The sequence below is a fragment of the Kordiimonas lipolytica genome, from assembly GCF_001550065.1.
Map to the genome: position 1 here is coordinate 1 of NZ_LRUB01000006.1, position 113,429 is coordinate 113,429.

The 113,429-nt window shown below is 56.6% G+C and carries 113 protein-coding genes and 1 riboswitch (1 of these 114 running past the window's edge); of the genes, 50 read left to right on the forward strand and 63 right to left on the reverse strand.

What is annotated here, in order from left to right:
• The first annotated feature begins 218 nt into the window (after positions 1-218).
• Positions 219-1,160 carry an IS110 family RNA-guided transposase gene (locus KORM41_RS02920; protein WP_082719706.1) on the forward strand — a complete coding sequence of 314 codons (942 nt, stop codon included), beginning with the start codon at positions 219-221 and terminating at the stop codon, positions 1,158-1,160.
• Positions 1,161-1,182: 22 nt separating this feature from the next.
• Here KORM41_RS02920 and KORM41_RS02925 read toward each other — a convergent pair whose 3' ends face one another.
• Positions 1,183-1,572: a hypothetical protein gene (locus KORM41_RS02925; RefSeq protein ID WP_156431872.1), complete on the reverse strand. Its 390-nt coding sequence runs from the start codon at positions 1,570-1,572 to the stop codon at positions 1,183-1,185.
• Between the two features lie 134 nt (positions 1,573-1,706).
• Here KORM41_RS02925 and KORM41_RS02930 point away from each other — a divergent pair, with 134 nt between their 5' ends.
• Both KORM41_RS02930 and KORM41_RS02935 read left to right on the forward strand, forming a co-directional pair.
• On the forward strand, positions 1,707-2,156 hold the full coding sequence (locus tag KORM41_RS02930; protein WP_068144254.1) for a DUF6694 family lipoprotein: 450 nt from the start codon (positions 1,707-1,709) through the stop codon (positions 2,154-2,156).
• 260 nt (positions 2,157-2,416) lie between these two features.
• Complete coding sequence (locus KORM41_RS02935; RefSeq protein ID WP_068144258.1) at positions 2,417-3,334, forward strand: hypothetical protein; 918 nt, start codon at positions 2,417-2,419, stop codon at positions 3,332-3,334.
• Here the strand turns inward: KORM41_RS02935 and KORM41_RS02940 are convergent.
• From KORM41_RS02940 to KORM41_RS02970, 7 genes are all read right to left on the reverse strand, one after another.
• Positions 3,331-4,134 carry a DUF5694 domain-containing protein gene (locus KORM41_RS02940; protein WP_156431873.1) on the reverse strand — a complete coding sequence of 268 codons (804 nt, stop codon included), beginning with the start codon at positions 4,132-4,134 and terminating at the stop codon, positions 3,331-3,333. The genes KORM41_RS02935 and KORM41_RS02940 overlap by 4 nt on opposite strands.
• A gap of 93 nt (positions 4,135-4,227) precedes the next feature.
• Positions 4,228-4,686, reverse strand: coding sequence for a hypothetical protein (locus KORM41_RS02945; protein WP_068144264.1), 459 nt, complete (start codon positions 4,684-4,686; stop codon positions 4,228-4,230).
• A gap of 10 nt (positions 4,687-4,696) precedes the next feature.
• Positions 4,697-5,161: a hypothetical protein gene (locus KORM41_RS02950; RefSeq protein ID WP_068144271.1), complete on the reverse strand. Its 465-nt coding sequence runs from the start codon at positions 5,159-5,161 to the stop codon at positions 4,697-4,699.
• Between the two features lie 100 nt (positions 5,162-5,261).
• Positions 5,262-5,684, reverse strand: coding sequence for a DUF1330 domain-containing protein (locus KORM41_RS02955; protein WP_068144274.1), 423 nt, complete (start codon positions 5,682-5,684; stop codon positions 5,262-5,264).
• Between the two features lie 61 nt (positions 5,685-5,745).
• Entirely contained in the window at positions 5,746-6,579 is an 834-nt protein-coding gene (locus KORM41_RS02960; RefSeq protein ID WP_068144277.1) for an alpha/beta hydrolase family protein, read from the reverse strand.
• Positions 6,580-6,643: 64 nt separating this feature from the next.
• Complete coding sequence (locus KORM41_RS02965) at positions 6,644-7,714, reverse strand: sulfotransferase (protein ID WP_068144279.1); 1,071 nt, start codon at positions 7,712-7,714, stop codon at positions 6,644-6,646.
• Position 7,715: 1 nt separating this feature from the next.
• Positions 7,716-8,945, reverse strand: coding sequence for a glycosyltransferase family 4 protein (locus tag KORM41_RS02970; protein WP_068144282.1), 1,230 nt, complete (start codon positions 8,943-8,945; stop codon positions 7,716-7,718).
• A 243-nt stretch (positions 8,946-9,188) separates the two neighbouring features.
• On the opposite strand from KORM41_RS02970, the gene KORM41_RS02975 reads away from it, so the two are divergent.
• Positions 9,189-9,422 carry a BolA family protein gene (locus tag KORM41_RS02975; RefSeq protein WP_068144285.1) on the forward strand — a complete coding sequence of 78 codons (234 nt, stop codon included), beginning with the start codon at positions 9,189-9,191 and terminating at the stop codon, positions 9,420-9,422.
• 112 nt (positions 9,423-9,534) lie between these two features.
• A complete protein-coding gene (gene grxD / locus KORM41_RS02980; RefSeq protein WP_068144288.1) occupies positions 9,535-9,867 on the forward strand; it encodes a Grx4 family monothiol glutaredoxin in 333 nt (110 codons plus the stop codon).
• 45 nt (positions 9,868-9,912) lie between these two features.
• On the opposite strand, the gene KORM41_RS02985 is transcribed toward grxD, so the two are convergent.
• Entirely contained in the window at positions 9,913-10,695 is a 783-nt protein-coding gene (locus tag KORM41_RS02985) for a class I SAM-dependent methyltransferase (protein ID WP_068144291.1), read from the reverse strand.
• 178 nt (positions 10,696-10,873) lie between these two features.
• Positions 10,874-11,392: a DUF3291 domain-containing protein gene (locus tag KORM41_RS02990; protein ID WP_068144293.1), complete on the reverse strand. Its 519-nt coding sequence runs from the start codon at positions 11,390-11,392 to the stop codon at positions 10,874-10,876.
• 207 nt (positions 11,393-11,599) lie between these two features.
• Between KORM41_RS02990 and KORM41_RS02995 the strand changes: the two genes are divergently transcribed.
• Positions 11,600-12,544 carry a sulfite exporter TauE/SafE family protein gene (locus tag KORM41_RS02995; RefSeq protein WP_068144294.1) on the forward strand — a complete coding sequence of 315 codons (945 nt, stop codon included), beginning with the start codon at positions 11,600-11,602 and terminating at the stop codon, positions 12,542-12,544.
• An 85-nt stretch (positions 12,545-12,629) separates the two neighbouring features.
• On the forward strand, positions 12,630-13,892 hold the full coding sequence (locus KORM41_RS03000) for a cytochrome-c peroxidase (protein ID WP_231727111.1): 1,263 nt from the start codon (positions 12,630-12,632) through the stop codon (positions 13,890-13,892).
• A 193-nt stretch (positions 13,893-14,085) separates the two neighbouring features.
• Here the strand turns inward: KORM41_RS03000 and KORM41_RS03005 are convergent, their stop codons facing one another.
• Both KORM41_RS03005 and KORM41_RS03010 read right to left on the reverse strand, forming a co-directional pair.
• Positions 14,086-14,817, reverse strand: coding sequence for a cytochrome b/b6 domain-containing protein (locus KORM41_RS03005; RefSeq protein WP_068144300.1), 732 nt, complete (start codon positions 14,815-14,817; stop codon positions 14,086-14,088).
• Between the two features lie 147 nt (positions 14,818-14,964).
• On the reverse strand, positions 14,965-15,219 hold the full coding sequence (locus KORM41_RS03010) for a hypothetical protein (RefSeq protein ID WP_068144303.1): 255 nt from the start codon (positions 15,217-15,219) through the stop codon (positions 14,965-14,967).
• A 245-nt stretch (positions 15,220-15,464) separates the two neighbouring features.
• Here KORM41_RS03010 and KORM41_RS03015 point away from each other — a divergent pair, with 245 nt between their 5' ends.
• Positions 15,465-17,270 (forward strand): ATP-dependent nuclease, encoded by a 1,806-nt coding sequence (locus KORM41_RS03015; protein ID WP_068144305.1) that lies wholly within the window; start codon positions 15,465-15,467, stop codon positions 17,268-17,270.
• A gap of 230 nt (positions 17,271-17,500) precedes the next feature.
• Here the strand turns inward: KORM41_RS03015 and KORM41_RS03020 are convergent, their stop codons facing one another.
• Positions 17,501-18,340, reverse strand: a complete 840-nt coding sequence (locus tag KORM41_RS03020) for a class I SAM-dependent methyltransferase (RefSeq protein WP_068144308.1) — start codon at positions 18,338-18,340, stop codon at positions 17,501-17,503.
• A gap of 234 nt (positions 18,341-18,574) precedes the next feature.
• Positions 18,575-20,413 carry a phosphomethylpyrimidine synthase ThiC gene (gene thiC, locus KORM41_RS03025; protein WP_068144312.1) on the reverse strand — a complete coding sequence of 613 codons (1,839 nt, stop codon included), beginning with the start codon at positions 20,411-20,413 and terminating at the stop codon, positions 18,575-18,577.
• Positions 20,408-20,555, reverse strand: a riboswitch (TPP riboswitch). It overlaps the preceding gene by 6 nt.
• Positions 20,556-20,867: 312 nt before the next feature.
• Between thiC and KORM41_RS03030 the strand changes: the two genes are divergently transcribed.
• A complete protein-coding gene (locus KORM41_RS03030) occupies positions 20,868-21,353 on the forward strand; it encodes a GFA family protein (protein ID WP_068144317.1) in 486 nt (161 codons plus the stop codon).
• Here the strand turns inward: KORM41_RS03030 and KORM41_RS03035 are convergent.
• The 7 genes from KORM41_RS03035 to KORM41_RS03065 all read right to left on the reverse strand — a co-directional run bounded on the left by KORM41_RS03035 (position 21,340) and on the right by KORM41_RS03065 (position 29,385).
• On the reverse strand, positions 21,340-21,813 hold the full coding sequence (locus KORM41_RS03035) for a GNAT family N-acetyltransferase (RefSeq protein WP_068144320.1): 474 nt from the start codon (positions 21,811-21,813) through the stop codon (positions 21,340-21,342). The genes KORM41_RS03030 and KORM41_RS03035 overlap by 14 nt on opposite strands.
• Positions 21,813-24,392: an aspartyl/asparaginyl beta-hydroxylase domain-containing protein gene (locus KORM41_RS03040; protein WP_068144324.1), complete on the reverse strand. Its 2,580-nt coding sequence runs from the start codon at positions 24,390-24,392 to the stop codon at positions 21,813-21,815. The genes KORM41_RS03035 and KORM41_RS03040 overlap by 1 nt, the downstream gene beginning before the upstream one ends.
• Positions 24,393-24,571: 179 nt before the next feature.
• Positions 24,572-25,183, reverse strand: a complete 612-nt coding sequence (rpsD, locus tag KORM41_RS03045) for a 30S ribosomal protein S4 (protein WP_068144327.1) — start codon at positions 25,181-25,183, stop codon at positions 24,572-24,574.
• Positions 25,184-25,402: 219 nt separating this feature from the next.
• Positions 25,403-25,933 (reverse strand): rhodanese-like domain-containing protein, encoded by a 531-nt coding sequence (locus KORM41_RS03050; RefSeq protein ID WP_068144331.1) that lies wholly within the window; start codon positions 25,931-25,933, stop codon positions 25,403-25,405.
• 12 nt (positions 25,934-25,945) lie between these two features.
• On the reverse strand, positions 25,946-26,203 hold the full coding sequence (locus KORM41_RS03055; protein ID WP_068144334.1) for a metal-sensitive transcriptional regulator: 258 nt from the start codon (positions 26,201-26,203) through the stop codon (positions 25,946-25,948).
• Between the two features lie 318 nt (positions 26,204-26,521).
• Complete coding sequence (locus KORM41_RS03060) at positions 26,522-28,249, reverse strand: methyl-accepting chemotaxis protein (RefSeq protein ID WP_231727112.1); 1,728 nt, start codon at positions 28,247-28,249, stop codon at positions 26,522-26,524.
• Between the two features lie 251 nt (positions 28,250-28,500).
• Entirely contained in the window at positions 28,501-29,385 is an 885-nt protein-coding gene (locus KORM41_RS03065) for an NAD(P)-dependent oxidoreductase (RefSeq protein WP_068144339.1), read from the reverse strand.
• A gap of 112 nt (positions 29,386-29,497) precedes the next feature.
• On the opposite strand from KORM41_RS03065, the gene KORM41_RS03070 reads away from it, so the two are divergent.
• From KORM41_RS03070 to KORM41_RS03115, 10 genes are all read left to right on the forward strand, one after another.
• The gene (locus tag KORM41_RS03070) at positions 29,498-31,942 is read left to right on the forward strand and encodes a penicillin acylase family protein (protein ID WP_068144341.1); all 2,445 of its coding nucleotides are present in this window, start codon (positions 29,498-29,500) and stop codon (positions 31,940-31,942) included.
• Positions 31,943-32,039: 97 nt separating this feature from the next.
• Positions 32,040-32,954, forward strand: a complete 915-nt coding sequence (locus KORM41_RS03075) for a flagellar motor protein MotB (RefSeq protein WP_068144343.1) — start codon at positions 32,040-32,042, stop codon at positions 32,952-32,954.
• 166 nt (positions 32,955-33,120) lie between these two features.
• Positions 33,121-34,953 carry an SLC13 family permease gene (locus KORM41_RS03080; protein ID WP_068144346.1) on the forward strand — a complete coding sequence of 611 codons (1,833 nt, stop codon included), beginning with the start codon at positions 33,121-33,123 and terminating at the stop codon, positions 34,951-34,953.
• Positions 34,954-34,971: 18 nt separating this feature from the next.
• Positions 34,972-35,709, forward strand: a complete 738-nt coding sequence (locus tag KORM41_RS03085; protein WP_068144347.1) for an arginyltransferase — start codon at positions 34,972-34,974, stop codon at positions 35,707-35,709.
• 202 nt (positions 35,710-35,911) lie between these two features.
• The gene (locus tag KORM41_RS03090) at positions 35,912-37,027 is read left to right on the forward strand and encodes a TRAP transporter substrate-binding protein (RefSeq protein WP_068144735.1); all 1,116 of its coding nucleotides are present in this window, start codon (positions 35,912-35,914) and stop codon (positions 37,025-37,027) included.
• 7 nt (positions 37,028-37,034) lie between these two features.
• Positions 37,035-37,538 carry a TRAP transporter small permease subunit gene (locus KORM41_RS03095; protein ID WP_068144350.1) on the forward strand — a complete coding sequence of 168 codons (504 nt, stop codon included), beginning with the start codon at positions 37,035-37,037 and terminating at the stop codon, positions 37,536-37,538.
• 3 nt (positions 37,539-37,541) lie between these two features.
• Positions 37,542-39,128: a TRAP transporter large permease gene (locus KORM41_RS03100; RefSeq protein ID WP_068144352.1), complete on the forward strand. Its 1,587-nt coding sequence runs from the start codon at positions 37,542-37,544 to the stop codon at positions 39,126-39,128.
• 18 nt (positions 39,129-39,146) lie between these two features.
• Positions 39,147-39,587 (forward strand): thioredoxin family protein, encoded by a 441-nt coding sequence (locus KORM41_RS03105; RefSeq protein WP_068144355.1) that lies wholly within the window; start codon positions 39,147-39,149, stop codon positions 39,585-39,587.
• Between the two features lie 99 nt (positions 39,588-39,686).
• The gene (locus KORM41_RS03110) at positions 39,687-40,070 is read left to right on the forward strand and encodes a VOC family protein (protein ID WP_068144358.1); all 384 of its coding nucleotides are present in this window, start codon (positions 39,687-39,689) and stop codon (positions 40,068-40,070) included.
• Positions 40,071-40,316: 246 nt separating this feature from the next.
• The gene (locus KORM41_RS03115) at positions 40,317-41,771 is read left to right on the forward strand and encodes a metallophosphoesterase (RefSeq protein ID WP_231727114.1); all 1,455 of its coding nucleotides are present in this window, start codon (positions 40,317-40,319) and stop codon (positions 41,769-41,771) included.
• On the opposite strand, the gene KORM41_RS03120 is transcribed toward KORM41_RS03115, so the two are convergent.
• From KORM41_RS03120 to folK, 12 genes are all read right to left on the reverse strand, one after another.
• Positions 41,768-42,178, reverse strand: a complete 411-nt coding sequence (locus tag KORM41_RS03120) for a nuclear transport factor 2 family protein (RefSeq protein ID WP_068144362.1) — start codon at positions 42,176-42,178, stop codon at positions 41,768-41,770. The genes KORM41_RS03115 and KORM41_RS03120 overlap by 4 nt on opposite strands.
• A gap of 71 nt (positions 42,179-42,249) precedes the next feature.
• Positions 42,250-43,437, reverse strand: a complete 1,188-nt coding sequence (locus tag KORM41_RS03125) for a glycosyltransferase 61 family protein (protein ID WP_068144364.1) — start codon at positions 43,435-43,437, stop codon at positions 42,250-42,252.
• A gap of 43 nt (positions 43,438-43,480) precedes the next feature.
• Complete coding sequence (parC, locus tag KORM41_RS03130; protein WP_068144367.1) at positions 43,481-45,730, reverse strand: DNA topoisomerase IV subunit A; 2,250 nt, start codon at positions 45,728-45,730, stop codon at positions 43,481-43,483.
• A 169-nt stretch (positions 45,731-45,899) separates the two neighbouring features.
• The gene (recO, locus tag KORM41_RS03135) at positions 45,900-46,658 is read right to left on the reverse strand and encodes a DNA repair protein RecO (RefSeq protein WP_068144371.1); all 759 of its coding nucleotides are present in this window, start codon (positions 46,656-46,658) and stop codon (positions 45,900-45,902) included.
• Between the two features lie 302 nt (positions 46,659-46,960).
• The gene (gene era, locus KORM41_RS03140; protein ID WP_068144375.1) at positions 46,961-47,878 is read right to left on the reverse strand and encodes a GTPase Era; all 918 of its coding nucleotides are present in this window, start codon (positions 47,876-47,878) and stop codon (positions 46,961-46,963) included.
• On the reverse strand, positions 47,878-48,540 hold the full coding sequence (gene rnc, locus KORM41_RS03145; protein ID WP_068144379.1) for a ribonuclease III: 663 nt from the start codon (positions 48,538-48,540) through the stop codon (positions 47,878-47,880). Before rnc ends, era begins: the two co-directional genes overlap by 1 nt.
• Positions 48,541-48,550: 10 nt before the next feature.
• Complete coding sequence (locus tag KORM41_RS03150; protein WP_068144382.1) at positions 48,551-49,288, reverse strand: pyridoxine 5'-phosphate synthase; 738 nt, start codon at positions 49,286-49,288, stop codon at positions 48,551-48,553.
• Between the two features lie 18 nt (positions 49,289-49,306).
• Positions 49,307-49,861: a DUF2062 domain-containing protein gene (locus tag KORM41_RS03155; protein ID WP_068144385.1), complete on the reverse strand. Its 555-nt coding sequence runs from the start codon at positions 49,859-49,861 to the stop codon at positions 49,307-49,309.
• Positions 49,862-49,894: 33 nt separating this feature from the next.
• Complete coding sequence (pyrE, locus tag KORM41_RS03160; RefSeq protein ID WP_068144389.1) at positions 49,895-50,476, reverse strand: orotate phosphoribosyltransferase; 582 nt, start codon at positions 50,474-50,476, stop codon at positions 49,895-49,897.
• 107 nt (positions 50,477-50,583) lie between these two features.
• Positions 50,584-52,722 carry a RelA/SpoT family protein gene (locus KORM41_RS03165; RefSeq protein ID WP_068144392.1) on the reverse strand — a complete coding sequence of 713 codons (2,139 nt, stop codon included), beginning with the start codon at positions 52,720-52,722 and terminating at the stop codon, positions 50,584-50,586.
• Between the two features lie 166 nt (positions 52,723-52,888).
• Entirely contained in the window at positions 52,889-53,200 is a 312-nt protein-coding gene (rpoZ, locus tag KORM41_RS22460; protein WP_068144395.1) for a DNA-directed RNA polymerase subunit omega, read from the reverse strand.
• A gap of 121 nt (positions 53,201-53,321) precedes the next feature.
• A complete protein-coding gene (gene folK / locus KORM41_RS03175; protein WP_068144399.1) occupies positions 53,322-53,900 on the reverse strand; it encodes a 2-amino-4-hydroxy-6-hydroxymethyldihydropteridine diphosphokinase in 579 nt (192 codons plus the stop codon).
• 148 nt (positions 53,901-54,048) lie between these two features.
• On the opposite strand from folK, the gene KORM41_RS03180 reads away from it, so the two are divergent.
• Both KORM41_RS03180 and KORM41_RS03185 read left to right on the forward strand, forming a co-directional pair.
• A complete protein-coding gene (locus KORM41_RS03180) occupies positions 54,049-54,642 on the forward strand; it encodes a LabA-like NYN domain-containing protein (RefSeq protein WP_068144404.1) in 594 nt (197 codons plus the stop codon).
• Between the two features lie 75 nt (positions 54,643-54,717).
• On the forward strand, positions 54,718-55,362 hold the full coding sequence (locus KORM41_RS03185) for a uracil-DNA glycosylase (RefSeq protein WP_068144739.1): 645 nt from the start codon (positions 54,718-54,720) through the stop codon (positions 55,360-55,362).
• A 120-nt stretch (positions 55,363-55,482) separates the two neighbouring features.
• On the opposite strand, the gene KORM41_RS03190 is transcribed toward KORM41_RS03185, so the two are convergent.
• Positions 55,483-55,722: a hypothetical protein gene (locus KORM41_RS03190; RefSeq protein ID WP_068144406.1), complete on the reverse strand. Its 240-nt coding sequence runs from the start codon at positions 55,720-55,722 to the stop codon at positions 55,483-55,485.
• Between the two features lie 149 nt (positions 55,723-55,871).
• Between KORM41_RS03190 and KORM41_RS03195 the strand changes: the two genes are divergently transcribed.
• The gene (locus KORM41_RS03195) at positions 55,872-56,657 is read left to right on the forward strand and encodes a cyclic nucleotide-binding domain-containing protein (RefSeq protein ID WP_068144409.1); all 786 of its coding nucleotides are present in this window, start codon (positions 55,872-55,874) and stop codon (positions 56,655-56,657) included.
• On the opposite strand, the gene smpB is transcribed toward KORM41_RS03195, so the two are convergent.
• The 4 genes from smpB to KORM41_RS03215 all read right to left on the reverse strand — a co-directional run bounded on the left by smpB (position 56,654) and on the right by KORM41_RS03215 (position 60,021).
• Positions 56,654-57,148, reverse strand: a complete 495-nt coding sequence (gene smpB / locus KORM41_RS03200; protein ID WP_068144412.1) for an SsrA-binding protein SmpB — start codon at positions 57,146-57,148, stop codon at positions 56,654-56,656. The two genes, KORM41_RS03195 and smpB, sit on opposite strands and share 4 nt — an antisense overlap.
• Before the next feature lie 5 nt (positions 57,149-57,153).
• On the reverse strand, positions 57,154-58,044 hold the full coding sequence (gene dapA / locus KORM41_RS03205; protein WP_068144415.1) for a 4-hydroxy-tetrahydrodipicolinate synthase: 891 nt from the start codon (positions 58,042-58,044) through the stop codon (positions 57,154-57,156).
• 161 nt (positions 58,045-58,205) lie between these two features.
• A complete protein-coding gene (locus KORM41_RS03210; RefSeq protein WP_068144418.1) occupies positions 58,206-59,525 on the reverse strand; it encodes a methyl-accepting chemotaxis protein in 1,320 nt (439 codons plus the stop codon).
• Complete coding sequence (locus tag KORM41_RS03215; RefSeq protein WP_068144421.1) at positions 59,503-60,021, reverse strand: PAS domain-containing protein; 519 nt, start codon at positions 60,019-60,021, stop codon at positions 59,503-59,505. Before KORM41_RS03215 ends, KORM41_RS03210 begins: the two co-directional genes overlap by 23 nt.
• Before the next feature lie 233 nt (positions 60,022-60,254).
• Here KORM41_RS03215 and KORM41_RS03220 point away from each other — a divergent pair, with 233 nt between their 5' ends.
• Entirely contained in the window at positions 60,255-61,016 is a 762-nt protein-coding gene (locus KORM41_RS03220; protein ID WP_197420945.1) for a Crp/Fnr family transcriptional regulator, read from the forward strand.
• Between the two features lie 149 nt (positions 61,017-61,165).
• Here KORM41_RS03220 and KORM41_RS03225 read toward each other — a convergent pair whose 3' ends face one another.
• Positions 61,166-61,786 (reverse strand): EF-hand domain-containing protein, encoded by a 621-nt coding sequence (locus KORM41_RS03225; protein WP_068144427.1) that lies wholly within the window; start codon positions 61,784-61,786, stop codon positions 61,166-61,168.
• A 205-nt stretch (positions 61,787-61,991) separates the two neighbouring features.
• Here KORM41_RS03225 and KORM41_RS03230 point away from each other — a divergent pair, with 205 nt between their 5' ends.
• The 5 genes from KORM41_RS03230 (at position 61,992) to KORM41_RS03250 (ending at position 69,517) form a co-directional block, all read left to right on the forward strand.
• Positions 61,992-64,361: a M1 family metallopeptidase gene (locus KORM41_RS03230; RefSeq protein WP_068144430.1), complete on the forward strand. Its 2,370-nt coding sequence runs from the start codon at positions 61,992-61,994 to the stop codon at positions 64,359-64,361.
• 268 nt (positions 64,362-64,629) lie between these two features.
• Positions 64,630-65,694: a GGDEF domain-containing protein gene (locus KORM41_RS03235; protein WP_068144433.1), complete on the forward strand. Its 1,065-nt coding sequence runs from the start codon at positions 64,630-64,632 to the stop codon at positions 65,692-65,694.
• 25 nt (positions 65,695-65,719) lie between these two features.
• Positions 65,720-66,232 (forward strand): DUF6702 family protein, encoded by a 513-nt coding sequence (locus KORM41_RS03240; protein ID WP_068144435.1) that lies wholly within the window; start codon positions 65,720-65,722, stop codon positions 66,230-66,232.
• Between the two features lie 68 nt (positions 66,233-66,300).
• Positions 66,301-66,648: a hypothetical protein gene (locus KORM41_RS03245; RefSeq protein ID WP_068144437.1), complete on the forward strand. Its 348-nt coding sequence runs from the start codon at positions 66,301-66,303 to the stop codon at positions 66,646-66,648.
• 196 nt (positions 66,649-66,844) lie between these two features.
• Positions 66,845-69,517: a zinc-dependent metalloprotease gene (locus KORM41_RS03250; protein WP_068144438.1), complete on the forward strand. Its 2,673-nt coding sequence runs from the start codon at positions 66,845-66,847 to the stop codon at positions 69,515-69,517.
• Between the two features lie 85 nt (positions 69,518-69,602).
• Here KORM41_RS03250 and KORM41_RS03255 read toward each other — a convergent pair whose 3' ends face one another.
• The 3 genes from KORM41_RS03255 to KORM41_RS03265 form a co-directional block, all read right to left on the reverse strand.
• Positions 69,603-70,361, reverse strand: coding sequence for an SDR family NAD(P)-dependent oxidoreductase (locus KORM41_RS03255; RefSeq protein ID WP_068144443.1), 759 nt, complete (start codon positions 70,359-70,361; stop codon positions 69,603-69,605).
• Positions 70,362-70,438: 77 nt separating this feature from the next.
• Complete coding sequence (locus tag KORM41_RS03260) at positions 70,439-70,717, reverse strand: SEL1-like repeat protein (RefSeq protein ID WP_068144446.1); 279 nt, start codon at positions 70,715-70,717, stop codon at positions 70,439-70,441.
• Between the two features lie 186 nt (positions 70,718-70,903).
• Positions 70,904-72,082, reverse strand: coding sequence for an ATP-binding protein (locus KORM41_RS03265; protein WP_068144451.1), 1,179 nt, complete (start codon positions 72,080-72,082; stop codon positions 70,904-70,906).
• Positions 72,083-72,299: 217 nt separating this feature from the next.
• On the opposite strand from KORM41_RS03265, the gene KORM41_RS03270 reads away from it, so the two are divergent.
• Positions 72,300-72,923: a glycine zipper domain-containing protein gene (locus KORM41_RS03270; protein WP_068144456.1), complete on the forward strand. Its 624-nt coding sequence runs from the start codon at positions 72,300-72,302 to the stop codon at positions 72,921-72,923.
• 160 nt (positions 72,924-73,083) lie between these two features.
• On the opposite strand, the gene KORM41_RS03275 is transcribed toward KORM41_RS03270, so the two are convergent.
• From KORM41_RS03275 to KORM41_RS03295, 6 genes are all read right to left on the reverse strand, one after another.
• Positions 73,084-74,067 (reverse strand): glycine zipper 2TM domain-containing protein, encoded by a 984-nt coding sequence (locus KORM41_RS03275; RefSeq protein ID WP_231727115.1) that lies wholly within the window; start codon positions 74,065-74,067, stop codon positions 73,084-73,086.
• A gap of 241 nt (positions 74,068-74,308) precedes the next feature.
• Positions 74,309-74,620: a hypothetical protein gene (locus KORM41_RS22145; RefSeq protein WP_231727116.1), complete on the reverse strand. Its 312-nt coding sequence runs from the start codon at positions 74,618-74,620 to the stop codon at positions 74,309-74,311.
• A gap of 16 nt (positions 74,621-74,636) precedes the next feature.
• Positions 74,637-76,124 carry an Asp-tRNA(Asn)/Glu-tRNA(Gln) amidotransferase subunit GatB gene (gatB, locus tag KORM41_RS03280; protein WP_068144462.1) on the reverse strand — a complete coding sequence of 496 codons (1,488 nt, stop codon included), beginning with the start codon at positions 76,122-76,124 and terminating at the stop codon, positions 74,637-74,639.
• Between the two features lie 5 nt (positions 76,125-76,129).
• On the reverse strand, positions 76,130-77,605 hold the full coding sequence (gene gatA / locus KORM41_RS03285) for an Asp-tRNA(Asn)/Glu-tRNA(Gln) amidotransferase subunit GatA (protein WP_068144464.1): 1,476 nt from the start codon (positions 77,603-77,605) through the stop codon (positions 76,130-76,132).
• Positions 77,606-77,614: 9 nt separating this feature from the next.
• Positions 77,615-77,905 (reverse strand): Asp-tRNA(Asn)/Glu-tRNA(Gln) amidotransferase subunit GatC, encoded by a 291-nt coding sequence (gatC, locus tag KORM41_RS03290; RefSeq protein ID WP_068144465.1) that lies wholly within the window; start codon positions 77,903-77,905, stop codon positions 77,615-77,617.
• Between the two features lie 140 nt (positions 77,906-78,045).
• A complete protein-coding gene (locus tag KORM41_RS03295) occupies positions 78,046-78,618 on the reverse strand; it encodes a PAS domain-containing protein (RefSeq protein WP_082719715.1) in 573 nt (190 codons plus the stop codon).
• 130 nt (positions 78,619-78,748) lie between these two features.
• Here KORM41_RS03295 and KORM41_RS03300 point away from each other — a divergent pair, with 130 nt between their 5' ends.
• The 10 genes from KORM41_RS03300 (at position 78,749) to rnr (ending at position 90,686) form a co-directional block, all read left to right on the forward strand.
• Positions 78,749-79,297 (forward strand): GNAT family N-acetyltransferase, encoded by a 549-nt coding sequence (locus KORM41_RS03300; RefSeq protein ID WP_068144469.1) that lies wholly within the window; start codon positions 78,749-78,751, stop codon positions 79,295-79,297.
• 6 nt (positions 79,298-79,303) lie between these two features.
• Positions 79,304-80,455: a DUF3089 domain-containing protein gene (locus tag KORM41_RS03305; RefSeq protein ID WP_068144474.1), complete on the forward strand. Its 1,152-nt coding sequence runs from the start codon at positions 79,304-79,306 to the stop codon at positions 80,453-80,455.
• A 23-nt stretch (positions 80,456-80,478) separates the two neighbouring features.
• The gene (ruvX, locus tag KORM41_RS03310) at positions 80,479-80,910 is read left to right on the forward strand and encodes a Holliday junction resolvase RuvX (protein WP_068144743.1); all 432 of its coding nucleotides are present in this window, start codon (positions 80,479-80,481) and stop codon (positions 80,908-80,910) included.
• Entirely contained in the window at positions 80,900-81,403 is a 504-nt protein-coding gene (locus tag KORM41_RS03315) for a GNAT family N-acetyltransferase (RefSeq protein WP_068144477.1), read from the forward strand. Before ruvX ends, KORM41_RS03315 begins: the two co-directional genes overlap by 11 nt.
• An 88-nt stretch (positions 81,404-81,491) precedes the next feature.
• Positions 81,492-82,496 (forward strand): aspartate carbamoyltransferase catalytic subunit, encoded by a 1,005-nt coding sequence (locus KORM41_RS03320; protein ID WP_082719717.1) that lies wholly within the window; start codon positions 81,492-81,494, stop codon positions 82,494-82,496.
• On the forward strand, positions 82,493-83,734 hold the full coding sequence (pyrC, locus tag KORM41_RS03325) for a dihydroorotase (protein WP_068144480.1): 1,242 nt from the start codon (positions 82,493-82,495) through the stop codon (positions 83,732-83,734). The genes KORM41_RS03320 and pyrC overlap by 4 nt, the downstream gene beginning before the upstream one ends.
• Before the next feature lie 2 nt (positions 83,735-83,736).
• The gene (gene plsY / locus KORM41_RS03330; RefSeq protein ID WP_082719718.1) at positions 83,737-84,336 is read left to right on the forward strand and encodes a glycerol-3-phosphate 1-O-acyltransferase PlsY; all 600 of its coding nucleotides are present in this window, start codon (positions 83,737-83,739) and stop codon (positions 84,334-84,336) included.
• Between the two features lie 60 nt (positions 84,337-84,396).
• Complete coding sequence (gene dprA, locus KORM41_RS03335; RefSeq protein ID WP_197420947.1) at positions 84,397-85,560, forward strand: DNA-processing protein DprA; 1,164 nt, start codon at positions 84,397-84,399, stop codon at positions 85,558-85,560.
• A 102-nt stretch (positions 85,561-85,662) separates the two neighbouring features.
• Complete coding sequence (gene topA / locus KORM41_RS03340; RefSeq protein WP_068144483.1) at positions 85,663-88,233, forward strand: type I DNA topoisomerase; 2,571 nt, start codon at positions 85,663-85,665, stop codon at positions 88,231-88,233.
• 125 nt (positions 88,234-88,358) lie between these two features.
• Positions 88,359-90,686, forward strand: a complete 2,328-nt coding sequence (gene rnr, locus KORM41_RS03345; protein WP_231727118.1) for a ribonuclease R — start codon at positions 88,359-88,361, stop codon at positions 90,684-90,686.
• Positions 90,687-90,690: 4 nt separating this feature from the next.
• On the opposite strand, the gene KORM41_RS03350 is transcribed toward rnr, so the two are convergent.
• Positions 90,691-91,869, reverse strand: coding sequence for an MBL fold metallo-hydrolase (locus tag KORM41_RS03350; RefSeq protein WP_068144485.1), 1,179 nt, complete (start codon positions 91,867-91,869; stop codon positions 90,691-90,693).
• Between the two features lie 198 nt (positions 91,870-92,067).
• The gene (locus KORM41_RS03355; protein ID WP_068144489.1) at positions 92,068-92,832 is read right to left on the reverse strand and encodes an Hpt domain-containing protein; all 765 of its coding nucleotides are present in this window, start codon (positions 92,830-92,832) and stop codon (positions 92,068-92,070) included.
• 212 nt (positions 92,833-93,044) lie between these two features.
• Here KORM41_RS03355 and rpmG point away from each other — a divergent pair, with 212 nt between their 5' ends.
• The gene (gene rpmG / locus KORM41_RS03360) at positions 93,045-93,212 is read left to right on the forward strand and encodes a 50S ribosomal protein L33 (RefSeq protein ID WP_068144491.1); all 168 of its coding nucleotides are present in this window, start codon (positions 93,045-93,047) and stop codon (positions 93,210-93,212) included.
• A 158-nt stretch (positions 93,213-93,370) separates the two neighbouring features.
• Here rpmG and KORM41_RS03365 read toward each other — a convergent pair whose 3' ends face one another.
• Positions 93,371-94,753: a PleD family two-component system response regulator gene (locus KORM41_RS03365; RefSeq protein ID WP_068144494.1), complete on the reverse strand. Its 1,383-nt coding sequence runs from the start codon at positions 94,751-94,753 to the stop codon at positions 93,371-93,373.
• Positions 94,754-94,759: 6 nt separating this feature from the next.
• Positions 94,760-95,125 (reverse strand): response regulator, encoded by a 366-nt coding sequence (locus KORM41_RS03370; protein WP_020401241.1) that lies wholly within the window; start codon positions 95,123-95,125, stop codon positions 94,760-94,762.
• 219 nt (positions 95,126-95,344) lie between these two features.
• Here KORM41_RS03370 and KORM41_RS03375 point away from each other — a divergent pair, with 219 nt between their 5' ends.
• The 7 genes from KORM41_RS03375 (at position 95,345) to KORM41_RS03405 (ending at position 100,995) form a co-directional block, all read left to right on the forward strand.
• Positions 95,345-95,620, forward strand: coding sequence for a DUF3572 domain-containing protein (locus KORM41_RS03375; RefSeq protein ID WP_068144497.1), 276 nt, complete (start codon positions 95,345-95,347; stop codon positions 95,618-95,620).
• Positions 95,621-95,624: 4 nt separating this feature from the next.
• Positions 95,625-96,275 (forward strand): hypothetical protein, encoded by a 651-nt coding sequence (locus KORM41_RS03380; RefSeq protein WP_068144500.1) that lies wholly within the window; start codon positions 95,625-95,627, stop codon positions 96,273-96,275.
• Entirely contained in the window at positions 96,272-97,591 is a 1,320-nt protein-coding gene (locus KORM41_RS03385; protein WP_068144503.1) for a DNA polymerase IV, read from the forward strand. The genes KORM41_RS03380 and KORM41_RS03385 overlap by 4 nt, the downstream gene beginning before the upstream one ends.
• A gap of 92 nt (positions 97,592-97,683) precedes the next feature.
• On the forward strand, positions 97,684-98,388 hold the full coding sequence (locus tag KORM41_RS03390) for a GGDEF domain-containing protein (protein ID WP_068144506.1): 705 nt from the start codon (positions 97,684-97,686) through the stop codon (positions 98,386-98,388).
• A 231-nt stretch (positions 98,389-98,619) separates the two neighbouring features.
• Positions 98,620-99,084 carry a RidA family protein gene (locus tag KORM41_RS03395; RefSeq protein ID WP_068144508.1) on the forward strand — a complete coding sequence of 155 codons (465 nt, stop codon included), beginning with the start codon at positions 98,620-98,622 and terminating at the stop codon, positions 99,082-99,084.
• A 1-nt stretch (position 99,085) separates the two neighbouring features.
• Positions 99,086-99,844 (forward strand): glycerophosphodiester phosphodiesterase family protein, encoded by a 759-nt coding sequence (locus KORM41_RS03400; protein ID WP_068144510.1) that lies wholly within the window; start codon positions 99,086-99,088, stop codon positions 99,842-99,844.
• Between the two features lie 2 nt (positions 99,845-99,846).
• Positions 99,847-100,995, forward strand: coding sequence for a GNAT family N-acetyltransferase (locus tag KORM41_RS03405; RefSeq protein WP_068144513.1), 1,149 nt, complete (start codon positions 99,847-99,849; stop codon positions 100,993-100,995).
• Here the strand turns inward: KORM41_RS03405 and KORM41_RS03410 are convergent.
• The 3 genes from KORM41_RS03410 to clpS all read right to left on the reverse strand — a co-directional run bounded on the left by KORM41_RS03410 (position 100,992) and on the right by clpS (position 104,417).
• Positions 100,992-101,531 carry a GNAT family N-acetyltransferase gene (locus KORM41_RS03410; RefSeq protein WP_068144516.1) on the reverse strand — a complete coding sequence of 180 codons (540 nt, stop codon included), beginning with the start codon at positions 101,529-101,531 and terminating at the stop codon, positions 100,992-100,994. The two genes, KORM41_RS03405 and KORM41_RS03410, sit on opposite strands and share 4 nt — an antisense overlap.
• A gap of 121 nt (positions 101,532-101,652) precedes the next feature.
• Complete coding sequence (gene clpA / locus KORM41_RS03415; protein WP_068144519.1) at positions 101,653-104,034, reverse strand: ATP-dependent Clp protease ATP-binding subunit ClpA; 2,382 nt, start codon at positions 104,032-104,034, stop codon at positions 101,653-101,655.
• Positions 104,035-104,090: 56 nt separating this feature from the next.
• Positions 104,091-104,417, reverse strand: a complete 327-nt coding sequence (gene clpS / locus KORM41_RS03420; protein ID WP_068144522.1) for an ATP-dependent Clp protease adapter ClpS — start codon at positions 104,415-104,417, stop codon at positions 104,091-104,093.
• Between the two features lie 306 nt (positions 104,418-104,723).
• Here clpS and KORM41_RS03425 point away from each other — a divergent pair, with 306 nt between their 5' ends.
• Positions 104,724-105,194: a nuclear transport factor 2 family protein gene (locus KORM41_RS03425; protein WP_068144525.1), complete on the forward strand. Its 471-nt coding sequence runs from the start codon at positions 104,724-104,726 to the stop codon at positions 105,192-105,194.
• Positions 105,195-105,518: 324 nt separating this feature from the next.
• Here the strand turns inward: KORM41_RS03425 and pgmG are convergent, their stop codons facing one another.
• From pgmG to KORM41_RS03475, 8 genes are all read right to left on the reverse strand, one after another.
• Entirely contained in the window at positions 105,519-106,898 is a 1,380-nt protein-coding gene (pgmG, locus tag KORM41_RS03435) for a phosphoglucomutase/phosphomannomutase PgmG (RefSeq protein WP_068144531.1), read from the reverse strand.
• Positions 106,899-107,289: 391 nt separating this feature from the next.
• Complete coding sequence (locus KORM41_RS03445; protein ID WP_068144538.1) at positions 107,290-107,595, reverse strand: STAS domain-containing protein; 306 nt, start codon at positions 107,593-107,595, stop codon at positions 107,290-107,292.
• 20 nt (positions 107,596-107,615) lie between these two features.
• Positions 107,616-108,755, reverse strand: a complete 1,140-nt coding sequence (locus KORM41_RS03450) for a methyl-accepting chemotaxis protein (protein WP_068144542.1) — start codon at positions 108,753-108,755, stop codon at positions 107,616-107,618.
• A gap of 20 nt (positions 108,756-108,775) precedes the next feature.
• Entirely contained in the window at positions 108,776-109,303 is a 528-nt protein-coding gene (locus KORM41_RS03455; RefSeq protein WP_068144545.1) for a PAS domain-containing protein, read from the reverse strand.
• Positions 109,304-109,432: 129 nt separating this feature from the next.
• Positions 109,433-109,915 (reverse strand): ATP-binding protein, encoded by a 483-nt coding sequence (locus KORM41_RS03460; RefSeq protein ID WP_068144548.1) that lies wholly within the window; start codon positions 109,913-109,915, stop codon positions 109,433-109,435.
• Positions 109,916-109,997: 82 nt separating this feature from the next.
• A complete protein-coding gene (locus KORM41_RS03465; protein ID WP_068144551.1) occupies positions 109,998-110,750 on the reverse strand; it encodes a substrate-binding periplasmic protein in 753 nt (250 codons plus the stop codon).
• Positions 110,751-110,761: 11 nt separating this feature from the next.
• Positions 110,762-111,205 (reverse strand): DnaJ domain-containing protein, encoded by a 444-nt coding sequence (locus KORM41_RS03470; RefSeq protein ID WP_068144554.1) that lies wholly within the window; start codon positions 111,203-111,205, stop codon positions 110,762-110,764.
• A 5-nt stretch (positions 111,206-111,210) separates the two neighbouring features.
• Positions 111,211-112,089 (reverse strand): division plane positioning ATPase MipZ, encoded by an 879-nt coding sequence (locus KORM41_RS03475; protein WP_156431877.1) that lies wholly within the window; start codon positions 112,087-112,089, stop codon positions 111,211-111,213.
• 139 nt (positions 112,090-112,228) lie between these two features.
• Between KORM41_RS03475 and KORM41_RS03480 the strand changes: the two genes are divergently transcribed.
• On the forward strand, positions 112,229-113,161 hold the full coding sequence (locus KORM41_RS03480; protein WP_156431878.1) for a glucosaminidase domain-containing protein: 933 nt from the start codon (positions 112,229-112,231) through the stop codon (positions 113,159-113,161).
• A 23-nt stretch (positions 113,162-113,184) separates the two neighbouring features.
• Positions 113,185-113,429: the 5' end (the start) of a pantoate--beta-alanine ligase gene (gene panC, locus KORM41_RS03485; RefSeq protein WP_068144762.1), read on the forward strand. Its footprint extends 613 nt past the window's final position; 245 of the gene's 858 nt are visible here — the first part of the coding sequence; its start codon is at positions 113,185-113,187; the stop codon falls past the right edge of the window.

A 113,429-nucleotide genomic window follows, 5' to 3' on the forward strand; every position in this document is an offset into this window, starting at 1 on the left:
CTTATACATTGAGAGGCACGAAGATTTGTTATGATCTTCGTGCCTCTTTGATTTTGAACAGGGGGTGGCCACCCCCTGTTCAAGGTGCGGAATGTGGTTGAGCCCACTCGGGGCAAGACCTTTTACGGTCGTAAAAAAGCATAACCCTTCCGCACCACAGAGGCTTCGTCGAACCGCTGAGTGAGCTTTTACGCTCGTGTATAAGAAAGACAAAGCCAATGACTTATACCACGCGATCCATTGGGATCGACATATCAAAATCATCCTTTGACGTTTGCCTGCTGCCAGAAGGCGAAGCAGACACATTTACCAATAATACATCCGGCATTGCCAAATTCCTTTCGTGGGTTGCTGACAGGGAAGACATTGAACGGCTGATCCTGGAGCCTACAGGTGGCTATGAACGCATGGTCACAGATGCCTTGCTTGCAGCCGGGTTGCCGGTTGCCAAAGTTAATGCCCGATATATCCGTCAGTTTGCCCGGGCCAGTGGGCAATTGGCCAAAACCGACAAGGTGGATGCCTTTGTGCTAGCCGACTATGGCAGGCGCATGGAAACACGCCTTCTTGAACAACCTTCTGAACAGCAGCAGGAACTCTCAGACCTCGTAGTCCGATACAAACAGCTGTCCCACATGATTGTCCAGGAAAAGAACCGCCGGGAAAAGCTGCTGAACAAGGCAAGAGACTGGATCGAAGAGGCTCTGAATTTCCTGCTGGAACAGCGTCAAGCCGTTGTGGAAGCGATGGAGGAATGCCTGGAACAGGATGCAGCACTCAAGGCCAGGGCCAAAGTGTTGACTTCAATAAAGGGCATTGGATTGCGGACCGCCTGCTTCCTGCTGGCAGGCCTGCCGGAACTGGGTCATCTCGACAAAGGACAAATCGCCAAGCTCGTTGGTCTAGCCCCAATCAACCGGGATAGTGGTCTAATGCGCGGCAGGCGGACAATTACAGGAGGACGGAAACATGTGCGCGATGCTTTATATGTGGCGACACTCCCCGCCATTCGCTTCGATCCGGAAATGAAAGCTTTCTATCAACGCCTCAGGGAAAACGGGAAGCCCGGTAAAGTCGCTCTCATTGCAGTCACTAGAAAAATCCTCATTCGCGCAAACGCAAAAATGAGGGATCACTATGCAGCCGCGCTTGACACATAACACCGCTGCTTTTTTATTGGGCTCAGCGCTTGAGCGCCTTCAAAAGCACGGATACGGCAAAAACCACCACCCAGTGAATGGCGGGCGATACAAGAAGCACGGGGGTTGAGAGGCCGTCCTCCCACCCCACATAGCCCACAATCGGCAGAAAATAGTTGGCAACCAGGAACAGTGTTCCAATAAGTGCAGGCAAACCGCCCTTGATAACGCCCTGAGCCCCAACCTTCACCGCCCCAAAAGCCGGCAGCAATACCCACACGGTCATGAGCGCCCCGCCGAAACTGTCAAAATGCTCGCCTGCGACGCGGTAGCAAAGATGAACAAGACCCAACGCAGCAAGTCCAGTGACGACCCACTTGTAATATCCCGGACCTTCAGAATGCCGATGGCGCTTATGTTTAACTGTTTTCATGCCGTTCCATGTCGCCTGCGCCACCTTTGTCACATATGATGCTGAACCAGCCCAAGCTTGTTTGATGCCATAAATTTTCCACATCTTATGCTATAGTGTGCGCGTACAGAGACAATCAAAAAGGGAGACAACGCATGACACACTATTTGAAGCCCCTGACCGCCACAGCCATGCTGCTTGCCCTCGCCGCCTGCGGCGACAGCAGCGATAACAAGGGTGATACAAGCCAAGCCCCAGCCATGGAAGCGGCCACAGCTGAAAAGTCCACCATGGACAAAGCCACAGAGGCCGCCAAGGACATGGCCACCAAAGCGGTCGAATCCCTGAAACTGGACACCAGCTCGCTCGATGCTTTCAAGACCAGCCTCGCGAACATGAAAGGCTCCCTGTCGGCTGAGGACCAATCCAAGCTGATGGATGCCCTTTCCGGCATGGTGGCAGACAGCAAGGAAGGCTCAAGCGGCCTGATGGACACTGCCAAAAGCATGGCTTCCGGCAAATCGCTCACCGAAACGCTTTATGAAAAAATGGGCGACAAGCTGAGCGGTAAGACGTTCGAGGACATCCTCGCCATGGCAGGCTAAGTCCGGCCGTCATGCTGAACTTGTTTCAGCATCCATATCTACGGTTCAACCATACAAGAGGTTGACACATGGACCCTGAACCAAGTTCAGGGTGACAAAGATAATAAGGCGCCTTACCGGGCGCCTTTCTCTCGTTGGCAACATCGTCTTGGCTTAATGGATAACGCCAATGGGTTTCACAATTCTTCGCGTGAAAACGATCACCGAAGCTTCATAAATTAGCGTTTTCTCCGTCTAACGCCATCAAGAGGGAGGAACGCATGACATCCAATACTCAGGAGCCAGCCAGCCTGCAGGTGCCCATTCAGCGGCGCGAAAAAGGTCCATTCCACATAAAAATCCGGCTGGGCGAAAACGCTCCAATTGGTGTCCTGCTGGATACTGGATCAACCGGCATTGTCATCGGCCATGAACACCTGCCGTCAAGCGCGGTGAAAATGGACCCTCAGCCCCCATACAAGGTTGGCTACAGCAGCAGCGACAAGGCCTATGCAGGCGCGTGGTATAGCGTAAATGTCACCATACCAGGCGTGGGTGGCTGCGCCGTCACGAACCAGCTTCCCATTTTCAGTGCCACAAGCCATCCGGGGGTGGCCATGTGCGGCGTGGGCGTACAAGGGGACAAGCCTGCAACCTTCAACCCGTTCCTGAGCATCGACAGCATCACATTGAAGGGCAGCCCGAACACCTTTGTCACCCAAGGCTATGTCCTGAGCAAAGACGGCATTACGCTGGGACTATCAGAGGAAATTGTCAGCCAATTTCCTACAATGGTTCCCATGGACGACTTCAAGGCCACCGTTCACTTGAAACCGACGGGCACGGTCGGAGGAGCCCTCTATCACTTCAAGGCCCCTGCCCTGATCGACAGCGGCATCGGATACATGATCCTGAACCCCTCACTTCGGTCAGTGACTGACGCGCCGCCCGGGTTCTGCAACAAAGAGACGGGTCATTTTCTGGACGGCACATCTATAAAGTTTGACGGTGGTATCAGCTATGATTTTACGGTCGGCGACCATGAGGGAAATCCGCCAATGGCAGCAGATTACGTTCGTTGGGGTACGTCTAAGAAGGGCCGCATTATCAATACAGGCCGCAATGTTCTGATGGCCTATGAAATGCTGATACACCCAGGCAACAACCGCTTCGGTTTCAGGAAAATCGCAGCTGACTAGGGCGCACTCTGCTCGGCGTCCAAAAGAAGCGGACGAATGTCCAACCCGTCCATGTGACTGTCCATGGCCAGGAAATCCTTCAGGATCGCCGTATGCCCCTGCCCACCAATCACTAGCAAGCGCTCACCCGGCGCTGCATTTTGCTGGATACGGGCGTACATGCGGAAATTTCGGTGCCACCAACTGGCGGACGCAGTCGCGCCCTGGAACTTTCCATCTGCAGACACGCCATTGGTCATGATATAGAAGCTTTTGTTCAATCGGTCTTTTTCCGGGTCGTTGGCGTCCAACAACAACTCTCCCAGAGATTTGGTGCGATGGGCCTCGGCCGTTTCCTGGCTAATCTCGCCTATCATACGCTCCACCTCAGCCTGCAGCGCAGGGGCAGCAACCGGCATCACCTCAAACATAGCGTCCGCCTCCCATCCGATTTCCTGTTCGTCATAGCCACGGACAGGAATACCACCTGCCGCCTTACCGATACGGAACCCTAGCTGGTAATTCTCGTTGCTTGGCAATTCATAAGTGCCGTCCAAATACTTTTGATAGCGGTCCTGCCACACTTCCTCGCCAGCCGGCGAGTATTCCAGCAGGATTTTTGTAGGTTTGAATTCGGTTACAATCCGCTGGGCTAGTCGGTCAAGATATGCCTGCGGCTTATCGGTCATGACATTGATCTGATCTGTCTTAACCATGTCTTTGCCCGGATTGGCAAAATGAAACACGCCAAACATCATAACCTTTGGCATTTCATCATCTGCCGCCTGCGCACTACTCAGGCCCCAAATAAGTCCAGCCATACAAAGAACGGCCTTAAGCGCTGTCGATGCCGTTTTGACTATAGCGATCATTGTTGATTCCTCATTATCGTCGTTTTTGATGACTTTATTGTTTTATCGAGCTTTCCTGAGCCCCATCAGCGCCGCGATGGTCATCAACACCACGCCGCCCAGAAACACATACCCGCCCCATTCAAAATCCTTCACATGCAGGAACAAGCGTTCGGCTATATGTTCGCCGGCTTCCTCAAGCGGGTCGGTAACATGCTTTTCGATTTCGCCCAAAAGGCCACGCTCCCGCTCCAGGTGCAATTGCCAACGAATAAGCGGCCAGCAAAGCGCGCCCCAAACACCAAGAACCGCCAGAAAAGCCCCCCAGCGCGCCCGAACAGCATCAAGAACCGGGGCTAGCACCGCACAGGCAATCAGGATATATAGCTGGGGCTTGCCGATATCAGCGTAACTGATCACCTTCAGGTGCAGCACCTCCAGCATGGGTGAAAAGGCGCCGATGATTGTCATCAGCGCCCCTGTAAACATCAGCAGGCTGATGTTTCTGTTCGGTTGTTTCACGGGTGCGGCCTTAGGCTTTCTTGGCCGCCATGAATGCCATCACGGCACCCACCGTCATCACGATCATGCCCAGAACAAACATCATACCGCCGATTTCCATATCGAACACGTTCGAGAAAATCTTGCCAGCTACGTCCGAAGCCGCTTTCTGGATCGGATCGGTCACTTTCGACAGCTTCCCCATCAGGCCGCCGTCATCACCGCTGTCGCCGCCTATGTTCTTGATCACCGGCCACAACAGCACCAGCCACGCGCCAATGGCCGCGAACAGGCTGAAATTACGCTTGTCCAGGAAGATCACAACAGAAGCCGCCAGCGCAAACACCACCAGAAGATAGACCTCCGGATCTGCCGCGTCAGCATAGCTCATGGTGCCGATCCCGCCGATGTTGATCATTGGCAGAAATGCCCCGATCGCCACCATCAGTGACCCAACCAGCGTGATAATATCATTACGCCCAAGATTGATATTCATAAGATTAGTCCCCTTTTCCCTATACGGCGCTTTCTTATGCGCCCGACAGCAGTGTACCGGAGCTTGGGGAACTGAGGCAAGAGACTATTATTTCAAAGGCTTAGCCAAACCCTTTGGCATCGCCAAGTTCGGCGCATCTCAAGAGCCGGCTATCGAGCACGCCAGCCTGCCTGTGCTTCACCGCCTTGCGGTAATCCGGGTCTGTCACCATTTCCATGAAGGCCCCTGCGTTCGGATAGCGCGCCACGAACGCCACGTCCCAGGCTTCATCCTTGGGGCCAATAAGCATCAGTTCCGGCGCGCCACGCCAAAGGATGCTGCCACCAACGCGGGCAAAGATGGGCCCGCTTTCCCGGCTGTAGGCCTTATAGGCATCTGCCCCTGTCACCACGCCTTCGGGCGCTGTGCCGTCATAGTCTGCCTTGTCCTTCAAGCGGACCAGATTCAGCATATTGATGGGCGTATCACGCGGCAGGTCCTTGAAGGCTTCAAACTGGTCGCGCTCTGGATCGATATGGCTCATTGAAAGTCTCCCTTGTTAGAAGGTGACATAGCTGGAAACCGGCTTCGGGCAAGTGAGCCGACTAGCCTATCCACTTCACGATTTCGCGGACTACACCTTCTGGCTTGCGAGCCCAGTCGAAATGGCCGACATACCTTCCCTGCTCTGGCTCCCCCAATTTCCTGCCTGTAACGTCGGCATTCTTGAAGCAGCCACGGCTGAACTCCACGGCTTTATCCGGGGCAAGCCTGTCCCTGTCGAACGCTAATGACAGTACCCGGCCTTCATATCCGGCAATGGCGGCCATGGCGCCTGGAGTTGCCGGGCCATCATAGCTGCCGCCTTTGGCCCAGTCGCGCCAGTCAAGCATAAGCCTGCGGTATTCCCGACCGCCAAAGCCTAACTTGTCACCCGGGAAATATCCGACAACAGCTGTCAGCACTGGCAGCAGTCGGCACAGCCACTTGATCTGGCGCGCCTGTTTGCTGCCGAATAGCCCATGGTATGGAAACCCGCACGCCAGATGCACCACCCCCTTGATATCATCCCGCTGCCCTGCCGTGATGGAGCTAAGGTGCCCACCAAGGCTGTGGCCGCCCAGAAAAAGGGGTGTATCAGGCAACGCATTTTGTACATGATTGATGGCAGCCGGGATGTCGTCTTCCAGAAAGGCCTTCAGCCCGAAGTGTTGCCCCCGCCCCGCCCGGTGTGGGCTATTGCCGTGCCCGCGCTGTTCAAAAAGGCAGGTTGCGATACCCGCTGCGGCAAGGCGCTCAGCCAGATGGCGGTAGAAACGTGCTGGCACCCCAAGCGCCGGTAAAAGCAACATCGCAGCTTTCGGTTCACCATCCGGTGCATAGGTATTCAGCGGCACGGAAACGCCTTTACCGTTGTCGATTGTTACCCAGTCCCCCATATGCGCCCCATTTATCAAACTGATCAGTCTCGTAATTGGACGCTAGCGGTTTCAAGCCATGAAATCAATCACGTTCGAGGTGCGGAAGGTGTGCCCGAAGTAGCCGCTCTGCAGCGGCCTCTTCCGCGGCATAAAATTCTTCATCGGCGCTGTGATCATATGCCTTCTGTCGTGGGGCCATCAGACCATGGAGAGGGCTCAGGTCAAATGGGCACTCTTTGGGCACTATGGGTGTGCCCTTTTTCGATTTTTGGGCACTATGAGTGTGCCCTTTTTCGGAGAGAATACGCTCGAAAATGCCTGTAAAATCGTTGCACAAGGCTTCATAGCTGATGGACGCGTCAGCCCATTCCGCCGCAAACAGATCAGACAGCCGAGACACCAGATAATGTAGCCTGTAAGGGTGTGTGCGCCGACCATCCATCAAGAGCCAAGGATAGCTGATCACCAGATCACGATACCAGGGCAGAAGGTAAAAATGACAATGATCCGAATAACTTAGAAGATTCCAGCTTTGGTCATTCTGATGCCCCTTGAGGGTCGAGCGCCACGTATCGCGCGGGTTCCGCCGCAGGTGCAGGATGCTCGCCTCAGGGAAGTTTTTCTTGAGAAAAGGCAGCCTGAAATCCACGCGATTGAACTGCAAAACAGGCCGTTCAGGGGCCCTTGAGATCAGCTCGGCGATGTATTTTTCAAGGGCACACGCATGGGCACTATGGCCCAAAACCAGATTTTTGTATGTCCATTCGTCCGTAAACCACTGCGAAAGATGCTCCAAGCCATTGTAATTACTATGGTAATTCTGAACACCCCGATGGGTCTCATCTGTGCCCTCGCCCCTTGTGATCGGGTCAAACCATCGACGCTCGTTCAGTGGTTCATAATAGGCCGTAAAGCCCGCGAGCCGGTCGAACGCTTGCCACAGAAGGGTCGAGCCACTCCTGAAACGGGCCGTTATGAATACAGGTCCATCGGGATGTAATGAATTGTTATTGTTGGGAAATTTATCTACGTCCCTGTAGGTAGGCAGTGGTGCTTTAGCGCGAAAGAGGCCCATGGCATGGGCTGCGGTCCGCTCAAGCCCAGGATGGGCTGATAAGCGCCGCATGACACGTTGCTCGAAAAGCCGCAGCATTTCAGCTTTCCTCCTGCAAGCGCTTGAAAAAGCTCAGCAATTGCTTTGCCTTATCGTCCCACCCCTGCGTCAGCGCATGAGATCGCGCTGCTTCGCCCATCCTTCTGCGGGTGACTTCGTCATTCAAAAGTTCGCTGATGGCAAAGGCAACGGCACCAGGGTCCTCGCCGTCCACCAGTCGCCCTGTTTCGCCGTCCAGAATGGCGTCAACTGCGCCGCCCGCGTTCCCGCCAACCGACGGCGTTCCAGCCGCAGCAGCCTCCAGAAACACAAGGCCAAAGCCCTCGGTGTCGCCATCCGGCATCGTACGGTTCGGCATGGCAAACAGGTCCGCGCTGGCGTATAGCGAAGGCAACGTCTCATCCGCAACAAACCCCAGCATATGCACGCTTCCGCCCATCTCTGGCCTAGCAGCAGCTGCCTTCAATTCCTCTGAAAGCGGGCCTGTGCCTGCGATTGCCAACTGGGCGCCGGGGACAGCTGCCAAGATTCTAGGCCACGCGGCAAGCAGTGTATCGAAGCCTTTTCGGCGTACCAGCCGCCCTACTCCCAGCACCAGGGGACCGCTCGTGAGACCAAAGTGTGAGCGGATGTTTCCCTGTGGCAGACTATCGAATATAGCCAGGTCCACACCGTTGGTCACAAGCTCGATACGCTCACGAGGGACACCGTATTTGCTTGTAAGCAGGCCTGCTGTAAAGCTGCTCACCGTGACCACACCGTCTGCCGCTCTCAGGGCACCTGCCCGCCTTTGGTCGGCCCTGATGGAATAGGTCTGCTGCGAGATCTCCTCGCCGTGGGTATAGATCACAATCTTTGCATCGGGGAAAATTTTACGCAGGGGGCGCATCATCCAGCCAAGGCCATCAACAGACCCTAACACTATGGTTTCATATGATTTTTCTTTTGAAAGGCGTTTAAGTCGTCCGACAATCCGCCGCCTCAGAAGCAAGTCGTAAGCTGCCATGGACAGGCGCCTGAAGAACCCGACAGGCCCTTCCACCAGAGGCGGTCGCATTTCTTCAAGCCTGACAATCGAATAAGGGGCACTAGCGTCAAACCCTTCCCAACCCGCCACTTTTTGGCCGGTTGTATAGTCTGTTGAAGAGGTCAGAATCTCAATCTTGTCGGGCTGCGCTGATGCCAGTGCATCATATACGGTTTGGGCACCACCAACGAGAGGACAGTAGTGCGTTGTGATAATTATATGCTTTGCTGCTACAGTCGTCATGCTACCGATCTATTTGATATCTATGCGATAAAGCCTAAGAGAAGCCGCCCAGTCAACCTGCATTTGGACAATTGATCCATCAACTTACCCTGATAGCTTTTTGTGGTTCCCAGGCCCAAAAACATTGAAAGCATTAATGTCCCCGGCTACAAAGGCTGAACGTATCTCATGTGTACCATCACATTGGTATGGGCTGGCGACAAACCTATCGTTGAAGCAACCGAGTATTCGAGGAAAAATCACATGGCAATGCATGCGGAAGACATTGAAAAGCTGATTAAGGAAAGCCTCCCGGGCGCAAAAGTTCACATTGAGGACTTGCGTGGCGACGGCGATCATTACGCTGCACATGTAATTTATGATGGCTTCAAGGGCCTGACCCGTGTCCAGCAGCACCAGATGGTGTATAAAAGCCTGAAGGGCCGCATGGGCGGCGAGCTGCACGCGCTTGCACTTCAGACCAGCGCACCAGAATAGCCTTGGCACCCTAATCCTGATAAAATTCGTCTAATTTAGACGCCCCCCCCCTTGGCAAGATCGCCCTGGGGGCTTATTTCTAGGCGAAAGTGGAATTTCAAAGGAACCGGTAATGAGTGATAATCCTGTTTTCGATCGTATCCAAGACTATGTCGGTAAGGACGACGTGGTCCTCTTTATGAAGGGCACTCCAGTGTTCCCACAGTGTGGGTTTTCCAGCGTTGTAGCCCAAGTGCTGACCCATGTCGGTGTACCTTACGAGAGCTATAACGTACTTGAGGACTTCGACCTGCGTGAAGGCATTAAGGAATTTTCCGATTGGCCCACGATCCCTCAGCTTTATGTCAAAGGTGAGTTTGTTGGCGGCTGCGATATCGTGCGTGAAATGTTTGAAAGCGGCGAGCTTCAACAGCTTCTCAAAGACAAAGGCCTTGGGGCAGCTTAAGATACTGAAAGAATAAGGCGCCAGTTTAAGGCGCCTTATTTATTGCTACTTCTTGACGAATCTAAGAATGAAGCGGCTTGTTTTGCCCCGAATAGCTGGATCGAATGGCGAGCCAATTAGTCCGTCATCAGGGTTAAGCAATATACTACTTTCCCCATCCAGTTTAAATCCAGCAGCCAGCATTTGTGCTCTGACGACATCTGGATCTATGCGGTGCATTGTGTCAAAATCTGCGGGGCCAGTTCCTGCTGGAGCTAAATGATCTACTATCACTACGTATCCGCCAGACCTTAGCGCAGCATAGAGAGATGCAAGTACAGCTGGCACGTCTTCATATCCACCCCCCTGACGAGCTTCATGGGTAAAGTAATAATCATGGTATGCTAGCACCGCCATGGCAGCGTCTAGGCTCTCAGGCGGAAGACTAAATGTCTCGTTGCCGTCATGAATTTGCACCACATTCTGCAAGCGGCCCTCTTCGTATCGGGGAGGTGTGGTTTGCTTCATAAAAGCCCAATATACCGACCCGTTATGAGCATAAATCTTGCCTTCTTCACCAACCGTGCGGGACAGGAGTTCGGTGTAATAGCCGCCCGCGGAGTTGATGTCTAGGACCGTCATGCCCGGTTTGATACCCGCGAACTTGAGGATTTCGGCAGGCTTGCGCAGAGCGTCGCGTGCGCGGTCCGTGGCCGGCCGGTCCGGATGGTTCACCGCCGCCTCGATCGCCGCTTCATGATGGTCTGCCTGGGCTGGTAGGAGGCCGAAGGATGCTGCCGAGAGCGCCAACGCAGCCGCGCCCGCACGTAAAGAATTTCTAATGGTCATCTGATGTCCCCACTTCCTCTGTCGTCACTATCAAGGTGCCAGCCTACCCCCACGGCAAAAAGGCGCCAAATCATATAGACGTGAAGCATGCGCGGCCAGACCATACGCGCCACAAGAAAGCGACAGACCGAGCCATAAGCGGGACAAACACCCCGCCCGCACCCGCAAAAGCAAACGGTCAGACGGGCTGGGCCACAGGCTTGCCAACAAGCGGTTCCCCATCCGCGCCAAACGCCCGCTTGAAGGTGAAGGCCATGGGGGTCGGGCCATTTTTCCTGAGATATTCCAGATGCCTGGCGGCTTCCTCAATCGTCGGGCGATGGCCTTTCGGCACCCACCACAGCACCAGATGCCCTTCTGACGGCATGTGAAACCATTCTTTCCGCCGCGCCAGATAGTCTGTATGGGCTGTCTTGTAGACATAAGTGAAGAGGCTTTCCCGATCCCGCCAGACACTGAGGTTCGGCAGCGTGTCGTCATCAAACAGCGAGAAAGACATGGCGCTGCCGCTTTCGTCCTTGAGCCGCCAGATGAAGCCGTCTGACTGTTCGGCGAGGCCATTGATATGGTCCAGCGCGCTGACAAAATCGGCCATCTCGGGGCTGTCTTTCGGGTATTTGATCTTGCCTACGTTAAGCTGAGCTAATTCGAAATTCGCTGGACTGAACCCCTCACCAGGGTGGTTACTGCGCGGCATCTTGCCCTCCACTTTTCCTCACTTGCCCTTCTGACATGGGCACGCGACCACCCCATTTAAAGCCAGAGTTTCTTCATGAAAGCATGAGCTTTTCTATTGAACGGCGGGCATAAAAATGGGCACACTGCATGTGCCCTTGGGGCACAAAAGGGCACAGTGGTAGTGCCCAAAAAGTGCCCTTTTTGTTGCACCGAGGTTTTCACCCCCATGGCCACCCCCATAAACCAGACCAGAACGGATGCGAAACGAAAGCCCCGCTGGCTGGCGCGCACCACCGCCGGGGCCGCCGCCACCATGGTGGCAGCCTACGGCGGCATGGCGATATCGGTGGACCATAGTGCCCTGACGGCCCTTGAGGGCCTGTTCCTCTATCTGGTGGGCCTGGGCGCCGCCACCATCGCCAACTCAACCGGGGTGGGCGGCGGCGTTGTTTTTCTGCCCGCGTTCGAGTTTCTGGGCGCGAACGGACACATCGCCATCGTCGCCGGGCAGATCGTGGGCATGAGCTTCATCATCCAGTCTTTCGGCATGTCGACCGGGTCTTTGCGCTGGCTGCACCGCATCCACGACGCGCGAGGCACCGACACTGGCGTGCCGCCCGCCGTCTTCCTGCGCATGCTTGCCCTGGTACTGGGCTGTGCCCTGCCCGCCATGCTGGCCACCCAGGCACTGCACACCAGCCCGCCGGAGGCGGTGCTGTGGGCGTTCAAGGCGGTATCCGTGGGGCTTGGGATGCTGGTGCTTGTCACCAGCTGGCTGGGGCGCGGACGGGCGCAGAACCGGTCTCACCCCACCGGCGTTGATTATGCCGCCCTTGCGGGGCTTAGCCTGATCGGCGGCGTGGCCACGGCTTTCTTCAGTGTGGGCGTGGGGGAACTGGTGGCGCTTTACCTGTTCGTGCGGAACTTCCCGCTGGTAACCACCGCCGCCCTTGCCGTGATCGCCAGCGCCGTCAGCGTGCTGTTTGGCGTGTGGGACCATCTGCTGTCCACGCCCCAGCCGTGGGACATCTTGCTGTATGTAGTGCCCGGCGCCATCACCGGCGGCTTTATTGCCCGGCCGTTCGCAGAAATGCTGGGGCCATTCCGCCTGAAAATCTTTGCCGCAAGCTGGATTACCCTTTCGTCCGCCTACCTGCTTTTCCTTGCCTGAGTATTTTTTCGAAGGCCGCTGACCCTTCCGCCCGTACCAGCCTTCAGCAACGAAGGAAGGGGAAGCAATGACGACTTGCCGAACAATGAGCACATTAATGCTGGCTGCCTTGATGGCGGCATCCGGCCCTATAGGCACAGCCGAGGCCCAGGAGCGCCCGCCACGGCCGGATTCGGTCCGCCCCACACGGCCAAGGCCGCCCGAGCCGCCCCAACCACCTACGGTACAGCCACCAGCGCCGCAACCCACCAATACAGGCACTACCGACACTATAGGCGACACCACGCAGCCCCCAGCCACACGGCTGGAGGCACCGCAGCTGCCTGATGTGCTGCTGAATTACACAGACGCCACCCTGCCCGCTTACTATCGCCGTGGCCGCCTGGCTGACGCAGACAACACACCAGAAGACAACCCCATTACGAACACAGGAGCCACACTGGGGCGCGTGCTGTTTTATGACGTGAAACTGTCCGCGAACGACACGGTTTCCTGCGCGTCCTGCCACCAGCAAGCGAACGGCTTTTCCGACCCCGCGACGCTTTCAACCGGCTTTGACGGCGGCCAGACAGCCCGCCATTCCATGAGTTTGGCGAACGCCCGCTTTTATGAGCGCGGCCATTTTTTCTGGGACGAGCGCGCCGAAACGCTGGAAGACCAGGTACTGATGCCGGTTCAGGACAGCGTTGAGATGGGCATGACCTTGATTGAACTTGAGACCAAGCTGCAGGCCACAGACTATTATGGGCCCCTGTTTGAAGCCGCCTTCGGTAGCGACACGGTGACAAGCGACCGCATCGCAAAAGCGCTGGCGCAGTTCGTGCGAGCCATGACCAGCACAAATACAAGGTATGACAGCGCCTTCACCGGCGGCGGCAACCCGCCGGACTTCGAGGCCGTGTTTACACCGCAGGAAATTCAAGGCCTTGTGCTGTTCGGCCAGGGCGGTGACCGCGCCGGCCGCACCCTTGGCTGCGCGGCGTGCCACGGCACACCCGGCCATATCGCGGACGATATTCACAACAATGGCCTTGATATCACCGTCACGGGCGACGACGGCGCAGGCGACAAACGCTTCAAGGCCCCAAGCCTGCGGAATATCGCCGTGACCGCGCCTTATATGCATGACGGCCGGTTTGAAACGCTTGAGGAAGTGATTGAATTCTATAATTCAGGCGTTCAGCCAAGCCCGAACCTGGACCAGCGGCTGAGGCGGCCGGGCGGGCAGCCCCGGCGGCTGAATATGACACAGGCGGAAAAGGACGCCCTGCTGGCCTTCCTGAACACCCTGACGGATGAAAGCCTGCTGGTTGACGAGCGTTTCTCAGACCCCTTCATCGCCCATTAGAGCACAAAAAAAGGCGGCACCAACCGGGCCGCCTTTTCGCATGTAATTTCCAGTATTGAAGCACCGCATGGATGCTGAACCAAGTTCAGCATGACAGTGCTTTTACAAACCTAAATGTCGGGTAAACCTGTCACCCTGAACTTGTTTCAGGGTCCAGACACGCAATCAGTTAGGCTTTGGAACCACGTCCCCATTAATCATCCTCCGGCGCGTCCGCCGGTTTTTCGCTGAATGCCTTGCGGCCGGTGAACATGGCGGAAATGATGCCGCCGCCGTGCCTGATGTCAGACCAGACCACCGCCGCGATATGCAGCACGATCATGCCAGCCAAGACGAAGAAAACAATTTCGTGGGTTTCAATGAAGGGGCCGCGAAACTCGCGCATGTCCTTATAGGCCGCTGGGTCAAGCATTTCCCTGGCGTATGGCACCAAAGTGGCGGGGTCTACGCCCTCTGCCGCGACCCATTCGGCGATCATGCCGCCAAAGGGTGGGAAATAGATATCCGTGCCCGCCAGCACAAGGCCGGTGACCGCCTGTATGGTCAAGAGCAGCAGCAGCGCTGTGACAGCAAGCCGCCCCATGGGGTTATGGCCCAGCCAGGCTGTTTTTTCGCCAGACCGGTAAGCCTTCAGGTCTGCGCCATAGCCCTTGCCAAACGGCAGAATGCGGCCAAAGCGCGCGTAAGCGCCGCCAATGAAGCCCCAGATGAGCCGCCAGAACAGGTTGATAGCGAACACATAGCCCGCATAGACATGCAGTTCCTTGGCGAAAACCTTGCCGCCGGAGGAAAGGCCGAATGCCTTGGCATTATAGATAACAAGCCCAACGGCGATCAGCACCAGAATGCTGAGGAAATTGATCCAGTGGAACAGGCGGGTTGTGCGGTCCCACACACGGTAAGTTTGAAGTGTTTCAGACGTCATAAAGGCCTCCCCGGGCCAACCAAAAGAATGATGGATGCCAGCGCGAAGCCTAGCAGGCTTTCATGCCCTGCGAAAGCATGTCCTGCCCTATTTTCGGCTGCGTTGATGTGTGGTGCGGTATGCAGCTGGACAGGGCTTGGCCCCGGCCTAAGACTGTTCGCTGTCTTCCCTGGCGCGGCGCTCCAGAATCACGCCATAAATGCTGCCGCCCATCACGCCAAGCCCCATGCCAACGGATATCCCAAGCGGCATGCCAACGGCCATATCATCCATTACGGCCCCGAAACCAGCCCCGATTGCCGAGCCAAAACCAGCGCCGAGTGCGCAACCCAGCCCAACGCCCATGGCCTTTTGCTTGTCAAGCGCACGCTTGGCTTCCTTGTCTGTCTGAATGTCAGGCATATATCCCCCGATACGTTCCCTTTAGTGTCCCCACCGCGCTTATATCAAACTTTTAGGCAAATTGCGAACATGCATGTCGCTTGAAAGCGTCAAGCCTTCCACGAGAATAGATGGCAATGTTAAGTTCTAGAGATCAAATCTCTACGCGTGAATTGTATTATTCTAACATCACAGTTGCATTCGGAACACTTTCCGCGTTTATATTTGATAAAATAACCCCCTAATTAAGGAACCCTGGTCAGCAGATGGGTATTTTGATACGAAAAATTACTATCGAAAATTTTCGTTCGATACGCCGATTGAACTTAGACGTTCAAAATTTGTCTGTGTTGGTTGGAAAAAACGATTGCGGAAAATCTAACATTCTTAGGGCTTTGAACCTTTTTTTTAACAACCAAACCAATCCCGGAACCCCATTTAACTTTAGAGAAGATTTCAGTCTTGCCTACGTTCGCGTAGAGAAAAAGGCGCCACAAATAGTTGTTCAAATTGAGTTTGAGATTCCTCAATCCTACAGAGCTACAAATGGCGATATACTGATCTGGAAGAAGCGATGGCGGGCAGATGGCATGCTAGATGATGGTTACTATGGCATACGCCTCAAAGGCCCTGAAAAAAATATACGCGAAAAAGTCGAAATTCCTGAGAAATCCAACCTTCATAGCCTACTTAAGAAGATCGAGTTCCAATACATTCCCGCGATCAAAGATGCTCATTATTTCGATACCTTAAGAGGAAAGATATACGGCATCATCTCTGAAGTAGCTGCAGCAACCTTTCTGAAATCTAGCTCGGCTTTTGAAACGGCGATTGCGAACCACCTAGTTGATCTCACTACGGACATTACAAATGCATTGCATTTTGATACCAAACTCGCGCTCCCTAGGGACCTTAGCCACATATTTGAGAGGTTAGATTTTGTAAGCGGCGCTAGTTCGGTATCTCTAGACGCTCGTGGGGATGGGATTAAAGCTCGCCACATTCCTCTGATATTGAAATTCATGGCAGAGAAGAAGAGTTCATTGCAGACGCGAGGAGCAATGCCCTATTCGTTTATTTGGGGCTATGAAGAACCTGAAAACAATCTTGAACTATCAAGTTGTGTCGCTCTAGCTGACACTTTTGCTGAATACAGCACTAGTAATGTAGCCCAAATCCTCCTGACTACTCATTCCCCAGTTTTCTTCAATTTGTCTGCAAGAGAAGATGCCAAGGAGAGTACTATTTGCCATCATGTCTTCTTGGAAACTCCAGAGTCTGGCACAATGGCAGACTCCTCCGCCCGCGATCTAGATGAAAAAATGGGTACAATGACTCTGCTTGCACCACAAATTCAGGCGATAGAAGATAAGGTTAGAGATCGAGAAAGAGCCAAATTACTAGCCGAACAAGCATCCAATGAGAACAAAGCAAAGATATTCGTAGAGGGAACGACAGACAAACTGCTAATTGAAAAAGCTATTCGTGTTTTTCAGCCTGGAATAGAGCAACTCGTTAGCATTGAGACCAAGTCACCTGGCGGCGGTCATAGTTATGTTATAGATCACTTGACAGGTTGGAGATCTGTCCAAAAACACAACCCAGGGCTACCAAAAGCTGTTGGCGTATTAGACAAAGACCAGCCAGGTGCAAGTGCGAAAAAGACATGGAACTCTGAACCCAACAACACCCAATCATGCAAATGTTTTTGTTATGATACGCCAACACATATTATTCCAGTGTTAAGGGCAAATTGGCAGCTCCCTATTACGCTAGAGACTTTATATCCGAAATCTATTTGGGAATATGCGCTCGCCAGACACTACCTCGAACCTCGGAAATTGATTGAAATATTGCCCGATAATATCACCGAAGATTTGATTAACGAAAACAAGACAGCAGAAGACTACATGGATAAAGATTGGGAAATTTTCGTTAAGTACAAATTCAAGGAAAAAGGAAAATCACTGATCGCAAACCACATCGTTCGAAAATCCGACGATGATTTCGCCAATTTATGCCCAGCCTTCTTGCCCCTTGTGAACCAGATACAGCAGTATTTGTTCCAGTAGTCATAGACAAAGCCAATAGGTTCGACAGAAAAAGGCGGCCACGGGGACCGCCTTTTCTTTGTTCGTCACTCACCGGCTTGACCGGTGAGTCTATGTTTACCGCCAAAATGGATTCGCCGATCAGGTGGCGTACCGCCAGCTTCACAAACGGCATCCATTTAACCTATCAACCGCATATCCACTCGAAAGATGGACCCTGAAACAAGTTCAGGGTGACGGTATGACCCGCCCTACTCCGGCTTGCGGAACTTCAGCGTCATGCGGTCGCTTTCGCCGATATCCTTTGCGTCACCGGATGGCGGCAGGCGCCAGACATAGTCGCTTTCCGTTGGCTGGTCCTTCGGGTTCGCGTTCATTTCTGACGCCTCAACAAATTCAAAGCCCGCGTCTGTCACGGCCTTGATCACCGCAGATTGCTTCACATAGCCGTTGAAGCCCTTGGCCCATTCGTCGCTGCTCCCTTCTGGCGCGCGGTGCTGGACGATGCCAAGCGTGCCGCCGGGCTTCAGCACCCGCATGATATCCGCCAGCGCTGACTTGAGCGTGCCTGCCGCGCCGTCGTGCTTATTGAGGTGGTGGGTGGCACGCAGCATCAGGAACACGTCCACCGTGCCGTCCATTGAGGCCGGGAAATCCCCGAACAGATGGGCGCTGATGGCTGCTTTGCTGCCGCCGCGCCAGTCTTCCGCCATTTCGGTGAAGCGCGCGGGCCAGGCCTTGTGTTTGGCCAGCTTTTCAGCGTCGCCCTTATAGTCAATGCCCCGGTGGGTCATGGAATATTGCACGCCGATAAGCGCGCCATCGTCACCCAGATACGGCAGCAGGATGCGGCTATAGTAAGCGCCCGGCAGCGTGTCCGCGACCGTCATGCCTGGCTCAACCCCAAAGAACTCAAGCGTTTCTTTGGGGTGGCGATACTGGTAGCGCGCTTTGGCCTCATCCGGCTGGGCCGCCAGGATGCCGTCAAGCTTGGCCGACGCGCTATGGCCGTGGTGGTCTGCCGTGGCTGCGCCCGCGAGCATGCCGCCCATTGATAAAGCCACCGCAGCAGCTTTGAAGAAAGTTTTCATCGAATATCCCCCTTTAACTGTTTGACATCAGTATTCTTGATACGTGGCCAAACCATAACCGGATGACGGATAGGCGGCCAGTCAAACAGGAAGGCGCGAGAACAAAAATATGTGATCGGCGCCGGTGGCAGTTGGGGGGGATCAGGTGGCAGGTGAAAGCCTGTCATGGCAAATAAAAAGGCGGCCCCAAGGACCGCCTTTTCGGTATATTCGGTAGTGGGTTAGGCAGACACGCTATTCAGCCGCCTCAACCTCGTCCGCAGGCAGGTAGAGGTCTGCGCCGCGTTTGGCGAACTCTTCCGACATCTGCTTCATGCCTGTCTCCGCCTCTTCCTTCTTGGCGGCATAATCGCGCACGTCCTGCGTGATTTTCATCGAACAGAATTTCGGCCCGCACATGGAACAGAAATGCGCCACCTTGTGGGCTTCCTTGGGCAGGGTCTGGTCGTGGAAATCGCGGGCGCGGTCAGGGTCCAGGCTCAGGTTGAACTGGTCTTCCCAGCGGAACTCGAAGCGCGCACGGGAAAGCGCATCGTCCCGGATCTGGCTGGCCGGATGGCCCTTGGCGAGGTCCGCCGCGTGCGCCGCCAGCTTGTAGGTGATCACGCCTTCCTTCACGTCGTTCCTGTCCGGCAGGCCAAGGTGCTCCTTCGGCGTCACATAGCAAAGCATCGCCGTGCCGTACCAGCCGATCTGCGCCGCACCAATCGCCGAGGTGATATGGTCATAGCCCGGTGCGATATCGGTTGTGAGTGGCCCAAGCGTATAAAATGGCGCTTCATGGCAGTGCTTGAGCTGCTCTTCCATGTTTTCCTTGATCTTGTGCATCGGCACGTGGCCCGGCCCTTCGATGAAGACCTGCACGTCATGTTCCCATGCGATTTTGGTGAGCTCCCCGAGTGTCCGCAGCTCAGCGAACTGGGCTTCGTCGTTGGCGTCAGCTATGGAGCCCGGACGCAAGCCGTCGCCAAGGCTGAAGGCCACATCATACTGCTTCAGGATTTTACAGATGTCCTCGAAGTGGGTGTAGAGGAAACTTTCCTTATGGTGCGCCAGGCACCATTTCGCCATGATCGAGCCGCCACGGGACACAATGCCGGTCACGCGCTTGGCCGTCAGGTGGATGAACGGCAGGCGCACGCCGGCGTGGATGGTGAAATAGTCAACGCCCTGCTCGCACTGCTCAATGAGCGTATCGCGGTAAATCTCCCACGTCAGGTCTTCGGCGATGCCGTCTACTTTCTCGAGCGCCTGATAGATCGGCACGGTACCGATCGGCACAGGCGAGTTGCGAATGATCCATTCGCGGGTGTTGTGGATGTTGCGGCCGGTCGAGAGGTCCATCACCGTGTCCGCGCCCCAGCGCGTGGCCCAGACCATCTTGTCCACCTCTTCCGCAATGGAAGAAGAGACCGCCGAGTTACCGATGTTGGCGTTGATTTTCACCAGGAAATTCCGGCCGATGATCTGCGGCTCGCTTTCCGGGTGGTTCACATTGTTCACCAGCACAGCACGGCCACGGGCAATCTCAGAGCGCACAAACTCGCCATCGATATAGTCAGGGATTTCTGCGCCGAAGCCTTCGCCCGAACGCTTGAGCGCCTCGGCCTGCTTCTTGCGGCCCAGATTTTCGCGTACAGCCACAAATTCCATCTCGGGTGTGACAATGCCTTTGCGGGCATAGTGCATCTGGGTAACATTCATGCCCTCTTTGGCGCGCAAGGGGCGCTTTTTCACCGGAAATTCTGGCGCGAGATATTTGTCTTCCACATTGCCGTTGTCTTCCGGCTTGATGTCGCGGCCTTCGTATTCTTCCACGTCGCCGCGCGCCAATATCCATTCCTTCCTGAGCTCGGGCAGGCCTTTGTAGATGTCGATCTCGGCCGCCGGGTCCGTGTAAGGACCCGAGGTGTCGTAGACGCGCACAGGCACTTCGTTCGCGGTCGGATGCAGGTGGATTTCCCGCATCGGCACGCGCACAGACGGGTCGTTCTCAGACCGCACATAGATTTTCTTCGAGCCGGAGATAGGACCGGTGGTGATTTTGAAATCGGTATTGGCTGTATCAGGCATAAAAAGCTCCGTTCCTTCGCTGGTGTTAGCCAGATCAGGTTCTAAGGGTCACTGTTGCGCGGACATTCCACTCGTGGACGCTGCTTTCAGACTCTCAGCCCTTCTCGCCCTTATTGGCAGCGGGGCTCCCCTCGGAACACATGTGTGTAGGCCCCCGGTTTACGCTTCTTGCCTTGCCGGATCAAGGCCAATCGAACCATATCCGTTCAATAATACGAGTTATTTTGTCAGATTTGACCAGAGGCCACTTCCTGACGTCTGCGCACGTCATGATGCCAAGCATCTATTGGCCGGGCGATCAAGAACGTCATGAAAATCAAATGTTCTCAAGACTATCACATAACCTATAGTATTTATCGCCATGTCGCCGCAGCAAAAGGAACATATGCCCTTGATATGTAGCGCATAAAATAAAAAGGCGCCGGAAACGCCACCAGCATGGAGAGGTGAAATAATGACAGGCGAGTTTGAAGGCCGCTGCACCTGCGGTCAGGTCCACTACCGAATGACAAGTGTGCCACTGGTCGTCCATTGCTGCCACTGCAGTTGGTGCCAACGGGAAAGTGGAGGCGCGTTCGCACTGAATGCCCTGATTGAAAGTGACCGGCTGGAAGTTATCAAGGGAGGACTGGCGCGCCTTGACGTCCCAAGCGAGAGTGGCAAGGGCCAGATCTTGATCAAATGCCCGGACTGCCTGACAACGCTATGGAGCCATTATGCGGGCATGGGGGAACAGGTTTCCTTTGTGCGTGTGGGCACTCTGGAAGACCCCGCTGCCCTGCCCCCAGATGTGCATATTTTCACCAATAGCAAACAGCCATGGGTAACGCTTGGGAGCGGCACGCCAGCAATGCCTGAATACTACCGCAAGGCTGACATCTGGAAGCCTGACGCCATCCAGCGCTTCAACACCCTGATCGGTAAAATCAGAGAGCCTTGATAAAACAGTATTCTGTAGTGTTGGAACTGTCGTGCAGATCACGGGTATAGTCTTGCTTCACATAGCCCTCGCGCTCGTAAAATCGGTGCGCCCGGGTAAAGCGGGTATCTGACCACAGCTCCATTTCTGTTGCACCACGCGCGCGCGCCTTGTCTTCCACATGGTGAAGCAACTTCAACCCCATTCCAGTCCCGCGCAGGTCCTTCGAGAGATAGATACGCTTGAGCTGGAAGCGGTTTCCTTCAAGCGGCGCATAGGAAACGCAAGCCAACAGAGCGCCATCGTCGCCGTCCACCACATAGCCTTCTCCGCCGATGCCTTCAATGTAGCTGGCATAAGCTTTCAGATCCTCATCAAGGCCATCAGGCTCCAGGAACACGCCCTCATATTCGCTGAATATGCCGCCGATCAAGTCAATCAGGCCCTTTGCATCCTTGTCTGTAACCTTGCGCAACTGCATCACATTTCCTCCGTACTTGCTGGCGCTTCCGGCACACGCCGGGCTTTCAACCAACTATCCCGTGCAATAAAGCTTGCCCTGACGGCCTCAATCTCTTCATCCGTCAAATCTGGATGCCAAACCTCAAAAATCAGGACAACACGTAAATCATCGCTGTCGTTGCGGGCCTCATGGTCAAAACTGTCATCGAAGGCGATCAGCTTGCCTTCGACCCACGGGCGCCATTCCTGCCCTACACGTATCTGGCAGTTCGGCGGAACCAGAAGCGGCAGGTGAACCGTGATGCCGTGGTTTGAAAGACCAAAGTGAGGCGGAATATGCTGGTGCGCCTTCAACAGCGAGAAAAAAACCTCAAACGGCGCATCGCCAACGCAGACAAGCGGCGCAGCCTTAAGCACATCAAGTGTTTTCGGGAAGGCGCCAACAAGCGCTTCGTTGGCTTTGCCGTCCCTAAAGAGGTCAAGCGCCGTCCAATTCATGCTACCATTGATCGGATCAAAAGCGGCTCCCATATCCGTACCCGCATCCAGATATGGCCTACCGGCCTCGTCCGCTCGGGGCAAGGCGGCAAGAAGTTCGGCTTTGATGTCCGCAAATGCCGCTTCCACCTTTTCCGCCCACGGCATTTGATCACGCGTCAGAAAACGATGCGGACTGATACCCGGAATGTAGAACTCATGGGGTTTTTGATCGGCTTCCCTGTAACCTACAGGGTGATCAAGGTTTTGCACCCACTGGGCTTCCAATATTCTTGGTGCATTTCGGGTTGCCCCCTGATGCAGCGCATGCATCCTGCGAGAGATGCACTGGAAAGCAGCCTTGGATCGAAGCGCGGTTTCCGGGTCTGCATCCGCCTGCCTAAAGAGCATCGTCAACCGCCCGTCCACATCGTTTCCAAGCGAATATATCTGAGCGGCGAGATCCTCTTCACCCTGTTGCTCGAAGAAATATCCGGCATACAGATATGACAGAATATTGCCAGGCGCGGCATGAATGCAGCGCAGGTAGGCCGCTCGGGCACGCTCGGCGGTCCCTATCTGCTCTTCCACGACAGCCAGACGGTACTGCGTCGGCGCATGCATCGGCACCTCTGCGCCCCAGCGCCTCAGGTACTCAAGCCCCTGCATGTCTTCGCCCGCATCGAACGCCATATCTGCAAGGTAACGCAGAGCCTTCTTGTGTTTCGGGCTAAGCGCAATCGCCTGCCTCAGTTGTCCTGCGGCCTGGGGATCACCAGAACGGATAGTCTGCTCCGCCATCTGAAAGAGACGCTCTGCCTGCGCAGCTTGTGCGAAGGTTGTCCCCAAGAAATCCATACGCCGGCCACGACCAGAGAACCACTGGTCATACCGGTCCATGACTTCTGACAATTCTTGTTGCTCTTCTGAGGAAAGCGCTGGGTTCCATGTCTCGAATATGAGGTTGACCCGCAGGCTATCTGACTTGTTCCAGGCTTCATGCTCGAACGTGTCATCGAAAGCGAACAGCTTGCCCGCTTCCATCACTCGGGTCTCATCACCCGCGCGCAGCATACAGCCCTCGCCTTCTGGCACGATGATTGGCAGATGGACTGTCAATCTTGCGTTCGAGGTACCGTGGTGCGGCACGATATGCATGCCAGGCTGCAGCAGGCTGAAAAACACCTCAACAGGCCGCCCCCCGGTTCGGCAAAGCGGCAGCTTCTCAAGAGCTTCCATGGTTTTCGGAAACTTGGACAGTATACGTTCATTGGGGATACCGCCGTTATAAAGATGGATCGCGCTCCAGTCTTTGTTGCCGGCCAGCTTCTGCCATTGTTCCGCTTCCGCCATGTGCGTCGCAATATAGGGCGTTGCATCATCGAGCGACAAGGCGGCCTGAACCTCTGCCAGGATATCGTCGAAAGCACCTTCCAGGGCCTTACCCCACGTCAGGTCTTCGTGCCCAAACCATGGCTTGGGTGGTATGGCTGGCAAATAGAAGCGCTCTGGTTTCTGGTGTGGATCATTCCATACCGGTTCCTTCGTTTCATGGAAGCGCCAGCGTGCACCTTCGAGCGCGCCATCGTGAGCGATATCTCCCCAAACCAGATTTGCAACATACTCTTCAAGAAAAGCTGGAGCTCCTTCAAGAATGGCTTTTAGCGTGGGTTCGGCTTTGCTGTTACCGGACAAAATATCTGCCACAGGCATGCCCTGCAGGGCCAGAGAAAGACAATCAGCGGCGAGATCATCTTCACCTGCCCTCTGTGCGGCGCCACCCAAATATACTAAATTGGCCATGCCACCCGGCTGAAGCTTCAGGGCTTCCTTGAACGCTTCAAGCGCCTTGGCCCAATTTTCCTGCTGCATTTCGGCTACGCCCAAGGAACGCCATCCCTCGGCTGACAGGTTATCAACCTTCAGATAGTTTCGAATGGCGTGCGCGCTGGTCGCATAGTCTCCGCGTGCCGCAGCCCGCGCACTAAGGAACTGCCACGACGGCAAGGCATCGGGCTTACTGGCGACAATCTGTTTGTGCAACGCTTCGGCTTGATCCAGCTGTCCCTGTGCCTGGGCCTGCTGTGCCTGATTCCATAGTTCCTGAAGTGAGTTTGCCACACTGATCCCCTATACTTCTGACGCCTGTGTAGCCCATCCACCCACTCTCGCCAAGGTGCAAGCTGTCGCATACTTCCCTCATTGCCTGATTGCGCAGCAACGGAAGGCACGAACAACAAAAGAAAAGGCCGCCCAGCATATGCCGGACGGCCTTCCTGAAATGTCCAGACCCGCAAAAATTAACGGGAGTAGAATTCCACCACCAGGTTCGGTTCCATGATCACTGGGTATGGCACTTCGTCGAGCGCTGGAATGCGCACGTACGTAGCTTTAGGGCCATCAACAGCAACATATTCAGGAACGTCACGCTCTGGGCTTTGCTGCGCTTCCAGAACCATTGGGATGTTGCGTGATTTCTCACGGATTTCCACAACGTCACCAGCCTTCAGAAGACGGGAAGGAATGTTACAGCGTTTGCCGTTCACGAGAACGTGGCCGTGGTTCACAAACTGACGTGCAGCGAACACGGTCGGTACGAACTTCGCACGATATACGATTGCGTCCAGACGGCACTCAAGAATGCCGATCAGGTGCTCACCGGTGTCGCCGCGGCGACGCACAGCTTCGTCATAGTAACGACGGAACTGTTTCTCGGAGATGCTGCCATAGTAGCCTTTGAGCTTCTGCTTGGCGCGCAGCTGGATACCGAAGTCAGACAGTTTGCCTTTACGGCGCTGACCGTGTTGACCTGGGCCGTATTCACGGGAATTCACTGGAGACTTGGCACGGCCCCAGATGTTTTCGCCCATACGGCGGTCAATTTTATATTTCGCTTGGATACGCTTGGACATGCGAATCGCTCCTTTCAAATAAGCGCCACGGGCGGTGTGCTGTCCGAAAACCAGTGCACTATGGTGCCCGCGCGGTTCTTAGCTTTATTGCCAGAACCATTCATTAACGGGCGGGGAATATGGGAAACCCCGCCCCAAGTCAAGGAAAAAGCAGTAAAAAAGGCAGTAGCACCCCAAAGAATGCTCGGAAGCCTGCTTTTTGCAACGCGCCTATATAGCCTAGGACCGATTCCAGGGCATGCGTGCCAGCATCATGCCCATGGCACACGAATCCGTGACACCAGCAAAGACAAGCCCCGCGCCCACGGCGGCAGACAACCAGATAAAGCCCGGCGCGACCGTCATGGACAATATAGCTCCAACAACAACCAACGACCCTGTCGCAATACGCACCTGCCGCTCCAGCGACATTGTTTCCTTGTTTCGGTTAACAGGCAGCCCACCAGTGACGCACGCGTCGGTGCCGCCTTCAACAACCAGAACATCCCGGTCTGTATGCGGGGCAATGGCTTCCGCAGCCTTCTTGGCACGACCACCTGCTTTACACAGAATATAAAGTGGGGCGTCGCTGCCTTCTACTGCCTGCAGAATTTCTGTTGGCTTCAGGCTTTGAAGGGGAAACAGCTTGGCTCCCTGCACGTGGCAGGCTTCAAATTCGGCTCCAGTCCGGACATCAATCAGTGTCTCGCATGCTCCTGCGTCGTGGGCCTTCTTGAACGCCTCAACGGAAATCATTTTCAAATTTTTCATAACCAGAACTCCTTAGGCATATTTGCCAATCAATGTCTCAATGTCCATGTCGTCGCCGCCCGGGAGGTCCCCGGCCATCTTACCTTTGACCATACAGGCCAGCATTGCGTGCCCGGCTTTATCAAGCGCCTTCCGCGCGGCCAGCATCTGCTGCGCCACCTTGATGCAGTCCGCATCTTCGGCATCCATCATCTTCTGCAAGCCGCGCAGCTGGCCTTCAATTCTGGCCAGACGCACCTTCATGTCTTTCCTGTCTTGGGCAGCGATCATTTTTTGCTCCTATACTATACCCCCTATAGTATAGGAAAGCATATGGTCGCCTTCAAGGTCCGCCCTGCGTTTATTCCACATATGAAAATATTTGGTTCTGCAGACAAGCCTAAGATACGGTCCGGAAGGACGGATTGAGGATAAGATGGTGGATTCAGGCAATCGCGGCTCAGCTTGCTATTCGCTGAATATTACGACCGATGGATGCGGGCGCCGGAAAGCCCGCCAACCTGACATTGCTCCTGCCCCCCTTCGGACTGCCGCCCCCAGTCAAGTGACCATGCTGGCGACAAAATCGACATGGCCCGGTGTGGCCGCCTATTCGCTACGCATCGTGCTCAAGAAATTGGTGGCAGATGTGTTCAGCGTCTCGCACACTTCGCCAAGCTTACGTGAAATTGCCCGCGCCGACTGAGCGCTGTTTTCCACCCCATTGGCAAGTGACTGCACCGTCTCGATCCGTTCAGACACGTCGGCTGTACCGTTCGCAGCTTCCTGGATATTGCGGACGATTTCCTGGGTTGCTGCACCCTGCTGTTCCACAGCGGCCGCGATGGCACTGGTGACACCGTCGTTGTCATGGATAAGCTGTTTCACACCCCGTATACTTGAAACCGTCGCTTCAGTCTTTTCCTGCACACTAATGATCTGCTCGCCGATTTCCGTCGCCGCGGAACCTGTTTGGGTCGCAAGAGCCTTGACCTCTGTCGCCACGACGGCAAAGCCCCGTCCGGCTTCTCCTGCGCGCGCAGCCTCAATAGTGGCGTTGAGCGCAAGCAAATTGGTCTGTTCGGCGATATCCGTGATCAGCTTGATAATCTGGTTGATCTGCTCCGCCTGTTCGGCGAGCGACAGGACCGCTTCATCGGTGTTATTGATCATATCAACAGCGCGCGACGATCCTTCGCGTGATTCAGCAAGCTGGCGACTGATTTCCTGGATCGAGGCGGTCAGTTCCTCTGCCGCGCTTGCCACGGTCTGCACATTCGCGGACGCTTCACCCGCCGAGCCGGCAACCAAGGCGCATTCCTGGCTTGAGGTCTCGGTGTTATTCGTAAGCTCGCGCGAGGCAACGCGCATTTCCTCAACAACTTTTTGCAGGTCGTCCACTATGGTACCAACCTCGCCTTCGAAAGCCCCCGCGAGATCAAGCATCGCAGCGCGGCGGCGGTTTGCGGCTTCCTCATCCCGCTCAGCAGCGAGGCGGTGTGCTTTTTCCGCTTCTTCCTGCAGGCGGAGCTGCTCCTCGCGCATGCTTTCGCTTTTCTCCAGGTGCTTTTCGGCTTCGAGCTTCAGCTTTTCGCTCTCGATTGCCATTTCCTTGAAGACCTGAACCGCGTTCGCGAGTTCGCCCAGTTCGTCCTTGCGCGCCCTGTCCTGCACTTCGGTGTCCAGCTTGCCATTTGCCAGGGCACGAGTTGCAAGCGTAAGTCTGTTGGTTGGACGGGTGATGTTGCGCCCGATCCACCAGGTTACCACCCCGGAAAGCAAGAGCACGATGGAGGCCCCCATCAGCATATTCAGCCGAAAGGCTGCAAAATCGGCCTCGAAGTCATCCATATAAATGCCTGTGCCCAGGTAAATCTTCCAAGGTTCGAAAGCCTTTACATAGGTCAGCTTCTGGACTGGCACGTCAGACCCGGACTTAGGCCACATATAGGGCACACTGCCGCCGCCTTCTGTTTGCGCAATACGCAACATTTCCTGAATGAAGAAGAATCCGTTTGCGTCTTTCAGTTGGCTTTGGTCGCCGCCAACGAGCGACGGCCGAGCGGCATGGAACACGTTGATATTCGCAAAATTGTTAGCGAACAGATACTCACCGTCAGCATAACGCATCCCCGTGGCTATACGGCCAAGCTCTGCGATGGCCTCATCCTGCGTTATCTCCCCCGCCTGCACGCGAACATCCAGTTGGGCGGCAACGCCATGCGCCGTTTCAAGTATCCATTTAAGCGAGGTGATCCGATCGGACTGCATCTGGTCGTGAACCATTGCGAGCGCCATCCAGATGATGGCCAGCAAGCCCAGAGCCATGGTCGCCATTACTGCGGCAATCTTTTTTCCGATTGCCAAGTCTTGGGCAAAGGTAAGAAACTTCATCATACAATCCGGTAAAAACACTACTTAGTAGTGTTTTTAGGCGAACGACTATTAAGAATACCTTTACCCGTAGAGGTTTTTTGCCCCTTTCCACGTGAACTGAAGAAAAAGTCTAGCCGCGACACGGTTAAGTGTAGAAAACACCTTAGAAACCACGCCGCCGGTTAGAACCAACCACCAATAGAAATCGCCGCCTAGCCTCGGAAGCGGCGGATAAGACTCGACGTATCCTGGCGGTTGCCTCCCATCTTCTGAACATCGCAATAAAACTGGTCAACAAGCGCTGTCAGCGGCAGGGACACACCCATGCTGGTCGCTTCACTGAGCACAATCCCAAGGTCCTTGCGCATCCAGTCAACCGCGAATCCGAAATCAAACTCGCCGTCGATCATGGTCGAGGCACGGTTTTCCATCTGCCAGCTTTGTGCCGCGCCTTTGGAAATAACGTCTACAACCGCTTTAGCGTCAAGGCCGGCTTCCATGGCGAAATGCAGCGCTTCAGACAGGCCCTGGACCACACCGGCGATACAAATCTGGTTCACCATCTTGGCCAGCTGGCCGGATCCGGCCTCGCCCAACAACTTCACGGACTTTGCATAGGCCTGCATGATCGGCTCTGCCTCGGCAAAAGCGACCGCATCACCGCCGCACATCACCGTCAGCACACCGTTAACGGCACCGGCTTCACCGCCAGAAACCGGCGCGTCAACAAAGCCGACACCAGCCTCTTTCGCCGCCGCCGCCATAACGCGGGCACATTCAGCCGACGCCGTCGTGTGATCGACGAATACAGCCCCCGCCTTCATGGCTGTGAACGCGCCGCCTTCGCCCACGCAAACCTCTGCGACGTCCTTGTCTGCCCCGACACAGGCAAACACCACATCCGCATCCGCAGCAGCACCAGCAGGCGTCGGCGCCGCAAACAGCTCCACACCTTCTGCATCCGAATAGTCCTCAAGCCACTGCTCCGCTTTGGCGCCTGTGCGGTTGTAAACCGTTACATTATGCCCTGCCCTGGCCAGGTGCCCCGCCATGGGATAACCCATAACGCCAAGTCCGATGAATGCTACATTTGCCATACGCGCCTCCGAAACTGGACTAGTCAGTCCAATATGGTTAGTGAAGAGTGTGGCACTCTGTGTAAGAGGGGAAGTCGCAAGTGTCCAACATTTAGAGGGATGGGGAGGCAAAATGAACACATTCAAGGTCTGGTTGGCGGCAATCGCCGGCGTTATCGCACTATCGGTACTTCTTGGGGTCGGGTGGGTTAGAAGCAGTCTGCCGACCCTGGACGGCACCGTGACGATCAAGGGCCCTGAAGCAGCCATTACCGTCGCCCGAGACAAACACGGCGTGCCCCATATTTCCGCCAGCAGCGACCATGACCTCTTTTTCGCGACCGGCTATGTGCATGCGCAGGACCGCCTGTGGCAAATGGAAATGAACCGCCGCGCTGGCCTCGGCCGCCTCTCTGAAATTCTTGGCCCGGACACGCTCGGGATCGACAAATATTTCCGCACGCTCGGCTTTGCGGATCGTGCCGCATCCGCCTGGGAGAAGCTGGATCAGGAAACCCGCGCTGCCCTCAATACATATGCCGACGGCGTGAATGCCTATCTTGAGACCCACAAGGGCGCCTTGCCGCCCGAATTCCTTATCCTCGGTGCTGAACCCGAACCCTGGAGCCCGATTGACACAATGGTCTGGCAGAAAATGATGTGGCTCAGCCTTTCGGGCAACATGCGCCAGGAACTGTCACGCGCCAGGCTTTTGACCAAACTGACACCAAAGCAATTGGCAGCTATTTATCCCACTTATCCGGGCGACAGAGAACCTCCCTTCCCATACTTCAGCAATTTGTATGGGCTGCAGATTGATAAGACCATTGCCATGATCGGCGGCGAACTGCCGGAAGGCATTGGCTCCAACAACTGGGTCATCAGCGGCGACCGCACCAAAAGCGGCAAACCACTGCTGGCCAACGATCCACACCTGGGCCTGACCACCCCCAGCATCTGGTACCTGCTTAGGCTACATAACAGCACCACTGGTACAAACCTTGTGGGGGTTGGCTTTCCCGGGTCGCCGTCCATCATCCTGGGGCGGAATGACAGGATTGCCTGGGGCTTCACCAATACCGCCCCAGACGTGCAAGATTTCTTCATCGAAAAGCTGGTCGGGGAAAACCAGTATCTGACACCCGAAGGACCAGCCGATTTCATTATCAGAAATGAACTGATCAAAGTGAAAGGGGAGCGTGACGTCCTGCTGAAAGTGCGGGAAACCCGCCACGGCCCGGTGATGGACGATGCCCTCTCGTCACCCACCGAGTTTAAGCGCGAAGGGTATGTGCTGGCGCTGCAGTGGACCGCCCTCATGAAAGAGGACACGGCGATTACAGGCTTGCTTGCGCTCGCACACAGCAAGACCTTTGAAGACTTCAAAATGGCCGGCAGCTTCTATTTCGGCCCCGAGCAAAACATGATCTTCGCGGATACCGAAGGGAACATCGGCTATCACGCCCCGGCCCTTGTTCCCATCCGGCACCCTGACAATGACATCATGGGGCGCCTGCCCTCCCCTGGCTGGATCGCGGATTATGACTGGCAAGGCTTCATCCCCTACGGTCAGTTGCCAACACGGTTCAACCCGGAAGGCGGCATGATTGCCACAGCGAATGAGAAGATTGTCGATAACGACTATCCTTTCTACATGACACGTGATTGGGCCCAGCCCTACCGCGGCAACCGTATCCGCCATCTTCTGGACGCTACAGAAAAGCATGACCTAGAGAGCTTCACGGCTCTTCAACAAGACATCACGTCGGATATGGCGCGGGAAATGGCACCGCTCATTGCCGCTGCCGTCTCCGCGGGCGGCGAAAATGAAGACATCGCCAAAGCCCTTCATGCTTGGGACGGCAACATGGCGGCAGACAGGCCGGAGCCCCTAATTTTCTATAGCTGGCTTAGGCAGTATCAGGCGGCCCTGATGGCGGATGAACTGGGAGACCTGTATGGCGACTTTAAACGCTTACGTACACGACTGATCAAAAGCACGCTTTTCTGGTCAGACATCAAGCGCACCAAGATCGCGCCCGCTTATTATGAACAGCCACCCCTTGACCGCGACAGTGCGCTTGCCTGGTGCGATAACACAACAACAGCAGACACGATTGAAACCTGTGCTTCTCTTGCCCGGCAGGCCATGGAAGCCACCATCGCCGACTTGTCCGCGCGTCATGGTGCAGACTGGAAAAGCTGGCAATGGGGCAGCGAACATATCCTGACCCAAACTCACAGACCTTTTGGGCAAGTTCCTGCTCTAAAAGAATTTTTCGAAATAACCACCCCTATGTCCGGCAGCACACACACTATCAATGTTGCCGGTGTAAGCCAGGGGGACAGCGCAGTAAACCGGTCGACCTTTGGCCCAAGTTATCGCGGCATTTTCGACCTGTCTGACCTGGACAAATCGCTTTATGCGCACCCAACCGGGCAGTCAGGCAACCCGCTGTCAGACCATTATGACGACCTGTTCCCCATGTGGCGGGACGGTACATATTTCAGGATTGAGACCAAAGAATCCGTGCCAGCAGACAGCAGGCATATTCTGAAACTCATGCCAAAGCGTTAACCATATGCTTAAGCTTGAACTTTATCCTTAACACAAGGAATTCGACACACTATCGTAGCAAGCGATTGAAGCACCCTAGTGCTGGTGGGAGACAAGAGTGGCAGACAACGACGAAGTAAGGCCGATTATCAAGAAGGTCAAAAAGGTGCAGGGAGGCGGACACCACGGTGGCGCCTGGAAGGTTGCCTATGCCGACTTTACGACCGCGATGATGGCCTTTTTCATGCTCTTGTGGCTTCTAAATGTGGCTCCGCCGGAAACCCTTGCGGGCCTTGCGGATTATTTTTCGCCAACCACAGCAGCAGTTTCGGGCCGAACCGGCTCTGACGCTGTCAATGCGCCGTCCAGCGATGCAGTCGGCAACAACCCATCTCCTGTCGTAGCTATCACCGTCCCCGGCCCGCCACAAAGCGGCCCGTCAGACGGCGACAAGCGCGGCCAGACCGAAGAAGGCGGCGGGGATCCGAACTTCCCGAATGATCGATCTGTGAACTTAAAGGCCCAGGAAGACGCGGCTTTCGCCCAGATGCAGGAACAGCTCAGGCTTGCCATGCAGCAGTCTCCTGACCTTGCGGACATGTCTGACCAGATCATCATGGAAATCACAGAAGATGGCATGAAGATCCAACTGCTGGACAAAGACCGTCGCGCCATGTTCAAAAGCGGCACGGACGAACTATACGATTTCGCCCGGAAGCTGCTGGCTGAAATTGGAAAGTCCATTCAAACCCTGCCAAACCGGGTGACAATCCAGGGTCATACAGACGGTGGCGCTTTTGTCGGCCCGAATGGCGAGACAAATTGGGAGCTTTCCGCAAACCGCGCCAATTCCGCCCGCCGCGTACTGGATAATTCCGGCGTAACGCAGGACCGCTTCTTTGAGGTTGTCGGCAAGGCGGGCACAGACCCCCTGTACCCGGACCAACCGAACCGCACAGAAAACCGCCGTATTACCGTTCTCGTGCTACGGGAAGCGCCGGTTGTGCCACCAAACCTGACTGGCCCCAACTAGAGGGGCCTCAGCCGACCTACCTACTGGACAACTCTTCCGGTAAACTTTCTATTATCTTTTGACTTGTCCATAGGTGGGCACGTCTGTAACACTCTTTTCTTTCAAAAGGGGGGCTGCCCATTGCCGGGCATCCAGTAACAATAGAGCATAGGTACTTGGTACTCTTATGGAATTAATTGAACCAACCATCCAGATGTGGCTGACGTTTGCCATCGTCCTAGGTGCGATTGTCGCCTATGCCTATGACCGTATCCCGCTTGAAATTTCCTCCATCGCGACAATTGCGATGCTGCTTTTCGTTTTCGAAGTCCTGCCGCTTGTGGACACGAGCGGCAGGTCCCTTGTTACCACACGTGATCTGTTGCAGGGCTTTGCTGACCCTGCCCTGATCACCATCATGGCACTTCTGGTAACGGGCCAGGGCCTGGTCCAGACCGGTGCTCTCAACAGCCCGGCGCGATTGATGGTCAGGTGGGGCAAGAATTATCCGGGCCTTGTTATCCTGGCCTGCCTGATTATCGTGATGCTGATTTCAGCAATCATGAACAATACGCCAGTTGTCGTGATCTTCATTCCGATCCTGGCGGCCCTTGCTGACCGCATGGGCAAAAAGTCCGCCATGGTTATGATGCCGCTCAGTTTTGCCGCCATCCTGGGCGGGAACATGACCAAGATCGGCTCATCGACCAACCTTCTTGCAATCGGCGCCTTTGAACAGACCGGTGGCGACACCATCGGCTTTTTCGATTTCACCGTTCCGGGGGCGGTTCTGGCCTCTGTCGGGTTCCTTTATGTCATCCTGATCGCGCCGCGCCTTCTGGTTGACCGCGCAAGCCTCGCCAAACGCATGGCCAGCGGCGGCGGCAAACAGTTCCTGTTCCAAATGGAGCTGACGCCCGACAACGGCCTTGTGGGCCAACGTGCCGTGGCTGGCATGTTCCCGGGACTCAAGGAAGTCACGGTGCGGATGATCCAGCGCGGCACGGAAAAGCTATTGCCGCCCTATGATGACATCACCCTTCAGACTGGTGACATCGTGCTGGTGGCCGCGACGCGCTCTGTCATGACGGAACTTCTGAACGCCTCCCCCGAACTGGTCTCCTCCGCCGAAGGCGAAGATGTGGACGACAAGGCGGGTGAACGGCGTGTCATCGCAGAAGCTGTGATCGCGCCGGCATCACGCATGGACGGACGGACGCTTGCCCAAACTGGTTTCCGTGCCGAAACCGGGTGTTCGGTACTTGGCGTGCAGCGTCGCAGCCGCATGATCCGTGCCGCCCTCTCCGCCCTCAGGCTGGAAGCTGGCGATGTGCTTCTGATCATGGGCAGCCGCACCAATGTTCTGGCCCTTCGCGACAACCGCGATGTGATGCTGATGGAAAGTTCCGCCAGCGATGTGCCGATGCAGGAATTCGCGTGGCGGGCGCTCGCCATCTTTGGCGCGGTTGTAGCGACTGCCGCTTTGGAGATTTTTCCGATTGTGGTTTCCGCGCTGATGGGTGCAACGCTGATGATGATCACCCGCTGCCTCAACGTCCGGCAGGCATCGCGGGCCATTGATCGCCGCGTTTTCACCATTGTCGGCGCGGCCCTCGCCCTTGGTACAGCCATGCAGGCCACAGGTGGTGCTTCCTGGCTGGCGCACACGATGATCGAAGCACTGATGGGCGCCCCTGTCTGGGTTATCCTTTCCGGCTTCTTCCTGCTGGTGGCGGTGCTGACCAATGTTCTCTCGAACAATGCGACCGCCGTCCTGTTTACGCCGATTGCGGTTTCCGTGGCGCACGAGTTGGGCGTTCCGGCCATGCCGTTCCTGCTGGCGGTTATCTTCGGCGCAAACTGCAGCTTCGCAACACCGATGAGCTATCAGACCAACCTTCTGGTCATGGCACCGGGCCATTACCGCTTCATCGACTTCATGCGCGTGGGCACACCACTAATTTTTGTGGTCTGGTTAACCTTTACGCTGTTTGTTCCATGGTATTATGACCTCCTGTAGAAAGGATGTCATGTTGCGATGACCGACCAAGGCCTTCAATTTCCAAAGTTTTATGTCACGGCACCCTCGCCGTGCCCCTACCTTGACGGCAAGACGGAACGTAAAGTTTTCACCGAACTCAGGGGGCCAGATGCCGCAGCGCTGAATGAAGCGCTTGGGCGCGTGGGGTTCCGCCGTAGCCAGTCAGTGGTGTATCGCCCTGCCTGCGAGGGATGCTCGGAATGCGTTTCCGTTCGTGTCCGGGCCAAAGACTTCCGCCTGTCGCGGTCACACCGCCGGGTCGCGCGAACCAATGCTGACCTCAAGTCCGAAATTCGCCCGCCCCTTGTGACCGACGAGCAATATGACCTGCTGCAGGCTTACCTGAACACCCGTCATTCGGACGGAACCATGGCGGACATGACAGCGGACGAATACCGCGACATGGTGGAAACCAGCCCCGTGCCGACAATCCTGATCGAATATCGCCGGGCGATCGACAACAAGCTGATGGCCGTGGCGCTGACAGACGAGCTGTCTGACGGTTATTCAATGATCTACAGCTTTTTCGACACGTCTGAGCCGAACCGCAGCCTGGGCACGCATCTGATCCTGGATCATATCAACCGGGCGCGAGCTGCGAATCACCCCCATGTCTATCTGGGCTACTGGGTGAAAAACAGCCCGAAAATGAACTATAAGGGACGCTTCAGGCCGCTTGAGCGCCTGGGCCAGAACGGCTGGTATGAGCTGGCCGACGACGAGCTTGAAAAATAAGCCTCTTTTCCCTGTCCTCCCAATGATTTGACCACCAACTGGGCTTGCCCTCCATGGCGGGCGCTCTATACTGACCGCCGGCGCCCAACCAATGGTCGCCAGGGATTTTTGTAAGGGGGAGTTTCTCGTGCGTTTCGGTGCCAAAAACCAGCCAGCAAAAGGCAAAACAAAGAACACGGCTTCGACCAGCAGCGACACAGTGCTGAACCGCCGCAATCTGTTGCGCGGCGCGGGCCTTGTGGGCGCAGCCGCCGTGGTGGCGGCCTGCGACAGTGGCCCGCAACCAGGCGCAGGCGGTGCCCCCGCCATCGTCAGCAAACAGCGCCAGCTCAAGATGGTGACAAGCTGGCCAAAGAACTTCCCGGGCCTCGGCACCGGTGCCGAGCGCCTGGCCAAGCGCATTGAGGCGCTGTCGGGCGGCAGCATCAAGGTCAAGGTCTATGCGGCCGGTGAACTTGTCGGTGCGCTGGGCGGCTTCGACGCCGTTAGCCAGGGCAAAGCGGATATGTATCATGCTGCCGAATATTATTGGCAAGGCAAATCCCCGGCCTTCAACTTCTTCGCTGCGGTCCCCATGGGGATGACTGCCTCTGAGATGAACGCCTGGGTGCGTTTCGAAGGCGGCCAGGAACTGTGGGACGAACTCTCGGGCAGCTTTGGCATCAAACCGTTCCTCGCAGGTAACACAGGCGTCCAGATGGGCGGCTGGTTCCAGAAAGACATCAACAGCCTCGAAGATTTCCAGGGCCTTCGGATTCGCATGCCTGGGCTTGGCGGCGAGGTGCTCAAACGCGTGGGCGCCACGCCTGTCACCAAACAGGGCGGTGAAATTTTCCAGGCACTCAGCCAGGGCAATATCGACGCAACAGAGTGGATCGGCCCATGGAACGACCTTGCGTTCGGCTTCCATTCCATTGTGAAAAACTATTACTACCCAGGCATTCACGAGCCTGGCACGACACTCTCACTCGGCCTGAACAAGGAACTGTGGGAAGACATGACCCCGCAAGAGCAGGAAATCATCCGCGCGGCCAGCGCCGCCGAAAATGACATCATGTATTCCGAATTCACTGCCGGCAACGCCCGGGCGCTCGAAACGCTGATCAACGACCACGGTGTGAAGCTGAAGCGCTTCAGCGATGATATCCTTCGGGAGCTGGGCGCGATTTCCGCAACCGTGCTGGCAGACGCCGCCAAGGCTGATGCCATCACTGCCCGCGTCTATGAAAGCTTTGAGACAGCGCGCAAGAGCGGTATCCGCTGGGGTGCAATTTCGGAGCAGGCCTTTGCCCACGCCCGCAGCCTGATTGAGGAATAGTTCCGCAATGACGGCCAGGCTTGTTGCTGCGCTTGACGCATTCCAGGAAAAGAGCGGCCATGTGCTTGCGGTCCTGCCGCTGGCGCTTGTGCTTATTCAGTTTGCTGTGGTGCTGATGGTCTATGTATTCGCGACCGGCAGCATTCAGCTTCAGGAAAGCCTGCAATATATCAACGCCATGATGTTCCTGGGCGGCGCAGGTTATACCGCCGTCAAGGACGGTCATGTGCGCGTGGATATCTTCTATAGTCGTATGAGCGAACGCGGCCAGGCCATTGTCAACTTCTGCGGCACCCTGTTCCTCTTGGTACCGTTTCTTGTGCTGTTCTGGATCTCGGCCCTGCCTTATGTGATGGACAGCTGGGCCATCAAGGAAACCAGCGTTGAGGCCTCAGGCCTGCCGTTCGTCTATATCCTCAAGTCGACACTACTGTTGTTCGCGCTGACGCTTTCGCTGCATGCGGTTGCCGACCTGATGCGCTTCGGCGGCAAACTGGCGCGAAAGGACTAAGCCATGGATATGTCTGTTGTCCTTACCGCATCCATGTTTCTGGTCCTTGTCGGCCTTTTGATCTCTGGCTTCCCAGTTGCTTTCACCCTTGGGGGCACGGGGCTTCTCTTTGGCCTGATCGGCATCGGCACAGGCGCGCTGGATGCCACGTTCCTCGAAATCCTGCCCAACCGCCTGTTTGGCAATGTGGTGCGGAACGAGCTTTTGTTCGCCGTGCCGCTTTTTGTCGCCATGGGCGTGATGCTGGAAAAATCCAATGTTGCTGAAGACTTGCTCGAGAACATGGGGCGGCTGTTCGGCCCCTTGCGCGGTGGCCTGGGGATTTCCGTGACCATTGTAGGGGCGCTTCTGGCGGCTTCCACTGGCATCGTGGGCGCGACGGTCGTGACCATGGGCCTCTTGAGCCTGCCAACCATGCTGAAGCGCGGCTATAACCCGTCGCTCGCCACAGGGTCTATCGCCGCCGCCGGTACGCTTGGGCAAATCATTCCGCCGTCCATCGTGCTGATCCTTCTCGCCGACGTGCTCTCAAGCGCCTGGCAGCAGGCACAGCTTAATCAGGGGATATTCTCCCCCACGCCCATGAGCGCAGGCGAGCTGTTCGCTGGCGCCCTGGTGCCAGGGCTGATGCTGGTCGGGCTCTATATCCTGTATCAGGTCTTTATTGCCATTGTCAGGCCGTCCGCCAGCCCTGCCATTCCGGCCAAAGAAGGCGAAAAGCTGGATGCGGGCTTTTACGGCCGCCTGTTGCTGGCGCTTCTGCCGCCTCTTATCCTAATTGTGGCCGTGCTGGGGTCCATCCTGACAGGCATCGCTACGCCGACCGAGGCAGCATCCGTTGGCGCGATTGGCGCGATCCTTCTGGGGGCTGCACGGCTGCAGGCCCGAATGCGCATGATCGTGATCGCCACGCTGATCGCCCTTCTTGGGCTGCTTGCCATCGCGAATTATGCTGACCTCCGTATGGCGCGCGAGGTGGTGCCAACGGCCGACAAGGTTGCCTATTATCTTGCGATTGTGCTGACGCTGGTGTTCACCGCAGGCCTGTGCGCCGCGCTCCTGCGCACCCACAAGACCGGTGTGCTCGGCGAAGTGATGCGCTCCACCGTTCGTATCACCAGCATGATCTATGGTATCCTCATCGGTGCCGCGCTCTTCTCGCTGGTGTTCCGGGGCCTTGGCGGGGACGAAATCATCGAGAACATGCTGCACGGCCTGCCAGGCGGCCAGTTTACCGCCATCCTTCTCGTGATGGTGCTGATGTTCGTTCTAGGCTTCTTCCTTGATTTCATCGAAATCACCTTTGTCGTTGTGCCTGTCGTCGCCCCTGCACTGTTGGCCATGGACGGCACCTATGGCCCGATCTGGCTTGGTGTTCTGATGGCAATGAACCTGCAGACCAGCTTCCTCACGCCGCCCTTCGGCTTTGCGCTCTTTTACCTGCGCGGCGTTGTACCTGAAAGCGTGCCGACAACCGCCATATACAGGGGCGTTATTCCCTTCGTGATCATCCAGGTATTGGCGCTGATTGTAATCGCGTTCGAGCCTGAAATCGTTACCTGGCTTCCCAACAAGCTGTTCGGCGGCTAACCCTGATAGGCATCTCTTATGAAAGCGAAACTCAACAAGCTTTGGGCCATGTTAGGCGTCACTGGCGTTATCGCCGTCATTCTTGGCAGCGCGCTCATCTACATGAACCTGCGGTCCGCTGACCCGATCCTGCCAGGCTGGGAAGAATACAGCCCTGCGCGTTTCGAAGAACTGATGGCCAGCGGTGAGCCGGTACTGGTGGAAATCTACGCCAGCTGGTGTCCAACATGCCTGTTGCAGCACCGCGCTTTCGAAGAACTTCATGAAACAGGCCGCGCACCAGAAATCCGTGCCGTCAGGGTCGATTTCGACCGCGATACCAGCTTCATCCAGGCGCACGGATATCAGGGCACCGGTATGCTCGTGCTGTTCAAGAACGGTCGGGAAGTCGCCCGCGAGGCCGGACTGGTCAGCGGGGACAAGATCCTCGGCTTCCTCACGGCAAATGGTATCAACTGACACCGCACGCCGCCGAAAGCCTGCTATTCGTTTTTGAAGCTACCGACCGCGCTACCCCGCCCTATATCAAGCCTATCGATATATGTGAGGGACAAGACAATGATCGGATATTCAACTGTTGGCACAAACGATATGGCGCGGGCTGCTGCCTTCTATGACGCCCTTTTTGCTGAAATGGGCGTGGACGCACGCGCGTGGGACAGTGACGGTTTCAAAGGCTGGTCCGCAGGCGGCCCCATGTTCTGCATTGCCAAGCCGGATGACGGCAACGGCGCAACCGTCGGCAACGGTGTGATGATCGCCATCGCAGCGCCAGACCGGGAAACCGTTGACAAAATGTATGCCAAGGCGATTGAGCTTGGTGCGACATGTGAAGGCACCCCCGGTCCACGACCGCGCGACAATGATGACAGCCCATTTTACGCGGGATACTTCCGGGACCTGGACGGCAATAAACTGAATTTCTTCCACTTCCGGCGCTAACAGCCGGATACTGGAAAAACACGAGTGAAGGGCGCTGGTTGCGCCCTTTTTCTTGAAAAACAAACAAAAGCTTTAATATATATGCTTATTGGTGTATTTCCAGATCATCACTTGTCTGTTCCCAGTCCCTGATCATCACACCATTTTTCGGGAATATACCACATGACCATCCGCGCCCTTTCTGCCGCCTTTATTCTCTCCACGTCCATTGCAGCTCCTGCCAGTGGCCAAATAGGGCCATCACCATTGAGCGCCCCTGACGGCAGCGTCATGGCAGCCTGGACCCAGATTACTGGTAACGGCTCCAAACAGGGAGACCTGACCGGCCTGGTTCGGGTTGCACTGGCAGGCACCGGTGGCCAGACAGCCTGCGACAGTTATAGCCTTCAGGTCTTCGGCGATGCCACTGCCCCCATACCCGCCTTGAAGGCCCGACAAAACGATGTCCCAAGCAAGTTCCCCGTGACGGTATGTGAGGCCCCGGTTGACCCTAAATGGAACACCATCGCCCTGACCACCGGCGGGAAGAAGGCGCCCTTGTGGCTGCCTGATGGCGCTGCTGGCCCATATGTATCATTCCCTACCTTGCACGCCGTAGGCCGCAGGAACGGTGGACAGATACAGATGGTAACTGTGGGCGACACCGGCTGCCGCGATAACAGCCAGCAGTCCTGCACCTCCAGCGCCACTTGGCCGTTTGGAACGCTGTCGGACGCCGCCGCTGCCCAAACACCAGACTTTGTCCTGCATGTGGGGGATTACCGTTACAGCCACAAAGGCCACAGCGACAGCTGGAAATATTGGTATGAGGAATTCTTCTATCCTGCCCGCAACCTGTTGCTGACAAGCCCCTGGGTGATGGTGCGCGGCAACCATGAAGCCTGCGGGTATGACAACCCCACACCCGTTGACGCCCCCTGGGGGACCGGCTGGTTCTACTTCCTGCAGCACCATGACGCGGCAAACTCCTTGTCCTGCCCCGCCGACAGCACAGAATCCACGCCTGACCCGACCGCGTATCAGCCACCTTGGTACTTTGATGTTGGTGTTATTGGGGGTGGCACCTTGAGGGCACCGCACCGCATCATCGTGATGGACAGCTCAACCGACACGCCTTCATCCAAGCAGGTGGCCAATTTCACGACCATGCTGGGCGATACCGCCGCTACCAACAGCGCCTGGTGGACCGGGCACCGCCCCATCTGGGGCATCAACCCCTATTCCCCGGTTTCAGCGCTGGAGGCCAATCTGGAACAAGACCTAACGGCTGCGCTTAAGTCCTTCAGCCAGGGCACGCCATGCTGGGCAGACAGCAACCTGCCCTGTTCGCTCAGAACCATGATCGCCGGGCACATCCATAACCTGGAACGTGTGCTGTTTTTCGGCACCGGGTCAAAATCCCAATCATGGATCAGGCCCATGCAATATGTTTCCGGAAACAGCGGGGTGGTGCTGACACCGCCAATGCAGGCAAGCCCCTGCGCCTTTAAAGTGCCGCAATATTCGCCGTCAACCTTTGGCCCAAACCTGGCTGCAACGGTTGACTGGCAAAATGCTTTCGGCTTCACCTTGTGGGAACGGGATCCCCTTACGCAGGAGCTTTCCGGCTGGAAAGAAACGCGCTATCTGCTCGACGGCGGCACGGTTGTTCCGTCTAGCCCACCAAGTATCACAGGCACCGTGACGTCGCCTACCTGTTAGGCGGCACTGCCGGCCATTGCTTTTTCCAGCATGGCCTTCATCATTTCATGGAGCTTGTTAACGGCCTTGAGCGGCCGGACCATGACCTTGAATTCGGTGATTTTACCGTCATCGTTCCAAGTGATCATGTCGATCCCGTCAATCTGGATACCGTCGATCTGTGTGTTGAACTCCAGCACCGCGCCGTTGTCGGTCAGATATTCGCCTACATATTTGAAGTCATCGTTTCCAAGCACCTTACCCGCGGCAGATAGATACATGAAGGTGATGGCCTTACCTACTTGCGGCGTGTGCACCACAGGCGAATGAAACACCACCTCGTCAGCCAGCATGTCGCTGAGCGCTTTCTCATCCTCGTCTGCAACGAAGTCATACCACACCCGCAAGTTCTGTCTGATTTGTTCCATGATCATTCCCCCTTCTGGTCTCTGGCAGTCTTATCCTTTGAGTTAATCCGAAAGCCTGCTCGGTCAATCGATCAGCCCAGAATTCTTCTCGCCAGCCCACAAAGGCCACGGCGCTTTGCGATGGCTGTCTTCAGGCGCTCGTTCTCTAGTGTATTTTCATGAAGGCGGCTGACTAGGAAGGCCACAAGCTCATCAGTATTGTCCACGTCCCGTATCTGATCCCTTAGATGAAGGGCTGCATATGACTGTAGATCAGCAATCATGTCAGGCTGTTCCGTCATTCGGGCGTCTTCGCGCAGAAATCGGTGATGCTTGAGGAAGTCGATCAAGCGGTCCAGCGGCACATAGCGAAGTCCCAAAGGCCTCTGTCGCCCGTCCCTTGTCGGGGATGCCACATGGCTGGTATCGTCAAACACCTCCAGTTCCCTGCATTTTGCTTCAATTGAATTGACGACAGCCTTTGCGTCCCGGGCCTTCCAGTCCGTCCGGCGAGCCCTTGAAATCAAAGCAACACGCGCGTCCGTGCGCGGCAGCAGGTCGAATAAATGGCAGGCGCTTCCATCAGACATTACGATTTCTTCCGCCTGCAGGAAAGTTGCAAGCTGACTGCGGAGGTCATGCTTTTCCGGCCTGAACGGCACATAGCCTTCCCCCTCAAGAAAGCGCTCGAAATCAGCCTCCCCCAGGAACCGGCGGTCTGGCAGGTGGCCCCTCAGGACAGCGAAGCGCCTTTCTGTTTCCAGATCATCCAGCCGGTTTTCCTGCGCGAGGCTTCCGAGGAACGCTTCATACTGCGGGTGCGGCGTCTCACCGATCGATTTGCCCTGCTCTGCGATTACAAGCCGCTCAATGATGCAGGGACTATCCACAACTTGCCACTTGCTAACACCGAAGTAAGCCATGCAGTCACGAAATACCTGCGGCACATGCTTTTTGCCGACAAATAAGACGGTGGCGTTTTCCAGGCCAGGCTCTCGCAGGACCCAAAGCCGGTGGACGAACTCGGCGATCAGGTGCCCGAAATGCCAGTGCAGCACGCCGCCATAAACAAAGGTATCGCCAGGCGCAGGTTTCAAGCGAGGCGCCCCCACCAGGTCTGCTTGAACCGCTTGGTCTTTACTAAGCTTGCCCCTGCGCCGATGGCGAAAGATGGCCGGCAATTGCTCCGGTGTGGCAAAGCCGCCGCGCAGATATGGCAGAAGTTTTTCGAATGGCACGAGCCCGACATCGTCGAACTCGCGGAACTTTAAAGCACGCATCGTTTCCCCCATTAAACGACTGGCTTGTATGTGAGGCGTTACCTTATCGGAACTTATTGCTCCGTGGGAAGCCCATTGGTGGCAGGCGGCCGGCATTACCACGTTTGCCTGTCCATGGTGCGAGCTCTGTTTCCGTACGCCAGCGGTCGCTGTTGCCACCCATTGGCCAGGTCAGGCCCTCTTCCTTGTGGAAGATCATCACGTCAGCCATGCCGCCATCCTTGTAACGCTGCAGCGTCACACCCTGCCCGCGCGCAAGTGTCGGTACTTCCTCGACATCAAATACCAGCAGCTTGCGATTTTCGCCGATTACGGCGACGCTGTCTCCGTCTACCGGAATACAGTGGGTGCCCACCGTGTCGCCCTTGACGTTCAGCAGCTGCTTGCCGCCTTTTTTCATGGCCACGGCGTTATCGGCTTCAGCAATGAAGCCCTTGCCGATGGAGGAAGCAACAAACAGCTTGCCACCAGGCTGATACGGCAGGATGGAGACAATCTCGTCATTGGCTTCCATATCCACCATCAGGCGCACGGGTTCACCGTTGCCGCGCCCACCCGGCAGCTTGTCAGCCCCCAGCGTGAATATCTTGCCGTTGGTGGCAAACAGGAAGATCTTGTCAGTCGTCTGAGCATGGAAGCGGAACCGCTCCTCATCGCCTTCCTTGTATTTCAGCTCTTCCTCTGGCTTCACATGGCCCTTGAGCGCCCTGATCCAACCGCGCTTGGAGCAGACAACCGTGATCGGTTCTTTCTCGATCATGGCTTCAAGCGGTACGACCTCTGCCACCGGCGCATCGCCAAAGCGGGTCCGGCGCTTGCCAAGGTCTGTTTCGGGACCGAAACGCTCTTTGATATCGCTGAGTTTGTCGCCAACCGCGATCCACTGGAGCTCTTCGCTGCCCAGCAGGGCCAGGATCTTGGATTTTTCTTCCTCAAGCTTGGCGTGCTCGGTGCGGATTTCCATTTCCTCGAGCTTCCTGAGCGCCCGCAGGCGCATGTTCAGGATGGCTTCGGCCTGGTTATCCGTCAGCTTGAAGGTGCTCATCAGGCTTGCCTTGGCGTCATCCTCTTCCCGGATGATGCGGATCACTTCATCCAGATTGAGGTAGGCAATCAGATAGCCGGAGAGGATTTCCAAGCGGCGCTCGATCTTCTCAAGCCGGAAGCGGTTGCGCCTCAAGAGCACGTCGATCTGGTGATCGAGGAAACTGTCCAGTATTTCCTTGAGCGACTGAACGCGCGGACGGTTGTCGAGCCCGATCACATTCATATTGAGCGAGAAGCGCGTTTCAAGCTCGGTGAACTTGAACAGGCTCTCCATCAGAACCTTCTCGTCCACCGTGCGGTTCTTGGGCTCCAGTACGATGCGCAGGTCTTCGGCGGATTCGTCGCGAACGTCTGTCAGGATCGGCAGCTTTTTGTCGCCGATCAGCTCTGCGATCTTTTCAATCAGCTTGGATTTCTGCACCTGATACGGAATTTCCGTGATCACGATGTTATAGAGGCCGCGCGGCAGTTCTTCCTTTTCCCAGCGGGCGCGAACCCGCAGGCTGCCCCGGCCGGTCTCGTAAGCGTGCAGGATGGTTTCCCGGTTCTCGACCACCTGGCCGCCAGTTGGAAAATCCGGGCCTGGAATACGGTCAAGAAGGTCAGATACCGTCACTTCGCGGGCCGGATTGCGGCGCGCTTCAATAAGAAGCTGCAGCCCGTCAACCAATTCGCCCACATTATGCGGCGGGATATTGGTGGCCATACCCACGGCAATACCGGATGAGCCGTTCGCCAAGAGGTTCGGGAAACTGCCCGGGAAGACGATCGGTTCTTCGTCTTCGCCATCATAGGTTTCGCGGAAGTCGACTGCGTCTTCTTCCAGCCCTTCCATCAGAACGGCGGCGACTTCGGTCAGACGGGCTTCGGTGTACCGCATCGCCGCCGCGTTATCGCCGTCAATGTTGCCGAAGTTGCCCTGCCCGTCCACCAGCGGGAAGCGCACGGAAAAGTCCTGCGCCAGACGCACCATGGCATCATAGACCGCCTGGTCGCCGTGCGGGTGGTATTTACCGATCACGTCACCAACCACGCGGGCACATTTCTTGTAACCGGTCTTTGGGTCCAGCTTCAGAAGCCGCATGGCATAGAGAAGCCGCCTGTGCACGGGCTTAAGGCCATCGCGCACGTCCGGCAGCGACCGGGACATGATGGTGGAAAGGGCGTATGCGAGGTAGCGTTCGCTCAATGCATCTGCGAACGGGGCCTCGATGATATTCTCTGTGAACTCAGGATTTGTCGTCATGGGCACGACTATATCAAGCACATCGCGCGTTTCCACAAGATATTGTGGTTATCCACAGCAAAATTTGACGATGGTGATATGACTGTCATGCTGAACTTGTTTCAGCATCCATAAAATGCCTGGCGCCGCAGTGCCTAGTGCAACTGACGCTATGGACCCTGAACCAAGTTCAGGGTGACGATTGAGAGACGGCCAAGCGGCTAAGCGTTGATAGGAACCGGTCACGCGCGGGCGGCATGCCCTTGCCGCTGACGACCCAGACAAAGCGATCAAGGAAGTATCCGGTGGTCCTGAGCGCGTCGAGCGCGTCGTGCATGCTGGCGTCTGCAAGCTGGCCTTCGGTCATGAAGGCAGGCAGTGGCAGCAGCTTGCCTTTATAGGGCCCGCCTGCCTCCAGGCTGACCGCCCGCCCGGTTTTGGGCGAGACATAGCGCAGGTTTTCCGTGGTGCCGGTACCTGCGCACTGGGAAAGGTCAAGCCCATAGCCGAGTTCCTTCAGGATCGCGAGCTCAAGCTTCGCCAGCGCCCCGGCCCACAGCGCGATATCGCCGTCAGATTCTTCCAGAAGCGCAACAACAGCTTCAAGTCGTTCGAACAAGCCTTCATGGGGTTCGCGTTCCGGCATGGTGCTGGCCACCACGGCGGTAATGGCGGAAAGCGCGGAGATGCGGTTGCCGTCGCCCATCATGAGGCCCAAGGGGCTGTGGATCAGCTCGTGCGTGAAACGGCCCAGGTTGGTCTCCAGCCGCGCGCGCCAGGAAACGGAAAGGCGGTTGCCCACCTGCAGGTTGGCTTTGTTCCGGCGGCTCATCCCCGCCTTCACATAGCCGCGCGCACGACCGTGGGAGCGGGTCATCAACTCCAGAAGCGCGTCATGCTCGCCAAAGCGGTTTGCCGAAAGAACAATACCTTCATCCTGCCATTCCACGCGATGCCTCTATATCGAACTAGTTTCTGTTAAGTCTACCCCACATTTTGGGCATTTCGTCGGCGGGAATACACGGCTGGTAATTCTATTGTAAGTCATTGGCCGACAACTGCATGCTCTACACCGCCAAGTCATGTAATTGATGTTGCCCACCATCATTACAAGAAACAGGGGCACAAAAGCCGACATTTTTAGATCAAAGGAATCCGCGAACACAAATATTGGAATTGCAAAGATGGCAACAAGCACGAAAACTTTTGCCACTATGTTTGTAAATTTCCAGCGCGTCACTTTTAGCCGCCCTATTCGACGAAATCGAGGCCCATGTCCTGATACATGGTGCGGTCTTCGGCCCAGCGTTCGGTCACGCGCACATGCAGGAACAGATGCACCTTGCGGCCGAACATCTCTTCAAGCTCTTCGCGCGCCATCTGGCCCAGCGTCTTGAGCATGGTACCGCCCTTGCCGATCACGATACCCTTCTGGGTTTCGCGCTGTACGTGGATGACCTGCTCAATCCGCACGCTGCCGTCCTTGCGCTCTTCCCATTTTTCGGTCTCAACCGTGGTGGCGTAAGGCAGTTCGTCATGCAGCCGCAGGAACACCTTTTCGCGCGTTACTTCAGCGGCCAGGATACGCATGGTTACGTCCGCCACCTGGTCTTCCGGGTACATCCACGGGCCCACAGGCGCGCGTTTGGCCAAAAACTTCTTCAGGTCAGCCACGCCGTCGCCATTGATGGCCGAGATCATGAAAATCTCATCGAACACGCCGGTCTCGCTGAGCTCCTGCGCGAGCGCGAGGAGGCTGTCACGTTTGACCGTATCGATCTTGTTGATCGCCAGATGCACGGTGCGGCCTGCCTTTTTAAGCGCCTCGATGATCTTCTCTACTTCTTCATTGAGGCCCTTCTTGGCGTCAATCAGCAGAACAGTTTCCTCAGCGTCCTCGCTGCCCTTCCAGGCGGCGTTGACCATGGCGCGGTCAAGCCGGCGCTTGGGCTGGAAAATGCCCGGTGTGTCAATAAACACCAGCTGGGCGCCCAAGTCTTCTTGCATTGCGATGCCTGTGATGCGCGTGCGCGTGGTTTGCACCTTATGGGTCACAATCGCCACCTTGGCGCCAACCATGGCATTAAGCAGGGTGGATTTACCCGCGTTCGGTGCACCGATCAGGGCAACGAACCCACAGCGGGTTCCTGGTGTAGCCGTTTCGGCCATTATCTTTCTCCTGTAAGCGTCGCCAGCAGCTCTGCTGCGGCGGCTTGTTCGGCCTGGCGCTTGGCACTGCCCTGCGCTGTCGCCGATCCTTTGTTCTCGACTGTGGCTTCAATGGTGAAAACCGGGCTGTGGTCAGGCCCTGACCGATCCACCGTTTTGTAGAATGGCAGCGGCAGGCTTCGGGCCTGACACCATTCCTGAAGCTGGGTCTTGTGATCCTTGTGCACACTGGGGCCTTCCTTCATCAGGGGCGCCCAGTGCTTGCGAATGAATTTGTCCGCCACCTCAAACCCGCCATCCAGATACATGGCGCCGATCACGGCTTCAGTGACGTCCGCCTGAACGGCTTCCTTGGTGCGCGTGCCTTCGGCTTCCGCGCCCGGCGTCACCTTCAGTGCATCAGCAAGGCCAAGGGTGCGCGACATCTCAGCCAGCGTTTCCCGGCGCACAAGCGCTGTGAAGCGGCGGTTCAGCTTGCCTTCCGCCTCGCCTGGGAACGCCTCAAGAAGGAGCGTCGCAACAGAAAGCCCTAAAACCCGGTCCCCCAGGAATTCAAGCCGCTGATAATTGTGCGATCCAGACAGCGAAGGGTGTGTCAGCGCTTCTTCAAGAAGGCTGGGACTGGTGAAGGTATAGTCTGCGATGGTCTTTTGAATACTCATATATCTCTTTTTACGCGCGGGCTTCGTCCATCAGGCGGCGCATTTCCTTAATGGAGGCTTCAAGGCCGTGGAAGATGGCTTCCCCGATCAGGAAGTGGCCGATATTCAGTTCCACCAGCTCCGGAATTGCTGCAATGGGCTTGACAGTATCATACGACAGGCCGTGCCCTGCGTGTATCTCAAGCCCTTTGGCCGCGCCATAGGCAACCGCACGGCGGATGCGCTCAAGCTCTTCGGCTTGTGGTTCTCCAGTGAGCTCACAGTATGCGCCAGTATGCAGTTCTGTTACTGGCGCACCAAGTGATACGGCAGCGTCCAGCTGTGTTTCATCCGGGTCGATAAACAGGCTTACCCTGCAACCGGCCTTGTTCAGTTCGTTCACATAGTGTTTCAGCCGGTTGTGTTGGCCAGCGACATCCAGCCCGCCTTCTGTCGTCAGTTCCTGGCGTTTTTCGGGCACCAGGCAGACGGCATGTGGCTTATGGCGAAGCGCGATCTCCAGCATCTCTTCCGTGGCCGCTATTTCCAGATTGAGCGGCACGGACAATACGTCAGAGAGTGTGGCGATATCTTCATCCGAAATATGCCGGCGATCTTCGCGCAGGTGCGCGGTAATACCGTCCGCGCCTGCCAGAACCGCAAGGCCTGCCGCGCGCACCGGGTCCGGGTGGCGGATACCGCGGGCGTTACGAATGGTTGCCACATGGTCAATATTGACCCCGAGACGAAGTCTGCTCTTGTTACTCATTTGATGCCTCTGCGTCGCCTACCGCGACTTCTTTGCCTGTCGTCTGTTTAGTCTTGCGGCATGATAGCCCGTCAGCAGCCCTTTAAAAGAAAAATAGAAAAGAAGCCACACAACGATTGCCACCGGCACGCCCCCTACAAGTAACGGAAACACGACCGGCAGGAAAGCAGAGAGATAGGTAACCGGATCACCCAGCAGCGCATCCCAGTTCCAGGCCGGGATTTCGGCAACCACGGCATCCCCCAGGATCAGGCCGCCTACCTGCCCGGTCAGCGCAAAAATGAACGGGAATGTCCAGGGATTGCCAATTGCTGTCCCGATCGCCGATGCCAGCAAATTGCCCCTGACAAGCCAGGCAACGGCAAACCCCATGAGGAAATGGAGGCCAAGGAACGGCGTGAAAGAAACAGCCGCGCCAGACGCCACCCCGGCTGCAATGCTATGCGGCGTGCCCGGCAGGCGCGCAATGCGGTGCCAAAGATACTGACCGGCGCGCTTGAGCCCCGAGCGCGGCCAGAGCCAGCCCAGGAGCTTCTTCCACCACGGCAATTGATGGCGGCGCCGAAACAGCATGTCGGTCTACTTTCTCTATGCCCCGAAAGGCAGTTATGATTTCAGGCCACGACTACCCGGCTTGACGGCAGGGATGGCTTTCAACTCTTCCGGCAGGTCTTCCGGCTTATAAGTTGGTGCGTCGATGGTTGCCAGCGCCGTGATCGGCGCGCCAACGTCAGCCCGACCGCCAGAGCGGTTGATCAGACAGCCAGCAGCCACAACATTACCACCAGCAGCGTTAATGGTTTCAATACATTCGCGGGACGACAGGCCAGTGGTGATAATGTCCTCCATCATCAGGATACGCGCGCCCTGTGGCAGGTCGAACCGGCGAAACTTGAACTCGCCTTCAACGCGTTCACAGAAGATGCTGTTCACACCCAGTTGGCGGGCGACTTCATAGCCCACGATCACGCCCCCCATTGCCGGGCTGACAACCAGGTCGATCTCTACCCCTGTGGCTTTCAGCTTTTCAGCGAAAGCGGCACACAGGCGGCCCGCACGCTCAGGGTTCATCAACACCCGTGCGCACTGCAGATAGACAGAACTGTGGAGCCCGGAGGACAGTTTGAAATGGCCTTCAAGAAGCGCGTCCGCCGCGCGAAATTCGTTCAAAACCGCTTCCTGGTCCATGGCTCAAGCTCCTGTTTCCGGCGAATGTAAAAATAGCTATAGCGCGGATAGTGCGCGCGTGGCCGAAGGTCAAGCAATTTCAGGCTTTATGCGGCGAAATGACAGCCTTATCCGATTACCCGGTCCACGCGGCTGATTACACGGCTGACCCGAAGCGCACGGCTAATGTCATTGAGATGTTTCACATCGCGCACTTCCACATCCACAACCATCACATAAAATTCCGGGTCGCGATCCGGGATCTCGAGGTTCGAGATATTACCGCCACCCTTGGAAACCGTTGCAGCAATGCTTGCAAGCGCGCCGCGTTCGTTGACCACTTCAAGGCGAAGACGGCCCGTGTAGAAGGCACCGTCGCCCTCGCCGTCTTCCCAGCGTAGGTCCAGCCAAAGGTCCGGGTGGTCATCATAGTGGCTCAGCGTACTGCAATCGATGGTATGGATTTCCGCTCCCTTGCCCGGAACGCGAATACCCACGATCCGGTCCCCGCGTACGGGGTGGCAGCATTCAGCAAAATGAATGGCGGATTCCTGGTTAATACCGGAAATGGGCACTGCATTGCCGCCCGTTTCCTCCCAGTCGTGGTGAACTTCCGGCAGGCCTTCGCCGCGGGCATCTTCCTTGAAGCCGGGGAATGCCGCGCGCAGGATTTCCTCTTCCGTCAGCGTGCCCTGCCCCACCAGCGCATAGAGCATGTTCGCGTCATCAAGATTCAGCACCTTGGCCGCCTGTTCGATCACCCGGTCAGAGAAATCAAGGCCATTGCGGCGACAGGCTTTTTCAATCAGCGTGTGGCCAAGCTGGCCGTATTCCACCTTGCGCTTGTGCTTGACGTGGCGGCGGATGGCAGACCGTGCCTTGCCGGTGATCACGAAGCTGTCCCAGCGCGGCGATGGCGACTGGCCTTTGGACGTCAGAATCTGAACCTGGTCACCGTTCTGCAACTGGTGCCTAAGCGGCACCATCCGGCCATTGACCTTAGCGCCAACGCAGTGGTCGCCCACTTCCGTGTGCACCGCATAGGCGAAATCCACCGTGGATGAACCGCGCGGCAGGGAAACCAACTCCCCTTTCGGCGTGAAACAGAACACCTTGTCCTGGAACATCTCAAGCTTGGTGTGCTCAAGGAACTCCTCGGGATCATTCGTATGTTCCAGAATTTCCAGAAGTTCACGCACCCAGCGGTACTGTGAACCCTCAACCTGTTCGGCGCCCTGCTTGTACTGCCAGTGCGCGGCCACACCGATTTCAGCCTGCTCATGCATCTTGTGGGTGCGTATCTGGATTTCCAGCCGGTAATTCTGCGGGCCGATCACCGTGGTGTGGATAGACCGGTAGAAATTTCGTTTCGGGGTGGAGATATAGTCCTTGAAGCGGCCCGGCACCATCGGGAACGTCTGGTGCACAACCCCAAGCGCCCTGTAGCATTCCTCAACGTCATCCACCTTCACACGGAACGCCATGACATCAGACAACTGCTCGAAGGTGATATTCTGGCGCTCCATCTTGCGCCAGATGGAATATGGTCGCTTTATCCGTCCGCTGACCTTGGCCTCGATGCCCTTATCCTTCATCAGGTTGCTCAGGGCCTCGACCATGTCTTTTTCAAGGTCCGGGCTTTCCTCAATCAGATAATGCAGGCGGGCATTGATTGATTCCATCGCTTCCGGGTCAAGATGCTGGAACGACAGATGCTCAAGCTCGTCCTTCAACTCATGCATACCGATCCGCTCGGCCAGCGGCGCATAGATTTCCAACGTCTCAAGCGAGATACGACGCCGTTTTTCAGGCTTTTTGATGTAGAAAAGCGTGCGCATATTGTGCAGCCGGTCGGCCAGCTTCACCAGAAGCACGCGGATATCGTTCGACATGGCCAGCAGGAATTTACGGAAGTTTTCCGCCTGCCTGAGGCTTTCGGTCTGCATCTCGATTTTCGAGAGTTTGGTCACCCCGTCAACCAGTTCAGCAACCTTGGGGCCGAAGAGCTCTTCGATCTCTTCGATGGTGGCGACCGTGTCTTCAACAACGTCATGGAGAAGTGCTGTGGCGATGGTATTGCCGTCCAGCTTCATGTCCGTCAGGATGCCCGCAACCTCCAGCGGATGCGAAAAATACGGGTCCCCGGACGCGCGTGTCTGCGTGCCATGTGCTTTCATTGCAAACACATAGGCCCTGTTAAGCAAGGCTTCATCGACATTCTTGTCGTAGGCCCTGACCTTCTCAACAAGCTCAAACTGACGGATCACGCGTTCTTCTCACTTCGTCTTTTACACAACACCGAATAGACAGAAATAATGGTTCTGGCGGATTAATCCAGCCCTTATTCAGCCTTAGCCAACATCGGTAAAGCAACCATAAAAAAAGCCCGACCATGTGGCCGGGCTTTTTGGGTATTCCGTTTTTGGAAAAGGCTTATTCCGCGCTGTCTTTCTTCGCGTCGCCATCTTCCATACCGGCCATCAGAATGGACATATCCACTTCTTCCGGCTCGTCGGATTCTACTACTTTCCTGAGGCCGTGGATCACTGATTCCATCAGGTCATCAGCCACGACTTTTTCTTCCGCGATCTCGCGCAGGGACACAACGGCGTTCTTGTCGTTGTCGCGCTCAACCTCAAGCGGAGCACCGGAAGAGATTTGACGGGAACGCTGTGCAGCAGCGAGCACCAGATCAAACCGGTTGGTTACTTTATCAACGCAATCCTCAACGGTAACGCGAGCCATGCTTTATTCTCCAATTCTTCTGTCCGCCGGTACTGGCTTCAGCCGTCCGGCATACGAGCGCCCGCTTATACAGGCGCCACCCGCCCCTGTAAAGCTTGGAATCACTATAATCGCAATCAACTTATATGCCAGCAGCAATTTGTTTGACGCCAACACAGAGGCCCTGCTGCCGCATGCTCAACAAAAGCTCACTAACCGTTTGTTTTAAAACAGGATGCTGCCAATTCGGGGCTATGTCGTTCATTGGCATAAGCACGAAGGCGCGTTTGTGAGCGCGCGGGTGCGGCACCATGGGTTCTTCGGTATAGGCCGCTGGGTCTTCGCTTTCTGCCAGGGCCGTCCAGCCCTCAAGCGACGGCAGCACCATGTCACCATAGCTGATCAGGTCAATATCAAGTGTGCGGGCGCTCCAGCGTGCGGCGATCATCCGGCCATAGTCGGCTTCCAGCCTCTTGCAAATGTCAAGGAGGTCATCAGGGTTCAGGCTTGTCTCAATCAGCACACAGCCGTTCACAAAATCGGGCACGTTTTCGTCCCCATCAAGGGTGACAGCTTTTGTCCGGTAGATTGGGGAAACTGCAAGCATCTTGCCTGCACGAATTGCAAGATCGGCAATTGCGGCTTTGATTGTATCGGCAGGCTGACCGGCATGTGACGGCAGGTTTGCCCCAACGCCTAATACGACTTGTTGCTTTGACATATGCTCCCCCCGGAAAAGTTGCTGGAAAGGGTCAATTATTCAACCCAAATTTACCAAAACTTAAGCCCCTGATAGCATGATCAAAGCATAGTTTGTACGCGATTTTGTTGCTTGGTGATTTTTAAATTTTTAAGCGATTGGACCTCTTATGATTTTCTATCCAGAAGAGCGTCTCGGCCTATTTATCGACGGCGCCAATCTTTACGCTACTGCCCGTGCTCTCGACATGGAGATCGATTATAAAAGCCTAAGGGCGCATTTTTCCGAAAAAGGCCGCTTGGTGCGCGCTTTCTATTACACAGCTATTCTTGAAGACCAGGAATATTCCCCGCTCAGGCCGCTCATTGACTGGCTGGATTATAACGGCTTTACGCTGGTGACAAAACCCGTGAAGGAATTCACGGATGAACATGGCCGCCGCAAGATCAAGGGCAACATGGATATCGAAATCGCGGTTGATATGCTGAATATCTCTGACGCGCTGGATCATGTTGTGCTTTTCTCCGGCGACGGCGATTTCCGCCGCTTGCTGGAAGCCATCCAGCGCCGGGGCGTGCGCGCCACTGTCGTCAGCTCGAACAGGACCCAGCCCTCCATGATCGCAGATGAACTGAGACGTCAGGCCGACCAGTTCGTTGACCTGGAGAACCTGCGTGATGTGATCGGGCGCACGTCCGGCGGCAACTCGCGCCAGCCCGACACGCGCAAAGCTTATGAAGACCTTCAGGTTGAAAGCACCTGACGGACAGGCTAAAGTCCCGGCCAACCAATGATCAAGGCGGCTTTGGCCGCCTTTCCTGTGTCCAGAGGCCCGCCAATGCCCCGATATCCCGCTGAACCGAAACCTAGCTGCAGCCGCTGCCCGCGCCTTGTGGCCTTCCGGCGCAAGAACGAGCGCGCCTTCCCAGACTATTTCAATGGCGCGGCACCCAGTTTCGGGCCAGAAGGCGCCCGCGCCCTGATCGTGGGCCTGGCACCAGGGCTGCACGGTGCCAACAAGACAGGCCGCGTATTCACGGGCGACGCGTCAGGCGAGATGCTGTTCAGCTGCCTGCAGGAAGCCGGGCTCACAACCGGCCAGTTCGAGAATGACCCCAAGGACGGCTTTGACCTGGACGGCATCATGATAACCAACGCTGTGCGCTGCGTGCCGCCAGAGAACAAACCGACGGCAGCTGAGGCCGCCAAATGCCGCCCGTTCCTGGAAAGCCGCATTAGGGAACTGCCAAACCTGAAGGCTTTGTTTGCCCTTGGGAAAATTGCCCACGATGCCACGCTGCGCACGCTCGGGCTGAAGCTTGCGGACTATCCGTTCGCGCATCAGGCGGTGCATAGCTTGCCGAATGGCCTGACACTCATCGATAGCTATCACTGCTCACGCTACAACGTGAACACCAGGCGGCTGACGCGGGAAATGTTCCTGGCCGCCCTAGCTGACCTGAAGAAGGCGGCAAACCTTTAGCCTTATGGTCAGGCCGGACATAGCCTGCATCAATAGGAAAGCGGCGGTGCAATGGGGGCTACACCGCCGCTCTTACTCGGAACGGATACTCAGAACTTCAGGAGGAAAGCGACGACGGCCTCAAGCCGCCATCACTTCATTCGCTAGTTCGGACTGGCTGGAGAGCCAGGCTCCGACCTTATCAAGCACATCCCGGGGGCCCATATGGGCTGCGGCCCCAGGGCCTGCAACGACGGGGAAAAGGCTGGCGGCCGTCGCCGCGTCACCGCTTTCCACCGCCATGATCAACGCCCGAGTGAGATTTGGGCGCATGGCTGCAATGGTGTGTGCATAAGTCCGGGGGAGGATATAATCTGCCATTGCTTTTACCTTTGTCGTTCTAGACGACTCAATTACACTATAAATTCCTTAATTTTCAGATAAGACCACAAGATATGGTATTTTCTGCACATTTACCGGTGGTAAAAAACAAGGTAGAATCCCCCAGAGAGGCAGGATAAGGAGGCCGTATGACCGTCCAACCTTCAAGCATGGGCGAACAAGTCACCTTCAAGAAGGGGGACATCATCTATGCGCAGGATGACGACAGCACCGGCGTATACATGATTCTGGACGGCCAGATTGATATCTGGCGTTTTGAAGGGGAAAACAGTCACCATATTGCGGCGCTTGGCAGCGGCGAACTGCTTGGTGAAGTCAGTGTGATTGAGAAGAAGAAGCATTCGGTGACCGCCCGCGCCTCGCGCGACACCATCGCGCTTTTCATCACTGCCGAAGCCTTCCGCAAAAGCTTTTCCGACCCCCTTGTGCGCCATGTTGTGCACACTTTGGCAAACCGGCTCAGGAGCTCCTACGCCATCCAGAGCGCAATCCAGGAAAAGACGGACCAGCCAGCCCAATATAAAAGCAAGCACCCCATCATTGAGGGGGAAAGCCGCCTTGTCGCCGACAAACTGCTGACCTTTACGGAAGTGAAGGAATTCCCCTTCACCGTCGGCAATATCTCAAGCAAGAGTGATCATGCAATCGTGGGCGCCGTAACGCTGAAGGTGCCGCTTAATCACACGCCAGAGCTTTCAGACAGTCATTTTGAGGTCATCAAGCGGGACGGCAGCATCTGGATCAGGGATCTGGGCAGCCAGCACGGCACCATGGTGAATGGCCAGAAACTGGGGAAATATACGCTGAATGCCACGGCGAAACTGAAAACAGGCTGGAACCACGTGTCTGCAGGCGGGCCTGAAAGCCCTGTCAAATTCCTGATAACCGTGCCACCCGGGGCGGGTGACGCCTAGCCGTTTTCCTTCATCAGGCGGGATTTCTGGCGCGCCCAGTCACGCTGTTTGACGTCCTCACGCTTGTCGCGGACATTCTTACCCTTGCCAAGGCCGATCAGGATCTTGGCCCTGCCCCGTTCTGTAAAATAGACCTTCAGCGGCACAAGTGTATAGCCCTGGCGCTGGACCGCGCCCGCAAGACGGTTGATCTCGCGCCGGTGCATCAGAAGCTTCCGCGGCCTGCGTGGCTCGTGATTGAAGCGGTTGCCGTGGGAAAATTCAGGGATATGGGCGTTCACCAACCACAGCTCGCCATCTTTTTCTTCGGCGTAGCTTTCGCGGATGTTGGCTTCACCGTTCCGAAGCGATTTCACTTCGGTGCCAGATAGCACGATCCCCGCCTCATATTCGTCTTCTATATGATAAAGGTGCCGCGCCTTGCGGTTATCCGCCGCGACACGATTTGGCAGGGTTCCGCCCTTTTTCTTGTTTTTATTCTTGCCAGCCATGTGGGTTATCCAAGCGCTACAGTCTCAAGTTCGAGATCATGCAGAATTGCATCCAAAGTCGAACGAAGCGCTTCCGTGGCCGGCAACAGCGGCAGGCGAACCATATCGGTGCCGATGCCCCGTGTTGAGCAGGCATATTTGGCCGGCGCCGGGCTTGGTTCTGCAAACATGGCGCGGTGCAGCGGCATAAGCTTGTCCTGGATGGCAAGCGCTGTTTTATAGTCACCCGCCAGGCAGGCTTCCTGCATTTTCGCACACAGGCTTGGGGCCACATTCGCAGTCACGGAAATACAGCCCACGCCGCCCATGGCGTTAAAGCCGTGCGCCGTGGCATCTTCGCCGGACAGTTGAATGAAATCCGGTCCCATGGCAGCGCGCTGGCTGGCGCAGCGGTCCAGATCACCCGTCGCATCCTTCACACCAACTATCCGCGGCAACTCAAAAAGCTGTGCCATCGTGTCAGTGGCCATGTCCACCACAGACCGGCCGGGAATGTTATAGATGATGATCGGCAGATCAGAGGCGTCATGCACCGCCTTGAAGTGGGCATAAAGGCCAGCCTGGCTTGGCTTGTTATAGTAAGGCGTCACGACAAGCGCACCGTCGGCCCCAACCTTTTCGGCGTGTTTGATCAGCCCGATGGCTTCCAGCGTGTTGTTTGAGCCCGCACCCGCGATCACCGGCACGCGGCCACCGGCGGCTTCCACACAAAGCTCGACCACCAGCTTGTGCTCGTCATGGCTCAGCGTAGGGGATTCACCCGTGGTGCCCACAGGCACAAGCGCGTGGCTGCCTTCCTTGATTTGCCAGTCGACAAACTTCTGGAACGTGTCACCGTCAACTTTACCGTCTGCCGTAAAGGTGGTGATTAGCGCTGGGATTGAGCCTTTAAACATACCGATGGCCTTTTACTGTAAAAAATCTCGGCGCACCCTAACGCCGCGCAGGTCAAAGGGCAATAGGCAGAAGGCACCCCCGGCTTGCAAAACCACGCATTTTATCTCCTGCAAAAAGCAAGTTTTGCTTTTTGCAGTCAACAAAGCCGTCAGGTTAGCCGTTAGCGCTGCAGGTAGGCGTCCAGTTCCTGCAGCAACGCGTCTGATTCCGCCGACAGGCGCTCGGTCGAAGAACGGAGTTGTTCTGCGGCCGTTCCCGTCTTCTGGGCATCAACAGATGCTTCCCTGAGATCATGGCCCAAAGAACTGGTCATGGTGAAGGCGGATTGGGCATGTTCGCTGATCTCCTGCGTGGCCGCATTCTGCTCGCTCATGGTTCCTGCCACGATACCAAAGCTTTCGTTCATGCTCTCAATGGTGTCTGTGATTTTCCGAATTGAGTCCGCCGCATTTCCTGCTGCTTGCTGGATAGCGCCGATCTGGTCGGCAATATCACCGGTGGCCCGCCCTGTCTGGGACGCCAGCGCCTTTACCTCGCTTGCCACGACGGCGAAACCTTTGCCAGCCTCCCCTGCACGCGCCGCCTCAATGGTGGCATTCAGGGCAAGAAGGTTCGTTTTGTCCGATATTTCCTCAATCAGGCGAATGATTGACGTGACCTTGTCAGACGCCACAACCAGATCCTGAACGATCTGTTCCACATTTGTTGCCTCGTCCACGGCAGACTGAATATCAGAGGATGACATCGACACCCGCCGGCTAATCTCATTGATGGAGGATGTCATTTCCTCCGATGCTGCAGCCACCGATTTTACGGCTTCCTCTGCCCCCAGAACGGTGTTGTTGGCCGCAGTGCAGCGACTTGAAGATTCACGTGCCGTATCCGCAAGCATCTCCACCGCAGCCCGCATTTCCGACATGCTGGCCACAACATTTCGCACATTGCCGCTGAATTTTTCAGTGATTGCCGCTGATGCCTTCTGGCGTTCATGCATCGCGTCAAGGGCACCATTGATAACGCCTGCCTGATGCCTGAATGCGCCACCAAAACCGGTTCGGCGCACCTGGCGGTAGTAAAGATCATCGCGGACGAATTCCATCGCAGCCCCTGCTTCGCGAATGAAGGCGTCGGACATATCAATGAAATCGTTCACCTGATGCCTGAGTTCGCAAAAGGCTTCGTTTGCATCTTCCTGAAGAGGAACCCTGCTTTCAAGGTCGCCGCCCGTGACCTTTGCAAGCGTATCTGTGACGGCGGCCATCTCCCGCTCATATTGCTCACACTGCCGGGATTTTGCCACAAGGGCTTGCGCCACGGCCCAAATGGGCGACAGGGCCTCCGCCTCGCCACCTTCAGGAAGCGATATATTGGTTTCCCCCGCACAAACAGCGCGACAGACATCCATCAGCGTGTCCAGCTCGGGGCCGCTGATCTTGCCTGTAAGCCCCTCTTTCGGGTTAAATCGAGAAAATAAATTCATCGTAGTTCACCCCTTTTTCCTGCAGCCACTGTTCCAGAAAGTGACAGCTTGCCTGAATACCGTCTTTTCGGCGGTCGGATTTGGCCTCAATTTTGAGCATTTCGTCGTAAATCGGCCGGATGATGTCGAGCGCGGCTTTGCGCGGAGCGCGCCTGTTGGAATGATACCCAACCGCCTGCCCGGACTGGTCGAAACTGGGCGTCACATGGGCGAGCACCCAATAATAGTCGCCGCTTTTTGTGCTGTTGATAACGTAAGCGAAGATTTCCTTCTTTGCCTGCAGCCGTGTCCAGAGCATCTCGAACACGCCCCGCGGCATAGCCGGATGACGGATGATGTTGTGGGGGCGTCCGATCAATTCATCTTCGGCATAATCTGCAATGGAACAAAACAGCCGGTTCACATAAGTGATCCGGCCCTTCAAGTCAGTCTTGCTGACGATGATTTTGTCTGTGTCGAAGACACGTTCCTCGCCAGGATATTTTCCGGATGTCATGGGTATCTGCTTCGCCTATGCCTGATGCTTGCGGGCAATCAGCAATAATAAATGCCGATTTCCGTAGCGTTACCTGATGTATAGAAATATACGTAGCGCCTACATGAAGCAGCAAGGCGGCACCTATTAACTTAGGTTAACAAGGTTTAACTATGCTCTCTCGATGGGACTTCTATAGTTAAGAGAAATAGCGGCATCTTATGGGGGTAAGATTGCCATTTGGGAGGCTATTTGTGAGTGGTTTTTGTCAAATCTGTCCGCACCATGGTGGGCCGGAAGACTGTAAGTATAAGCCTTCTGAGGACGTTAGCGACTTGATCGCCGGGCACCATGAGGTACCTGCGCGGCAAGTGGTGTCGACTTTCCTCAAACCCGGGCAAATGGTTCATATCAGGCACGGCTGGGCCTATTCCTTCCGAATGATGCCCAATGGTGAACGCCAGCTGGGCGGTATTTACAGCGACGGCGACATCCTTTGCTGGCCCAACATCTTCAGCAATCGCACCGGGTGCAGTTCCCGTGCGATCACCAAACTCAGTGTCTGCATCATCAATGTAGATAATTTCACCGCCCGCATTCGAGGCAATGGTCGCTATTTTCAGTTCTTCCAGAGACTGATGGAACGACAGTTCATGGCCCTGACGGACCGCACCTTCGACCTGTGTCACCGCAACGCAGAGGAAAGGCTTTGTCGCCTTCTCCTCAAGGCCTGCCTGTCGCTTTGTGGGAAAATTGGCAACTATATGGAACCCATCCCGATCACGCAGGAGATATTGGCAGACCTGATCGGGGTCTCGAAAATCCATGTCAATCGCCTACTCTCCAGCCTGCGGCAACGAAACGTATGTCATGTAAGCCACGGATATCTCAGCATCCTGGATTGGGAAAGACTGCAGGAAACAGCCAATGTCACCAATGCGGAGCTTGAGGAGTGGTCGGCAATATTGGCTCCTGCGAACCACTTGCCGCCCATCCAGCAGGATGACAGCGCCTAGCAAGAGGTGGCTTGAATTTATGACACTCCCAGCCCACAGGGGTAAGTCCATGGGCTGGGTGTGCTTGAGGCTCTCCTGATCGAAACATACGTACCGCTTCGGGTACCAGCCAGAAGGTCAGCCTCACTTGGGAGGAGAGTTCTTGAAAGTCACCGCCTAAAGTGGGGCTGCATCCGGTGGCCTTTACCTTTCTTCATTCTGCGTGCTTTGGCAGCTTCAAGAAGTTCCGCTTTGGTGACTTCACCGTCACCGTTCACATCCATCCGCTTGAAATGACCGACTGGTTTGGCTGCAAATTCTTCAAGCGAAATACGCTCGTCGCCGTCCCGGTCGTGCTTTGCGATGAAATGCAGCCGTGTGGGCTTGCCCTCAAATCGGCCATGACGCGGGCCTGACGGGTCCGGCATATCGTCCGGTTCGAAATCTTCTCCCCGCTCGTCCATGCGCTCCTTCATCCGTTCTGCCCGTTTTTTCATGCGCTCCCTGGCGTGTTCAGGGATGGGCATTTCCTTCGGCAGTTCTTCAAGCGTCAAGTAGCCGTCGCTGTTCTTGTCAAATTCCGCAAACTTTTCCTGCGCTTTCGCCATCATCTCCGCATGGCTGACAACGCCATTTTTGTTGCTGTCCAAATCATTGAAGCGTTCTTCAAGATGGGCTTTCATGTTTTCAACATGCTCGGCTCTGCGTTCTTTCGAACCGTCCACCGCCAGCACACCGGTGGCGAACAGTGCGGTTGCGGAAATCGCTATCGTCTTTTTCCAGACATTCATGGTCTTGGTCCTCTACTATTGGCTCTTGTCATTTCTGCGCGTCCACAGCTTTTACGAACCCATTTGCAAGCGCCCTTCGCTCCATTTGCTAAACTTTGGATTATTGATGCGACACATTTTTGCCATAGTCTTGCCCAGAGCAGATTTGTGGCATAGGGTCGCCGCCAGCAAATGTGAGCAATCCAATCTAATGAAGGGCAGAAACATGAGATTTATCGGGATTGTTTTGGCAGCTTTGGTTGCCTTCCCGGCCTTTGGGGATGCCAATGTGCAAACCAAAGGTACATTCAACGACAAGTTCCGGCAGCTGGAAGCGGACCTTCCTACGCCGAATGTTTATCGTACCGCCTCCGGCGCGCCTGGCCATGCCTACTGGCAGCAACAGGTAGATTACAAGATCAAGGTCCGGCTGGACGAAAAGGCCCGCCAGATCCACGGCTCTGAGTCCATCCACTATGAGAACAACAGCCCCGATACGCTGACATACCTGTGGCTGCAGCTGGACCAGAACCGTTTTTCCAAACACTCTGACGCCTATACCACCATGGAAATGGGCGAAGAGGCATCGAAGAAGATGGGTTACAGCACCCTGCGCTTCCTTGCCCGCACTGAAGGCAAGGACTGGGGCTTCAAGCTGAACAGCGTCAAGTCAGGCGGTAAGGACCTAAAGTACACCGTTGTCGACACCATGATGCGTATCGACCTGCCCAAGCCGCTGAAGCCGGGCGCAAGCTTCGATTTCTCCATCGACTGGCACTTCAATGTGCCGGAAGGCAAGGCCATGTGGGCTCGCGGCGGCTACCAGCCGTATGAGCGTCACGGCAACGATGTCTTCTTTATCGCCCAGTGGTTCCCGCGTCTTGCAGCCTACACAGATCTGGCTGGCTGGGAGCACAAGCAGTTTCTTGGCACCGGTGAATTCACGCTTGAGTTCGGTGATTATGACGTTGAGATCACTGTACCTGCTGACCATATCGTCGGCTCGACAGGCGAGCTTCAAAACCCGAAGGATGTTCTGACGAAAGAACAGCGCGCGCGCCTCGATGAAGCCCGCACGGCGGATCGCCCCGTCTTTATCGTCAACCGCGAAGAAGCCCTTGAGAACGAGAAAGAAGGCACTGACGGCACCAAGACCTGGCACTTCAAGGCAGAAAACGTGCGCGATTTCGCCTTTGCGTCCTCGCGGAAATTCGTCTGGGATGCCTGGGGAGTGAAGCTGCCAGACAGCGGTCGCACCGTAATGGCCATGTCGCTCTATCCGGAAGAGACAATGCCGCTGTGGGACAAATATTCCACGCAGGCAATCGCCCACACACTGGATACCTACAGCCGCTATTCATTCGAATACCCCTACCCTGTTGCCTGGTCCGTACACGGCCCAATCGGCGGCGGCATGGAATATCCGATGATCACATCAAACGGCTATCCTGTTGAAATCGAGAAAAACGAAGACGGCAGCGAAACCCGCACCTACTCCCGTCGCACCAAATACGGCCTGATCTCGGTGATCATTCATGAAATCGGCCACATCTATTTCCCGATGACGGTCAACACGGACGAGCGCAACTGGGCCTGGATGGACGAAGGCATCAACAGCTTCCTGCAGTCGATGGCAGAGCGCGAGTGGGAAGCCAATTATCCTGCCCGCCGTTCTGTGCCGAAGGGCGTACTATCATACATGACGAGCCCGAACCAGACGCCAATCATGACGCAATCAGACAGCATCATCGGTTATGGCCCGAACGCCTATACCAAGCCTGCTGTGGCGCTCAACATTCTGCGTGAGACCATCATGGGCCGCGAACTGTTTGATTTCGCATTCCATGAATACAGCCGTCGCTGGAAATTCAAGCGCCCCTACCCCGCTGACTTCTTCCGCACCATGGAAGACGCCAGCGCCAAGGATCTGGATTGGTTCTTCCGCGGCTGGTGGTACACCACCGACCATGTGGATATCGCCATCACGGGCGTAACCCATGCCCGCATCAACACCGAAGACCCTGAGGTTGAGAACCCGATCAAACGGGAGCAAGACCGCAAGGACAAGGTCTATATCGGTGAGATGCGTGATCAGGCGGCAAACCTGAATTATCGGATCGACCGTTTCCCGGAGCTTCTGGATTTCTATAACGAAAACGACGATTTCATCGTCACCGAGAAGCAGAAGAAGGCCTATGCCGGCAAGCTCAAGGGCCTGAAGGACTGGGAAAAAGAGTTGCTGAAATTCGGCCACGACCTTTACTTCATTGATTTCGAGAATATCGGCGGCCTTGTAATGCCACTTATCCTCGACGTGGAATATGAAGACGGCAGCCACGAAGAAGTCCGCATTGCCGCGGAAATCTGGCGTGAAAATGCCCAAAAGGTCACAAAGCTGCTGGTCCGCGACAAACAGATCAAGTCCATTACGCTTGATCCGTACCATGAAATTGCCGATGCGGACGAGACCAACAATGCCTGGCCTGCCAAGCCTGTTATGTCTCGCGTGGAGCTCTATAAGCGTAAAGCTGGCCGCAACCTCATGAAAGAGGTGCTGGACGGTGAGAAAGAAGCCGAGTCGGATAAGAAGGACTAGGTGGATCACCCCTGCTACTTTGCAAAGACGATCGGGAGGCTTCGGCCTCCCTTTCTTTTTCACCATGTTCTTCAAAATTTTACTTTTGGTCCGTTAGACTGGTTTCAACCTGGGCTGGCCCCTTGACAAAGAGAGCGTTGTGGGGTCCTTTGCCTCCGGGGTTTGAGGATGATGTACGGGTACTATGGCTAAGCTAGACATAGTTAAAGCGGTTTTGGGGTTGGCTGCATTCACGTTCTTGTTGCTGGGACGTGGTCTGGGCCCAGATATGCCACTGGAACTGCCCTTCTTTCTGGCTGGACTGTTCTGCCTCGGCTGTCTGTTCATAATCACGCTCTATGGCCTTATCAAACCGGGACAAGCTGGCAGGGGCAAGCTGCTGCTTGATCCAGACCGCCTGCCAGACGGTGTCCTTATTTCAGGGATCAATGGTAAAGTGCTGGCTGCCAACGCCATAGCGCAGCGCCTGATCACCAATTTTGACCCTTCCCATGATATCTCCAAGCTGTTTGATGGCTGGCACCGGGAACTTGGAGACCGCGCACAGGCAGACCAAGTGGTAGAGGCCGTCCTGGCCTCCCCCGATATCCAGTTTTCCGAGATGCTGAACCTTAAGGATGGACGGGTAATTGAACGCAATACGCGCCCGCTCGACGACGATGGCAGGCGCATCTGGTTCCTCCGCGACATCACGCATGTCCAGCAGGCAAACAACGATAGCGCCATGCACCAGTCAATGGTGGAAGCCGATGCCGCCCGAACAGCGGAACTGGCTGAACAGCTGTATCACGCCAAGGCAGAGCTTGAAGCAAAACAGGCAGAACTCAGGCGCCTGGCCAACACTGACTCGCTCACCGGCCTCCTGAACCGTCGCCGGTTCACTGCGCGCGGCGAAGAAACCGTCTCCGCCGCGATAGACACGGAAATCTGGGTGATCATGATGGACATCGATCACTTCAAGCGCATCAACGACACCTATGGCCATGCGGCAGGCGATGTCGCAATCAGGGATTTTGCCGGCATCATCAATAACAGCGTGAGCGACCATGGTTTTGTCGGCCGCATGGGCGGGGAGGAGTTCGCCGCAATCCTGCCTGGTTCGAACATGCATGCTGCCATCCGCCTTGCAGAGGATATTCGCCGGCAGACGGCCAAGCACCAGACCAAATGGGAAGATGAAAAATTCCGCTTCACCACCAGCATCGGGGTGGCCCAGTGGCAGCCTGAAGAAATTACGATTGAGCCCGCTCTCGACCGGGCCGATCAGGCGCTTTATAGTGCCAAGGCTTACGGCAGGAACCGGGTTGTCGGTTTCGAATATGCCACAGCCTGACCTTTAGCCAAGAAGTTGATTTGTAATGATAAAATCACTGCGCACCTTCACCGTGGAACTGACAATCCTTGCCCTATTCACAACGGCCGCGCTGGCCCACAGCGCCTTCGCCACCCTGACTGAAATTGAATGGAACGACAGGGATGGTTCACTTGAAGTCATCATGCAGATGCATGCCGACCTGCTCGAAGCGCGAATTTCAGTTGATCACGGCGAACGGCTGAGCTTTCTGAACCCAGATCATTTTGACGCACTGGAAAGCGGCGCGGCACCCCTTGTGTCCAGGCATCTGCATATTACTGTCAATGGCGATCCTGTTGACCTGACATTCCTGGGGCTGGAATACCGTGACCAGGAAGTATTCATCTATCTTGAAAGTGATCTTCCCAGGGCACCAGAGACAATGGAAGTCATGAACAGCCTGTTGATCGACCGGCTGCCCGGGCAGATTAATTCAGTGATGGTAATGGTAAAGGGGCGGCGGCTGGCCGGCGACATCACATCAAGCGGCGAGCCACTTGAGTTCGAGTTCCCCTAATTATTCGTGAGGTCACTTGCATGCCACATTTTGCCTCGCTAATGTGACCTCAGGAATCAAAAACAAGAATGATGACAATGAAAAACACCATTGCATTCGGCCTCATCATGGCCTTCACGATCGGCAGCGGCATTCCAGCGTCTCACGCAGATGAAAACGAGCTCCTCAACTTTGCCCGCAGCAGCGCGAAAGTCGCTGGCAGCGCCCAATACTGCAAAGCAGACGAGGATATGATCGACGAATTCATAGCCAAGGCAGAAGCCCGCCTGGCCATTCTGTCCAAGGACGACTATGAAAAAGTCCTGGGCAAGCTTGAATTCAAGAATGTTCTTGCAGGTGCAGCCGCGCGTGAGCCCGAAGAAGGGTGTGACGCGTTTGTGACCAATTTTGAAGACATGGTTCGCAGGGCACGCTGAGCCCGGTCGCCAAAATGCGACGAAACGGTTTCCAAAAAGGATTAACTGAGCATACGGACATTGACTCGCCGGAATGCGTTGGTGACACTCATTTTTTGCTTTTGGGACAATAAGCTTCCGGCAGGCAATAGGCTTGTCAGCCGGGCATTAAGGGGAGGATCGCCAAAGGCGGCCAACATCATCGAGGAGAAGCAAGGTGAATAACCTGGACCAGAAATTCCGTTTCCTGTTAGCAGGCGTTGCGCTGGGTGCTGTCGCATTCGTTGCGCCGACGATCGCTGCAGAAGACGACAAGCCCGCCAAGCCGGCTGTCGCCAAGAAACAGGAAGAGGATACTGAGGCCAAAGAAGAAGAAAAGGCCGACGACGAAGCTGAAGAGGCGGGTGAAGAAGACAAAAAGAAGAAGGAAAAAACCATCGCGGATTTGGTCAAGGACAAGACCGAAATCGATGGCCTTTTCAAACTGTATCAGGATCCTAAAAACGGAACGCTGATGATGGAGGTCCACGAGGACCAACTGGGCAAGGAATTCATCTATTTCTCCCACACAGCGGACGGCGTTGTTGAAGGGGGCCACTTCCGCGGCCAATACCGCCAGCAGAAAGTCTTCCGCATCGAGAAGCACTTCAAGAAGCTCCAGTTCGTGGAAGTAAACCCATACTTCTACTTTGATCCAGACAACGCGCTGTCGAAGGCGAAAGACGCCAATATCTCCCCTGCAACGATCGCGTCCCATTCGATCGATGCGGAATCCGAAGACGGCAAAAGCTATCTCATCAACGTCACAGGCTTGTTCCGCTCAGAAGCCTTCGACCAGGTCAAACCGACGCCTAACCCTCGCCTCAAGCCATGGGAGCGCTTCAACCTTGGCAAGCTTGATGGCAGCAAAACCAAGATCGCGGCCGTCAACAACTACCCTGAAAATACAGCGGTTACAGTTGACTATGTCTATACCAACCCGACCCCGATGAACCGGGGCCAATGGTTCGAAATTACCGATGCCCGCAATGTGACGGTTTCCGTACAGCACACGCTGGTAGCGATGCCGGAGAATGACTTCAAACCACGCTTTGACGATGCCCGGGTCGGCTATTTCCTCGACTATGTCAACGACATGACCGACCACGGCGCAACGCCCTGGCGCGATATGATCAACCGCTGGCACCTTGTGAAGAAAGATCCAAGCGCCGAGATTTCCGAGCCCGTTGAGCCGATCACCTGGTGGATTGAGAACACCACGCCTGTAGAGCTACGCCCAACGATCAAGAAAGCTGTGGAAGCCTGGAACATCGCGTTTGAAGCCGCTGGTTTCAAGAACGCCGTCGTGGTGAAGGAACAGCCAGACGACGCCGAATGGGACGCTGGAGACATCCGCTACAATGTGCTTCGCTGGACCTCAAGCCCGCAACCACCATTTGGCGGCTATGGCCCGAGCTTCTCCAACCCGCGCACAGGCCAGATTCTTGCAGCAGACATCATGCTGGAATATTCATTCCTGACAAACCGCATGAACGCCAGCAAAGTCTTTGAAAATGCCGCGCTGGGCCTTCAGACTGAAGACAGCCAGATGGAAGACTTCATGCAGTCGGTCAAGGCACACGGTCGCAACTGCAACCTGGCAGGCCACCTGCAGATCAACAACATGCTGGGCAAGACGCTGGCTGCCATTACCGATGCTGGCCCAGAAGCCAGCGAAAAGCTGGTGGAAGAAGCTATCTATTACCTGATGCTTCATGAGGTCGGGCACACGTTGGGCCTGAACCACAATATGAAGGCCACGCAGGCCCGCGCTTACGAAGAAACCTATGACATCGAAGCGCAGGAAGAAGGCCTTGCCGGCTCGGTGATGGATTATCCAAGCATCAACTTCGCCCCTCCGGGTGAAAAGCAGGCGCATTACTATACGGTTCGCCCTGGCACCTATGACATCTGGGCCATTCAGTTCGGCTACGACCCTGACCTGGACGACCCAGACAAGATGAAAGCCCACCTTGCGCGGTCAACTGAAAAGGGCCTTGTGTTTGGTAACGACGCGGACGACATGCGCGCACCAGGCAAGGCAATCGATCCGCGCGTCAACATCTTTGACATGACTGATGACGCCGTTCAATTCGCGAACGACCGACTGAGGCTGGACCGCGATGCCATGGGCAAACTCCGCCAGAAATTCACGACAGATGGCCAGAGCTATCAGGAGCTCAGGAACGCCTACCTGATCCTGACAGCTGACATGGCATGGCAGGGGCGCGTTGCTTCCCGCTATGTGGGCGGCGTGTATGTGGACCGTGCCGTGGCAGGACAGGAAGGTGCGACAGCGCCTTACCGCCCAGTGGAAAAAGAAAAACAGGAACAGGCCATGCAGCTGCTGCGTGACTATATCTTCGCGCCAGATGCCTTCCAGGCTGATCCATCCCTGTTCCAGCACCTGGCGATACAGCGCCGTGGCTTCTTCCACTTCAGCGGCAACGAAGACCCTGCCCTGCATGGCCGCGCGCTGAGCATTCAGGCCGATATTCTGGCACACCTGCTGCACCCGAATACACTGATGCGGATTACCGACAGCGGCCTTTACGGTAACAGCTACAGCGTTACCGAGATGATGACCGACCTGACGGACGCCATCTTCGAAGATGACAGCCGCGATGCCGTAAACACCTTCCGCCAGGAGCTGCAGGTGCACTATGTCAAGCGCCTGATTGGTATCCTATCAGGTGACGAGTACGACTATGTCGCCCGCTCGAACGCATTCTCGACGCTCAAGTCGCTTGGTAAGGACATGACGCGCTGGCGGGGTGACGCAGCAACCCGCGCGCACCGCGACCACCTGGGCTTCCTGATCGAGAAAGCCCTGGAAGTACACAAAGGTTGATAGCTAGATACAGAAAAGAAAGCGGCGCCACGAAAAAGAAAACGTGGCGCCGTTTTTGTTTGTCTGAGTGTTTACAAGTGCGACCTTAACGCACGTAGCTCGCGCCGTTGATATCGATGGTGCAGCCGGTCGAATGGTCAATCAGGCCGCTCAGGAAAAAGGCAACCATGCTGCCGATATTTTCAGGCGGCGCTGCGGCACCCATCGGCACTTCTTTCAGCATCCATTCGTTGCCGGGCTCGAAGGCCACAGCCGCCATATCAGTTTTCACCCAACCAGGCGCGATGGTGAAGGCATAAATGCCCTTGTCCGCAAAACCGCGGGCGATTGAGCGCATCAGCGATACAACAGCCCCCTTGCTGGCGGCATAGTTCAAATATTCCGGCCCGTCACCCCGGAAGGATGCCCGGCTGGCGATGGTGACAATCCTGCCACCGCCCGCAGCGCCAAAATCCCGTATGGCTTCGCGGCAAAGGTCCGCAACCGCCTGCACATTCACCGCCATCACATCGGCCCAAGCCTGATGCCAGCTGTCGTCATCCATATCCAGCGGCGTTTCGGGCATGATGCCCGCGTTATTCACAAGCCCGCTCAGGCCGCCCTTGAAGGCCATTGCCTGCGCCCACAACGCCTTGCCGGCCCCTACTTCGCCTAGATTGGCCTTCACTGCCAGCAAGCGGTCGGAGCCGAATTCGGCCTTCAGGTCTGCCAGGGCGCCTTCGCTGGAATTATAGCTGCCAACAACGGATGCACCCGCCTCAAGCAGAATACGTGCTGTTGCGGCGCCAATCCCACGGGATGCGCCGGTTACAAGAAAAGTCTGGTTTTCGGAAAAATGGATCATGCTGCCCCGCTCCTTCAGTTTGGGGGCAGTATAGTTTTTTTACGTCATTTGGCCACGGCTGTTTGATGAAACTTTCATCAATGCACCTGCAGCCATTCCCGTGCCTGGCGCTGGGCCTCTGCGATCTGCTGGCGGCTCATGTCTTTCGCAAGCTCGCACCGGTCCACCTGTGCGCGGTGAACACCGCGGATGGCAGCAAGATTGAACCACTTGTGTGCCTGGATATAGTCGCGCTCCACCCCCTGCCCGGTTGAATACAGCAGGCCAAGGTCATAGAGCGCATCGGAAGCGCCTTCTTCCGCCTTCGCGATACGTTCCGCTACATAGTCGAATAATTCCGTGTCTTTTCGTCCCATTCCATTCCTCCATCCCTTAGGCGGAGCGCAATATGGCGCGCAACCACCGCCTGTGAAAACATCACAGCGGGAGACACACACGAATGAATGAACGGACCGGCAGCTACTTCTTGTTGGCAGTGCTCAGTTGAGAGCATAGCAAAAATTCCAGAAAACCAGAAGCAATTTGCTCCCACTTCAAACCGGCTAGATATAGGCGTAATCGCGTCCTTCACGGGATACGGAACGGCCGGCAGGGAAACGGATGACAGCCCGTGTGCCTACACCCGGCTGGCTTTCCAGTATCAACCTACCGTCATGGGCTTCCGCAAAGGCTTTCACAAGGGGTAGCCCAAGCCCTGTGCCCTCATGCCGCCGAGAAAGACCGGCATCCCCCTGCACGAAGGGTTGCAGCACCAGTTCAAGCTGCTCCTCGTTCATACCGGGCCCGTTGTCCAGGACAACGATCTCTATACCGCCATCGTCCATGAGACGCTGAGAAATTGTCACTTCCGCGCCGTCAGGCGAAAATTTGATCGCGTTAGACACCAGATTGATCAGCATCTGTTTTGTTACCTGCAAATCAGCAAACAGTTCGACGCCCAAATCCTCAGCATCAGCCCGGAGGGTGATCTTCTTATTTCGCGCAGCTGCTGTCATCATGCGCACCACCCGGTGGATAATTTCCTGCGGGGCTTCATAATCTTCGCGCAGGGTGAAAGCGTTGGCCTCAACCTTGGTGAAGTCCAGGATCGAATTAATCACACCCAGAAGATGGGCCCCGCTTTCGCGGATATCAGAAATATAGCTCCAGACATTTTCAAGCGACCGCCCCCTGGCCTGCTCTGCCAGGATGAAATCGGCAAACCCGATCACTGCGTTCAAGGGTGTCCTGAGTTCATGGCTCATGTTGGCAAGAAACTGGCTACGGGAGCGGGTCGCCGCCTCGGCTTCAATCCGGGCTTCATCCAGGGCCTTCATGCGCCGTTCCGCCCGCTTCATGTGAAGTTGCAGCAGCGTGTGGGAGGTGCAGATCCCTTTATAGAGCCCCCCGGCTGTTACGATAAAACCTTCCTGCAGGGCATGGCGCTGATCGTCGATCAGCATGGCATAGAGGCTGTCGATTGAGACTTCATGATCAACCACCAGCGGGTTACGGTCCATCAGTTCCGATACCGGTCGCTTTTCATATAGGGGGCGCCCGAAGCGGTCCGCCAGTCGCACAAGAAACTCCGTCCGTTTCAAAAGCCCAATCGGCACACCACGACTTAGCACAGGGATGGCAACGAGATTTGGATCCGCTTGAAAGCGTTCAAACACTGCCCCACAATGGGCGTCCGGCGTCTCTGGATGCACCGGTGCCGAAATGAGGGTAATGTCATGCATGAATCTGCCTTTTTCTTTTGCTATTTCCTGCCCTTATCAGCAAGCGGCATGACGGTGTAATGACAGTTTCATTGCGACTTGAAGACATGGCGACAAGCCCCGTTCATCGGCCATTCAGCCCACTGGCGTAAAGTTGGAGGAATGCTGCCATTGCCATGAAAAGGCCCTGTTTCTGGCAAACAGTGCTATGGTGAGGAAATCCAGGAGTTCAGCCACCATGACGATCAAAAACAAAAAACTGGCGCTTTTGCTGCCACTCGCGCTGACGGCGACAGCCTGCACCCAAAGCGTATCACCCCATACCTATGATTCCTATGCCGTGGGCGAGGCCCGGCGTGTGGAACGGGGCGTCATCGACAGCTATCGCTGGGTGGAAATCAGGAAATCAAACAGCGGTGTGGGCACTGCAGCTGGTGTCGGCATCGGCGCGGCCGCCGGGTCTACCGTGGGCGACAGCGGCGCTGAAAATGTCATCGGCGCCATCGGCGGCGCCTTACTCGGCGGCCTGATCGGCAGCAGCATCGACAAATCATCCAGCAAGACGTCCGGGTTTGAATATATCATCCGCACCGAAAGCGGGAACCTGATCACCGTCGTACAGGCCGACCGCCAGCCCTTCGCTGAAGGCACGCCTGTCATTATCGTATTTGGCGCAGACCGCACCCGCATTCGGCTTGACCATGCAGCATACGAAGAGCGCGAGCGGTACGGCAATTACGAGCCGCAGGAAGAAGAATATGTGCCGCGCACCTACGAAAGCGACGGCCTGGAGGACTTTGAACCTGCAGAAGACGAGCCCGAAGAGGAAGAAGAAACTGATCCAACTGGGCGAGTGCTCTGATCAACGCGTGACACAAATGATTGGAGAATGAAGGCGGCTGATGCCGCCTTTTTATTTGCCCCTTTTGACATTGCTGGCGCGCCAAACAAAAAGATAAAGGCCGCTGATCCAAAGACCAGCAGCCCTGATTGTTTCACTAAATTCCATTCAGGATCAGGCTTTAGTCGTCATACTCATATTCGACTTCCCACTTGCGGCAGACATATTCACCGTGGCGGTAGGCATATTCAATGCACTTCCGCACTTCGCGCGGCGGACTGTAAACCTCGTCCTCAAGCGAGTAACGGTTCGGGTCTCGGCCCTGATACCCAGGGTCATAATCATAGGAGTCATAGGACCGGCTGGACGTACCACTGTCACTTGTCGCCGCGTTGCCAATGGCCATCCCGACGAGGGAACCAATGATAATCCCGGCAGAGCGGTTGTGCCCGCCATCGATCTCAGACCCCAGGATACCGCCAATCACACCGCCAAGGATGGTGCCGGCGACATTGTCTGATCCGCCACCATAATAGCCCACGGAATAGCGCGTATCATAGTGATAGTCGAAGCCTGGGCAGTATCCACCATAGTGATAGTGGTGGTGGTGGTCATGCCACAGCCAGGTGGCGTGGGTGTGCCAGTATCCGGAATAATAGGGCCAGTGGCCGAAGTAATAATAGCTGGTGTAGCTGGGCACCCCGAACCACCAGTTATGATAGCTGTGGCGATAACCCTTCCGGTACCCTTTCCAATAGCCATAGCTATAGTCTCGCCCGTACCTGCGATCCCAATAACGGTCACGGTCGCGCGAGCGGTCACGCCACCAGGTGCTGCTGCGCTGGTGATCCCGTCCGCGGTGTTGGTCGCGCCAGTTTTCACGGCTGTCATAGCTGCGGCGTTCACGGTCAGCCTCCGCGCGCGTCCGGCGTTCGTCACGTAATGCACGGCGCGCGCCATCATCATGGACAGTACGGCGCCCCCTTGCATCGTCCCGGCGGGAACGCTCGCGGTTTGTCTGATTACGAGCCCTCTCGTCACGGGATCTTTGGTCACGCGCGCGCTCGTCGCGTGTCCTCTGATTGCGATTAGCCTGTTCGCGACTATTCTGGAGACGATAGGTCTGACGGCTGGGCTGCTGATCCTGGCGCACTTCTCGTGGCACACGAACATTCCTTGGTGCCGTAGCTTCAGTCCGAACCTGCCTTGGGGCTGTGGCCTCAGTCCGGGCTTGCCGTGGAGCCGGTTGCTCGGTGCGCGGCGGCCTTGGGGCCGGCTGCTGCCTTGGGGCACGTCGCTCTGTCCGCGTCTGTCTTGGCGCCCGCTGTCTTGCCTCGCGGCGCTGCTCCGCCGCGGCTTCACGCCGGTATTCAGCACGGCGGTCTTTCTTGTCATCAGCAGAAGCTTCAAGGGATGGCAAGGCAAGCATTGTTGTCGCCATCAATACCGGGGCCCAGAGTTTCAGGGATGTCATTTGCATCATGCCCTCCTTTAATCCTGTGCCTGAGAATACGGCCGGTAAACTGAACGGGGCATGAACCTTTGTTTGGCAATAAAGACAGGTGAACCGTCCCCGCAATTGCGTGCTGCAATATTGACAGCTTCAGCAGTCTCTCTTGTTCCGGTGGCAGAATTGAGGCATCCCCCCTGCCTGCAATAAAGCCTATTCTGCAAAAGAAAAACCACCGGCCAGGCTGACCGGTGGTTTCCAAAATCATTAGAGGATGGCTTTACTTAGCCGTCCAGCTTTGGCTTCAGAAGCTGGTTGACCATGCCCGGGTTGGCCTTGCCGCCGGTGGCTTTCATCACCTGGCCAACGAAGAAGCCGATCAGCTTGTCCTTGCCCGCGCGGTACTGCTCCAGCTGGGCAGGGTTGGCCGCAATCACCTCGTCGATGATCTTTTCAATCTCGCCAGTGTCCGATACCTGCTTGAGGCCTTTTTCCTCAACGATGACTTCCGCGTCCTTGCCAGTTTCAAACATGATCTCGAACACATCCTTGGCGATCCGGCCCGAAATCGTACCGTCTTCAACCAGCGCCAAAAGGTCGGCGCCCTGTTTGGCGGATACCGGGCTTTCGCTGACGGACTTGCTTGCCTTGTTCAAGGCACCGAACAGGTCACCCATCACCCAGTTGGACGCCTTTGCGGCCAGTTTCTGGGATGGCTTGCCGGTTTTCGCGGCAAGGGCCGAAAGCAGGTCTTCGAAATAGTCACAGGACTCTTTCTCGCCCACCAGTACGCTGGCGTTATAGTCAGACACACCCAATTCTTCGACAAAACGGGCTTTCTTCTCGTCCGGTAGTTCCGGCAGGCTTTCACGTGCTGCGTCAATAAAGGCATCGTCGAATTCAACCGGCAGAAGGTCTGGATCCGGGAAGTAGCGATAATCGTGCGCTTCTTCCTTGGATCGCATGGACCGCGTCTCGCCCTTCGATGGGTCAAACAGACGCGTTTCCTGGTCGATGGTGCCGCCGTCCTCGATGATGTCCACCTGGCGCTGCGCTTCATATTCGATCGCCTGACGCACGAAACGGATGGAGTTCACGTTTTTGATCTCGCAGCGCGTGCCCAGTGGGTCACCCGGCTTGCGCACGGATACGTTCACGTCGGCGCGCATGCTGCCCTGCTCCATGTTACCGTCACAGGTACCGATATAGCGCAGGATGGTGCGCAGTTTGGTCAGGTACGCACCGGCTTCTTCCGGGCTTGACATATCAGGCTTGGAAACGATCTCCATCAGCGCCACGCCAGACCGGTTCAGGTCAACGTATGTCATCTGCGGATGCTGGTCGTGCATTGACTTGCCCGCATCCTGCTCAAGGTGGATGCGCTCAACACCGATATCTTTTGTCTTGCCGTCACCAAGGTCGATCGTGATCGTGCCTTCACCCACAATCGGGTGCTTGAACTGGCTGATCTGATAACCTTGTGGCAGATCGGCATAGAAATAGTTCTTGCGGTCAAACACCGAACGCTTGTTGATCTGGGCACCGAGCGCCAGACCAGTACGCACCGCCTGGCGGATACATTCGGCGTTGATCGTGGGGAGCATGCCCGGCATGGCCGCATCAACAAGCGACACCTGCGCGTTAGGCTCTGCACCAAATTCGGTTGAAGCACCAGAAAACAGCTTGGCGTTGGAGATAACCTGGGCGTGCACCTCAAGACCGAGGACAACTTCCCAATCACCAGTGGCGCCTTGAATACGATAGTTGCTCATGACGCTTACCTCCACCACTCTGCGGGTTTGGCCGTAAAGTTCGCGGCCTCTTCCATAACACCAGATACTTTGAACACGGTTTCCTCATCCCACGGCTTGCCAAGGATCTGCAGGCCAAGCGGCAGACCGTTTGCATCAAGCCCAACCGGCACGCTGGAGCCAGGCAGGCCCGCAAGCGACGCCGGTACGGTGAATACGTCATTCAGGTACATGGCGATCGGGTCGTCGGATTTTTCACCCGGCGCAAACGCGGCCGATGGCGCCGTTGGCGTCAGGATCGCGTCAACTTTTTCAAACGCCATCTTGAAGTCGTTGGCGATCAGTTGACGAACCTTCTGGGCCTTCAGGTAATAAGCGTCATAGTAACCGGCTGACAGCACATAGGTGCCGATCATGATCCGGCGCTTAACCTCGTCACCGAAGCCCGCAGCACGGGTTGCTTCATACATGTCAACAAGGCCACCGCCTTCAACCGTTTCCCTAAGGCCGTAGCGAACACCGTCATAGCGCGCCAGGTTCGAGGAAGCCTCGGCCGGCGCCACGATATAATAGGTTGGCAGCGCGTATTTGGTATGCGGCAAGTTGATGTCGACGATTTCCGCACCCGCGGCTTTCATCCACTCAATCCCCTGGTGCCACAGCGCCTCAATTTCGCCCGGCATGCCGGCAAGATGATATTCCTGCGGGATACCGATCTTCATGCCGCGGATATCGCCAGTGAGCGCCGCTTCAAAGTTCGGCACAGGGATATCAACGCTGGTGCTGTCCTTGGTGTCGAAACCGGAAATGCTTTCCATCATGATCGCGCCGTCACGCACGGTGCGGGTGATGGTACCAGCCTGATCAAGCGAACTTGCGAACGCTACCATGCCGTAACGACTGCAGCGGCCATAGGTTGGCTTGAAACCGAATGTACCGGTGAAGGACGCTGGCTGGCGGATCGAACCACCAGTATCGGAAGCCGTTGCCCCCATCGCGGCAAAACCAGCCACAGACGCCACAGAACCGCCTGAGGAACCACCCGGAACCGTATCGGTATCACCGCGGCGCCATGGGTTTTTCACAGGGCCATAGAAGCTTGTCTCGTTCGACGAGCCCATGGCGAATTCGTCCATGTTCAGCTTGCCAAGCATTACTGCGCCATCGTCCCACAGATTTTGGGTGACGGTGCTTTCATACTCAGGCTTGAAGCCATCCAGAATGTGGGAACACGCCTGTGTGTGCACACCTTTGGTGGCGAACAGGTCCTTGATGCCCACAGGAATGCCGGTCATGCCCTTCTGCTCACCCGCCCCAATCTTGGCGTCAGCCTTGTCGGCTTGCTCCAGCGCCAGCTCAGGCGTCTTGGCGATATAGGCATTGAGCGCGTCAGCAGCCTCAACGGAGGCGATATGCGCTTCCGTCAGTTCGCGGGACGTGATGTCGCCCTTTTTCAAAAGGTCGCGAGCTTCCGCGATAGTCAGTTTCGTGAGATCCGTCATGGCCGCCCCCTACTCGATTACTTTTGGCACGGCAAAGAAGCCATACTCGGCGTTCGGCGCATTCTTGAGAACGCTTTCCTGCTTGTCGCCATCAGACACTTCGTCCTGGCGCCAACGCAGCTTCGCGTCCACCACGCTTGACATCGGCTGGATGTCGTCCGTGTTGACCTCGTCAAGCTGCTCTACCCACCCGAGGATGTTGTTAAGCTCGCCCGCCAGGGGCTCAAGCTTGTCTTCCTCAATTTTGATGCGCGCAAGCCGCGCAATTTTGGCAACGGTTGCCTTATCAATATTCGACATGAAAATTCCTATGATACTAGCCAGGAAAATGCGTGAAATCAGCGCGGAACTTAACGCCTGACAACCCTGTGAGCAAGGGCTTATCCGCCCGCGCGTGCAGATTCTGATGTGAGAGGCTTCAAGAGGTCACACCGCAACCGCTAATCGAGCGGATCAAGCCGCACGTAAGACATGAAGCGATTGACCGTCTCACCGTCTTCCGACAGCGGCACATAAAGGATATGCAGCCGCACCGGCGGATCCACTTTCCGCTCCTCACTGACTCCAATCACTGGCGTCTTGATCTCCACCGCATGCTGCATGGAAGCGATCACCCGGTCGGCCACGTCGGGCTGGTGAACTTCGCGCACCCGCTGGTGTGTGATTTCGCTGTAAGCCCCTGCAACAGCGCTGCCATGCAAGGTTACACGCGCATCCGCCATCCTGCCGTCGCCGCCCCAGATGGGCTCCACGAGCGATATCCAGGGCAGATAGGCCTTGAGTGCGGCTGGAGAGACATCTTTTTTCTGGTTGAAAGCACGCGCACCTCTGCAAGAGGCGAAATGCTTCAAGATGCTTGAGAAATCATCGCCAAACACGGGCGCATCCGCAGCCGGGTAGAGAAAATAATCTCCGTTCCCATATCCGTCTTTGCTGCCAATCCGGTCTGTGGTTGAATCAAAAGAAGATATTTTACCCTCCTGAAACCCGCTGATCAGGCCAGCAGGCCCCATAAAAATGCCCAAATTGGCCATTTCTTGCAATAAGCCTTTTGCCTGCAATGCCGAAAACCTCAAAATTCGGCTTGCATTCCCCCCCTCAACGCGCCCAAATCAGCAGATAACCGCAGTTGGGAACACAAGATTGAGCGACCAGATCACCATACGCGAAGCGCGCCTGTCCGATGCAGGGCCGCTCAATGGTTACATCCGGCAGACCTATGCCAGCGCCAATCATCTGATTACGCGCGCGACTGAATTTCGCGCGGGCAGTTGGAAACAGCGTTTCTGGATCGCCCGGAAACAGACCAACCCGTTTGAGGTCTGCTTGGTCGCAACGTCCGAAGGCGATATTGTCGGCATGCTGGACAGCTGGACAGACCGTAGAAAAAGGGTGCGGCACACCACAGGCTTCGCCATGAGCGTGGCAGAAAACTGGCGCGGTCGCGGCATCGGCAAAAAACTGCTTTTGCATTTCATCGATTGGGTGCAAATACATGAAGTACTTGAGCGGATCGAACTGCATGTCCATAGCGACAACAAGGCTGCGATCGCGCTTTACCAGGCCGTTGGTTTTGAACAGGAAGGCGTCAGGAAAGATGCCGTCCGGTATGAAGACGGCCGTATCGTTGACGACCATATCATGGCTTTGTGGCCTGGGCGGTCCAATAGACCAGAAATACCAAGGGGGTAAGCCATCATGGCAAAGCATAAAACCGCACCGGCAGCCAAATTTCTGCTCGCGATAGCCGTTGTGATCATTCTGATCCTGATTGGCGGCATTATCCTGAACCAGAATCAGGCTGCCATGATGAAGGTCGCGTTTGTGCCGTCTCATGAAATCGCATCCGAGGAGCCAACGCCGGCGCCCGACTATACGACAGAAGAGGCCTGGGCTGCCCTGCCCGGCAAAACATCGCCCGCGCAAATGATGCCTGAAGGCATTATACGGACTGCCATGGTGCCGGAAGTGGATGTCTTCTACATCCACCCAACCACGTATCTGAACAAGGAGCGCTGGAACGCGCCTTTTGACGGCGACGAAAAAACCATGCGCTGGACGGACAATTTCGCCCTCCGCTATCAGGCCAGCGCCTTCAACCTGGCTGGCCAGGTTTACGCCCCACACTACCGCCAGGCTACCTTCGGCGCTTTCCTTGACGACAGCGGCCAGGGTGTTCAGGCAATGCTGAACGCACATGCCGACGTGCTCGCAGCTTTTGACAATTACATCACCACAAAAAACAAGGGACGCCCCTTTATTATCGTCGGCCACAGCCAAGGAGCCTTGCACGCCCTTCTCTTGTTGGGCGAACGGGTTGCGCCGACGAACCTGCGCGACCTTATGGTTGCCGCCTATATCATCGGCTGGCCGGTCAGCCACGAGGGCGATCTGGCGGTTCTGCCGGGCATTGACGCCTGCGAGGGCAAGACCGATACAGGCTGCGTTGTCTCGTTCCAGAGCTTCGACAAGGACGGCGACGCAAGCCCGCTTCTGAAAGTTGTGGCCGCAACGCCGGGCCTGAACGGCAAACTGCGCGCGGGCACCAAGATGCTGTGTACCAACCCGCTGAGCTGGGAGGTGGACGGCACAACCACAAAGGCGGCGAACCTGGGTGCGATTGAACTGTTGCCGGAAGCGGGCCCGATTTCGGCCCCGATCCCGTCCCTCACGGGTGCCCGCTGCGGCAAAGACGGCGTACTTTACCTGACCCGCCCACCGCAGGGCTCCTGGAGCGAATACCAGATGGCGGGCGGCAACTATCACGCCTATGATATTAATCTGTTCTATATGAACATTCGCCAGAATGCCGCCGAACGCGCCAGCGCTTGGCTGGAGAAAAACCGGTGAGCCATCAGGTTTCCATCACGGAAATGAAAGGCCGGCTGAAACCACGCCAGCGCCTTCTGGGCATGGACCCTGGAACTAAAACCATTGGCCTTGCGCTTTCGGACACCACGCTGATGATCGCAACGCCGATGGAAATCATCAGGCGCAAACGCTTCAAGGATGACGTAGCCCGCATCCAGCAGATTGTTGAAGAACAGAATGTCGGCGGCTTCGTGATTGGCTGGCCCGTGAATATGGACGGCAGCGAAGGACCGCGCTGCCAGTCGGTCCGCGCTTTTTCCGAAAATCTCGCCAAATTTTTTGACCTGCCGCAAACGCTGTGGGACGAACGCCTGTCTACAAGCGCCGTTGAACGCACGCTCCTGGAAGCAGACAGCAGCCGCGCCAAGCGCAAGGATGTGATCGACAAGATGGCCGCAGCCTATATCCTCCAGGGGGCCCTGCATGCGATTTGACACAAGTCTTTCTGCCGAAGACGGGCCGAACATCGACCATCTCCTGCGCACGACCTATCCAACAGACTTTGAAGCCAGGCTGGTTGAAAGCCTGCGCACCCGGCGCGTAATGGCGGCGGAACATGGCCTGTGGGATCAGGGTGCCCTTGTGGGCTATGTTGCCTATTCGCCGGTATCCATCAAAGACGTAGACACAAAACGCCAGATACTTGGCCTTGGCCCGCTGGCGATTCACAATGACTATCAGGGCGAGGGCCTGGGCCGGCGCCTGTTGGAGGAAAGCCTCAAGGAAGTTGAGGCAGACGCCATTGTCCTGTTGGGACACACAGACTTTTATGAGAGGGTTGGTTTCAGGCCCGCAGCAGACTTCGGCCTGACATTTTCTGACGACCGTGAACAGAATGCCGCCTTTATGGCGATGGAATGCTGGCAAGGGGCGCTCGAAGGCCTTTCAGGCCGGGTGGTCTATGACACGAAATTCTACGCGGACTGAAACCCCATGCCCCAAATCCGACACCTGCGTTGGCTCAATGGATTAGAGACTTGCAGGGTGCAAATTTTGGGCCTATAAGGCGGGCTTAATGAGCACGCAACAGACCGACAAATCGTCCTACCCGCGCGCGGAAGTTTCTCCGCCCTCGGGTCAACTTTTCCCTCATAAACACTTGCTAGGCATCTGGAATCTTGATCCGACAGCGATCAAGCATGTCCTTGACGTGGCCGATCATTATGTCGAGCAGAACAGGCAGCGGCAGAAGTCCTCGCCCAAATGCGCGGGCCTGACGCAGATCAACCTGTTTTTCGAGAATTCGACCCGGACACTGATGAGCTTCGAGATCGCGGGCAAACGCCTTGGCATGGAAGTGACCAGCATGTCCACGGGCACAAGCTCGATCAAGAAGGGGGAAACGCTTCTGGATACGGCAGCCACACTGAATGCCATGCACCCCGATGTGCTGGTGATGCGGCACGCAGACAGTGGCGCGGTAAAGCTTCTGTCGGAAAAAATGGATTGCGCTGTGATTAACGCGGGCGACGGCCGGGCAGAACATCCGACACAGGCGCTTCTTGACGCGCTGACGATCCGCCGCCGCAAAGGCAAGCTGCATGGCCAGACAATCGTGATTTCAGGCGATGTGGCGCACAGTCGGGTTGCCCGCTCCAACATTTACCTCTTGAATGCCATGGGCGCGCGGGTTCGCCTGGTGGCACCGCCAACGCTGCTGCCCAAGGACGTAGACCGCCTGGGCGTGGAAGTTTCCCACCGCATGGACGAAGGCCTTGAAGGCGCGGATGTGGTGATGATGCTTCGCCTGCAGCAGGAACGCATGCAAGGTGCCTTCCTGCCCAGCCTTCGGGAATATTACCGCTTCTGGGGCCTGACGCGCGACACGCTCAAATACGCCAAGGAAGATGTGCTGGTGATGCACCCCGGTCCGATGAACCGCGGCGTGGAGATCGCCTCTGATGTCGCCGACGACCTGGACCGCTCCGCGATCGAAGAACAAGTGGAAATGGGCGTGGCTGTCCGCATGGCCTGCCTTGATATCCTGACACGAGGCTTGCGCGGGGAGGACGCGGCATGATTTCAGCATTCACAAACGCCCGCCTCATTGACCCGGCAAGCGGCCTGGACACCAAAGGCACGCTGATCGTCAACAACGGCAAGATCGCCGATTTCGGCCCCGATATTAAGGTGCCGGACGACGCAACGGTTACAGACTGCAAAGGTCGCGTGCTTTGCCCCGGCCTTATCGACATGCGCGCCCATTCGGTTGACGCCGACGCAGCGCTGGCTGGCGGCATCACGACCGTGATCCTGCAGCCGGACCAGACGACGATGATCGACAGCGATCCGGTGGTGGAGCGCATTCGCAGGCGCGCTGAAGACACGCACACCGTCAATGTCTACCCCATGGGCGCGGCAACGCGCGGTATGGAAGGCAAGGAACTGGCCGAAATCGGCCAGATGAAAGCCTCAGGCGCCGTTGCCTTTACCGATTGCCGCAAGCCGGTGTCAGACAGCCAGGTCATGCGCCGCCTGATGGAATATGCCAGCTACTTCGGTGCTGTTATCGTGCAGTTCCCACAGGACAAGGGCCTGGCGAACGGTGGCATCGCCCATGAAGGCGAAATCGCGACACGGCTTGGGTTTGCTGGCATCCCGGCAATGGCGGAAGTGATCCAGATCGAACGCGATGCACGCCTCAGTGAAATGACGGGTACACCCATCCACTTTGCGCTGATATCAAGTCGCGAAGGCGTGGAAGCCATTCGCGCCGCCAAGGCGCGGGGCGTGAAAGTAACTTGTTCCACTGCACCTCACTATCTGCACCTCAACGACAATGCCATGGAAGGCTACCGCACGTTTGCGAAGGTCAGCCCTCCCCTCAGGTCCGAAGAAGACCGTCTGGCGCTGATCGCAGGACTTGCAGATGGCACCATCGATACGCTGGTGAGCGACCATGACCCGAAAAGCGAAGATGTGAAGCGCCTGCCCTTTGGCCAGGCCGCAGCAGGCATCGTGGGCTTCGAAACGCTCCTCGCGCTTGCGCTCGCGCCCGTGCACGCAGGCAAGGTTGATCTTGTCACCATGCTAAAGGCGCTCACAGCTACTCCAGCAGACCTTCTGGGCGTCCCTGGCGGCAAGCTGGAATCTGGCGCGCCAGCAGACCTGGTGATCTTCGATCCGGAGAAGCCATGGCGCATCGACCGCGAGGCTTTCCGTGCAAGCGCCAAGAACACACCGTTTGACACGCTGCCCGTTCAGGGGCAGGTTTGGCAGACGATCGTGGGCGGCAAGACGCTCTTTAGCGGAGAATAGCGATGACTTTCTCGGGGGAGATGGGGCTGGTACTGGCCCTGAGCTATCTATTGGGTTCTGTGCCCTTCGGCCTTCTGTTTACCAAAATGGCAGGCCTGGGCGACATCCGAAACGTGGGGTCAGGCAACATTGGCGCCACCAACGTGCTCCGGACAGGCCGCAAGGACTTGGCGCTCGCAACCCTCATCATGGACGCAGGTAAAGGCGCCATCGCGGTTCTGTTGACCCGCTATCTGGTTGACCCGGCCCTCGCCCCGCTTGCCGGTGCTGCCGCCTTTATTGGCCACTGTTTCCCACTATATCTCAAGTTCAAAGGCGGCAAAGGTGTTGCCACCTTCTTCGGCACTATCTTCGCCATCAACCTGCTTCTGGGGCTCGCCTGTGGCGTGACCTGGCTGCTGGCCGCCGCCATTTTCCGCTTCTCCAGCCTTTCGGCCCTGATCGCCTCGCTTCTGGCGCCGGCCATCAGCTACTATATCGTAGGCCCGGACAGCTGGATTTTCATCGCCTTCATGACGCTCGTGATCTATATCCGCCACAAGGAAAACATCGCCAGGCTAATGCGTGGCGAAGAGCCCAAAATCGGCAAGAAGAACAAATAAAAGCGCGCAATCCCGCCACCAATGATTGACTTTGGCGCACATGGGCGGCACTCTGCCACCATGAACAAAACGGAAACAGAAAAGCCCCTGACAGATGCGGAAAAGCTGGCGCAGCTGCGCCTCATCCGCACGGAAGGCATTGGGCCCGTTACGTTCAAAGGGCTTCTCGCGCGCTTCGGCAATGCCATTGAAGCACTTGAAGGCGCGGTTGAGCTGGCAAAGAAAAATGGCCGCAAGAAGCCGCTTGTGCCGCCAACGGCGACAGCCGCGGAAAGTGAACTTGAGCGCATTGAGCGCGCTGGCGGTCATGCCCTGTTCCTGAGAGACGCGCACTATCCTGCCCAGCTCGCTGCCCTTGAGGACGCACCGCCCGTTTTGTTCGCCATGGGCAGGCTGGAGCTTTTGAACACCCGCGGCGTTGGCATCGTGGGTGCCCGCAATGCCAGCGTTTCCGGCCTGAAGCTCACGCGCACGCTCGCGGGCGCACTGGCGGACGCGGGCATTACGGTCACATCCGGTCTCGCCCGCGGGATCGACACAGCAGCGCACCAGGCGGCCATCGAGCACGCCACCATTGCCTGCGTGGCGGGCGGGCTGGACATCTTCTACCCGCCCGAAAACGAAGCCCTTCAGCGCCAGATCGCAGAAAACGGGCTTCTGGTCTCTGAAATGCCAATGGGCACACGCCCGCAGGCCAGGCATTTTCCGCGCCGAAACCGGCTGATCTCCGGGCTTTCTGTGGGTGTCCTCGTGGTTGAAGCCGCGCTTAAATCCGGTTCGCTGATCACGGCGCGTTTCGCGCTTGAACAGGGGCGCGACGTATTCGCGATCCCCGGTTCACCGCTGGACCCGCGCGCCAAGGGCGGCAACCGGCTTATCAAAGACGGCGCCATTCTGGTGGAAAATGCGGATGACATCCTGAATGAGCTTCCGGCTGTCGTGGATTATGGGCACACACCGCGCCCCCATAGTGCCCCAAATAGTGCTCTTGGGGCACAAAAGGGCACACCCATAGGGCCCATTTCCCCTGCCCCAAGCCGTGACGCACCATCGGCCCCAGGTGATCTGCTTGGCTTACTTTCGAGTACACCCATCCATATGGATGAAGTGGTTCGCCAATCCGGGGCCAGTGCCGAGGCGGTTATGGCCGCCTTCCTGGAACTGGAACTGGCGGGTGAAATCACCCGTCATTCGGGCGGCCGGGTTAGCCGAAATTACCCCTGAATTGAACAAGGCCATTGCAATCAACGCCGCTTCGAACTAGGTGAGAGCAAAGACAAAGCGCTATAGCGCACCATTATTATAATGTAAGGAACGGGCTGACGTATGAACGTCGTTATCGTGGAATCGCCGGCAAAGGCAAAAACCATCAACAAGTATCTTGGTAAGGATTACAAGGTCTTAGCCAGTTTTGGCCACGTCCGTGACCTGCCTGCCAAAGACGGTTCGGTAAAGCCTGACGAAGATTTCGCGATGGACTGGGTGGTCGACCGCGATTCGAACAAGCGCCTGACCGAGATCGCCAACGCCGTAAAAGGCGCTGACAAACTGTATCTCGCGACTGACCCCGACCGCGAAGGGGAAGCCATCAGCTGGCACGTGCTGGAAGTCTTGAACAAGAAGAAGGCGCTGAAGGACGTTGCCGTGAAGCGCGTGGTCTTCAACGAGATCACCAAATCCGCGATCCTGAAGGCCATGGCCGAGCCGCGCGATCTGGATGATGAGCTGGTGCATGCCTACCTCGCCCGCCGCGCGCTGGATTATCTTGTGGGCTTTACCCTGTCGCCAGTGCTGTGGCGCAAGCTGCCGGGCGCCCGGTCTGCTGGCCGCGTGCAGTCTGTGGCACTGCGCCTGATTTGCGAGCGCGAGAACGAGATCGAAAAATTCGTGCCCCAGGAATACTGGAGCGTGGAAGCAGGCGTCAAAGGCGACGCGGGCAAGAGCTTCATGAGCCGCCTGTTCGCCATGAACGGCGACAAGCTGAAGAAATACGACCTGAACAATGAAGTGGACGCAAAAGCCGCCGCCGCGCTGATCGAGCGCACGCCGCTGAAAGTATCAGCAGTGGAGCGCAAGCCAGCTCGCCGCCACCCACAACCGCCCTTCACCACCTCAACCCTGCAGCAGGAAGCCGCGCGGAAGCTTGGTTTCCCGGCCCAGCGCACCATGCGTGTGGCGCAGAGCCTTTATGAAGGCAAGCCGATTGATGGTGAGGTGACAGGCCTGATCACCTACATGCGTACAGACGGCGTGACAATCGCGCAGGAAGCCCTGAACGCCACCCGCGGCGTGATTGAAAGCCGCTACGGCGACAAATATCTGCCGGACAGCCCGCGCGTCTACAAGACCAAGGCCAAGAACGCCCAGGAAGCGCACGAGGCGATCCGCCCTACCGACCCAATGCGCACACCAAACGAGGTGTCGCACGCGCTGGACGCGGACGAGAAGAAGCTTTACGAGCTGATCTGGCGCCGGACCATCGCAAGCCAGATGGAAAGCGCGGTTGCGGAACGCACCACGGTAACCATCATGAACGCCGACCAATCGGCCGAGCTGCGCGCCACCGGCACTATCATCCAGTTTGACGGCTTCCTGTCCGTTTACCAGGAAGGCAAGGACGACGAAGGCGACGAGGACGAAACCCGCCTGCCAATGATCAAGGAAGGCGAAGTGCTGACCCTTGAAGGCGTTGAGCCCAAACAGCATTTCACCGACGCACCGCCACGCTTCACGGAAGCAAGCCTGGTGAAGCGCATGGAAGAGCTGGGCATCGGTCGCCCGTCCACATACGCATCGATCCTGTCGGTGCTGCGCGACCGCAGCTATGTGCATATGGAGCGCAACCGCTTCATCCCGGACGACAAGGGCCGCCTGGTCACCGCCTTCCTGGAGAAATTCTTCACCCGCTATGTGGAATATGATTTCACAGCGAACCTTGAAGAGCAGCTTGACCATATCTCTGCCGGGGAAGAGGACTGGAAGAAGGTTCTCGCCGATTTCTGGCATGCCTTCAAGCCCAAGACGGAAGAGATCATCGGTGTCCGCAACTCTGTTGTGATTGATGCGCTGGATGAATTCCTGGAGCATATGATGTTCCCGGATGCGTCCACGAACCCGGATGCGCGCAAGTGCCCGAAATGTGAAGACGGCCGCCTGGGCCTGAAAACCAGCCGCTATGGCGCCTTTATTGGCTGTTCCAACTATCCGGAATGCGGCTACACCCGCCAGTTCGGCAACAAGGGCGATGACGGCGAAGGCAATTCCGACGAACCTACCACGCTGGGCGACGACCCAGAGACCGGTGAACCGATTTCCATCCGCACCGGGCGGTTCGGCCCCTATATCCAGGTGGGTGAAGCCGTGAAGGGCGAAAAGCCCAAGCGCGCCAGCATCCCGAAGGATGTGGACCAAGGCGATATCGATCTTGAAAAGGCGCTCGCGCTTCTCTCCCTCCCGCGTGAGATTGGTGCGCACCCTGAGGACGGCAAGCCTATCACCAGCGCCATCGGCCGCTATGGCCCCTATGTGGCCCATGACGGCACCTATGCCAAGCTGCAGTCTTCTGAAGAAGTCTTCACCGTAGGCCTCAATCGCGCGGTTTCCCTGGTTGCTGACGCCAAAGCCAAGAAAGGCGGCGGCAAGACGGTACTGAAGGAACTGGGCGAGCACCCTGATGACGGCGATGCAGTTCGCGTTCTTGATGGCCGCTATGGCCCTTACGTCAATCACAAGCGCACCAACGCCACGCTGCCGAAAGGCACAGAGCCCGAGAGCGTGACGCTTGAACAGGCGCTTGAATGGCTTGCCGCCAAGGCCAAGAAACCGGCAAAGAAGAAAGCAGCTGCCAAGAAGGCCCCGGCCAAGAAAAAGGCTGCGCCGAAGAAGAAGGCCTCCTAACCTGTTCCTGTCATTCCGGCGAAGGCCGGAATCTTTTAGACGCAAAAGCTTTGCCTGACAAAGATTCCGGATCGCGCTACGCTTGTCCGGAATGACAACGACATTTCCCCGAAAGGACACCGCCCTTGGCGCGTAAACCAGAGCCCGGCCAGATACCAACCAAAGACGAAATCATGGAGTTCATCCGCGATTTCGAGGGCGGCAAAGTCACCAAACGCGATATCGCCCGCGCCTTCGGCGTCAAAGGGCCGGACAAGGTGCATCTGAAAAAGGCGCTTCGGGAACTGTCGGAAGACGGCATCCTGACGAAAGACACTGGGCATGCGCTCAGACCCGCAGACCGGCTGCCCGGTGTTCAGGTAGTGGAGTTCGCAGGGCTGAACAAGCACGGAGAAGTGCTTGTAAAACCGGTAAATTTCGAAGGCGGCGGCGAGATGCCGACCATTTTCCTGAAGGAAAAGAAGCGCGGTCGCGGTAAAGGTGGCCCTGCCCTTGGCCCTGGCGACCGGGCCCTGGTTCGCCTGACGCACATCAAGGATGAGCCGCCAGTTTACAAAGCCAGCATACTCAAGGTGCTGAAGCCTGCGCCGCGCGCGCTTATGGGCATTTTCCACGGTAATGAGAACGGTGGCCGCATCCACCCGATCGACAAGAAGAACCGGGACGAATATTGGGTGGACCGCGATGACACGGGCGGCGCCAAGGACGGCGAGCTTGTACTGGCGGACCCGGTTCAATCGCGCCGCGGTTCTGGCCCCAAGCGCGCCCGCGTGAAAGAACGCCTGGACGATATCTCGAGCGCCAAGGCGATCAGCATGATCGCCATCCACGCGCACGATATCCCATATGAATTCCCGGAAGATGTGATCAAGGAAGCCGAAGCCGCCCAGCCCGTGGGGCTTGGCAAGCGCGCGGACCTGCGCGACATTCCGCTGATCACCATCGACCCGGCCGACGCCCGCGACCATGACGACGCCATCTGGGCAGAGGCAGACCCCGACGTAGAGAACAAAGGCGGCTGGCACGCCATCGTGGCCATCGCAGACGTTGCCCACTATGTGAAGCCGGAAAGCAAGCTGGACCGCGAGGCCTTGAAGCGCGGCAACAGCTGCTATTTCCCGGACCGCGTGGTACCCATGCTGCCGGAAGCGCTGTCGGCGGACCTTTGCAGCCTGATGCCGGGCGTGGAGCGCGCCTGCATGGCAGTTCACATGTGGTTTGACGCACAGGGGCGTAAGATAAGGCACAAGTTCGTGCGCGGCCTGATGAAGAGCGCTGCGAACGTAAGCTACACAGATGCCCAGGCCGCTATCGATGGCACCCCGAATGAGCTGACAGAACCACTGCTGGAGCCTGTCCTGAAGCCGCTGTGGGGCACTTTCAAGGCCATCATGGAGGCGCGCAGTAAGCGCGAACCGCTGGACCTGGACCTGCCGGAGCGCCGGGTGGAAATCAACGACGAAGGCCATGTAACCGGCATTACGCTGAGGGACCGTTTTGACGCCCACCGTGTGGTCGAGGAATTCATGATCTCCGCCAACGTGTGCGCGGCAGAAGAAATGGAAAAGCACCACCTGCCCACCATGTACCGCGTGCATGAAGAGCCGCCGATGGACAAGCTTGAAAGCCTGCGCGACTTCCTGGCCACCATGGACCTGAACCTGGCCAAGGGCACGGTGATGATGCCGCGGCTTTTCAACGGTATCCTGCACAAGGTGAAAGACACCCCGCAGGAGCATCTGGTAAATGAGGTGGTCCTGCGGTCCCAGACACAGGCCTACTATGGCCCGGACAACATGGGACACTTCGGCCTTGCCCTGCCCCGCTATGCCCACTTCACATCGCCGATCCGCCGCTATGCCGACCTGATCGTGCATCGCGGGCTTATCCGCGCGCTGAAGCTCGGCAAAGACGGCATGACGGACCTTGAAGTTGAGGAACTGGGCGCCATCGGTGAACAGATTTCAAATACCGAACGCCGGGCCATGGCCGCCGAACGCGACAGCACAGACCGCTATCTGGCGAACTATCTGTCTGACCATGTTGGCGAAGAATTCGTTGGCCGAATCACCGGCGTGACACGCTTTGGCCTGTTCGTCAGCCTGGAGCCATCAGGCGGTGACGGCCTGATCCCGATATCCGAGATCGGCGCCGACTTTTACACGCTGGACGAAGCCCATCACCGGCTGGTGGGCGAACGGCACGGTGAGGTGTTCAAGCTGGGTGACCGGGTTGAGGTAAAGCTTGAGGAAGCCAACAAATTCACCGGCGGGCTGCGGCTTTCGCTGGTGGGTGAAGGCAACCTGCCTGATTTTGTTGAGAAAGGCGGCAACCGCGCAGCCAAGCTTAGCCGCCGTCACGACCGGCCAAAAGGCGCCAAGGGCGGCAAGCCCCGGCGGCGCAGCGGCGCCAGCAAACCGGGAAAACCCGGCACCAGCCGCCGCAAGCGCTAACTTCCTACTCCTGCCTCAACCAGCGGCCCGCCGGTATCCGGCGGGTCAAATGGCTTTCGCCCAGCTCCGGGCGTGCAGCGATGACCGTGCCCTGACCGTCCCGCTCAAACACAAGCTTCTCTCCCTCCTGCGCACCGGCAAAGATGAAGTCCGTTTCAGACACAGGCTTCAGCCTTTCCTTGAACCGGCCAAGGGATTGGGCGAACAGCATGCCGCCGTCTGCATAAACCTCAAACGACAAGCCCTCCGGGCCATGATAGGTGCCAGTGAAGGCTTGCCTGTCAGCGTCTGACATTGGGTGCTCGGGGATAAATTCCGTCGTCAGCGTGGGCAAAATGTCATAGCCATGCAGGCCCTCAAAGCGGTCATAGCTCGTCGGGAAATTTTCGCGGACAATCCGGTTCAATGCCTCATCTGCGATCATCTCAGCCACAGGCACACCGGTGCGATAGAGCTCGCCGATACGGTCCACGAACGCTTGCCTGATCTTCTTTTCATGCAAGAGACTGTCCCGGCCATATGCCACTTGCCCACCGAAGCTGCCGGGCACGATGATGGTGTCATCATCACTTTCCGCCAGCACACGATCCAAGCCATCAAAATATCCCTTCAGGCCATTTGGCCCCATGACGCCGAACCAGTCAGGCCGGAAGCTGTCTGCCACGAAAGTCACATTAGCCTTTTCAAGGCGGATGTTCACATGCGGGAAAGAATGGCCGCCGCTTCTGTATGCCGTGATCGTGTCGCCGCCAAAGCGCAAGGTGATGCTGTCCTTGAAAAGGATATCATGGAAAACAGGCTCATAATCCCGGTTTCGCGGGGCATAAAGCACATCTTCCTGCGCGATGACCATCGCGCCCCTCTCGGCAAAATACTCATTGCCCAGGACGTTATAGAAATCCCAGTTGCTGTTGATGACATATTTCACCGGCTTGTCAGAAAGCGTTTTCAGCGTGGCCTCAAGGGCCTCGGAGTCGTTCGCCATCATCGAATTGATCAACAGCAGGCCGTCATCACCCACGACAACCCCCATATTGTTGCCGCTAACGTCATCCCACATGCGGGTCAGCACAAAGACATTGTCGCGAATTTGATGAACCGCGAACGGGCTGTCGCCTTCGGCTGACGCCCCTCTTCCAAACACAAACAGAGATATCACCAGTAACACACGCAGAAAAACCATAAGCCCCCCAAAGAAAAACTGCCATGTGGTCAAGGCATCTATTGGAAAACCCACCTAAGCGCCTGAAACACAATGGAAATACATACGCGCAAACGCGCACCAGACAGGACATGCCCGATGGCGGTGCTGCCGTCCAATAACAGATTAATGCTATAAGATAACAAAACCGTTATCTGGATCAGATGGCAGATTTACGGATTAGAGAATACCCAGCTTCATGAACACATCCGCCACGTCATCGGCAAAGTTCGCGCCCTTCCGAAGCACAGGCACATCGGCCGGCAGGTCGGTGTATTTTTCTTTCTGGCTGGTGGCAATGAGCGCCACCGGAATATCGCGCGTGCTTGGCATGGCCTTCAAGGCACACGCCAGATCAATGCCGGAAAGCTCCGGCATTACGCGGGAAACGATCACGGCATCAGGCCGCATGGATGGGATCAGCTGGATGGCATCCATGGTGGAGGCCACATTGATCATGCGGTAACCGCATTCCAGAAGCTCGCGGGTAACGATCTTGGTCGCGGTTCCCGGCTCCATCACCAGCATCACTTCGATATCCGTGACAGAGACATCCTTCACATCAAAGCCGCCTTTGTTCGGCAGCTTGCGCATCATCTGCGAAACGTCGATTTCCCGGTTTTGGATAAAGGCCTCAAGGCATTCGGCCATGCGGTCGGCGTAAAAAAGGATATCCTTGCACGACTCAGGCGTCAGCGCCTTCATGTTGAAGAAATAGTCTTCAAACCGGTGGCACATGACTTTCAGCGACTTCATCTCAAAGCTTTGAGCGACAGACTTCAGCGAATGCGCCTCAAGCCGGATGGCCGCCAGTGCATCACCGCCTTGAATGATACCCGCCTGGAAATCCTGAACCGCCTCCGTGAGGTTTCTCAGACGGTCTTCGACGGTGTCGATGGCTTCGGTACGGAGTTCTTCAAGAAGATCATTATTTACGGTGGACATAAACTGGCCTCTGTCTCTTTTGCTTGTCACCCTTTTGGCACAGAAAAGGTTACCCGAGCGTTAGCATTTTCAATAAGTTTTGCAAGGCGCGTCAAAAATAATGTAAATTCCTCCAAACAGCGCTTGACTTATAGCCCCGTGTGAGTATTTTGCGCCCTCAACGTGGTCGTACTCAAAGCGGCCTGGAACAATGTTTTCTTGGAGTTAAAAAGATGGCAAAGCCGTCCAGCATCAAGATCAAGCTGCTTAGCACTGCGGACACTGGCTACTTTTACGTAACCAAAAAGAATCCGCGGACACTGACCGAGAAAATGGTCCTGCGCAAGTATGACCCGGTTGTTCGCAAGCACGTAGAATTCAAGGAAGCTAAGATCAAGTAATCTTGGTTTTCGAATTGATCTTAAAAGCGCCGCGCCCCACCATAGGCCGCGGCGTTTTTTATTGTCTGCGCTTCTTGTCCTCGCCTGCCCAACAAAAAAGGCCGGAGCATAGCCCCGGCGCACTGTGTCTTCCTGTGTCTTCCGTTACTGCATTCGGATCAGGACCGGTTGGCCTCTGCGATGATCACCTGGTTGCGGCCGTTTTCCTTGGCCTCATAGAGCGCCTTGTCGGCGGCTTCCAAAAGCGCGGCCGGGGTTTGCCCTTCGGTGCTGGTAGCCACACCAATTGAAACACTGATCGTCAGCGGGCCGTCTGCGGCGCCCACATCAAACGGGTTGTCAAAGACTTCCTGGCGCAAGCGGTCCCCGATCATGAAAGCCCAGTCGGTCGGCGTCTCGGGCATCATCACCACGAATTCCTCACCGCCGTAGCGCGCGGCCAAATCCACGCCGCGGATATTCTTGCCGATCCGGTTGGCGAATTCCTTCAGCACCAGATCGCCCACAGCGTGCCCGTAGGTATCGTTCACCTTCTTGAAGTGGTCGATATCCATCATCAGCACAGATAGCGCCTTATCGGACTTCTGCGCCGCCTGCAGGCGGGTCTCTAAGTGGCTGGTCAGATAGTGACGGTTATAAAGGCCGGTCACCGCGTCTGTCGTCGCCAACTGCATCGACAGGTGGAAGTTTTCCCAAAGCTTGTCGGCATAACGCTTGCGCTTCAGCTGTGTCTTGACGCGCGCCAGGAACTCCATCCGGTCAACCGGGCGGACCACATAGTCGTTCACGCCCATCTCTAGGGCACGCACCAGCAGTTTCGTGTTGCCGTCATCCACCATCACCAGAATCGGCACATGGCGCGTTTCCTCGAAACTGCGCAGTTTGGAGCAAACCCGAAGGCCGTCCGTGTTGCGCATGGTCAGCGAAACGATAATCAGGTCGAAATTCTTTTCGCGCGCCCGCTCGGCCGCGTCTTCGCCGCCAGCCATGAACGTCAGCTCGCCCACGCCTTCAAGCGCACGGGCGATACGCTCCATCACCCGTTCCTGCTCATCCACGATCAGGATGGAGCCATCTGTAGGCACGTCCATTTCAAGCGTGGGCTCTTCTTCGTTTTCCCAGCCAAGGCTGGCACCCGTGGCTTCACGGTTCCGAAGTTCGTCCATCATCACCTTGAGGCGCACCAGCGAGCGGACACGGGCAAACAGCGCCAAATCCTGCACGGGTTTGGTCAGGAAATCATCAGCCCCGGCTTCAAGCCCAGCCACCCGGTCAGAGGGCTGGTCAAGCGCGGTCACCATAACCACGGGAATATGGGCGGTTGCGGGGTCTGCCTTGATCCGGCGGCAAACCTCAAAACCGTCCATGCCCGGCATCATCACGTCCAGAAGGATAATATCAGGATGCTCGCGACTGATCACATCCAGAGCCTCCGGGCCGCTGAATGCTGTCAGTACGTCAAAATATTCGCTTGTAAGCTTGGCTTCGAGAAGCTTGACGTTCGGCGGAACGTCGTCAACCACCAGCACCCGCGCTGTCATCGCACTCTATCCTACGAACTGTTTTACGGTTTCGAGGAAGTGTCCCACCGAAATAGGCTTTGCGATATAGGCCTCGCAGCCGCCTTCTCTGATCTTTTCCTCGTCGCCTTTCATGGCAAATGCGGTAACGGCGACCACCGGAATTTTCCGCAGGTCTTCGTCTTCCTTCAGCCATTTGGTCACTTCAAGACCGGAGACTTCCGGCAACTGGATGTCCATCAGAATCAAGTCGGGGTTATGTTCACGCGCCAGATCAAGCGCGGCCATACCGTCACGTGTCTGGATCGTCTCATAATCGTGAGCTTCCAAAAGATCGCAAAACAACTTCATGTTCAGTTCGTTGTCTTCGACTATCAGGATCTTTTTACCCATACGGTTCCCCTGGCCCCTCCACAAGGCGCTTTGGTTCATTACCCAACCTTTTCGATAATAGTCGTGCTTTCGACAAAAAGACAAGCCCGTCAAGGGATTAAAATAAATTTTTCCTTGAAAAGCGCATGCCTGTGCCAAAAAAGTCATTCCACTGGCGGGTGGAATTTGGGACAATGGCATCAGGCTAAACAAAAACATACCGCTAGCGAGGCATTTTCCATGACCCCCGACATCGCCCAGACCGTTGCGCTCCAGAGCGCGGCCTTCATCTTTCAGGAAGATGAAATCCGCGACCGCTTCATGGCGCTCTCGGGTGTGGATGTGGACGATATCCGCGCCCGTATCCAAGACCCGGCTTTCCTGGCGTCCGTCCTTGAGTTCCTGGTGAATTTCGAGCCGGACCTGATGGCCTGTGCGGAAACGCTGGGGGAAAAGCCCGAAACGCTGGTAACCGCATGGCGCGCGCTGGGCGGCGGCGAAGGCCAGGACTGGTAGCGCCATGACAAGTGTTTCAGACCTCATTGCCACCATCGACCCCGGGCGCCCTCTTTTGCTGCTGGACGCAGACGAAGTGCTGCTCAGGTTCGTCGAGCGGCTGGAACAGTATCTGGCCACCCAAGGGGCGGAACTGAGGCTTTCAAGCTTCCAGCTAAGCGGCAATATCTTTCACAGAGGCAGCGAGACTCCGGTCCCGCCTGAACATGTGCGCGACCATATCGCCGGCTTTTTCGATGCCTGTGTCGACGATGTACCGCTGGTGGACGGCGCGCGGGATGCGCTCGACGGCCTGCGCGAGGTCTACCAGATTGCGATTCTCTCTAACGTGCCCAGCCGCTGCCGCGACCGCCGCGAAGCCAGCCTGAAGGCCCAAGGCCTGGATTATCCGGTGATCGCCAACAAGGGCGAAAAGGGACCGGGGGCAAGAACTCTCGCGGATGCTGTATCCGCCCATACCGTGTTCATCGATGACCTGCCGCCCCAGCACACGTCTGTGGCAGCCCACGCGCCGGAAATTCACAGGGTGCATTTCATCGGCGACCCGCGCCTCGCGAAACTTATCGGCAAGGCACCAGACGCCCATGTCCGCTTCAATGACTGGCCAACCCTTGGCGATCACCTGCATGCGCTGGCCCAGGGGCAGCGACCATGACCCAGACAGCCGCGACACAGGCGGGTTCATCCCGCCCTAGCCTGTGTCGGGTATGCCTGCATGAATATGACGGTGGCAAAATATGCCCCAAGTGCGACAGACCAAGGACAATTTCGCATCCGGAACTTTTTAGCCTGACCATCGCACACATTGATTGCGACGCCTTTTATGCCTCTATTGAGAAGCGCGACAACCCGGAACTGGCGTCAAAACCTGTGATGATCGGCGGCGAGCACAGGGGCGTGGTTTCCACCTGTTGCTATATCGCGCGCATGAGCGGGGTCAGGTCCGCCATGCCGATGTATAAGGCGCGGAAGCTATGCCCGGACGCCGTGATCCTGAAGCCGCGCATGAGCCACTATCAGGCAGTCGGCCGTCAGGTGCGGGACATGATGCGTGACCTGACCCCGCTTGTGGAACCGCTGTCGATCGACGAAGCCTTTCTCGACCTCACAGGCACAGAGCGGCTGCACAAGGCCTCTCCCGCCAAGCTCCTCGCCAAATTCGCGCTGGATGTGGAACGAGAGGTGGGGATCACTGTCTCTGTCGGGCTGGCCGCCAACAAGTTCCTGGCTAAACTGGCGTCTGACATGGACAAGCCGCGGGGCTTCACTGTGATTGGTGAAAGCGACAAGCAAGCCGTGCTTGCCTCGCTGCCGATCACGCGCATCTATGGCATCGGCGCAAAATCAGCAAGAACCTTGGAAAAAGATGGGCTGACCCAGATCAGCCAGTTGCAGGAGATGGAAGAAAGTACCCTCATGCGCCGGTACGGCGAGACCGGACAACGGCTCTACCGCCTGTCCCGCGGCATTGATAATCGCCGGGTCAGCCCCGTGTCTGAAACCAAGAGCGTTTCAAGCGAACGCACGCTCGATAAAGACCTGGCGGACTATGACGCGCTTGAAGAAAAGCTCTGGCCTCTATGCGAAGCCGTGTCTGCAGACCTGAAGCGCAAGGACCTGGCGGGCATCACCATCACGCTCAAGCTCAAGACAAGCATGCACCGCATCATCACCCGCTCGCGCACTATCTCCGGCGCCACGCAACTGGCGGGCACAATCTTCGAGATCGGCCAGCAACTCCTGAAGCCGCTCGCGGATGGCACGCCCTACCGCCTGATCGGCATCGGCGTCAGCCATTTCAGGCCGCTCGCTGAGGCCGACCAGCCGGACCTGATTGAGCCCGCGCGCACCAAACGCCAGACGGCTGAAAAGGCCATGGACGCCCTACGCGGCAAATTTGGCACGGCAGCCATCATGAAGGGACGCTCCAAGGTCCCGGCAAAAGATGCCCCCTCCCCAAGAAAGAAATAATAAATTCATATATTTCAGAACCTTATCACAGCCCCTTCAGTGGCACAGGTCTTGCTAGTCTTTTCCCGAGCAACCAATGTTTGGAGAGACGCATGATCGAGCAGTCCAAAAACAAGCTGAACGACAAGGCCGAGATCAACCCCTATGTCAGCAACCTCGCGAGCAAGCTGATGCAGACCGCGGCTAATGCTGAAATGAAATTCGACAGCGCAGGCTGGCAGTTGATTACAGAAGTGTTGAGCTTCGCAGCCGCCGCCGAGCAACGCATGTCGGAGCAACAGGAACGGATTTCCTTCCTTGAGCAGCTATCCGTCACTGACGAACTGACCGGCATTCCGAACCGGCGCGGCCTCAGAACTGCCCTTGGCCAGACGCTGGCATCCGCCGGCCGCCACGGCGAAGAAGGCGTGCTGGGCTTTATCGACCTGGACGGTTTCAAGCATATCAATGACGTTCACGGCCACATGGCTGGCGACGCCGTGCTTCGCTTCGTTGCCAAGGCCCTGAAGCAGCATGTTCGGCCGTCAGACACCGTGGCGCGCATCGCGGGTGACGAATTTGCTGTCATTCTGAAGCGCTGCTCTGCCGCGCAGGGGATGAAGCGCCTTCAGACACTGCAAAAGGAAATCAACGCCGGCAAGGTACGCTACGGCGGTGCCACCATTCCGGTGCGGTGCTCCATCGGTGTTCAGGCGTTTGACGGCACCACCGACCCTGCCGTGCTGATCGAAGCGGCGGACCAGGCCATGTACCACGACAAACAGACGCGCAAGGGCGCGCATCTGAAGTCGGCGTAGGGTATCAGGAAGACTGTCACAGCGCGATTGCAGGTCGTCACTCGCCGTTTGCGAAGCTGGCGGTACGCCACCTGATCGGCGAGTCCATCACAGCAAACGCAGACGGAGAAGTGGATTCGCCGGTCAGGCCGGCGAATGACGCTTTTGGGGCCTTCAAGGCCCTTTTTTTATGCCCAACCGTTTGCTATAAGGGCTTAACTTCCTTAGGTTTTCTAGAGTTTGGACACCCCAATGAGCATTGAAGCACGCCTGAAAGACCTCGGCATCGACCTGCCAACTCCCGTTGCCCCCGTGGCCAACTATGTCCCCTTTGTCAGAAGCGGTAACCTGGTCAGCATTTCCGGCCAAATCCCCATGCAGGACGGCAAGCTTGCCTTTGAAGGCAAGGTCGGGAACGGGGTTTCCGAGGACGACGCCAAGGCCGCAGCCCGCCTGTGCGCCATCAACCTGATCGCCCAGATGAAAGCAGCCTGCGACGGCGACCTGGACCGCGTGGACCGCGTAGTAAAGCTTGGCGGCTTTGTGAACTGTGTCGATGGCTTCGGCGGCCAGCCGCAGATCATCAATGCGGCAAGCGACCTGATGGTTGACGTATTTGGCGACGCAGGACGCCACAGCCGGTCTGCAGTAGGCGTGAACGCCCTGCCCCTGAATGTGCCGGTGGAAATCGACGCGCTCGTTGAAATCAAGGACTGATATGGCAAACGGCAAGACAGCAGCCCGCGAATTTCCATGGCTGACAGAAAAAGACGTCGCCCACCGGGGCCTGCATAAGCCAGGCACAGTGGCGGAGGAAAACACCATCGCTGCAGTCTCTGACGCGGTGCATGCGGGCTATGGCGTTGAAATCGACGTACGCGCCACCGCAGACGATATTGTCGTTGTATTTCATGATGATACACTTGAACGCATGACAGACGGCCAAGGGGCCGTTGGCATGTGGGGCTTCCAGCAGCTGAAGAAATTCACTGTGGGTAAAAGCGGCAAGCCGATCCCAAGCCTGCCGGATGTAATGGATGCGATCGACGGCCAAGTGCCACTTTTTATCGAGATCAAATCCCATCCTAAAATGGACATCCAGAAACTGTGTGCCGGCGTTCGCCACTCCTTTGAAGGCTATCAGGGGCCGGTGGCCGTGATGTCATTCGACCCGCGAATCGTACTGTGGTTCAAAACCTATATGCCGAAATACGCCCGCGGCCTGGTCGTTGGCCGTGAAGTGCTGCTGGGTGTCAGAAAGCGTCTCGGGCTTCAGCTGGCTGTCCATAAATGCAAGCCTGACTTCCTGGCCTGCGACATCAACCTGCTGCCCAACACCTATTGCACCAAATGGCGCGAAAAGGGCAAGCCGCTCCTGACCTGGACAGTAAGGGACAAACAGCTCGAGGCCGTTGGCCGCCAGCATGCCGACGCCCTGATCTTTGAAGCCCCTGCCGTGGTGGGCGAGGACTTTTAGGCATGCCGGACGGCAGCCAAATCAAGGCGTCCTTCGCAAATTCCATCAGTGATATCGGGCGCGAAGCATGGGATGCCTGCGCCGGGCACAGCAACCCTTTCATAGGATTCGATTTCCTTCAGGCGCTTGAGGAAAGCGGCTGCGCCTCGGCGGACACTGGCTGGCAACCGTTCCATGCCCGGATCGACCTTGATGGTATGGATCGCCCGTTGGCCGTGATGCCGCTTTATATGAAAAGCCATTCCTATGGCGAATATGTGTTCGACCATGCTTGGGCCCAGGCCTATGAACGGGCGGGCGGCCAATATTACCCGAAGCTGCAATCTTCCGTGCCCTTTGTGCCTGCCACCGGTCCGCGCCTGCTGTCCCGCGCGGATGATATGGGGCGCATATCCCTTCTTGAAGCCGCGCAGGGCCTGACGGACCAGCTGGGGCTTTCCTCCCTGCACCTGACGTTCCTGCCCGAAGACGAAGCACAGCTCGCGGGTGCGAACGGCTATCTGATCAGGAACGATCAGCAATTCCACTGGCGCAACCGGGACTTCCGGGATTTTGAAGATTTCCTTGAAGCCCTGTCGTCAAGGAAACGCAAGCAGATCAGGAAAGAACGCCGCACGGTTGCGGATAGCGGTATCCAGATCGAGCTGCTGACAGGCGGCGACATCCAGGAGCATCACTGGGACCATTTCTATCGCTGCTACATCGATACCGGCGCGCGCAAATGGGGCCAGCCCTATCTGAACCGCGAGTTCTTCTCGCTCATTGGCGAGCGCATGGCGGACCGCATCCTGCTGGTGCACTGCAGCCTTGATGGCCGCCCGGTTGCCTCCGCGCTCAATTTCATTGGTGGGAACACGCTTTACGGCCGTCACTGGGGCTGCGTGGAAGACCACGCCTGCCTGCATTTCGAAGCCTGCTACTACCAAGCCATTGAGTTCGCCATCAACCGCGGCCTGACGTTTGTTGAGGCAGGTGCCCAGGGCCCGCACAAGCTGGCGCGCGGCTATGAGCCCGTGAAGACCTACAGCGCGCATTATCTGCGCGACCCCGGCTTTCACCGCGCCGTTGCTCAGTATCTGGCCGAGGAACGCGAGGCGGTCGCAGGCGACATCGCCTATTATGGCGAACACTCGCCGTTCAGGAAGGATTAGCGCATATCCTCCGCTCCAATGCGGTAGAGGACGTGCGGACGGATGGGGTGGCCCTCTTCGATCATCGGGTGGTCGAAATCACCTCCCTGATCCCGCGTCATGCCGATCTTTTCCATCACCCGCATGGACGGGCCGTTTACTTTGGCGGTGAAGGCCACCACTTCAGGCGCCTGCAGTTTGGAAAATGCAAAGGCCAGGCACGCCCGCGCACCTTCAGGGGCCAGCCCCTGCCCCCATGCATTTGCTGCCAGCCGCCAGCCGATCTCGATGCCGTCACCGATGCCGTAATAGTCCGGCACGTCCTGAATGCCGATAAAGCCGATGAACTGGCCACTATCGCGCTTTTCAGTGGCCCAGAAGCAATAGCCGACTTCCGCCTGCGCCTTCATCTGGCGGTCAATCGTGGCGTCGCTTTGTGCGCGGGTTTGCACGCTGGGGAAATAGCGCATCACATCCGCGTCGGCGTTCAAGGCTGCGAAGGGTTCACGGTCTTCCTCTCGCCACGGGCGCAGGATCAGGCGGTCGGTCACAAGCACGGCATTTCCCCAAATAGTGCATGAAAAGGGCGCGGGTTATAGCGCGGGCAGACACAGTGATCAAGAAAAAAGCCAGCAACCGCGGGGCTACTGGCTTTTGTGTATCTGGGCTTGATGGCCGCTATTTCACTGGCACCGGCGGCTTGCCTTCCTTGCGGGTTGCTGGCACGCCGGATTTGGCTTTCTTTTTCTTCGGTGCCTTAGGCTTGGCGGCAGGCGGGGCATGCGGTGTGATCTCGAAGGCGATTTCCTTGTCTTTCACCTTCACAACCACTTCGCCGCCCTTGGCGAGCTTGCCGAACAGCAGTTCGTCCGCCAGCGGCGTCTTGATATGCTCCTGGATCACGCGGGCGAGCGGGCGGGCGCCATAGTGGCGGTCATACCCCTTGTCAGAAAGCCAAGCCTTGGCTTCTTCCGTGAGGCTGATCTCGACATTCCGCTCCGCAAGCTGAAGCTCCAGCTGCAGTACGAATTTCTCAACCACGCGGGATACCACCTCAGGCGGCAGGAAGTCGAACGCGATGGTGGCGTCCAGACGGTTCCTGAATTCGGGGCTGAACATCTTCTTGATCGCGTCGTCGGAGGCTGTCTCGTCCGTTTCGCGGCCGAAACCGATCGCGGATTTCGAAAGCTCTGCCGCGCCCGCGTTCGTGGTCATGATCAGGATCACATTGCGGAAATCGATCTTCTTGCCGTTATGGTCTGTGAGCGTGCCGTTATCCATAACCTGCAGAAGCACGTTAAAGAGGTCCGGGTGCGCTTTTTCGATCTCGTCCAGAAGGAGCACACAGTGCGGGTGCTGGTCAACCGCGTCGGTCAGCAGACCGCCCTGGTCAAAGCCCACATAGCCCGGAGGCGCGCCGATCAGGCGGCTGATCGAATGGCGTTCCATATATTCGGACATATCGAAGCGGTGCAGTTCCACACCCAAAAGGCTGGACAGCTGGCGCGCAACCTCGGTCTTGCCCACGCCGGTGGGGCCAGAGAAGAGATAAGAGCCGATCGGCTTGTTGGGTTCGCGAAGTCCCGCGCGCGACAGCTTGATCGACGCAGACAGGGCCTCGATCGCCTTGTCCTGGCCGAATACCACACGCTTCAGGTCTTTTTGCAGCGTTTCCATCACGCGGCTTTCGTCGCGCGATACGGATTTGGGCGGGATGCGCGCGATCTTGGCGACCACGGCTTCCACATCCTTCACGCCAACGGTTTTCTTGCGCTTTGATGGCGGCAGCAGCATCTGGGCCGCGCCGGTTTCATCGATCACGTCGATGGCCTTATCCGGCAGTTTGCGGTCACTGATATAGCGGTCCGACAGCTCAACAGCCGTCTTGATGGCTTCCGCCGTGAAACGCACCTGGTGGTGGTCCTCGAAATAAGGCTTCAGGCCCTTAAGGATCTTGATCGTGTCCTCAACCGTTGGCTCGTTCACATCGATCTTTTGGAACCGGCGCAGAAGCGCGCGGTCTTTTTCAAAGTGGCTGCGGAATTCCTTATAGGTGGTGGAGCCCATGCAGCGGATCGAGCCGCTTGCCAGCGCAGGCTTCAGAAGGTTCGAGGCATCCATGGCGCCGCCAGATGTGGCCCCTGCCCCGATCACCGTGTGAATTTCGTCAATGAACAGGACCGAGCCTTCAGTGGCCTCAAGTTCCTTCACCACCGCCTTGAGGCGTTCTTCAAAGTCACCGCGGTAGCGCGTGCCGGCCAGAAGCGCGCCCATATCCAGCGCGAAGATGGTGGCGCCTTCAAGCACTTCAGGCACATCATGCTCGACAATGCGGCGCGCAAGGCCTTCCGCGATGGCGGTTTTGCCCACGCCCGGGTCACCCACCAGCAGCGGGTTGTTCTTGGACCGTCGGCACAGGATCTGGACCGCGCGCTCAAGCTCGGCATCGCGGCCGATGAGCGGGTCGATCTTGCCGTCGCGGGCTTTCTGGTTCAGGTCCACGCAGTAAGCCGCAAGGGCTGTATCGGCTTTCTCGGCCTTTGCTGCGGGCTCTGCCTGCACGGTTTCTTCTTCGTCCTCAGCCGCACCACGCACCCGGCGTTCTTCACCGAACTCGGGCACCTTGGCAATGCCGTGGGAAATATAGCTGACAGCATCAAGGCGCGTCATGTCCTGGCTTTGCAGGAAGTAGACAGCGTGGCTTTCCCGCTCGGAGAACAGGGCAACCAGAAGGTTCGCACCGGTCATTTCCTCGCGGCCAGAGCTTTGGACGTGAAGGAGCGCCCGCTGCACCACGCGCTGGAAGCCTGCCGTTGGCGTGGCCTCAAGCCCGTCGGAATCAACTTTCAGGTTTTCCATGTCGTCATCGAGATACTCGATGATCTGGCCCCTAAGCACGTCGATATCCACGTCGCAGGCCTTCAGGACCGCAACAGCTTCAGGATCGTCCAGAAGCGCCAGAAGGAGATGCTCAAGCGTGGCATACTCGTGGCTACGCTCGTTTGCTTCCTTGAGCGCTCTGTGAAGGGTCTCTTCAAGATGTGGGGAAAAACTGGGCACTCTTTTTATCCTTCAGCTGTCGGCACCATTTGATAAAGCAAACGGCGCGGGGGAACTCATTCTTTCTCAAGCGTACATTGTAGCGGGTGGTCATTCTGGCGCGCGAAACTAAGCACTTGATTTACCTTGGTTTCGGCAACCTCATAGGTGAATACGCCACACACGCCCACACCCTTCTGGTGAACATGCAGCATGACCTCGGTTGCTTCCTCGATCGTCATGCGGAAAAAGCGTTGCAGTATGTGCACCACAAATTCCATTGGGGTGTAATCGTCATTCAGAAGCAGGACTTTATACATGGACGGCTTTTTGGTTTTGGCCTCTGTCCGGGTCAATACACCCGTGTCGCCACCGTCATTTCCGTCTTTACGCTTGTCAGGCATCGGTCCTCCGTCAATCCATACCTACATAATGTAGTATATCTGACGCCCACTACAAATACTCCGTCGGTACTTTTTTCGTCACCATTAAGTGATGAACGATTTTGGACCCGGTTGTATTCCCTTCAGCGTGGGGCAAAAGGGTAAAGATGCGGTGAAAAAAAGCGACTTTGTTGTTAAGAAGTTGGCAAAGAATGTGACACCTTCCCCATCTGCCGCGTACCAGGGTCTACCCGTCGCAGAAGTCTTCGTCCAGACCGGCCGGACGCTATTGTGGCTTCAAGACTAATCCGATGGGGACATGACACGATGAAAACCAAAACTTTTGCCTACCTTACGGGTAGCGCCCTCGCCCTTATTGCAGCCTCAACCGCACATGCTGGCGACGAAGCCCAGCACGCGCTTGAGGCGGCAAACCTTGAGAAAGCTATCTATTGCATGGACCTGCTGGAAAACAAGCTGGACGTGGACAAGGCAGCAGACGAATGTTTTGGCGACCCCTATATCCAGCACCACCCGCGGCTCGAGGACGGGCGGGATTCCCTGATCGCGCTGTTTCGCGCGCGGGCCAAGCGGTATCCTGAGTATTCCGCCCGCATCGTGCGTTCAGCCGCCAGCGGTGACCTTGTGTGGCTGCATATGCACGTGAAGCGCTCGCCAGAGGAACGTGGCGGCGCCGTGGTGAACATTTTCCGCATGAAAGACGGCAAGATGGTGGAACACTGGGGCGTGGCCATGCCGGTGCCGGAGACATCCAAAAACGACAACGGCATGTTTTAGTTGCGAAGTTCTATGAGTATGGACTCGAAATCTAAATCTACGTTTTAAGCAATAGCGCTCTGACGACTATTCATATTTTATTTCTCGGTGCGGCCAATAGCGCATTGTGCATTGGTTCAGGCACTTCACTTAGGGGATAACAGCCATTTGCCTTGATAGATTCTAGTAAACTATCGTCAAAGAATGGCGGCCTCAGCCACACTCCGATATCAGGGTAGACCTCATGAATAGCCTTCTTTGAAGGCGCTATAAGGTATGTCCAAATTCCGCCCATCCCATAGTCATAGCCTACGAAGTATTCTTTCATGATGCGTCACTGCCACATTAAAGGTCGCTTGGCGCGTCGACACCGGAGGCCTTAAGGGCTTCGACGAGAGCATGCTTGAGGCGGGCGAGGCCTGCCTCAGTGGATGCCTCGCAGCGTGCGACCAGCACAGCCTGCGTGTTCGAGGCGCGGAGGAGCCACCAACCGTCTGATGTTTGCACCCGCACGCCGTCAACGGTGGACATATCAGCGCCTGCTTCTTCAAGCCGGGCCTTCACTTCCCTGACCACGTCGAACTTGCGCACGTCGTCACAGTCAAACCGCAGTTCCGGCGTGTTGATGGCGGCCGGCAGGCCGTCCTTGAGCGCGGCCAGATCGCCCCCCTGCTTGGTGATGGCATTCAGGAACCGGATCCCGGCATAAAGCGCGTCATCATGGCCGTAGAATTTATGCTTGTAGAAAATATGGCCTGACATTTCGCCCGCGAGCGGCGCGTTCAGCTCAACCATCTTGTCCTTGATCAGGCTGTGGCCGGTTTTCCACATCACGGGCTCACCGCCGAGCTCCTTGATGCGGTCAAACAGCGCCTGGCTGGCCTTGACGTCCGCGATGATCGGCGCGCCCGGCACTTCCCTCAAGAGGTCACCCGCCATGATGGCCAGCATCTGGTCACCCCACACCACGCGACCGTGGGCGTCGATGGCGCCGATGCGGTCACCGTCACCGTCGAAACTAAGGCCCATGTCTGCGCCGTGTTTTGCAACAGCAGCCTTGAGCTGTTCAAGGTTGGCTTCCACAGTCGGGTCCGCATGATGGTTCGGGAAAGTGCCGTCCACTTCCGCGTTGATCACGATATGCTTGCCCGGCAGGCGCTTCACCAGCGCCTCGACCGCAGGGCCGAGCGAGCCATTGGCTGGGTCCCACACAATGGTGAAGGCCTTCATGTCCACATCACGCATCAGGCGGTCGATATAGCGGTCGAACACGTCCTCTTCCCGGATGCTGCCTTCACCCACCTCATAGTCGCCCGCATTCGCGGTTTTGCCGATGGCCTGGATGGCCTCGCCGAAGCAGGGCTTCTTGCCCATCATCATCTTGAAGCCGTTATAGTTGGCCGGATTGTGGGAGCCGGTGATCATGATGCCGCCGTCTGTATCGAGCTCGAACACGCTGAAATAAAGCATCGGCGTGCCCGCGAGGCCGATGTTGATCACCTCAAGGCCGGTGGATGCCAGCCCCGCCATCAGGTTTTCCGCCATCTTCGGGGAGGACACCCGACCGTCATAGCCCACACACACGCGGCTGCCGCCAGCGCGTTTCACATGCGTGCCATATGCCTGCCCAAGCGCTTTCGCGTCTTCATAATGCAGCGTCTCGTCAACGATGCCGCGGACATCATATTCGCGCAAAACGGTGTGATGGAAAGAGTGGCCTGCCATGAAAATACCTTTGGATAAATGGAGAAATTTTGACCAAAGTGTCAGCGGCGGCGCTTGCCGTCAATATGGAAATCCTGCGATATCGTTTCGGGTGGGCTGCGCGGCAACCTGCCGCATTTAACGGTTTTTAAACGCCGCTATAGTAAAAGCACATTTGCACGAAGGGGCCGATAGCCAATGGAAGGGGCTGTCATGACCCAAAAATTGAAATGCGGCGACACCGAATGGTGCGACCAGTGCGCCCAAAAGCAGGAAACTGTGGGGGGCCCAGAGCACCTGACAATGAATGCTCTCGGCCGGTGTGACTTCTATCGCAGCAAAAATGAACAGGGGCGCCCAAACCCCATAGGTTCAGACGCCCCGATAAATACCTAGAAAGCCTCAGCCGCCCTTAAACGAAGGGAATCAAGGCGTGGAACTGAGAAATTTTCATGATGTCGGCCACGTGGCCGCTCGTGGGGGCCTTCATCGCGATGCTTTTGCCTTCCTTTTCTGCGATCGCTTTGGCGCGCAGCAGCAGGCCAAGCCCCGCTGAATCAAGGAATTCAAGCGGCGTAATGTCGAGCAGCCATTCAGCGCCGGACTCTTCCGCCAAATCCTTTAGCATGACCCTGAAGGTGCCCTGGTCATCAAAGGTCAGGCGCCCGCTCATGGCAATTGTTGTCTTGTTGCCGGATGTGGTGATCTTATGGTCCATTTCCTAGCCTGCCTTTCTGATCAGCTATTCACAATGCGGACGAAGTCGCCCATCGCGTCAGATAGTTTAAAGAGTGGTTCGTCGATCTCATCGGATGACCAGATCACCTGGATAGACGATGAGTATGAAGACGCAGCTGTCTGAACCAGTTTGGTAACATTTTCAGACACGATCTCGATGTCATCCCGCAGCCGCCCCACCTGCTCCCCGATTTCGCCGGTTGCCGCGTCCTGCTCTTCGACCGCTGCGGAAATACCTGCGCTGATCTCGCTCAGTTCCTGCGTGATTTTCTTGATGCTGGCAATCGCGTCCACACTTTCGGACGTGGTCTGCTGAATGTGGTGAACCTGGTTGGTAATATTCTCGGTCGCCGCCGATGTCTGGTTCGCCAGGCTTTTCACTTCGCTTGCCACGACCGCAAACCCTTTGCCTGCTTCGCCAGCCCGCGCGGCCTCAATGGTCGCATTTAGCGCCAGCAGGTTGGTTTGGCTGGAAATCTTGGTGATAAGGTCAACCACGGAACTGATGGCCTTTGCCGCCTCTTCCAGCGACAAGATCTTCTCCGCCGCCAACTCGGTTTCGGACAAAGATTTGGCCGCACAGTCCGCCGACATGGTAATCTGGCGGGCGATTTCCTGCGAAGAGGCCCTCATCTGCTCAGTCGCAGCGGCGACCCCGTTGGTGTTCTCCAGCGTCCGCGTGGCAGCGCGGGACACCTCAATCGTGTTCGAAGAGTTTTCCTCTGTACGTTTGATCGAATCGTGCGCAGCGTCCTGAATTTCATTCTTCTTGTCGGCCACATCTTCAACCAGCGAGTCCACCAGCGAAATCAGCGAGGTTGACTGGCTGTGGATGGCGCCCATGTTTTCGATCGACGCGTTGATATCCCTTGCCGCATGCAGGAAGACGCCGGGCATGCCGGGTTCAAGGATCTTCCGGTAATAGCGGTGTTCCTTGACCGCCTGCATCGCCGCCTTTGCTTCACGAACGAAGGCGTCGTTGCGGTCAATAATTCGGTTGATTGCATTGAAAAGAGGTCTGAGTTCGCCGTCCTCCTGAAGGTTCAGGATACGCGCCTCAAAATCGCCGCCTGCCACTGCCTGGCATACATCTATCGCCTTCTGGATCGATGCATCGAGGTTTACTGATTGTTCCGTCATCACCGGTTCCTACTCTGCCGTCAAGCAAGCGACAGCGAAAATTCGTTCAAAGTCATGTTTTTGTCGCTCAGGAGCTTTGCGAGGTGCGCGCTCGAATCTTCAAGACCCTGCTTGCGGCCACCTGCGGCCTCAATCCTCAACAGGTCCTGGTAAAGCGGGATAATGGTCCCCTCAAGCGAGGCCCGGTTGGGAACCCGCCTGTTGGAATGATACCCAATGATTTCACCAGAAGTACTGAAAGAGGGAGTGACGTGCGCCAACACCCAATAGTGGTCGCCGTTTTTTGCCCTGTTCATGACATAGGCGAAGATCTCCTCGCCACTTTGGATAGAATCCCAAAGCGCCTTGAAGATGCAACGAGGCATGTCAGGGTGGCGAATAACACTGTGCGGCTTACCGACTACTTCCTCTTCAGTGTATCCCGCAATATCGAGAAACACGTCATTGGCGTAGGTGATATGGCCTTGCTTGTTCGTTTTGGAAACGATGATGTCATCGGGTTCGAAAAATACTTCAACACCCGTAACATGTGTGCGGTCATCACTCATTGATTAGAAATCCCGTATGCGTCTGTGTATCTTCAAGGATAGATTGTATCAGACCCCCGCCGGCGAGACCATATTCAGCCATAAATACTAAACAATCCGTTACCACTTGGCTGGATACTGGGCTTTTTTTTACTTCAGCTTTATGGAAGCTGTTACAACATTACCGATACCGCTATAGGCCAGTCCGTCGAAGCCGATGGACTTGGCCAGCAAAATGCCTCGCCCAAACTCGCTCTCGTTCAAAGACGCATCCGTGTCGCCCTGCATGAACCGCGCCCAATCGAACCCTTTGCCCTCATCAGTGATGCAGTATTGCAGAACCCCATCATTCTTGATGATGTCGACTTTCGCCAGGCGCTCTTTGTAGGGGCCATCTGTCAGGCGGGCCTGGATTTCCTCCACCAACCTGTCCTCGGCCAGTAAGTTGCGTTTCTCGTGGGCGCCAATCTCAAGATTGCCGTGCTCAATGGCGTTCATCATCAATTCGAAGAGGCCCATTTCCGCCCTGGGTGGCTCTGGCGCATGCTGCGAAAGCTTGCGCGCCAGGTCCCGCGCTTCTGACGGAGACCTGAATGAATAGCTTACCCGATTTTCACCCCCAGGTTGACACATGAGGCGGTCCCTATTTAACGGCGAGTTGTTATATTCAGCCTGCCCTGCCGGTTGCAATCTGTCAAACTGACAGTGCATTTCATCATTTTTCTTTCAGGTAGCGCGCCCTGATCCGCTCTGCGACATCACCTTCTGCAAGGGCCTTGACCCCATCATTGAAGCGTTTCACCAAAGCCGAATCCCGGACACACAGGCGCCGCGGCGTCGGCGGGAACCGAACAGCCACCTTGAACGGTCGCGGCTGGTCGGCCGCCAGTTGCTGATAGGCATATTCAAGCGCCCAATAGTCGCCGATATAGGCGTCCAACCGGCGGTAGAGCATCATCCGGATCAGCTGCCCGCGGTTATAGACCGTCACGCTGCTGCCGAAGGTGACGATATCCTCGGGCGTCAGCTCCTTCAGCACATCTACCGCGCCTGGGAACATTCCAACGCGCATGCCCTTCAGGTCCTGGACAGATGCGATCGGGTCCATCGATTCTATCGGAACCGATATTCCGTCATGCCAATAGCTGAATATCTCGCTGTTGATGCACAAGTCTTCATTGGTGCTGAAGGTGGTCATGGCGTCCACTTTGCCGGAAGACAGAAGCACCTGCACCCGTGAAAGCGGCGCATGCACGAATTCAACCTTCAGCCCCGCATGGGAAAAGGCTTCCGCAACCATATCCAGATCAATGCCGGAGGAAGGGTCTTCAAGCACATAAGGCGGATTATGGGTGATGGTGCCAACGATGACTGGCTGGCCCTGTTGCCATGTATCCGGCTCAGCCCACAGGGGCTGCACCCCGAAAAGAGCCAGAATCCCCACCAACAAAAGGTACCCGCGTCTCATAAGATCGCGCCTCACCGCCCTAAAAGCGTCTGTTTCGCCTCATTCAGCTTGCCAGCCAGATAGTCGTTTCCGCCTTTGTCCGGGTGGCACTGCGCCATCAGCTTACGGTAAGCTTGGTTAATTTCCTGTTCACTGGCGCCGTCTTCAAGCCCAAGGACGTCCAGCGCTTCCTGACGGGTCATCCCACCGGACGACCGGGCGCGACCTTCGCTCTTGCTCTTCAGGCGTTCAGACGCCTTGGTGCCGAACATGCGCCAGGCTGCAAATCCTGCGGGAATGACGGCCAAAAAGCCTTTGCCTGCTGCCAGCATCACAACACCAAACAGCGCGCACAGGCCCACGATGGCCCAGAAAAGCGACCGTTTCGCCGTCTCTACATCAGCGTTTGCCCACCAGTTCAGAAGAACCAGCAAGGAAAAGGCAAGGATCAGACCGATGACCAACCAGGCAATCACAGGGCTCAGGCCTCCTCAGTCTTGCGGAAAGGCAGATTGAGGGCGTCCATCAGCTTGCGGACTTCCTGCCGCGCTGCCACATGCGACATGGAAAGGCCCTTGCCGTCCAGCCCGCCTGCTTCCTTGAGGTCCATCAGCGTCAGGCCGCGCAGGAACAGTTCGCGGTAAATCACCCGTTCGCCAAGCCCCGGCACATGGCGGATTCCGATACGCTTCGTCAATTCATTAAGCACGCGCTCAACCCGCTCCTTGTTCTTGGCATGCAGGGCGCCCACACGGTTTCTCAGCACCACCCAGTCGATGGAACTGCCGTCGGCCATGGCGCGCCGCTGGCGCGCTTTCCAGACCATTTCGGCATAAAGGCTTGGGCCTTCCACCTTGTGGCTTGAGGCATTCACCCGTGCGAGCAGATCAAGGTCCACGAAACTGTCATTCACTGGCGTTACCAGCGTGTCTGCGGCCGTATGCGCCAGGCGCGACAGGAATGTGTCACTGCCAGGGCAATCGATCACAACCACATCCACCTTGTCGGCCAGATTGAGATAGGCTTCCTCAAAGCGCTGCTTTTCATCCGCCTCAGCCTCGTCTGCGGACCGCAGTTCGGACTTGGGCACCACCAGTTCGGTCGGATGCGGCAGATCAAGGCCCTTCTTTTCAGCGTAAGCCCGGCGGTTTTCGATATAGCGCGTCAGGCTTTTTTGCCGGGCATCCAGATCAATGGTGCCAACGCGGCGGCCTTCACGCAGCAGCGATACAACAATATGCATGGCGGTTGTGGATTTGCCCGATCCGCCTTTTTCGTTTCCTAAAACAATGAGATACGGTCGGCCCATCTCACCGGTGCCATTGCCCGCAGTCTCTGGGTTTGCCTTGTTATCCGGCACTTGGCCCTCTCCCTTACGCAATACTGACTGTGTCATGCATGTCACGCATCTGACGCCTTATCATTAGACGATCTTGCGATTTGCACCTACACTTATTAGCTAGATATTGGTAAATTATCCGCAGGGAGAAAAGTACAAAGTGCCCTTAAGCGCGCGTAACATTGCTGGAATATTGGTGCTTGTGGCCGTCATGATTGTCGGCCCAATTCTGCTTGCGCGCCACATGCTTGCGATCAGCCGCACGGACGCCTTTGTTGCGGACCAGCCCAATTACCTGGCCCACACGCCACCACCCAAGAAAATCAAAATGACGCCTAAGCTCGCGCGGCTCCTCAAGAAGGAACTGCATGCCGTTGAGGCCGTCCCTCGAGTATTCCTGACCCGCCTGCCGGAAGACCTGCCAGAGGTGAACGACGCCAATCGCAAGAAGCGCCTGTTCACCTCAACGCTGCTGCCGATTGTGCTGCGCGCCAACGAGCTGATCCTGGCTGACCGCGGGCGTCTTTTGGCGCTCAGGCAAAAGTTTGAGAATCAGCAGCCGCTCAAGCGCGCCGAGAAAAAATGGCTGCGCCAGATGGCCAAGACCTACCGCCTGAAGCGCAAGCAGGACTTCCGCACCAAGGATATCGATTTCCTGCTCTATAAGGTGGATGTGATCCCGCCGTCGCTCGCTTTGGCGCAGGCTGCGATGGAATCGGGCTGGGGCACCAGCCGGTTCGCGCAGGCCGGAAATGCCCTGTTTGGTGAATGGGTATGGGGCGATGCCGATGGCCTTCTGCCCGAAAACCGGGATGAGGGAAAAACCCATAAGATCAAGAGCTTCGAATATCTTCTGGATAGCGTTCGAAGCTATATGACCAACCTGAACCGGCATGCAAGTTATGAAGACCTGCGCCGTCGCCGCGCGGAACTGAGGGAACTGAATATCGGCATCACGGGTGCTGCGCTCGCTCCAGCGCTGGTGCGCTATTCAGAACGCGGTGCTGAGTATGTCAGCGACATTCTGTCGATCATCAACTATAACGATCTGGACGGCCTTGACGACGCCCGCCTCGTGGCCCAGAACTCTTGAACAACCCATTTCCGGATAGCCTTATGACCGCTTCTGTTCCTGCCGTACGAACCGTTGAAGACCTGCGTGCGCAGGTGCATGCCTGGAAGCGTGAAGGCCTGCGCGTTGGCCTGGTGCCCACCATGGGCGCCCTGCACCACGGGCACCTGTCGCTTGTGAACGCGATAGCCGAGAAAGTGGACCGGATCGTTGTCTCCATTTTTGTGAACCCGACCCAGTTCGGTGAAGGCGAGGATTTTGACGCCTACCCCCGCACCGAAGCTGAAGA

Bases quoted from the DNA above. Each gene is read 5' to 3' on its own strand.
- KORM41_RS03245 (WP_068144437.1), top strand. From the start codon at position 66,301: ATGATGACAATGAAAAACACCATTGCATTCGGCCTCATCATGGCCTTC.
- KORM41_RS03215 (WP_068144421.1), bottom strand. From the start codon at position 60,021: ATGACATCCGGAAAATATCCTGGCGAGGAACGTGTCTTCGACACAGAC.
- KORM41_RS03020 (WP_068144308.1), bottom strand. From the start codon at position 18,340: ATGAAAACTTTCTTCAAAGCTGCTGCGGTGGCTTTATCAATGGGCGGC.
- KORM41_RS03150 (WP_068144382.1), bottom strand. From the start codon at position 49,288: ATGAGTAACAAGAGCAGACTTCGTCTCGGGGTCAATATTGACCATGTG.
- KORM41_RS03380 (WP_068144500.1), top strand. From the start codon at position 95,625: ATGACAAGTGTTTCAGACCTCATTGCCACCATCGACCCCGGGCGCCCT.
- KORM41_RS03395 (WP_068144508.1), top strand. From the start codon at position 98,620: ATGAGCATTGAAGCACGCCTGAAAGACCTCGGCATCGACCTGCCAACT.
- rpsD (WP_068144327.1), bottom strand. From the start codon at position 25,183: ATGTCCAAGCGTATCCAAGCGAAATATAAAATTGACCGCCGTATGGGC.
- KORM41_RS03000 (WP_231727111.1), top strand. From the start codon at position 12,630: ATGAGCACATTAATGCTGGCTGCCTTGATGGCGGCATCCGGCCCTATA.
- KORM41_RS03460 (WP_068144548.1), bottom strand. From the start codon at position 109,915: ATGTGTCAACCTGGGGGTGAAAATCGGGTAAGCTATTCATTCAGGTCT.
- KORM41_RS03005 (WP_068144300.1), bottom strand. From the start codon at position 14,817: ATGACGTCTGAAACACTTCAAACTTACCGTGTGTGGGACCGCACAACC.
- era (WP_068144375.1), bottom strand. From the start codon at position 47,878: ATGGCCGAAACGGCTACACCAGGAACCCGCTGTGGGTTCGTTGCCCTG.
- pgmG (WP_068144531.1), bottom strand. From the start codon at position 106,898: ATGGCAGGCCACTCTTTCCATCACACCGTTTTGCGCGAATATGATGTC.
- KORM41_RS03155 (WP_068144385.1), bottom strand. From the start codon at position 49,861: ATGCTGTTTCGGCGCCGCCATCAATTGCCGTGGTGGAAGAAGCTCCTG.
- KORM41_RS03270 (WP_068144456.1), top strand. From the start codon at position 72,300: ATGACGATCAAAAACAAAAAACTGGCGCTTTTGCTGCCACTCGCGCTG.
- KORM41_RS03370 (WP_020401241.1), bottom strand. From the start codon at position 95,125: ATGGGTAAAAAGATCCTGATAGTCGAAGACAACGAACTGAACATGAAG.
- KORM41_RS03065 (WP_068144339.1), bottom strand. From the start codon at position 29,385: ATGGCAAATGTAGCATTCATCGGACTTGGCGTTATGGGTTATCCCATG.
- KORM41_RS03100 (WP_068144352.1), top strand. From the start codon at position 37,542: ATGGATATGTCTGTTGTCCTTACCGCATCCATGTTTCTGGTCCTTGTC.
- KORM41_RS03450 (WP_068144542.1), bottom strand. From the start codon at position 108,755: ATGACGGAACAATCAGTAAACCTCGATGCATCGATCCAGAAGGCGATA.
- KORM41_RS03305 (WP_068144474.1), top strand. From the start codon at position 79,304: ATGGCAAAGCATAAAACCGCACCGGCAGCCAAATTTCTGCTCGCGATA.
- KORM41_RS22145 (WP_231727116.1), bottom strand. From the start codon at position 74,620: ATGATTTTGGAAACCACCGGTCAGCCTGGCCGGTGGTTTTTCTTTTGC.
- KORM41_RS02985 (WP_068144291.1), bottom strand. From the start codon at position 10,695: ATGACCATTAGAAATTCTTTACGTGCGGGCGCGGCTGCGTTGGCGCTC.
- gatA (WP_068144464.1), bottom strand. From the start codon at position 77,605: ATGACGGATCTCACGAAACTGACTATCGCGGAAGCTCGCGACCTTTTG.
- KORM41_RS03355 (WP_068144489.1), bottom strand. From the start codon at position 92,832: ATGTCCACCGTAAATAATGATCTTCTTGAAGAACTCCGTACCGAAGCC.
- rpmG (WP_068144491.1), top strand. From the start codon at position 93,045: ATGGCAAAGCCGTCCAGCATCAAGATCAAGCTGCTTAGCACTGCGGAC.
- dapA (WP_068144415.1), bottom strand. From the start codon at position 58,044: ATGTTTAAAGGCTCAATCCCAGCGCTAATCACCACCTTTACGGCAGAC.
- KORM41_RS03375 (WP_068144497.1), top strand. From the start codon at position 95,345: ATGACCCCCGACATCGCCCAGACCGTTGCGCTCCAGAGCGCGGCCTTC.
- KORM41_RS03230 (WP_068144430.1), top strand. From the start codon at position 61,992: ATGAGATTTATCGGGATTGTTTTGGCAGCTTTGGTTGCCTTCCCGGCC.
- KORM41_RS03235 (WP_068144433.1), top strand. From the start codon at position 64,630: ATGCCACTGGAACTGCCCTTCTTTCTGGCTGGACTGTTCTGCCTCGGC.
- KORM41_RS03315 (WP_068144477.1), top strand. From the start codon at position 80,900: ATGCGATTTGACACAAGTCTTTCTGCCGAAGACGGGCCGAACATCGAC.
- KORM41_RS03260 (WP_068144446.1), bottom strand. From the start codon at position 70,717: ATGGGACGAAAAGACACGGAATTATTCGACTATGTAGCGGAACGTATC.
- KORM41_RS02970 (WP_068144282.1), bottom strand. From the start codon at position 8,945: ATGACGACTGTAGCAGCAAAGCATATAATTATCACAACGCACTACTGT.
- KORM41_RS03070 (WP_068144341.1), top strand. From the start codon at position 29,498: ATGAACACATTCAAGGTCTGGTTGGCGGCAATCGCCGGCGTTATCGCA.
- KORM41_RS02930 (WP_068144254.1), top strand. From the start codon at position 1,707: ATGACACACTATTTGAAGCCCCTGACCGCCACAGCCATGCTGCTTGCC.
- pyrE (WP_068144389.1), bottom strand. From the start codon at position 50,476: ATGGACCAGGAAGCGGTTTTGAACGAATTTCGCGCGGCGGACGCGCTT.
- KORM41_RS03350 (WP_068144485.1), bottom strand. From the start codon at position 91,869: ATGGTTTTTCTGCGTGTGTTACTGGTGATATCTCTGTTTGTGTTTGGA.
- KORM41_RS03095 (WP_068144350.1), top strand. From the start codon at position 37,035: ATGACGGCCAGGCTTGTTGCTGCGCTTGACGCATTCCAGGAAAAGAGC.
- dprA (WP_197420947.1), top strand. From the start codon at position 84,397: ATGAACAAAACGGAAACAGAAAAGCCCCTGACAGATGCGGAAAAGCTG.
- KORM41_RS03010 (WP_068144303.1), bottom strand. From the start codon at position 15,219: ATGCCTGACATTCAGACAGACAAGGAAGCCAAGCGTGCGCTTGACAAG.
- rnc (WP_068144379.1), bottom strand. From the start codon at position 48,540: ATGAGTATTCAAAAGACCATCGCAGACTATACCTTCACCAGTCCCAGC.
- KORM41_RS03445 (WP_068144538.1), bottom strand. From the start codon at position 107,595: ATGGACCATAAGATCACCACATCCGGCAACAAGACAACAATTGCCATG.
- KORM41_RS03405 (WP_068144513.1), top strand. From the start codon at position 99,847: ATGCCGGACGGCAGCCAAATCAAGGCGTCCTTCGCAAATTCCATCAGT.
- gatB (WP_068144462.1), bottom strand. From the start codon at position 76,124: ATGAGCAACTATCGTATTCAAGGCGCCACTGGTGATTGGGAAGTTGTC.
- KORM41_RS03185 (WP_068144739.1), top strand. From the start codon at position 54,718: ATGCCCCGATATCCCGCTGAACCGAAACCTAGCTGCAGCCGCTGCCCG.
- plsY (WP_082719718.1), top strand. From the start codon at position 83,737: ATGACTTTCTCGGGGGAGATGGGGCTGGTACTGGCCCTGAGCTATCTA.
- KORM41_RS03385 (WP_068144503.1), top strand. From the start codon at position 96,272: ATGACCCAGACAGCCGCGACACAGGCGGGTTCATCCCGCCCTAGCCTG.
- KORM41_RS03465 (WP_068144551.1), bottom strand. From the start codon at position 110,750: ATGAGACGCGGGTACCTTTTGTTGGTGGGGATTCTGGCTCTTTTCGGG.
- KORM41_RS03060 (WP_231727112.1), bottom strand. From the start codon at position 28,249: ATGGCGACCATGGCTCTGGGCTTGCTGGCCATCATCTGGATGGCGCTC.
- KORM41_RS03390 (WP_068144506.1), top strand. From the start codon at position 97,684: ATGATCGAGCAGTCCAAAAACAAGCTGAACGACAAGGCCGAGATCAAC.
- KORM41_RS03400 (WP_068144510.1), top strand. From the start codon at position 99,086: ATGGCAAACGGCAAGACAGCAGCCCGCGAATTTCCATGGCTGACAGAA.
- KORM41_RS02995 (WP_068144294.1), top strand. From the start codon at position 11,600: ATGGCCACCCCCATAAACCAGACCAGAACGGATGCGAAACGAAAGCCC.
- KORM41_RS03015 (WP_068144305.1), top strand. From the start codon at position 15,465: ATGGGTATTTTGATACGAAAAATTACTATCGAAAATTTTCGTTCGATA.
- KORM41_RS02935 (WP_068144258.1), top strand. From the start codon at position 2,417: ATGACATCCAATACTCAGGAGCCAGCCAGCCTGCAGGTGCCCATTCAG.
- KORM41_RS03050 (WP_068144331.1), bottom strand. From the start codon at position 25,933: ATGAAAAATTTGAAAATGATTTCCGTTGAGGCGTTCAAGAAGGCCCAC.
- KORM41_RS02960 (WP_068144277.1), bottom strand. From the start codon at position 6,579: ATGGGGGACTGGGTAACAATCGACAACGGTAAAGGCGTTTCCGTGCCG.
- KORM41_RS03255 (WP_068144443.1), bottom strand. From the start codon at position 70,361: ATGATCCATTTTTCCGAAAACCAGACTTTTCTTGTAACCGGCGCATCC.
- KORM41_RS03110 (WP_068144358.1), top strand. From the start codon at position 39,687: ATGATCGGATATTCAACTGTTGGCACAAACGATATGGCGCGGGCTGCT.
- KORM41_RS03035 (WP_068144320.1), bottom strand. From the start codon at position 21,813: ATGCAGTTGCGCAAGGTTACAGACAAGGATGCAAAGGGCCTGATTGAC.
- KORM41_RS03120 (WP_068144362.1), bottom strand. From the start codon at position 42,178: ATGGAACAAATCAGACAGAACTTGCGGGTGTGGTATGACTTCGTTGCA.
- pyrC (WP_068144480.1), top strand. From the start codon at position 82,493: ATGATTTCAGCATTCACAAACGCCCGCCTCATTGACCCGGCAAGCGGC.
- KORM41_RS03365 (WP_068144494.1), bottom strand. From the start codon at position 94,753: ATGACAGCGCGGGTGCTGGTGGTTGACGACGTTCCGCCGAACGTCAAG.
- KORM41_RS03085 (WP_068144347.1), top strand. From the start codon at position 34,972: ATGACCGACCAAGGCCTTCAATTTCCAAAGTTTTATGTCACGGCACCC.
- KORM41_RS03080 (WP_068144346.1), top strand. From the start codon at position 33,121: ATGGAATTAATTGAACCAACCATCCAGATGTGGCTGACGTTTGCCATC.
- KORM41_RS02925 (WP_156431872.1), bottom strand. From the start codon at position 1,572: ATGAAAACAGTTAAACATAAGCGCCATCGGCATTCTGAAGGTCCGGGA.
- grxD (WP_068144288.1), top strand. From the start codon at position 9,535: ATGAGTGATAATCCTGTTTTCGATCGTATCCAAGACTATGTCGGTAAG.
- thiC (WP_068144312.1), bottom strand. From the start codon at position 20,413: ATGCCTGATACAGCCAATACCGATTTCAAAATCACCACCGGTCCTATC.
- KORM41_RS02950 (WP_068144271.1), bottom strand. From the start codon at position 5,161: ATGAATATCAATCTTGGGCGTAATGATATTATCACGCTGGTTGGGTCA.
- KORM41_RS03225 (WP_068144427.1), bottom strand. From the start codon at position 61,786: ATGAATGTCTGGAAAAAGACGATAGCGATTTCCGCAACCGCACTGTTC.
- KORM41_RS02975 (WP_068144285.1), top strand. From the start codon at position 9,189: ATGGCAATGCATGCGGAAGACATTGAAAAGCTGATTAAGGAAAGCCTC.
- KORM41_RS03195 (WP_068144409.1), top strand. From the start codon at position 55,872: ATGACCGTCCAACCTTCAAGCATGGGCGAACAAGTCACCTTCAAGAAG.
- KORM41_RS03105 (WP_068144355.1), top strand. From the start codon at position 39,147: ATGAAAGCGAAACTCAACAAGCTTTGGGCCATGTTAGGCGTCACTGGC.
- KORM41_RS03030 (WP_068144317.1), top strand. From the start codon at position 20,868: ATGACAGGCGAGTTTGAAGGCCGCTGCACCTGCGGTCAGGTCCACTAC.
- parC (WP_068144367.1), bottom strand. From the start codon at position 45,730: ATGACGACAAATCCTGAGTTCACAGAGAATATCATCGAGGCCCCGTTC.
- KORM41_RS03265 (WP_068144451.1), bottom strand. From the start codon at position 72,082: ATGCATGACATTACCCTCATTTCGGCACCGGTGCATCCAGAGACGCCG.
- KORM41_RS02920 (WP_082719706.1), top strand. From the start codon at position 219: ATGACTTATACCACGCGATCCATTGGGATCGACATATCAAAATCATCC.
- KORM41_RS03180 (WP_068144404.1), top strand. From the start codon at position 54,049: ATGATTTTCTATCCAGAAGAGCGTCTCGGCCTATTTATCGACGGCGCC.
- KORM41_RS02990 (WP_068144293.1), bottom strand. From the start codon at position 11,392: ATGCCGCGCAGTAACCACCCTGGTGAGGGGTTCAGTCCAGCGAATTTC.
- topA (WP_068144483.1), top strand. From the start codon at position 85,663: ATGAACGTCGTTATCGTGGAATCGCCGGCAAAGGCAAAAACCATCAAC.
- gatC (WP_068144465.1), bottom strand. From the start codon at position 77,905: ATGTCGAATATTGATAAGGCAACCGTTGCCAAAATTGCGCGGCTTGCG.
- KORM41_RS03240 (WP_068144435.1), top strand. From the start codon at position 65,720: ATGATAAAATCACTGCGCACCTTCACCGTGGAACTGACAATCCTTGCC.
- KORM41_RS03320 (WP_082719717.1), top strand. From the start codon at position 81,492: ATGAGCACGCAACAGACCGACAAATCGTCCTACCCGCGCGCGGAAGTT.
- KORM41_RS02965 (WP_068144279.1), bottom strand. From the start codon at position 7,714: ATGCTGCGGCTTTTCGAGCAACGTGTCATGCGGCGCTTATCAGCCCAT.
- KORM41_RS03295 (WP_082719715.1), bottom strand. From the start codon at position 78,618: ATGGGGCCTGCTGGCCTGATCAGCGGGTTTCAGGAGGGTAAAATATCT.
- KORM41_RS03055 (WP_068144334.1), bottom strand. From the start codon at position 26,203: ATGATCGCTGCCCAAGACAGGAAAGACATGAAGGTGCGTCTGGCCAGA.
- KORM41_RS02940 (WP_156431873.1), bottom strand. From the start codon at position 4,134: ATGGCTGGACTTATTTGGGGCCTGAGTAGTGCGCAGGCGGCAGATGAT.
- ruvX (WP_068144743.1), top strand. From the start codon at position 80,479: ATGAAAGGCCGGCTGAAACCACGCCAGCGCCTTCTGGGCATGGACCCT.
- KORM41_RS03190 (WP_068144406.1), bottom strand. From the start codon at position 55,722: ATGGCAGATTATATCCTCCCCCGGACTTATGCACACACCATTGCAGCC.
- KORM41_RS03210 (WP_068144418.1), bottom strand. From the start codon at position 59,525: ATGAATTTATTTTCTCGATTTAACCCGAAAGAGGGGCTTACAGGCAAG.
- clpS (WP_068144522.1), bottom strand. From the start codon at position 104,417: ATGCCTGACAAGCGTAAAGACGGAAATGACGGTGGCGACACGGGTGTA.
- KORM41_RS02955 (WP_068144274.1), bottom strand. From the start codon at position 5,684: ATGAGCCATATCGATCCAGAGCGCGACCAGTTTGAAGCCTTCAAGGAC.
- folK (WP_068144399.1), bottom strand. From the start codon at position 53,900: ATGTCAAAGCAACAAGTCGTATTAGGCGTTGGGGCAAACCTGCCGTCA.
- KORM41_RS03125 (WP_068144364.1), bottom strand. From the start codon at position 43,437: ATGCGTGCTTTAAAGTTCCGCGAGTTCGACGATGTCGGGCTCGTGCCA.
- rpoZ (WP_068144395.1), bottom strand. From the start codon at position 53,200: ATGGCTCGCGTTACCGTTGAGGATTGCGTTGATAAAGTAACCAACCGG.
- KORM41_RS03425 (WP_068144525.1), top strand. From the start codon at position 104,724: ATGAAAACCAAAACTTTTGCCTACCTTACGGGTAGCGCCCTCGCCCTT.
- smpB (WP_068144412.1), bottom strand. From the start codon at position 57,148: ATGGCTGGCAAGAATAAAAACAAGAAAAAGGGCGGAACCCTGCCAAAT.
- KORM41_RS03455 (WP_068144545.1), bottom strand. From the start codon at position 109,303: ATGAGTGATGACCGCACACATGTTACGGGTGTTGAAGTATTTTTCGAA.